Genomic DNA, 115,343 nt, shown 5'->3' on the forward strand with positions numbered 1-115,343 from the left:
ACCGATGCCAATCGAGTAAACAATCGTTAGAACAGATTCAGTTAAGCCTACTGTCGCAACGGCCTCGGTGCCAATTTTCGCCACGAAAAAAACATCGACTATGGCAAACAGCGATTCCATGACCATTTCCAGGATCATCGGAACGGAAAGCAGAAAGATAGCCCTATTAATACTGCCGGATGTGAAGTTAGTTTCTGTACCGCGCAATGCAGCCAGAAATAACCGAAAGAATCTGGTCATTAGAATAGAAGAATGGCGTATAGTCCGACGACTACCGACGCAAATGAATGATGTGAAAAAGGGATAGCGGCCCAGTTGGGCGGCAGGCAATAAGTGAAGAAGGGAAACCCGCGTAGGGTCTTATCCGAGGAACTTCATGGGCTTTGTTGGACCGCCAGCGCGGACGCATTTAGGACTACAAACCTACAATTTTATTTTCAAAAAAATCAAACAGGTTTGAGTAAGCGGTTCAATAAAATAATAAACATGAATCCTAAATCTCAGTTTATATAGCTGATAGTCTGTTATTTATTTTTAGCCGGCACGCCGTAAACTCTGGTTTACAGCGCACAGAACCGGTTCAATGGGTATGACCAATCAACTGCTTAGCTTACGTGAATTAGCCGATTTTTTGCAAAATGAGCTAGCCACGGATCGCTATTTAAATCGTGAGCAAGGTGGAATTTACCACCACTCTGACCGACCTATTTCCCGCCTGGGACTTGCTCTGGAGCCGTGGCCTGCGTTGCCCAAATGGCTCGAAGAAAACAAGCTTGATGCCTTGTGGCTTCATCGACCCTGGCAGCTTGACCGCACTAAACTACCGCCAGATGTGGGCATTGTTTACCATCATCTGCCATTCGACGAAGCGCTGACGATGGGCTATAACACCTTGCTGGCCAATCTGATGAACAGCCTTGGAACGCCCGAACCACTTGGCTACAAACAGGACACTACCGACACCGGCGAGTTATTACCCAAACGGGCTATTGGTATGCTGTTTGACAGAGTTGAGCAGGAGTTTGACGCAGTACTTCGTGAAGTGAGTACTATGTTCGGTGGTTATGACCGAGCCGAGGCCGGACGCTGCCAGACCGGACAGCATACAATTGGTCGTATTGCTGTGGTCGGCGCGATGAATGATGCCTTAGTTCGTGAAGCCCATGAGCGGGGAGCAAGTCTCTACCTGACTGGTCAATACAGAAAGCCAGCGCAGAAGGCTGTTGACGATACCGGTATGGCGGTTATTGCGGTCGGACATTACCGAAGCGAAGAATGGGGTATGCGCGCACTGGCCGCTTTACTGCACGAACGCTGGCCTACCCTGAACGTTGTGCTTCCAGACAACAGCGAACCAGTTGCGTTACCAACCACGAAGAATTTTGTCTAAGGGTACACGAAGCACATTAAACCATTTTTAGCCTCGTTTGTCTTAAGTAGGAAGCGAGCTAAATTGGCTGTCTTCCTTAACTATCGTAAAGTACTTGTTAACTCATTACACCATGAAAACCCTCAATACCAATATTTTCGTTTGGCTGCTGGCCGTATCGCTCTCAGGCAGCGCACTTGTCGCCTGCGCTCAGGCAACTACCGGTACAACGAGCACGAGTACCGGCGCAGCAAGAACAGCTTCTGATCCGTCTAAAGCTCAACTGCTATTGCCTATGCAGCAAATGATGGAAAAGCTAAAAAAACTTCAAGCTACCGGCGACCCTGATTTCGATTATGCTTTCCAGGCAAAAATTCATACGCAGGGTGAACAGGACTTATTGAAGCAGGAAATTCAGAATGGTGCTGACTCGTCATTGAAACAAATGGCACAGAGCCTACTGACGGTTGCTCAGAGCGATGCAGCACTGTTGGATGAAACACTGAAACAAGTTAAGCCATCGCGCCCCAATCAGGCTTTTACCCAGCAACAGGGCCGGAACATTCAGGCTATGGCGCTGAAATTACAACAGGGTGGCGCGGATGATAAACTAACTGGCAATTTTGATAAAAACTTTGTCACTGTGCTGCTTGATCATCGGCAGGATGCTATCGATATGGCCAATACCTATCTTCAATACGGCAAAAACGCTACCTTGAAAGATTACGCTCAAAAATTGGTTGCGAAAGCACAAACTGAAATGACACAGGCTAAAGCGGCACTACCCAAGCAAAACTAAGTCTGCTTTTTAATAATATTTTAACTGTAACAGTGCTGCTGAATGAGTTAATATCATTCAGCAGCACTGTTTTTTTTATGAAGCTATCCGATACTTTCATTCCAACGGCGGGCGTCGTTGGATTGCTTCCAATGGTCACCTATTTTTTCCTCGTCGTGGCCATGTACGCTTTTCTGGGAAATTTCCTCTTTGCCCTACTCTCGCGTACAAGTGTTAGTCCCAAGCACAAAAGTACCCAAGCCCTGACGACCATCATCGCAGCCGTGGCTGGCATCTCCTACTTTCTCATTCAGTCCTATTATCGTGATATGCTGGCCGAATTGGCGACCCTAGCTGATGCGGACAATCGGCAGACGCTCATGCGGGAATCCTACAACGCCATTGGGCAGTACCGATACATGGATTGGGCTGTGACAACGCCGTTGCTGCTTCTGAAAATGGTATCATTCCTGCGGGTTAAGCTGCATGAAATCAAACGTCCGCTAGCGATCATGCTACTGGCTGATTTCTTTATGATCCTGACTGGCTACATCGGTGAACAGCAGGTCGGATTTGACAACGAAGTCTTGGCTGGCCCCAAACTCATCTGGGGAGCGGTTTCAACGGTGGGTTACATCATCATTCCGTTTACGCTGTACAAGCTTTGGAAACAATACGCAGATCGTGCTTTACCTAAAGAACAGCAGGCTTATCGGTTAATGGCACTAACTACCGTTACGTTCTGGGGCGTTTATCCGATTGGTTATATTCTGACCGTCTTTGCAATTGATACAAACTGGATTCACATCACCTTTTCCATAGCCGACCTTATCAATAAAGTGGGTGTGGGCTTAGTGGCGTACTGGGCTGGCAGAGAAACGGTCAAGTACGCTCCGCATTGATTCTCCTGATAGGTTGCAACCAATCGATTCTGTTCCTGAAAAGTCCATCTTATCTGATAATCCTATTGGGAATGGCTGGTTTTCCAGAATTTTCAACAATCTTGCTTTGTCATTTGACAATTGCATAGCCTGAAGCTGTTTTTGTTGAGAATTATGAAGGAATACATCCGTCCCATCAAACGTCTGTTAGTCGCCAACCGCGGTGAAATTGCAATCCGTATCATGCGGGCCGCTACCGAGTTAGGCATCACGACTGTTGCCGTTTACACTTACGAAGACCGTTATTCACTCCATCGTTACAAAGCCGATGAAGCTTACCAGATCGGCCGCGACGAGGATCCATTGAAGCCTTATCTTGATGTCGAAGGCATTATTCTGCTGGCCAAACATCATAAGATCGATGCCATCCACCCAGGCTATGGTTTTTTGTCTGAAAACGTAAAACTAGCCCGACGTTGCCGCGAAGAGGACATCATCTTTGTTGGACCATCGCCCGAAGCGATGGACGCGCTGGGTGATAAGGTTCGGGCCAAAAATCTGGCAACCAAGGCAGGGGTTCCGCTTATTCCCGACTCACGGGAAGAAAACATGACACCCGAATTTGCCTTGTCCGAGGCCGAGCGAATTGGCTTTCCAATCATGGTAAAAGCCGCTGCCGGGGGCGGTGGACGCGGGATGCGGGTGGTGCGTCAGGCCGAAGAGTTTGAAAAAGCATTTACCGAAGCAAAAAACGAAGCCCGGAATGCTTTTGGGGACGATACTATCTTTCTCGAAAAATTTATTGAAGACCCAAAACACATTGAAGTTCAGCTTCTTGGGGATCAGCACGGCAACATCGTCCACCTGTACGAACGTGACTGTTCGGTACAACGGCGGTTTCAGAAGGTTGTCGAGGTAGCTCCCTCGTTCGGGCTGCGTCAGGAAACAAAGCAAAAGCTTTATGACTACGCGATTCAGTTGGGTCGAGCCGTTAATTACTCCAACGCAGGCACAGTGGAGTTTTTGGTCGATAAAAACGAGAATATCTACTTTATCGAAGTTAACCCCCGGATTCAGGTTGAGCATACCATAACGGAAGAAGTAACGGGTATCGACATCGTCAGAACCCAGCTTCTGATTGCGATGGGCTATAAGCTGTCCGACAACGGGATTTACATCCACCACCAGGACGAAATTCCGCTCAACGGCTTCGCTATTCAGTGCCGTATCACAACCGAAGATCCAACCAACGGCTTCAAGCCTGATTTTGGAACAATAATCGCGTACCGGAATGCCGCTGGTTTTGGTATTCGCCTTGACGAAGGCAGCAGCTACGCGGGGATGAAAATCTCGCCTTATTTCGATTCGATGATCGTGAAAGTATCGGCGCGGGGACGGACGCTCAAGGGAGCTACCCAACGGCTGACGCGGGCACTGCTGGAATTCCGGATTCGGGGCGTTAAAACGAACATCGGCTTCTTGCTGAATGTCATGAGCCATCCCATTTTTCAACGGGGTGAAGCCAGGGTATCATTTATTGAAAGTCACCCCGAACTGTTTAACTTTCGTAAACCGCAGGATCGTTCGACACGGGTTCTCAACTACCTCGCCGATGTGATCGTAAACGGTAATCCGGAAGTCAAAAAAAAGGACGACTCCAAAGTATTCAGAACGCCTGTTGTACCGACATTTGACCAATATGCTCCTTTCCCTAATGGTAGCCGTAACCGGATGAAGGAGTTAGGACGCGACGATTTCTCGAAGTGGGTACTCGATCAGAAGTGCGTTCTGTATACGGATACGACCTTCCGCGATGGACACCAGTCATTGCTGGCTACGCGCGTTCGGACGCAGGATTTGCAAAAAGTAGCCGAAGGATTTGCGAAAAGTCATCCCGAACTGTTCTCAATGGAAGTTTGGGGGGGCGCTACATTTGATGTGGCCATGCGCTTCCTCTACGAAAGCCCCTGGAAGCGGTTGGCCGCTCTGCGCGAAGCCATGCCAAACATGCTGCTGCAAATGCTGTTCCGTGGCTCCAACGCCGTCGGCTATTCTGCTTACCCGGACAACCTGATCGAAAAATTCGTTGAAAAATCATGGGAAACAGGCATTGATGTTTTTCGTATTTTCGACTCGCTCAACTGGGTCGAAGCGATGAAAGTCAGTATGCGGGCTGTTCGCGAACGGACTGATGCGATCTGTGAAGCGGCTATCTGCTATACAGGCGATATGCTTGATCCCAACAAGCACAAGAAGTATAACCTTCAATACTACCTGGATTTAGCCCGCCAGCTCGAAGATGAAGGTGCGCACATGCTCGCCATCAAAGACATGGCCGGTCTGCTGAAACCGTTAGCGGCTGACGTGCTGGTTCGTGAGTTGAAGCAAGCCGTAAGTATCCCAGTTCATCTGCATACGCACGATACGGCAGGGATTCAGGCCGCTACGTATCTCAAAGCCATCGACGCGGGTGTTGACATCGTTGACTGTGCCCTCGGTGCGTTGTCGGGTCTGACTTCGCAACCGAACTTCAACTCGGTTGTCGCCATGATGCAGGGACACGAGCGGGAATGCCCCTCAAATCTGGCTTCATTGAACGCTTATTCGAACTACTGGGAAGACGTTCGTGAATATTACTATCCGTTTGAATCGGGCATGAAAGCGGGCAGCGCGGAGGTCTACGACAACGAGATTCCGGGTGGCCAGTACTCAAACTTGAGACCTCAGGCGATTGCTACGGGTTTGGGTGACAAATTCGAAACGCTCAAGAAAAACTACTCCGTCGCCAATCAGCTGTTCGGTGACATCGTCAAAGTAACGCCTTCATCGAAAGTCGTAGGCGATATGGCCATCTTCATGACTGCCAACAACTTAACAGCGGACGATGTTCTCAAAAAAGGAGATTCGCTGTCGTTCCCGGAATCGGTTAAAGAGCTGATGAAAGGTATTTTGGGGCAGCCCGTCGGTGGATTTCCCGAAGACGTTCAGCAGGTAATTCTTAAAGGCGAAGAGCCGATCACTGGCCGCCCAAACGAACACCTCAAACCCATCGACTTCGACGCTGACTTCGCAGAGTTTCAGAAAAAATACCCGCACAACAGCGGTTTTGAGGACTACCTGTCCTACCAGATGTATGCGAAGGTGTACGATGAATATTACAAAGCCAACGAACAATACGGCGATGTAAGCATCATTCCGACTCCGGCCTTCTTTTACGGACTAAAGGAAAACGAAGAGATTCTGATCAACATTGAAGAAGGGAAAAACATCCTCGTCCGACTGCTGTTCAAGTCCGAACCCGATGAGTTTGGGATGCGCACGATTACCTTCGAGTTGAACGGTCAGAGCCGCCAGGTTCAGGTTCGGGATAAATCATCGAAGGTTGAAAAGGCGATGAACGCCAAGGTTGGCAAAGAAGGCGATGTTGGCGCTCCGTTGCAAGGTCGGTTAACCCGAATTTTGGTGAAGGAAGGTGATGAGGTAAAGAAAAACCAACCACTTTTCGTGATCGAAGCGATGAAGATGGAAAGTATCGTAGCCGCGCCTAAAGCTGGTAAAATCAGTAAGATTGTGCTAAAAGAAGGTATTGTAGTCGAGCAGGACGACTGGGTCGTTGAATTGACCTAAACCTGCCTTTTACTTTTTATCAGCGGAGGGTGGTGTCGGTTGTGGTGTCAGATATTCGTACCTGACACCACAACCGACACCACCCTCCGCTGATTCATGTATAGGAATAACCTGCCAAGGTTGAGGTACGCGTGTTGGCATGCGTGAGACAAGCGGAACTAGGTCCGTTTCTCCCGCTTCATGTACGTGGAGGCACCCGTACCGCGTCTGGCTCCCATCTTATGCAACTGCTGGGCATCGGCCTGCGACATGATCTGAATGGCCGAATACTCTGTCTTACCCGTAATAAGCGGAAATCCAGCGACTCGCTGAGCCTGCGAACAGTGCACACACGTCTTAGCCGTTGGAAGGGCTTTGAGCCGCGCTTCGGGGATGAGATTACCACATTTGATACAGTACATAACGTTGGTTGGTTAGCTATCTATATAACCCCAAACGAGGCTAGATAGTGCCGCAGATTCTCATTTACTTTCATAATCAACTATCTGTTAACCAGTACCTTAATCTAAAACAATCAGTACTGGTTAGATACCTTTTTATCGCTTAAAATAGGGTACAACTTGATCACGCAGGATGATTTCACCCAGATCAATACGGCTTGTATCAGCGGTTGCGCTCGTGGTGTCAGTTTCTCAAAACAGTATTGTCCGGAATGTTGAACTTGCTCCAATCTGATGTCCTTCTAAGTGGTGTCGGTTTCTTAAAACCGACACAAATTGCTGACGCCAAGGGTCGGTTTTGAGAAACCGACACCACGAACTTCTATTTCTCACTCCCGATGAACGTCTTTGAACTGAAGCATATCACCTAGCCGCAGTTCTTTTTCTTCATCGAAACCACAAGTCGATTTAAATTCTTTAGGATTCTGATAGGTTCCGAAGAGCATGTCCCACCAGACAATGTCGCCGTAGTTGCTGGTGTGTTTCTCGTATTCGTGATGAATTCGGTGCATTTCGGGCCGCTGAAAAATATAGCCAATCCATTGGGGCGTCTTTACGTTAGTGTGGTAAAAAAACTCGCCCAGCGCCGTACAGAGCGTATAAATGGCCCCGGCTTCGGCACTCAATCCGAGCAGTGTATAAACCAGTAAACTGCCAATAATGGAATTGACGGTCATTTCGAGCGGATGTTTGTAAAACGAGGTGATGACTTCCAGCCGCTGCGGACTGTGGTGAATCTGATGAAAGTGCGTCCACAGAAAATCGACTGTGTGCCGCCAACGGTGCCACCAATAGAAGACAAACGTGGCAATAACGTACGCTATTATCCCACCACCAACGTTGTTAACGTAGTCGGAAAGATGCAGAACTGAGTAAGCCGACAGCCATTTCTCCCACGTAAATCCAGCAACCACGACGACAACCAATTGCACAAAATTGATGGCCAACACGCGAATCGTCCAGGTCGGAACGGCAGGCAGTTTCCAGCCCGGAATCAAACGTTCGAGGATGAAACAAAAAGCGAAAACGGCAAAGATAATCGGTAGCATAGCGCATTGAGGTTTAGTAAATTGATCCCCAAAGCAACACGATCCTTTACCGCTAAACATTGATAAATATCAATTTCGGCGGGCTCGTAGACGACTTAGCGTTTCGGGCGAAATACCAAGGTGTGACGCGATGTATTTAAGCGGAACACGCTGAAAAATAGCCGGAAAGTCTGTCAGCAATTGCCCGTAACGTTCAGGGGCGGTTTGCATTCGCAGGTTTTGGGTGCGTAGTTCGCTCTGCACGTAGTATCGTTCGGTGATCAGCCTACCGACGCTGTTGAACTCCGGAAAATCACGATAAAGCTGTTGAAGTTGTGCGTACGAGATAGACCACAAAATACTGTCTTCCAACAGCTCGACGTATTCGCGGGCCGGCTGACGCGTATAAAAGCTCACAATTGATACGATGAAGTCGCCCTCCCGCATGAACCACGATGTTACCTCCCGCCCATCCCTTTGCAAGGAAGCGGCTTTTAAATAGTATTCTCTAACAACACCCCGTTCGATAAAGTAAAGACGATCTGATACCTGACCCGGTTGAAGCAGCCAATGTTTGCGGGGAAGTTCTTCCCGTCGAAGCATCGAGGCCAACGCCATTCGTAAGGAATCGGAGAGTGGCTGGATGGTCTGAATAAAAGAAAACAGTTGCTCCATTCGGTTAGTTGATTGCGATAACACGCTTTCAGTCAAAAATTTAGCTCAGATCATCAATCCGAAATAAATCATGTTGCGTCATGGAGAACCGCCCCCCAACTCCGCCTTTATCGCCCGTACCGTTCAGTGAGTCCGACGCCCGGTTGTGGGCCATGCTTACTCATCTAAGCGCTCTGCCTGGCTCCCTTGTTGTGATCGGTAGCATTGTGCTTCCGCTGGTGATCTGGCGGATTCAGAAAGAAAAATCTGCCTTTGTCGACTTCCACGGTAAAGAAGCTGTCAACTTTAACATAACGATGGCCTTGGCTGCGGCTATATCGGTTATTTTGGTGTTCCTTCTGATCGGTATATTCTTGATCTGGCTGGTAGGAGCCGTATGGCTTATTTTTACGCTGATTGCCGCTATTAAAGCGAATAATGGTGAATACTACCGATATCCCCTAACGATCCGCTTTATCAAATAAGTGTTTCCTATGGCTGCTTTGCAGGGCGTAGAGTAAACCTATTCTGTATAAATGCTCCAGCACGATATCCAATTCTAAGAGGCTGTTCCCGAACCTAATCACCCTTTATTTGCGTTTTCACTATGACTCCCTATTCGAGTTGTGATCTACTCACCTGAATTATTGCGCCTATCCCATGCAATCGGCTATAGAAACTACTCTTGATATTCAACAAATTCGCCGGGACTTTCCGGTGCTCGATCAGCAGGTTAACGGTCGGCCATTGGTTTATCTCGACAATGCGGCTACCAATCAGAAGCCGCTGGCGGTGATTCATGCCCTAACGCGCTATTACGAAGGATACAACGCCAATATTCACCGGGGTATTCACCACCTGGCCGAGCAGGCTACAGCTGCTTTTGAAGCCTCCCGCCGGGCCGTTCAGGAGTTTCTGAACGCGAAACACTGGCAGGAAATTATTTTTACCTACGGTACTACCGATGGTATCAATCTGGTAGCACAGACCTACGGACGGCGTTTTTTGAAGGAGGGCGACGAGATCGTTATCTCGACCATGGAACACCATTCCAACATTGTTCCTTGGCAAATGCTCTGCGAAGAGAAAGGTTGCGTACTCAAAGTCATTCCGGTCGACGACAACGGCGAACTCCTGATTGATGAGTACGAAAAACTGCTGTCAGAACGGACGAAATTCGTTTCCTGCGTACACGTATCGAATTCATTAGGTACGATCAACCCGGTAAAAACGATTATTGATAAAGCCCACGAAGTTGGTGCCGTTGTGTTAATCGACGGTGCTCAGGCTAGTTCTCACCTCGACATCGATGTGCAGGCGCTCGACGCTGATTTTTACGTTCTTTCGGCGCACAAGCTGTACGGTCCGACGGGCATGGGCGTTTTGTACGGTAAAAAAGAGATTCTCGATGCCATGCCGCCTTACCGGGGCGGGGGCGAGATGATCAAGGAAGTCACGTTCGCCAAGACGACTTACAATGAGATTCCTTATAAATTCGAAGCGGGTACGCCCAATATAGCCGATGTTGTTGCGGTGAAAGCCGCGTTCGAATACATGGCTGGCTTGGGGAAAGAAAATATTGCCGCGCACGAAAACGATTTGCTTCAGTACGCAACCGAGCAGTTGACAGAACTTGACGGTCTGCGCATCATCGGTCAGGCGAAGCACAAAATTGGCGTTATATCCTTCGTGATGGATGGGATTCACCACCAGGATACGGGCGTCATTCTGGACCAGCAGGGCATTGCCGTCCGGACGGGTCACCACTGCACGCAGCCTCTGATGCAACGTTTCGGTATAGCCGGAACTACGCGGGCGTCGTTTGCGGTTTATAACACCAGAGATGAGGTTGACCGGCTCGTGCAAGGCTTGCGTCGGGTACAGAAAATGATGTTATAATAGCATGACAATCAACGAAAAGCAGGACGAAATTATTGACGAGTTTGATCTATTTGACGATCAGCTCGACAAGACTCAATACATCATTGATCTGGGCAAAAAGCTGCCTCCCATGCCCGAAAGCAAAAAAATTGACGAGAACCGAATCATGGGTTGTCAGTCGAAGGTATGGGTTGACGCCGAATTGAAAGGTGATCGGCTGTACTTCTACGGCGACAGTGAACAAACCGCTCAGATTTCGAAAGGATTGGTTGGCTTGTTGATTCGTGTATTGTCGGGCGAAAAGCCGGAAGACATTGCCAATGCCGATCTTTACTTTATTCCAAGGGTCGGCATGGGTAACCTGATCACCTCACTCCGGGCGGGTGGTCTGGCGTCTATGATCGAACGCATGAAAGCGTATGGCCGCTCTTACGCGGGTCAGGTAGCTTAAACTAATTCGAAGATTATAACTTTACGCGCTAACGTCTTTTGACAATGACGGACGAAGAACTCAAAGAACAGGTCATACTAGCGCTGAAAGGCGTGTATGACCCCGAAATCCCGGTTGACGTGTACGAACTGGGGCTTATTTACGACATCAAAATATTTCCGGTCAACAACGTTTATATTTTGATGACACTGACCTCGCCCTCCTGCCCATCAGCGGGTTCGATTCCAGCCGAAATCGAAGAGAAAGTGCGGGCCATCGAAGGCGTCAACGATGTAAGCGTCGAATTAACCTTCGACCCTCCCTATTCGACTGAACTGATGTCAGAAGTGGCTAAGCTAGAGTTAGGCTTCATGTAAGCTCGGTCCGAACTAAAAACTGTATACAATAAACTTTTTCAACTTTAAATCATGTATCCTCCACATTTGCTTATCCCAATGCGGGAAGACCTGACGAGCGTTGGGTTCGAAGAGTTGACCACTGCTGAAGACGTGGTAAACACCATGGAAAATGCCCAGGGCACAACACTGGTTGTTGTCAATTCGGTTTGTGGCTGCGCAGCGGGTGCGGCTCGTCCGGGTGTTAAGGCAGCATTAGCGGCTAGCCCTGTCAAGCCAGACAAAATGGTGACGGTTTTTGCCGGTGGCGATTTAGAAGCTACGGCTCAGATGCGGGAGTTCCTGCTACCCTATCCTCCATCGTCGCCAGCAATCGGCATTTTCAAAGATGGTGAGTTAGTCCATTTCATCGAGCGGCACCACATCGAAGGTCGTTCGGCGCAGATGATTGCTCAACACCTCGAAATGGCACTGGAAGAGTTCTGCACCCCAGCTAACGCCTAAGTCGATCAGTTTAATTAGTTTGGCCCGTATGCATCAGCGCAACCGTTGATCCGTACGGGCCAAACTCGTTTATGGCTAATGCCCTGCAATCAGCGCTAGTATACAAAACGCATCCACAATCAGTAACCCGATCGGCACCTCCCGACTTTTCCCAACGGCTAATTTGATAACTGTCCACGACAGAAAGCCCCAGACCAGCCCCTGCGTGATCGAATAACTAAACGGAATCAGCACTAGCGCCAGAAAAGCAGGCAGAGCGTCGTCCAACTGTCCCCAGTCGATGCGAACAACCGGCTTCATCATAAAAGCCCCAACCAAGACCAGCGCCGGAGCCGTTGCAATGGATGGAATAACGGACAACAACGGTGATAGGAACAGAAAGGGCAGAAAACAACTGCCCGCTACAATGGCCGTTAGCCCGGTGCGACCTCCCTGCGCGATACCCACCGCTGATTCGATATAAGCCGTACCGGGGCTGGTGCCAACTATCCCCGCCAGCGTTGTTGACACGGCATCGGTCAGCAAGGAGCGGTTCAAATTTCGGGGTTGGCCGTTCTCATCCTGTAAACCACCCGCTTCGGCAACCCCCACGAACGTAGATAGGCTGTCGAACAGATCCGTAAAGGCAAAGGCAAAAATAATCGGCCATAACGACCATGTCAGTGAGTTTTTCAGGTCCAGTTTTCCCAGCAACGAGAAGTCCGGCGCAGCCCACACACCCTGAAAATTGACCAGCGTTTTTTGCCCAAAGTTAATGGCCGATGCATCGCCCCAGTACCGACCAATGGGCCATGCCGCCAGGGTCGTAACGATGATGCCAATAATAATGCCACCCGGTACGTCACGCACGACCAACACACTTGTCAGTAACAAGCCAACGATAAACGTCAAGACAATCGGATCGGTCAAGTGAGCAATGCCGACCAACGTAGCCGGGTTGGCGATAATGAACCGGGCATTCTCGAAGCCAATCAGCGTGATGAATAGACCGATTCCTGCCGAAACGGCGTATCGGATGGGTAACGGAATAATATGGACAATCGCTGACCGGACATTGAGCAGCGACATAATCAGGAACAGGATACCCGCCCAAAAAACAGCCCCCAGCGCAACTTCAGGCTGGATGCCCATTCCTTTGACCGCTGTGAACGTAAAGAATGCGTTGAGGCCCATACCCGGCGCTACCACAATCGGATTCCGGGCGTAAAGCCCCATCATCAGGCTACAAAAAAAAGAAAGCAATATAGTAGCCGTCAGCACACCACTAAACGGCAAACCGGCCTGACTCAGGATGGATGGGTTAACAACGATGATATACATCGTTGCCAAAAAGGTTGATATACCGGCCAGCACTTCGGTACGGCGGGAGGATGAAGCAGACGTATCAATTGTCATAGGACGCACAGGTTGTCATTCGTTGCTGAACATACAACGAATAACGAACAATGCCAACCCATCCCACAACGCGGACCGCACGACTGGCCCCGCTCCTATCCACCCCGCCGTTTACCTACACCAGCAAACGCCCGGCGTCTTCATCGACCCAAACGCACGCATCCGTCCGCGTCTGAACAATACTGGCCGGGACTTCTTCCGTGATGGGTCCAGTCAATGCCTGACGCAGCATGGGTGCTTTTTTTTCACCGCTAACGATTAGAATAACCGCGCGCGCTTCGGCCAGATGACGGAGACCAGTCGTAATACCTTTGGTCAGTTGGGTTTCTTGATCGAAATATTTTTGTCCAACGGTCTTTGTGCTTTCGGCCAGTTCGGCAACGTGACAACCGAGATTGAAGGGCGTACCGGGTTCATTTAGTGCGATATGACCGTTCATACCCATCCCAACGAGCAGCAGATCCAGCCCACCCCACTTCCGAATGACGGCATCGATGCGAGTGCATTCAGCTTGTAAGTCAGTCGATTTGGCGTTGAAAACGTAAATTTGATCGGGTCGAAGGTTTAAGGGAGTGAACAAGTCACGGTATAGCGAATGGGAGCAGCTTCCGACATCTTCCGGCCCAAAGCCAACCCATTCATCAAGACCAACAAAGGAGCATCGGCTACTATCGACTTTTCCGGCCTGAACCAGCGCTACAAACCGGCGATAGGTTTCAGTGGGTGTGTCGCCCGATGCCACACAAATTAATGCGTCGGGCTTACGATTAATGACAGCAGCCATCTGTTCGGCGGTCCGCTGTGAGAGCGTATTGTAATCAGGAAATTTTTGAAGATTCATAAACGGGTTCAGGACATTCTCTTTAGACGCCAAAGCATTTTTTCGCGTCAGCCTACCCTGCCTGATAGCCTAAATCCTGAATCAACTGGTTTATTTCAACGCATTGGCTACAAGCCGTATCCGTTGGAAATAGCGGGTCGTTAAGAAGCGGGTCAATGCCGGTCGCGCTGGCGGATAAGGAGTTTCTTTCGCCGGAACCCAAAGCCCATTGGCCCATCAGTTATGGCTACTGGCTTTGGATTTGATACGGGTTCGGGGAGGGCAGGCTCACCGTTCTGCCCTTTGTTGCCGGAGCTTACGCGTGTTCGTTGCCGAGGTCCACCCGTGCGGTGAGCAGGTGGTCGATAAAAGACGCTTGTCTGCCGGAATAATTACTGATTAAACTGGCTAAACGTTTATTACCGGGCGTAGATGCCTGCGCCGACGACCCGACCATTACCAACGGGTTGACAAACAGTATCCACAAGAGTAGGTGCCGCATGTTGTACATAGTAGAAAGATGGCGTAATTTTGCGGTTCGTTTACGAAAACCATGCAATTAAAAGACCGCAACTATCAGATTCAGGGCGTTGATGTACTGGCCATTGCCGACCAATTCGGCTTGCCTTTGTACGTATACGATGCTAACAAAATTATCGAAAAAATAAGCTTACTTCGGTCGTCATTTTCCGGGGTTAACTTAAAAATAAAGTATGCGGCCAAAGCCCTGACGAATCTGTCGATCCTGAAGCTAATGCGCCAACAAGGCGTTGAGATGGATTCCGTGTCGGTCAACGAAGCACGCATGGGTTTGCTGGCAGGTTTTGAGCCGGGCCAGATTATGTTTACGCCCAGTGGTGTGTCGTTTGAGGAAATTCGCGAAGCGGTTGAGCTGGGTTTGCAGCTCAACGTCGATAGCTTGCCGTTGCTGGAATGGGTCGGTAAAACGTATGGCAGTACCGTGCACGTCAGTATCCGCATCAATCCGCATATTGCCGAGGGAGGCAACATCAAGATTTCAACCGGCCATGCTGATTCCAAGTTTGGTATCTCGATTCTGCAACGGCCTGAAATCCGGGCACTCGTTGAGCAGTATCACCTGTCCGTCAACGGCTTGCACGTTCATACCGGATCGGACTTTAAGAATGCCAACGCGTTTTTGCGGGGGGCCGAGATCTTATTCGACTTAGCGAGCGATTATCCAGACCTGACGTTCATCGACTTTGGTAGCGGCTTCAAAGTGGCCTATAAGGAAGGCGATCACGTTACCGACATTGCGGATCTGGGCCAGAAGGTTTCGGAAACGTTTCAGCGCTTTTGTCAGCAATACGGTCGGGAATTGGAGCTGTGGTTTGAACCGGGCAAGTTTCTGGTCAGCGAATGCGGGCATTTGCTGGTACGGACTAATCTTGTCAAAGAAAACCCATCACGGACGTTCGCAGCCGTCGATTCCGGTCTGAACCACCTGATTCGGCCCATGATGTACGACGCTTATCACGACATCAAAAATGTTTCGAACCCACTAGGAGCCGAAAAGACGTATAACGTCGTTGGGTATATCTGCGAGACAGATACGTTCGCTACCGACCGACCACTCCCTGAAGTTCGCCCCGGCGACGTGCTGTCATTCGAAAATGCCGGTGCTTACGGCTTTAGCATGGCTTCGAATTACAACGCCCGCTTTCGGCCAGCCGAAGTACTGGTTTATGACGGAACTCCTTATTTGATTCGCCAGCGCGAGACGTTCGACGATTTGCTGCGCGGACAGGTTGATGTTCCTGTGTTAAATTCGGAAGTAATAGAGCAATAAATACCGTTTATAGCGTTTCACGGAGCATCTGTATGGTTCATTGACTAATTGGAAAACCAACAGACCGCAGTGTTGAAACCATAAACTCATAAACTATCAATCAACAATGGGAAGAGCGTTTGAATACCGAAAGGCGCGTAAAATGAAGCGGTGGGGTCAGATGGCAAAGACCTTCACCCGCATCGGAAAAGATATTGTAATCGCCGTTAAAAGTGCTGGTCCTGATCCAGATACCAACGGTCGTCTGCGGGCCATTATCCAGAATGCGAAAGCGGCAAACATGCCGAAAGAAAACGTAGACCGTGCCATCAAAAAGGCTTCGTCGAAGGAGCAGGAGGATTATAAAGAAATCGTGTATGAAGCGTATGCACCTCATGGCATCGCGCTCGTCATCGAAACCGCGACCGACAACCACAACCGCACCGTAGCTAACGTGCGCAGCTACCTAAATAAACTGGGTGGTAGCCTGGGTACTCAAGGAATGCTTGACTTTCTCTTTGATCGTAAGTCTGTTTTCCGGATTCCGGCAGAAGGCGTTGATCAGGAAGAACTCGAACTGGAACTCATTGACGTGGGGGGCGACGAAATTGAATTTGACGAAGAAACAAACCAGTTTGTTATCTACGGTGAGTTCACCGCTTTTGGTGCGATCCAGAAATTTTTGGAAGAAAAAGGGTTTGAGATCAAACAGGCTGAATTCGAACGGATTCCAAACGATTACAAGGAACTGACCGACGAAGAAGTTGCCGATGTTGAAAAACTCATCGAACGCATTGAAGAAGATGACGATGTACAGGTAGTTTATCACAACATGAAATAATACAGCGACGATTTACTCAGATAAAATCAAACGACCTGCGTGAGTTATCACGCAGGTCGTTTGATTTGTAGGGACTAAAATGGAATCTATCGCATACTGACGCCCTCGCGGAGGATTTGCACCCAACCTTTCAAAACTTGCGCCGGCGCAGCACGGTCCAGCACCGCATACCGCACACTCACCTGATAGTAGTACAACCCGCTCGGCAGGTCCGTGCCGTCACTCGACTTGCCATTCCAGGCTAGGCTGGCACTGCTGCCTTCGTAGACCTTGCTGCCATTCCGGTTGTAAACCACCAGGGCTACGCTCTCCACAAACCGGGGGCAACTCAAGGCCGCGAATACATCGTTCTTGCCGTCGCCGTTAGGCGTGAACACATTGGGCAACACAAACAACGGACACGCATCATTGCACACCCGGTTCGAGGGTAAACTCTCTACCCCCGAGCGGCTCACCGCCGTCACGTAGTAACAACCCGCCACCGTACTCAGGCTGCTGTGCTCGAAGCTAGTCGTTGGGGCAGGGATGCTCACCAACTCGGCGGGGGTGTCCTGCTCATAGCGACCGTAGTAGAGCTTGTAGCCTACTACATTTGGATCACAGGTGGGGCCGCTAGTGGGTGTCCAGCGCAGCTTGTTGGTAAAGCTGGTCTGGTTGCACAAGCTTTCGGGGCTTAGACTGGCGCAGTTCAGGCTATCCAGCCCTAGCTGGGGAGGGCAAGGCCGGGTCGTGTCGGTGGGCGTGGCGCAGAGAATCTGGCTGTAATTCTCGATGAATCGGATGCCAGCTAGCTTGGGGTCGGCATACGCCCCTCGTGTCATCACGCGATAGCAGTAGCTGCTGTCAGCGGACAACACCCGGCTCGTATTGCCGTCCACCAGATACGTATCCGGACCCGTGTCGGTGAAGTTATAGCTCTGCGCTCCAGTAACGCGCACCTCGGCAATCTTGTTGAAAGGGCCGTTAGGGCCTGACCGACTCCGGTACACATCATGCACCTGATTGTCATTGCTCCAAGGTACACTCGCCTGCCAGCTCAAGGTTACCTGACGCTGAGCCGGAGCCGCCGACAGCCGCACACTCGAAGCGCCCTCGGTCACATCCAACCGCGTCAACCCACCGCCCGGAGCCGTGTAGTAAAACTCCACCCGGTAGCGGTAGGCGTTGGCCGTTGTGTTCAACGCACTCGTCGAGCTGCCTTTGTCCACGTAGACCGTGTCAGCCAGCCCCGCTTGCAGATTGGTGTTGATGGTGGCTACGGTCACAAAGTCAGTACCCGTTAGGCCAGTGGCCCGCTGCAAGCGGTACTGGTAAGGAGCGCCCAGATCGCCCGGTTGCAGGCCCAGCGGGCGGGTCCAGCGGACGGTAATCTGGCCTCGTTGGGTGTCGGTGCTGTCGACGGTGACTCGAGTCATGACCGGTGCCAGCAGGGGCAGTTCCAGACAGGCTTCGGTGGAGACCACGCTAAAGCCGCCGTTGTTGCCGATACCGGGATTGCGGGCCACGATGCGGTAGGAGTAGCTTACTCCCCGACGTAAGGCACTGGTGTCAATATAGCTGGTAGCGGTGTACGGTATGCGGGCGATTTCCTGGTAGCCAAAGCTGGGGGCCAAGCCCGTCACACACTGCTGTGGAGTGATGGGTGTACAGCCTTCTTTGCGGTAGATGATGAGCTGGGTCGTGTCGTTGCCTGCACCGAGGGTTGTTACGCGCCCGCAGCTGTAGGCACTCCAGTTGAGCTGGATGGCCCGTCCGGCAGTGGTAGCGGTGGGCCGGGCAGTGAGGTTTTTGACCGAAGGGGCGTAGAGCCGGATGCGCAGGGTGGCGAAGGAGACCAGCGAAACAGCCCCCCGTCCGGGCACATCGTTGACTTTGAGGGTAATGTCGTAGGGCTCGGCTCGGGCCTGATTGCAGTTAGTTTGCCAGGTAAAGGTCGCCGTAGCGGGTTGAGCCTGGGCCACCCCTCCATTGACCAATCGGGCGAATTCGGGCGGAATGCGTAGATCGACTGGTAATGGCAAGCCATCGTTGTTGACATTGAGCGGTCCTCCATAACCAGTAATAATAACCCGCTGTCCGTCGGGGTCGGTGGCCGTGATGGCCTGCTGAATCAAGGTACCGGCTTCCACGCAGATCTCCGTTCCTACAATTAGGGGTCGTTTGTTGGGCTGATCAATGACAATAATCTGCATGTCGCGCGTGATCTCCCCGATCTTTACGCCGTTACGCCATTCTTCGATAATAAAGGCAAAGTTGAATTGCCCCGCTTGGCCGGGAGAATCCCAGCACAGATCACCCGTTCGGGGGTCGATGCTAAAGGTAGGTGGTGAACTACCGTCTTCTTTAGCCGTACTGAAATTACTGGCAGGATCTAGATAAGCAGGAATAAAGCGGCTACGGCAGCTGTTTGCAATTCCTTCCTGAGGTCTGCTGAGCCGATATGCCAAGCTGTCACCATCGGCGTCGAAAGCGGCTGGATTGTGGCAGAATTTCTGACCAACGCGCGCCGAATCCAGTGGTGGGTTTAGCATCACCGGTGTCGAGTTGACCTGTAAGGCTGCGTTAATCAGAATGGTTGTCGACACGTAAAAGGTAAGCTGGTCAGAGCTGCCCGGCGGAGGTAGGTTTACAGTTCCTTTGTTTCGGTTCGCGATTTGTACCCCAATGGTATAGGTGGCTGGCCCCGCATAGGTATGCGTGGTAATGTAGGTATTAACGGATGAGGTACGTCCGTTGATGTAGCGACGAGCCGCTCGCCTTACGTCCGCCTGGGTTCCGTCGCCGAAGCAGAAGACGTACGAGCCGGCATCATCGGCGGCTGCTTTACCCGTTACTTCATCAAAATAAGTCGTTAGCGTTATTTCATACGTCAGGGAAGCTCCGGGTAATCGTCGGGTAGTGATTTCGCCAGCCCGCACGTGCGTAGCCTGACTGACAGTTGGCCACAAAATGGCCCCAATAGAGAAGGCAATCAGCCCAATTGTATAAATTAAACGCATAGAGTTATCGCATTTCATTTACAACGAATTCTCGTCATAAAAGTATATTTCTTTTATACGCAGAAAATGCCCGTTCTACTGCACAAGCGTATTTTTTTTCTACGCCAGCATCGGGTCACACTTTATAAAAGCCGCGTTGATTGAAAAGGGTTTTCCAGAAAAATCGCAGGAATATACCAACTTGCTGAGCAAACGCCCGCTGGTTCGTTAAATCCGACCAGGGCGAACGCCGGTCGCGTAGATTGACGGCAACTTTCCAGGCGAAAACAACGGGAATCATGAACACATAGTGAAGAATCAGTACGAGGTAGGCTCCTACACCATATTGCTTGCGGACCCACAATAATTGCGACACCTGAATTTGCGGTTTAAACCGGTTGATGTGCGTTACCACATGTTGTTGATTATCATCGCTGCTGCCGTATTCGAGGTGAACAAAACTGGCGTCCTGAAGCAGCAGCAGCCGCCCTTGTTTTCCTAACCGATAGCCCCACTCAACGTCCTCACCGTACATGAAAAAGTTTTCGTCCAGCCCACCAGCGCGGGCAATCGTGGAAAGGCGTGTCATGAGGAAAGCCCCGGAAAGCCATTCTACCTGATTGGGGTCCGTAAAGTGAGGGTCGGGAATAAGTCGCTGAAGCCAATCCTGAAACGACGCTCCGGCAGGCAGGATGTAAAACGCCCGTCGCATCTGGCCGAAAGTCGTGTACAGGTTAGGGCGAAGCTGCCGGTCGGCTCCGCGTTGCAGGACACTTACGGCGGCTACATCAGGTTGTTCGTCCAACACCCCTACACAACGGGCCAGTACGTTGTCCATCAATAACGTATCCGAGTTCAAGAGCAAAACGTTTCGCGCCTTTGCCTGACCAATTCCGTAATTATTCGCCCGCGCAAAACCCGAATTATAACCCATATTGAACCAGCGAACCATTGGATAATGCGCCTGTATGCGGCTTTGACTGTCATCTCCCGACTGATTATCAACAATGATAACCTCAAATTCGACATTTTTGGTGTGGGTGTAAATCGAAGCCAGACAGTTCAGAATCAGTTCCGGCGTTTTGTAATTGACGATGATAATACTTAAATCGAGCAAGACCTGTTGAATTAGCGAGCCATAAAGATAGGCGAAAAGCGAGTAGGGTGAAAAGCAAGGACGTGGTCCTCTCTCTTCACCCTACTCGCTTTTCAGCTTGATCAGCTTAGTACAATACCCAGGTGTCTTTGCCTCCCCCACCCTGCGAGGAATTAACGACGAGTGAACCTTTGCGTAAAGCTACCCGTGTGAGACCACCCGGAATTACGTTGACACCATCGCCATACAGGATGTATGGGCGCAGGTCAACGTGGCGTCCCTCGGCACGGTCGCCAACGATACACGGCACCCGCGAGAGCGAAATGGTTGGTTGCGCAATGTAGTTTCGAGGGTTGTCCTGAATCTTCTTTCTGAACAGTTCGTGCTCTTCAGGAGTCGCTTTAGGGCCAATAAGCATCCCGTAACCACCGGCTTCGTTTGCTTCCTTTATAACCAGCTGTTCAATGTTTTCCAGTACGTATTTGCAGTCTTCCTCCTCCCGACAGATATAGGTTTTGACGTTTGGAATGATCGGCTCCTCGCCCAGATAATATTGAATAATCCGGGGGACGTAAGCATAAATAACTTTATCGTCAGCAACGCCCGTGCCGGGTGCATTCGCCAGTGCTACGCGACCCTTTTTGTACACCTCAAAGATACCCGGTACGCCGATCATCGAATCAGGATTAAACGCTTGCGGGTCCAGAAAGGTGTCGTCGATACGCCGGTAGATTACATCAACAATCTGGAACCCTTTAGTAGTCCGCATCTTGACGTAGCCACCCGATACCACCAGATCACGCGCTTCCACCAGCTCGACGCCCATTTGCTGCGCCAGATAAGAATGCTCGAAGTAAGCCGAATTGTAAATACCCGGCGTCAGGACAACAACCGTGGGGTTGGGTCGGTCGGCAATGTACTGAAGCATCTGGAGCAACCGCATCGGATAATCCGAAACAGGCCGAACACCGGTCTGCGTCAACACTTCGGGGAACGTTTGCTTCGAAAGCTCCCGATTTTCGAGCATGTACGATACGCCCGATGGACAACGCAGGTTATCTTCCAGCACCATAAACTCGCCGTCGTCGCCCCGAATAAGGTCTGTTCCGGTAATGTGGCACCAGATTCCTTTCGGCGGACGAACACCCAGGCAAGGTTGCAGAAAAGACTGACTGGATTCGATCAGATCGCGCGGTACAACGCCGTCGTTCAGGATGCGTTGTTCGTTATAAACATCATCAAGAAACATATTCAGCGCCTTGATCCGCTGAATTAATCCGGCTTCCAGCTTATTCCATTCAGCCGATTCGATTACGCGCGGAATGATATCGATGGGCATAATACGTTCTGTACCTTCTCCTTCTGAATACACATTGAAGGTGATGCCCATGCTCATCAAAGCACGCTCAGCCGCGTGTTGACGGCCAACAATATCCTCGCGGCTTAGCTGTTCGACGCGCTGCTGAAAAGGAGCGCAGCCCGCTCGGACCTGGGACTGGCCATCAAACATTTCATCGAAAAAGCTCTCGGTCTGGTAATCCTCAAAGGTGAAATTAGCTGTTGGCTGACCCTGCGACTGAGTCATACCGTTCATTGTCTGCGATTGAAATTTTGCGGTGGATTTTTGTTTCATGGAACAATATATTGCCGTTTACCGAAAGGACAAAATAGATGAGTAGTTTAAATGCTATTGTACAAATACGACACCGGAAAAGACAGAAAATACAGACAGGCTTACCCTGCTGGACATTTCTATTTGTTAACCTGATAAAAGAATCACAGCCTCACCCCTATGTATTTTTCTATGTACTGAGCAACGAGTGACGCTCGAGCGTACAAGAGAATGAACAAGAGCCGTAGAGTCAATAGTGATTTTTACGGTTAATTGTTTCAGCCTGTTTTAATCTAGCCACCCTTCAGATACGTTCTTTGGGGCTTTTTTAACATTTTTTAAGGATGATGCAACAGTATAAATACATAGCGCGTATCGGCAATAGAATTAGCAGAAAGGTCCGTTGCTGGCTCTCAGGTCTGTTAATCAACTAACAAAACCAACCCTATTTTTATGAAAACCCTGCTTGCTTTTAGTTGCGTTGCCGCTATCGTATTAAGTCTGAACGCCTGCAACCGTAACTCGGTAGACCCGTCTACGACCACTGCCTCTGCCCGTTCGGGATCGGGTCCTAGTTCTACGACGGCCGGACCTCGCAGTCTGACGACCGTAGACGTATCGAGTCTTCCCGCTACGATTACAACGTACATTAGTGCAAATTATGCCGGAGCTACCGTCAAAGAAGCCAAGAAAAACGCCGAAGGTAGCTACCTGGTTATGATTACGGTGAACAGCACTGTAAAGCTACTGGCCTTTAAAGCGGATGGCTCTTTCGACAAGGAATTTGACGGCAAAGGGGGACACGCTCGTGGCGACTCAGCGCATCGTCCTAAACACGCTCCCGGCGATTCGACGCATCACCCCAAACCAGCGCCTGGCGATTCGGTTCGTCACAACAGACCCGGTCAAGGCCCAGCCGTAACGGTGATTAATGCATCGAGTTTACCCGCTGCTATTACGACTTATATCACGACCAATTATGCCGGAGCAACGATCGAAAAAGCCGCTCAGGACAAAAAGAGTAATGATTATGTCGTATTGGTTAAAACCGCCGACAGTAAGCGTGTGATGCTATTGTTCGGCTCAGACGGCGCCTTCAAGAAGGCCGTTACCGGTAAATAACCACCTAGGCTTTCGTTGGAATTATCCACAACGATACGCCATGTCTTCAAGATATGGCGTATCGCTTATTGAATCAAAATCTCATACTCAGCTACAGACGAACACCGAACCGTTCGCCTAACTCTTCCAGACTTTTGATAACGGGTTCCAGCACCGGAATTCCGTTAGCAAGTCGCTCGGCTTCCATCATTCGCTCCGGATCGCCAGGAATCAATACGCGCTGACCTTCAACGGCTTTTGCCTGCCGGAAACGTTGTATCCAGGTATCCATGTGCGCTTTAAACTCGTCGGCAGGCCGGAAAGCGTCGATGCGCATAGCGCCGAAGAAATGACCAGTTCCCTGCCCAACCCCTTCGTTCGCCTGCATAAAACCAGCCGTTGCAAAGGGAGGAACCCAGGGACCATAATTAGCTCCGGACAGCACCCCCGAAAAAATATCGACAACGGCTCCTAGTCCGTAACCTTTGTGGCTGCCGTGTTCGCGGTCTGTGCCAAGTGGCAATAAGGCCCCGCCGTTGCGAATGGCGTTGGCATCGGTTGTCGGTTGCCCTTCGCTGTTCTGCGCCCAGCCCAGCGGAATATCCTGCCCTTTTCGCTGTAGGATTTCCAGCTTACCGTAAGCAACCGCCGTTGACGCAAAATCGGCTAAAAAAGTTGGTTCTGTTGCCGCCGGGATGGCCACCGCAATCGGATTTGTACCCAACAGTTTATCCAGCGAAAATGTCGGCGCAACCAGCGGAGCCGCGTGGGTCATAGCTTGCCCAATCATGTCATGGTCAGCGGCTAACAGGGCATGGTAGCCCGCTATGCCAAAGTGATTCGAGTTACGCACGGCGACCCAACCCGTTCCGGCAACGCGCGCTTTTTCGATAGCCACCTGCATAGCCCACGGACCAACGATCAGACCAAGCCCCCGATCACCGTCTACAACAGCAGTCGATGGTGTTTCGTGAACAATCCGAATGTGAGGCTGGGGATTGATTCGTCCGTTATCATAAAGCCGAACGTAGCCCGGCAGTCGGGCCACACCGTGCGAGTCGACACCACGCAGGTCAGCACTTACCAGTACATCAGCGGCCAGGCGAGCATCCGCTTCCGAGCAGCCGATGGCGACAAAGATTTGTTCCGTGAAGGAACGAAGTTGATTGGCTGTAATCATGCCGCAAATTAGTGAACACCGGGCGAACCGGTTAAACTTCGCTAAAATTTGGGCCAAATTGGTATGTTTTGCGTTATATCAGACAACGCCATTTTCATGCACATGAAGTCACGCAACGCCCACCGCTCCATTTTTGTCTTTCTTATCGCGCTATTCTCAGGTTATTTTTCTGTCGCACAGCCTACCGACACACTGACAACAGAGCAGCTTCTCCAGCGGAGGGGAACGGCTTATTCAGCCCTTATCCGTCCTTCCCGCTATCTGGCGCTGGATGCCAATCATAGCCTCGGCGGTTTCCGTAGGTATCGTTTTTTTGAAGGCGACGAGTTTCATTTCAAAGCAAGGGGCGAAAAATTTCGGGAGGAGTTGTATGCTGTTACGGATAGTACGTTCACGATCCTGATGGCTAATGAAGTAATGAATCGGGACGAACCCGTAACCTTTCGGCTCGATGAGGTGGAAAAAGTTATGCTGCATCGGCGGATACCATTCATTACGGCTGCCGGGACGATTTTCCCATTGGCTGGTGGTGTCTACCTGATCGCGGATGTCGTCAACAACCGTCAGTTGAATGCTAACGTACTTCCTGTTACGGGTGCCTTTATTTTAAGCGGACTTTTGTTCCACTGGATGAGTAACCCGCACGTCCGGATCAACAAAAACCACCGACTGAAGGTGTTGCGAACCTATTAAGTTGGCGTAACGATCTCGTATGGTGTATCTTTGGTGTATCTTTGCGGCAATGAACGCCGTCAAACTTACAACCCCTACCGGCCCCGTCCGGGCTACTATTCCGCTGGCTTCGTCGAAGAGCGAAAGCAATCGCGCCCTGATCATCGATGCACTAACCGATTTTCAGTGCGAGTTGCGTAATCTTTCGACCGCGCGGGATACGCAAACCATGATTCGTCTGCTCAAATCAGATGACACTACCGCCGACGTGCTCGACGCCGGAACGACCATGCGTTTTCTGACAGCCTATTTTGCGGTGACAGGTCAGCAGAAGATTATGACGGGTACACCGCGCATGTGCGAGCGCCCGATTGGTATTCTCGTGGATGCGCTACGGACGCTCGGGGCCGACATCACATATGTAAAAAACGACGGCTATCCGCCATTACAGATCAATGGCTTTACCCCTTCTGCGGAAGCAAAAGTAAGCATCCGGGGCGATGTCAGCAGTCAGTATATTTCGGCGCTGCTCATGGTAGCTCCCACGCTGCCTAACGGCCTGACGCTGGAATTGACCGGTGCCATCGGTTCACGACCCTACATTGAAATGACGTTGGAGCAAATGGTATATTTTGGCGCTGACCTCCAAGCCGACTGGGAAGCCAAAACCATCACGGTGAAGCCTAAACCGTACACCCCCAAACCATACGCCATCGAGTCAGACTGGTCGGGAGCGAGTTATTGGTACAGCATTGCGGCTCTGGCGCAGGACGAAACCAGTGAACTGGAGCTACTGGGTTTGAAAGCGAAATCCTTGCAGGGCGACAGCGCAATTGTGGATATCATGCGTTCTTTAGGCGTTGAAAGCACGTTCACCGATACAGGCGTTCGGCTGACCAAACAACCGGCAGCAACCGCTTTATCGTGGGATTTTACGCATTGCCCTGACTTAGCCCAGACAGTAGCCGTTTGTGCAGCTATGAAAGGCGTGATTTTGACGTTGACTGGTATCGAAAGCCTTAAAATCAAAGAAACCGACCGCGTAGCCGCTTTGCAGGCTGAACTGCAAAAAATTGGGGCTGAACTAGTCGAAATTGAGTCGAATCATCGTTATGAGGTTAGACCGCTCGGCAATCAGTCGGCGACTTTACCCAGCATCGAAACGTACGACGATCATCGAATGGCGATGGCCTTCGCCCCCGTAGCGATGCGTCGGGAAGTTGTGATTGAAGAACCAGGGGTTGTGGCTAAATCCTACCCCAGCTTTTGGGAAGATATGGCCCGCATTACACAGGTTCAGGCAATCGAAGAAGGTTCTAACGTAGCCGGATAATTCGAAAGCTTGTCCGACTCTGTAGTTTTGCCGGTCTGATCGACTAACCACCTTAAACTAATTTACACCAGCCATGACGCGTCGGGAGCAGTTCGAACAGCAAGGTTATCTTATTGTTCGCCAGTTATTTACAACCGAAGAAGTAGCAGAACTTCGCCAGGCAGCCTATCACCATCGCGACCAGCATCAAAAACGAGGCTTAGTCGCCCAAGTAAAACAGGCGGCTTCGGTAAAAGGGGATCTATTAAGTAAAGATGGGCTTGGCTGGGTTATCTACGACCCACGCGTTGTCGCTATTGCTACCGAGTTGCTGGGCGATACCCCCGTTTATTTTTCGGATAGTACGTATCAGATTGGCACCGGAACGCGCGGCTTCCACCGCGATAATATCGACCGGTTGCAATTCGGTCAGGGGTCCGACTGGGAAGGCTCGTATCCACTCATCCGCTTTGGCATTTACCTGCAAGACCACGATAAATACAGCGGAGGCATTCGATTTAAGGCGGGTAGCCACCAGGCCGCCGATGGGGCCGATGTGTTTGCCGACACCCGCGCGGGAGACATCGTTGTCTGGAACATGCGAACGCTGCACAGCGGCAATGCCCGACGCATGAAGTTGTTCAATAACGTAGCTTTGCACGTCGGCCTAGAGAATCGGCTACCCGATTTCTTGTTTCGCGAACAACAGGGAGAGCGTGTATCGCTTTTTTTCAGCTACGGCCTGAAAGGAAAACACCTCGATCATTACCTGCAACAGCATATACTCAAGCGGGCTGATATCCAGGAAAACGTTCGTCTTTCCGACTATTCACCCGAAGTGCTGGCGAAAGCCCAACAGAATAACGTTGACGTGCTGGACGTGAAAAAACTATTGAAATAAGTCAATACTGGCTCAACGCAAGCGTTATAAACCTAGTCTAGACGATACAGCGCAGCCAAGTTGCGTTTATAGCTCGGCGGACGGCGGGTGTAATACCGCTTTTTGCTTATAATTTTCAACGTTAAGTAATTTTTAAGCTATAATTAACGTTTATTATAAAATTACTCACCAATTTTGTGAGGTGAATTAGTTATCGCATTCAGCAGCAAGCTGTTTTGCAAACTACAAAGACATTGCTTTTTTAGCATAAAGATCCTTTACAAAGGGAAGGTTGAACATCAAGATTTGATGACCGCTCGGTCGTCAATCTTGAAATGGTGTGGATAGAAGCGGAAAGCCGCCCCGAAGTTTCGGAGCGGCTTTTTTGTTTTTAATCGAATAGAAAAAAAACCTCGTTAACTTGCTGAATAATTCTATTTTGAGAGTAAATTGTACAGTTTAACCTTTCATTGAGGAGCTATTTGTTACAATGACAGAAATACCCTTAGCGACCCGTTTTGTGGACGATCAGACTGTTCCCTGGGAGTCTGTGGCAGAAGGCGTCAAGCGTAAAATTATGACCTACGATGCCAACCTGATGATGGTCAAGGTTGCGTTCGAGACCGGCGGCATCGGTACTCCCCATCAGCATCGGCATACGCAGATGAGTTACGTTGAACGTGGTGCTTTTGCCATCACTATCGGCGAAGAAACCAAAACCCTTCGTACCGGCGATGTTTACTACATTCCACCCGATATCCGGCACGGAGCCGTTTGTTTAGAGGCTGGTGTACTGATCGACGTCTTCACGCCCATGCGCGAGGATTTTGTGTAATCCATGACCTTCTATCGCGAATACCCAATCCTGTTTTTTTAACTAGTATTACTCATTTTTCATCGTTAATCATGCAACGCCATTTTTGTTGTTTGCTTTTGTGCTTACTGCTTTACGCTGGTAGCACATGGGCACAGAATCCTGAATTACCTTACACTACGATTAACCTTCAGAACCTAAACGATTTTAAGCCGACCGGCAGTAACTGGAAACTGGTTGGCGACGTTTTTTACGACCTCAACAAGATCGGGGGCGGCAACACAAAATCAGGTAGCGGTATTCTCGTCAATGATTTTTCGGGAAAGAGTAAAGATCATTTAGCCACCAAAATGGAACATGGCGACTTGGAGCTGGAGCTGGATTTCATGATGGATAAAGGCGCTAGGTCGGGCATTTTCTTACAAGGTCGTTACGAGATACAGTTATTCGACAGCTGGGGCGTAAAAGACCCCAAATCGACGGACTGCGGTGCGATTGCCCAACGGTGGGACGAAAACCGTCCGGAAGGTCGGAAAGGATACGAGGGACACCCACCCGCTCAGAACGTAAGCAAAGCACCTGGTCTATGGCAGCATTACGCCATAGTGTTCCGGGCTCCCCGATTTAACGAAAAAGGCGAAAAAGTTGCCAATGCCCGCTTTATCAAAGTAGTTCAGAACGGCGTTACCATCCATGAGAATGTCGAGGTAACCGGTCCAACGCAGGGGGCTCCTTTACAGGACGAAAAGCCGACTGGCCCTCTGATGATCGAGGGAGATCGCGGCCCCGTTGCCCTTCGCAACATCAATTACAAGTCATACGGTATTGAGCCGGTTACGCTGACCAAGCTGCGGTTGAGCGCCTACGATGGTAAATTCAAATCCGTTGATGAGCTGAAAGCGCTTACCCCGAAGCGGGAAATGGACATCGATGTCCTGGCGCATCAGGCTCCCGGTAGCCGCGATAATTTTGCGGGTAAGATAACCGGCACGATTCATATTCCCCGTTCGGGCGAATACCTGTTCAACCTGAATCTGCGCTGGATACCCGCCGAAGTTAACCCAAAGGTTCGCAACGGGGCCGGTGAGTTGAAAATTGCGGGTAAAAAGATTTTCGGTATCGACACCGAAGACGGTGGCAAAGCATCGACAAAAGTCAATCTGGAAGCTGGCGATTACCCGATTGAACTGTCGTATTACAAAAATTTTGGCCTCTGGTACGCCCGTAGCAACGACATTCTCCTCGCCGTAGAGGGACCTGGCGTTCAGTATACAACCCTGAATCAAATTATCCGTGTCGAAGATCCGGTTAGCGAGATTTCGGTGTTGGCGAAAAGCGACCCTGTTATGCAACGGGGTTTCGTGAATCACCACGGCAAAAAACACACGCATACAATCTCGGTTGGTGAGCCGGGCTACGCGAACTACAGCGTTGACCTTCAGAAAGGTGAATTTCTGCAAATCTGGCGGGGTGACTTTCTGGAAACAACACCCATGTGGCACGGTCGGGGCGAAACGCAGCTATCGGTTCCGATGGGTAGCGTGATTGAACTGTCGGGAAAACCGTCGCTTGCCTTTTTATCGGATAAAAATACGGTCTGGCCTGATTCCAACGCCACCTATAACAACTTAGGCTACGATGTCGATCAGGCAGGTCGTCCTATTTTCAAGTATACGCTAGGTACCGCAAACGTGCGCGAGTCGTTGGCTGCTACCGACGAAGGCCGGAAGTTATCCCACACGTTTACAGTGACGCCCGCAACGGAAGGAATCTGGTGCCGCGTTGCCGAAGGCAGTGACATTGTCCAGCTCGGTAATGGCCTCTACGCAATCAACGACAAACAATATTTTATAGAGCTACCGGGCAAAGAGAAACCCGTTATTCGTACGACCTCAACAAACACGAAAGAGCTGTTACTACCAATCGGTGCGAAGAATAACGCAGGAAATGTTACGTACTCAATCATCTGGTAAGGCTCTATTTTTCAATAGCATCATGAAATCGTATTCTCATACTATAAATCAACTGGCGCTGAAGGCGTTGCTCACGTCGAGCCTTGCCGTTCTAACGCCTTTCATCACGTCAGCGCAGATCCAGTCCAAAACGGGTCTACCCGTTAGTTCCAGCAGTAAGCAACCCGCTCCGGCTCCAAAAGGGCTGGCCAAAATAGAAGCCGATCCGGAAAAGGAAGATGATTTTTACAAGCTCATTTCGCTACCCGTTCCCGAGGATATCATTCTGGAAGTAGGCGGTATGGCTACGCTACCCGACGGCGGTCTGGCGGTTTGTACCCGCCGGGGTGAAGTCTGGATCGTTTCAAATCCATCGATAAGCGGCACCGAACGCCCTACCTACAAACGGTTTGCATCGGGTCTGCACGAGCCACTGGGACTCGCTTACAAAGACGGTGACATTTACGTAACCCAACGCAGTGAAATAACGCGTCTGCACGATGCCGATGGCGATGGTCGGGCCGATTCGTACGACAAGATTTACTCCTGGCCGTTATCGGGTAATTACCACGAGTATTCATACGGACCAACGTTTCTGCCTAACGGCAACATGCTCGTGACGCTAAACGTGGGCTGGAGCAACAGCCTGGGGCATGGCGTTAGTCTGGTCCCCTGGCGCGGCTGGACCCTGGAACTTACGCCCGATGGCAAGATGACGCCCTTTGCCGCTGGTATGCGTTCTCCGGCTGGTTACGGCATGAACGCAGCGGGTGATTATTTCTACACCGAAAACCAGGGCGACTGGGTTGGTTCAGGCCGTATTTCGCAAGTTGAGAAAGGTGATTTCCTGGGTAATGCCGAAAGCCTTCGCTGGACCGACCTACCGGGCTCTCCCCTGAAACTAAAACCCGACGAAGTACCCAATACGGGCGAACCGCTGTACGACGTAGCGAAACGAGTCCCCGCCTTGAAAGCACCGGCTGTTTGGTTACCACACGGTATTTTAGGTATATCGACATCGGGCTTACTGACCGACAACACGAAAGGAAAATTCGGGCCGTTTGAAAACCAGATGTTTATCGGCGATCAGGGCCAAAGTATTTTATCCCGCGTTGATCTTGAAAAGGTGAAAGGCAAATACCAGGGTGTAGTGTTTCCGTTCCGCGAAGGCTTTTCCTCCGGCGTTCTTCGGCTGGTGTGGGGCCACGATGCGTCCATGTTCGTAGGGATGACCAGCCGGGGTTGGTCATCAACGGGGAAAGAGCTGTTTAGTTTGCAGCGCGTCGTCTGGACGGGTAAGACTCCGTTTGAGATGAAAACGATTCACGCGATGCCCGACGGTTTCGAGATCGAGTTCACAGCTCCGGTCGATCAGGAACTAGCCGCCGATCCCGAGTCTTACAAGGTTACGGGCTTCAATTACAAGTATCACGCGACTTACGGTAGTCCGGTTATCAACCGGGCGGGTTGCCCAATTCGGGGCATCGTTGTCTCGAAAGATGGTATGAAAGCGCGGTTGGTTGTTGACAGCTTGCGGTTGGGTTACATTCACGAAATCACGACGAACGGTGTGCGGTCAGAAAACGGTCGGGCGTTATTGCACAATGTCGGCTATTACACGCTAAATAATCTGCCTGACGGTGATAAGCTAACGATTACGGCGGCTCCCAAGCACAATCATGCGGACATGGCGATGGCATCTACAGCATCGACTCCACCAGTCAACAGCAAGTCAGCAGCAGGTAAAGCAAAGGCTACGGCGAAACCCGCTGCAACAAAACCAGCCGCCAGTGCCGTTGCTAAACGAGTAACTGAAATGCCTGCTTCGTGGGGTGAGCCGGATTATACAATTACGATGGGAACCAAACCCGGACTCAAATTCGCACCGGAGCAGTTCCAGGTAAAAGCGGGCAGTAAGGTTCGGGTTGTCTTCAACAACGAAGATGACATGCTTCACAATTTTGTGGTTGTGATGCCGGGCACCGCCGTTCAGGTTGGCGAGTTGGCGATGAAACTGGGCCTGGAAGGGCAGGAACGTAATTACATTCCACAGACGGACAAGGTATTACACCACACCAATCTGCTACAGCCGAACACCAATGAAACGATCTATTTTACGGCTCCTGAAAAACCGGGCGATTATACGTACGAATGTTCGGTTCCGGGTCACTTCTACGTCATGCAAGGCACAATGAAAGTCGTAAAATAAACTTTCTTTCAATTATTACCTGCAAGTTAGTACCTTGATCTGTCTAGTGCCACGCCCATTTTTGTGCGTGGCACTGCTGTTAACGCCAATACCAAACTTGAATTCGTTATGAATAAACGTTTAAAACCAGCGGTCCTTTGCTTCCTCGCATTAAACCTGTTGGGCCTATCCGCCCAAAGTCAGTCCTTATCCGAATCGATTCGGCTTAATCAAATCGGGTATTACCCGAACGCAGCAAAAATCGCGGTTGTCGTTGGTGAAGCACAAGGGTCTTTTCAGGTAGCTACGCCTGATTTGAAAAAGACCTTGTTTACAGGTACATTGGGCGAACCCCGTAAGAATGTCATTTCGGGTAAAACAACCCGGACGGCCAATTTCTCGTCATTCACGAAGGCCGGAATGTACGTACTTGTTATTCCGGGAACCGGCCACTCCTACCCGTTTGAGATTCGGGCTGATGTACATAAACCTGTCGCCATTGGCGCTCTGAAAGGGTTTTACTACCAACGCGTCTCAACCGACCTACCCGCCAAATTTGCCGGCAAATGGGCACGCCCCGCCGGACATCCCGACACACGTGTACTGATTCATCCATCAGCGGCATCGGCAAACCGTCCAGCGGGCGCCGTGATTTCGTCGCCCAGAGGATGGTACGATGCCGGAGATTACAACAAATACATCGTCAATTCGGGTATAACGATGGGTACGCTCCTATCGCTTTACGAAGATTTTCCGGCCTATACAAAGTCGTTAAATACGAACATTCCAGAGAGCACCAACAAAATTCCTGACCTGCTCGACGAAGCGCTCTGGAACCTACGCTGGATGCTTACCATGCAGGACCCCGCCGACGGTGGTGTTTACCACAAGCTGACCAATCCTAGCTTCGACGGAATGGTTATGCCCGACAAAGCGGTTAAAGACCGTTATGTCGTTCAGAAAAGCATTACGGCGGCTCTGGACTTTGCGGCAGTGATGGCGCAGGCCGGACGTGTGTACAAAGCCTACAATCGTGAGCTACCTGGCCTGGCCGATTCCTGCGTAGCCGCTGCGAAAAAAGCCTGGACTTGGGCTAAAGCAAATCCGAATGCGGTTTACAAGCAATCAGAGATGAATACTAAGTTTGACCCCGACGTTGTAACGGGTTCTTACGAAGATCATTTTTCCAGCGATGAGTGGATTTGGGCAGCTGCTGAGCTTTACGTTACCACGAAAGACGACTCTTACTACAAAGCGGTAAATCTGTTCCCTGATGCCAAAACCCCGCTGCCGTCCTGGCCACAGGTGCGTACGCTGGCTTATTACACATTAGCCCGTTTTGGAAATGAATTGACCGATGCAGGCAAACAAGCGTTGCCAGTTGTAAAACAGCACCTGACAACGTTTGCAGATTCGTTGATCCTGGACGCGGATAAACAAGCGTTTCAGACCGTAATGGGAAAATCGGCGAAGGACTTTATCTGGGGGAGCAGTGCCGAAGCGGCCAACCAGGGTATTGCCCTCCTACAAGCGTACCGGTTCACAGATTCGCCAAAGCGAAACCAATACTTGCGATATGCGCTGAGCAATCTGGATTATTTGTTAGGTCGCAACGCGGTTGGTTATTCGTTCGTGACCGGCTTCGGCGATAAGACACCAATGCATCCTCACCACCGTCCGTCCGTCGCTGATGGCATCGATGAACCCGTTCCTGGGCTTTTGTCGGGCGGTACGAATGCGAATGCGGCCCGACAGGATAAATGCGCCGGATATACGTCAACGGTGGCCGATGAAGTGTTTATTGACGCTGACTGTTCATACGCATCCAACGAAATTGCAATTAACTGGAACGCGCCATTGGTTTATCTGGCAACTGCACTGGAAGCTTTACAGAAAGAGCAGAAGACGAACGACTAAATTCTAAAGCTAATCAAACTGTGCGGTCAGGTTTGAGAACCTGACCGCACAGAAACAACCCGACCGAACACAAGATCACTTGTTTTAAGCGGGTTTGTTCAACGAATTCACCAAAGCAATCAACTCTGAAATATCCAGAATAGAATCGATGGGCGCATTGGCGATAGCCTGCTGAGGCATAAAGGGAGTCTGGGCGGTTTCGGGTTTTTGCACAACCGTTGTTCCACCCGCTTTCTTAACCGCTACTAACCCCTGCGTACCGTCCGCGTTAGCGCCTGACAACAAGATACCAACCAGGTCTGGCCCAAACACATCGGCAGCAGACTCAAACGTTACGTCAAGCGACGGACGGCTATAATTCACTTTTTCGGAATCATCGAGCGAAAACGTCAAATCTGGCTCGATCAGGAGGTGATAGTCGGCGGGGGCAATGTAAATGGTTCCTGGACTTATCTGGTCCTTATCCTCAACTTCTTTCACTGGAATTTTTGTTCTGCTGGCCAACAAGCTTTCCAGCGTCGAATCAACAGAATTCTTCCGGTGCAATACAATAATTACGGTAAATGAGAAGGAGGTCGATAAGGAAGGCAGCACTTTTAACAGTACATCGAGACCACCTGCCGAACCGCCTATTACGACAGCTTTGCAAGAAATAGTCAGCTTACTTTCCGCCATATTTTTTCCTTGTTCAGTTGCGTAAACGTAGACTTCAGCGCCGAAAATTTCAAGGTCTCTTTTGATCCTAGAGCCAGATAACCAAGCTGCCCCAGGCTATCGTCGAACAAATTCAAAACACGGTCTTGCAAAGCCTTATCAAAATAAATCAATACGTTGCGGCAAAGAATAAGATCAAACTCATTGAAAGAACGATCTGACACTAAATTGTGAATGGAAAAAATCATTTTTTCGGCTAGCGACTCGTCAAATTTTACCTGGCCGTACATAGCGGTATAGTAGGAAGAAAAATCCTGCACACCTCCCGATTCAATGTAATTTTCCGAATACTGTTTCATCTGAGCCAGTGGAAAAATACCTTTTTTTGCTTTTTCGAGCGCAGCCGGGTTTAGATCGGTAGCGTACAGCAAGGATTTGTGAAGGAGTTTAGCCTCTTTCAGCAAGATAGCCAAAGAAAAAACTTCTTCGCCGGTTGCACATCCGGCATGCCATACGCGAACAAAGGGTTTAGTGGCTAATGTCGGAATGACTTCGGTTCGCAGCACTTTGTAAAAAGAAGGATCACGAAACATCTCCGTGACTGTGACGGTAATTTCCTCTACAAATCGTTTCAAATAATCCGCGTCTGTTCGGATTCGGTAACGAAACTCGGCGAAACTGGGAAATTTGTCCAGCACTAAAAGCCTGACAATTCGCCGTTTTAAGGACGCTTTGGCGTAGTTGGTAAAGTCATATCCGTACAATTCATACAGATCATTTACTAATAAATCAATTTCAGACTCTTCAATCATTGCGTAACTCAATTAAACACGCAGCAACAGTTGCAACAACCTGTCCACATCGACTGGTTTAGAAATATAATCGGCTGCTCCGGCCTCTAAACACTTTTCCCGGTCGCCCACCATCGCCTGTGCAGTAACCGCAATAATGGGTGTATGACGACGCTTCTCAATGTTTTTTATCCGAGGGATTGCCTCATACCCATCCATTTCGGGCATCATCATATCGATTAGAATGATGTCAACTACCGCATCCGTTTTCAATAAATCGAGCGCTTCCTGCGCGCTATTGCAGGAAACACAGTCGAATGATTTCGCTTTTAGGGTGGCCGTCAACGCAAAAATATTTCTTGCATCATCGTCAATTATTAAAACCCGTTTCTTACTCATGTTTCAGATTGTATAAGAATAGCCCGCTTACAAAAGACACGATTACTATCAAGCCCGGTCGTACAACCAAACCCGTAACAACGAAATTAGCTGATCGATATCGACTGGTTTGGTAATATAGTCAGAAGCGCCCGCCTGAATGCATCGTTCCCGATCACCGGTCATTGCTTTGGCCGTAACCGCGATAATAGGCAACGATTTCCACTGATAATTCTCGCGAATTTTTTTAGCCGTTTCATAACCGTCCATCTGCGGCATCATCATATCCAGCAACACCAGATCAATGGCTGGATTTTCTTCTAATTTTTGCAGCGCTTCTTTTCCATCCAACGCCGTGACAACGTTCATTTTATAATTCTCCAATGCCTTCGACAAGGAGAAGATATTTCTGACATCGTCGTCCGCTACAAGTACCGTCTTATTCGTCAACACTTGGCTTAGTGCGCCTAGTTTCTTTCGATCCGACAGGGCACTGGGTGCTTTCCTATTTTCATCGACCAGATGAAGAAAAAGCGAAACTTCATCCAGCATTCGCTGATACGAATGAGCCGTTTTAACAATAATTGAATCCGCGTATTTTTTGATCTTCAACTCCTCGGCCATCGACAGGCTTTTTCCCGTGAAGATGATAATCGGCAGGTTTTCTAGGCCCGGATTTTTCTTGGCTTCCTCTAGTGTATCGTACGCTTTTTTATCCGGAATACCCATGTCCAGAATGACACAGTTGATTTCTTCCTGTTTGAGCGCTTGTATGCCTTCTGTTATATCACTTTTTAGTTCAGAATTGATGTTGAACGACTCCAGAAAATACGCTAACGCCTTGGCATGTTTCGGGTTGTCTTCCACGATCAGTACTTTTTTAGAGGTACTATTCAGCACGTATTCTATTTTACTGAACACCTCCTGCATTTGCTCAAAAGCCATCGGCTTGTCCATGAAGTCGACAGCGCCTTTCAGAATACTTTCTTTTTTGAGCTTATGCGACGACATAATATGCACCGGAATATGTCGGGTTTTCGGGTCCGCTTTTAACGCATCCATTACCTGCCAGCCACTCATGACCGGCAATTGAATATCCAGCAGAATACCAAGCGGTTTGTAGACACCGGCGAGTTTAAGCCCTTCATCACCCCGTACGGCCACAATGCCTTTATACCCGTTCTTGCGCGAATAATCCAGCAGCGACTTGGCAAAGCCGGTATCATCCTCAACGATCAAGATTATTTTATCGTTTTCCGTAATCGTATCCCGATCATCAGGAATCGACGGCGGAATAACGGTACTGAGGTATTTACCCAATTCAGCTTTAACCGGTTCGGGTTCTTTTACTTCCGGGGCAGGTGCGGGTGTCGGCTCAGGCCGTCGGCTTACGTAAGTAGTATCGGTTTGAGTAGCTGCCTGCGTATTGGCTATCGGCAAGTGAATGGTGAACGTACTTCCTTCATTTACCTTACTGGTCAGTGTAATTTCGCCACCGAGCAACTTAGCCAGCTCCCGGCTGATAGAGAGTCCTAAGCCAGTTCCGCCGTACTTGCGCTTCGTCGATCCATCAGCCTGCTGAAATGCTTCGAAGATGAGCTGTTGCTTTTCGGGTGGAATGCCAATGCCGGTATCCGCAACAGCAAACTGTAAGCCGGAGTCGGTTGATTCGGACCGTTTTACCGTCAACGTTACGTTACCGGAAGACGTAAATTTGAGTGCATTGGAAATCAGATTTTTTAGAATCTGTCCTACCCGCATTTTGTCCGTTTCGATAACCGCTGGCAATCCTGGCGCTATGTCTACGTTAAATTCAAGTTTTTTCTCATTAGCCAGTGGACCAAACAGGGCCTGCAATTCGTCCGTTATTTCCTGAATTGGTACACTCATGTACTCTAGCTTCATCTGACCGGCCTCAATCTTGGACAGATCAAGAATTTCGTCGATCAGGCCAAGCAATCCGTTTCCAGACGACTGAATGACTTTGGCGTATTCGACCTGATCGTCGGTCAGGTTCTCTTCGTTATTTTCCGACAGTAATCGGCTAAGCAGCAAGATCGAGTTCAGGGGAGTCCGGAGTTCGTGCGACATGTTGGCCAGGAACTCTGATTTGTACCGGGTACTTATTTCCAGCTCTTCGGCCTTTTTCTGAATCTCCTCGTTTTTCTCTTCGAGCAGGAAGCTGCGTTCCTCAAGTTCGGCATTGGTCTGTTGCAGTTCTTCCTGCTGTACGCGCAATTCCTCTTCGGAAGCCTGGAGCTTCAATGCCTGGGCTTCCAGTTCAGCATTCACATTTTCAAGCTCGTTATGCTGCGCCTGTAATTCTTCCGACTGCGCCTGTGTTTCTTCGAGGAAATTTTGTAGCTTCACATAGTCCAGTGCCGAATTAATCCCGATTGCCAGCGCATCCAGGTTAGACTCTAATAAAGTAATTTCCATCGGGCTGGGCTTGCGTAGAAGCCCGATTTCTAACGCGCCCAGGCATACGTCCGCGTAAACTAAGGGAGCGATTATGACCGAAGCAGGTAGTGCGTTACCTAAGGAAGAGTTGACGGCTAAGTACGACTCAGGCAGGTCCTCAATGATGATGGTTTTTTTAGCTTTAATCGCCTGACCAACTAACCCCTCTCCCGATACGATTGTTGTCGGTGCATGGCTGGCGGCATAACTACCTATCAGCTTAAAATTCGAATCGTTATCAATAATATACACTGTACCTAAAGGTGCCTGTAGGTACCCATTGATCGTCTCAATCAGGTTATCGGCCAGCTTTTTCAGATCACGCTCCCCCCGAATGGCCTCCGTTAGTGTCAGCGTTCCCGTTTGCAACCAGTTTTTGTTTTCCAGTTCCGTAAAAGTACTTTCTAGCGCCGATGACATGGTGTTGAGCGCCTTTCCGATCCGTCCTAAATCATCGTCACGCGTATCCTCACTCCTCACGGAATAATTACCCTCCGCGATATCGCCGGTAATGTCCTCCATCACACCGATTCGCCGGTTTGTTTCTTTAAACTCTGCTTCTGCTCTCTGCTGATTGGCGATCCGGTCGTCAAGGTCTTTTTTGATGCGCAGGTATGTACTGATGGTAATCATCACCGAAATGGCAGCGGCCAACAACAACAGAAAAGGCGTGTACGTGATGTATATCTGCTGCTGCTCAATACGGGTGTTCAAGATCTCACTCTCTTCTTTCTTTATGCGATTGACGGTTGTTCTGAGCCCATCCATTATCTTCTTACCCCGGACCATTTCGGCGTAGCGCGCAGTAGTATCGCGACTAAAGCCTTTATAGCGCCGAGTGAGATTGATGATGCGCTGCATCTGTTCGAATTTGGCTTCGTACAGCGTTTTCAACTCGGCCAGATTTTTCTGCTGGGTCGTATTTTCTGCGGTAAGCGACTTTACAGTATTATAACTGTTGGTGACTTTATCATACGCTCCATTGTAAGGTTGTAAAAAAAGAGGATCAAGCGTTAGCAAGTACCCACGCTGTCCTGTTTCAGCGTCTTTCACGTGAGAGATGACGTTCTCCGACTCGATTAATACCTGATTGGTGTGGTTGACTAATTGGGAATTGGTAATAAGCTTCTGAATGCTGTAATACGAAGCAACAAGACTGACAATCAACAGAATCGTTGATATGGAAAAGACAATCTGCAACTGTCGTATCACCGAGTTTGACGTCGAGTAGTGCGGCATGTTTACTTGGAAAGAAATGCGTTAATAGGTAGCGACTGGCTCATTGACTTGCTGAACGGGCAGAACAAGGATAAATCGAGTTCCTTCATCCAGTCGGCTCTGGGCGGAAATAACACCGTTATGTTTGTCAATATTCTTTTTGGCAATGGCTAGTCCGATACCGGTACCTTCGTAGCTGGTTCGGTTGTTCAATCGTTGGAAGATTACAAAGATCCGATCCAGGAATTTTTCGTCGAATCCGATCCCATTGTCACTGACGATAATGCGGCAGAACTGCCCATCGGCACTGGGTTCACTGTTCACGTCTTTACCACCAATGAGTTCGGCACTAATGGTAATGACGGGCGCAACATCTTTTTTAGAGAACTTGAGCGCATTGCTGATCAGATTCTGGAAGACTTGCCTGATTCGTCCCGGTACCGTATCAATTATGGGCAATGAATCGATTGAAACAACCGCGCCCTTTTTGCTAATCGTGTCCTCAAAGTCAACCAAAATCTCGGTAAGCAATGTATTGAGGTTCGTTGGCTTGAACACCGCCGGTTTGGCTAATTGCGAGTATGCCAATAGATCATCAATAAGCTTCGACAAGCGAGCGGATGACTTAATGGACCGATCAAGATAAGAAATGGCTTCCGGGTTTTCTTTTAAGTACCGATCCTTGATGAGGTCGTTCAGGAGTTGTATTTTCCGTAACGGCTCTTTCAGGTCGTGGGATACCACCCAGGTAAATTGCTGAAGCTCGTGGTTGGTTGTTTCCAGCTCTGTATTTTTAAACAGCAATTCTTTCGTTCGGGTCGACACCTGCTCTTCAAGCAGCTCCGTAGTCATCTTTTGCGGATGAATATCCGTAAAGGTACCCACCCATCGAACCGTTACGTCTTGCTGTTTTATGGGGATAATCCGCAGCAGATGGTATCGATACTCACCCGTAGCAAGCTTTTTCAAACGCACTTCACGCGTAAACTCAATTCCTCTCCCGAAATAGGTTGGCCACTCTCGACACACATCTTCGTCATCATGGTGAACAGCGGGAAAAGCCATTGGGTCTATTGAGTAATCGAACCAGTACTCATTCGCGTATTCGATTCGTCCGTCCGTGTCGACCGTAAACGCCATTTGCGGCAACGAAGCCAGCACCAACCGCAACTCTTCTACGCGTCCGGCCAATTCTTCCTGCGCCCGCTTTCTTACCTCAATCTCATTACGGAGAGAGTCCTGCGTTGCTCGTAGTTCCTGCTGCTGTTCGTAAAGCCTTTGAAGCGTTTTGACCTTCAACACCAAAATGTCGGGATCAACAGGTTTTGTCAGGTAATCTATTCCGCCGGATGTATAGCCTTTTGTAATAAACTTTTTCTCAGTGTTGACAGCCGACAGAAAAATAATGGATGTGTCCTTCGACTTACTAAACCCACTTATTGCGTTAGCGACTTCAAAGCCGTCCATCCCAGGCATTTGTACGTCCAGAATGATGACAGAGTAGTTCGTTTTGAGTATCTTTTTTAAGGCTTCTTCACCTGAATCTGCAATGTCAACAGAAAACTTATGAAGCTCTAAGATCTTTTTAAGCGGAAGGATGTTTTCTGGTCTATCATCAACAATAAGAACCATCTTTGTGATAACTGTTTGTAACGTTGTATAAGCCGCAATTTGCGGTTTTTTTGTTAGAGTAAGCGGATTTCTTCAGGACAAGTCGTTGTGAACGCTCAGAAACGCCCCCCTACCAAATAGTATGTGAAGATAACGCCGTTAGACAAGCGCCACCAAATCAATCGTGTTCATAACAATTAAAAAACGGTGTTACTTCTTGTATGGCCCGGCTGAATAGTCGATATGGCTTGGCCAGTTACTTACTCACTTTCTCTTTTGTCATGCGTGCATGGATCATGCCAGCAACTTCCCCTGTTCACCTTCGCAATTAGTTCTATTTTTTCTATTGATAGTTCAAACTATTGTTCATTTTTACGTTTCTTAGAAAAGACTATTCATGAATCATGATCCAGACGAAACTGATTCCGCGTACTTCTGAGGCATTTGAGCCGCCAATGCTTATAAAAAACATATTAGCGGAGTCGCTTAAGTACGAGCCACATCGTGAAATTGTTTATCGGGATTTATTCCGGATGAATTACATCGAATTCAACAAACGGGTGCGTCGGTTGGCTAATGTTTTGACCGGACTCGGTGTTAAACCGGGCGATACGGTTGCGGTGTTAGACTGGGACAGCCATCGGTATCTCGAATGTTTTTTCGGTGTAACGAGCATTGGTGCTATTCTCCATACGGTCAATGTCCGCTTATCCCCCGCGCAAATCCTGTACACCATGAATCATGCGCAGGATAACATTGTGCTGATTCACGAAGATTTTCTGCCGATCCTCAATGCCATAAAAGACCAATTAACAACCGTCGAAACCTTTGTCCTTATAAGCGATAAAGTATATACCGACCTGAATGCTGTTGGTCAGGTGCCTGCGGGCTTTGTGGGGGAGTACGAAGCCCTGCTCCGTGATGCTCCCGATCAGTTTGATTTTCCCTATTTTGACGAAAACACGTGGGCCACTACGTTCTACACAACGGGCACCACGGGCAATCCTAAAGGCGTTTATTTTTCGCACCGGCAGTTGTTCATGCACACAATGAGTCTGCTGACTTATTTGATCGGCTACGAAGCACTCCCGTTCAAATCGCGAACGGATGTGTACATGCCTATTACGCCCATGTTTCACGTTCATGCCTGGGGCTTTCCGTTTCTGGCTACGATCATGGCGGCAAAACAAGTTTATCCAGGCCGTTACGAACCTGAAATGCTCCTGAAGTTGCTCGTTACCGAAGGCGTCACACTGTCGCATTGCGTTCCTACCATTCTGAATATGCTCGTCAGCAGCCCCACTGCGCAGAAATTCCGTGACCAGCTGAGCCGCTGGAGCGTGTTGATTGGTGGTTCTGCATTGACAAAAGGACTTGCCAAAGCCGCTATGGATCTGGGCATCAACATAACGTCAGGCTATGGCATGTCTGAAACGGCACCCATCTTATCAGTTGTGTATTTAAACGATAGCGAGCGGACGCTACCGCTTGACGAACAGATTGATTTGCGTACGCGCGCGGGTCGCATTGCGCCTTTTGTGGAAGCTAGACTTATGGACGATACCGGACAGTTTGTCGCTCATGATGGCCAATCGCTTGGCGAGATTGTCGTTCGAACGCCCTGGACAACACAAGGGTATTACAACGATGATGAACGGGGAGCCGAACTCTGGCGTAACGGCTGGCTGCATACCGGCGATGTTGCCAGCATAACGCCTGACCACTGGGTCGTCATCGCTGACCGAACCAAAGACGTGATCAAAACGGGTGGTGAGTGGGTTTCTTCCCTGGATATGGAAGACGTTTTATCTCAGGTCGAGGGTGTAGCAGAATCCGCTGTTGTCGGCTTGCCCGACGAACGCTGGGGAGAACGGCCTTATGCGCTTATTGTCCAAAAACCGGGCTATGACTTAACAGCAGAAGGCATCAAAGCACGTTTGCAGTCTCAAATTGAACGGGGCGAATTACACAAATGGTATATGCCCGACCGGATCTTGTTTGTTTCGGAAATTCCGAAGACCAGTGTTGGCAAGATTGACAAAAAACGCATCCGTGCTGAACTGAAAGAGCAAATCTTTCCCTAAACAATTTTCCACTGACAACATATAGAACCCGTAGCGGTTTATTTTTCACGGCCAACGATCCACAACGCATCAGGCTCCTCACTAATGACCCGCATAGGCTTACTTTCAGATACCCATAGCTTTTTAGACCCGCAAATCTTCACTCATTTTGATCAGTGCGATGAAGTATGGCATGCAGGAGATGTCGGGTCATTGTCCATTGTAGAGCAATTACGTGCTTTTCGGCCACTTCGTATTGTCTGCGGAAACATTGATCGTGAAAGCAACGATCTACCCGCTCATCAACGATTTCACCTGGAAGGGTTTGATATTTGGATGACCCACATTGGAGGAACACCACCAAAGTACAACCCGATAACCCGGCCCAATCTGCAATTAAACCCTCCGGATCTATTTGTGTGTGGACACTCCCATATTTTGAAAGTCGTACGTGACGCGAAAATGCACGATCTACTTTTTATGAATCCAGGCGCAGCTGGTAAAACGGGTTTTCATCAAATGCGGACAGCTTTACGATTTACGCTTGATGATGGGCGCATTGCCGATATGCAAGCGATTGAGCTTGGAAAAAAATAAGGTGTTTTGCATAAAACAAGAAGGCCCGCATTCTCAAATACGGGCCTTCTTGTTTACTTATTCTATCTTACAAAGGAAGCGATTCTGGTTCGGTCTCAGCAGGTTTTGCTTCTTTACCGATTTCTTCTTTCACTTCTTCTGCAACACCTTTGTTCTTATAAGCTTGGTAGACCGTTTCACGCTCGAATGGACGTTTGCCGATTAACCGAACTAGATCGTTTTGATAAAGAATCTCTTTCTCGAGTAATTCTTTAGCAATGACTTCTAACTCTTGACGCTTATCGGTTAGCATGTCCTTGGTGCGTGTGTAAGCGATATCAACAATCTTACGAACTTCCTCGTCAATATGCTTCGCCGTTTCTTCCGAATAAGGCTTGTTGAAGGCATAGTCTGATTGCTTGGAGTCGTAGAACGATACGTTACCGATTTTGTCGTTCATACCGTACATCGTCACCATGCTGTAAGCAAGCTTGGTAATACGCTCCAGATCACTCAGCGCACCCGTCGAAACCTTACCGAAGATGATATCTTCTGCGGCCCGTCCGCCTAACGCCATGCACATCTCATCCATGAGTTGCTCAGTACGGTACAAGTACTGCTCACGCGGCAGGTATTGCGCATAACCAAGCGCGGCTACGCCACGCGGTACGATCGTTACTTTTACGAGTGGGTCGGCATGCTCGAGGAACCAGCCTGATACAGCATGCCCAGCTTCGTGATAAGCAACAATTTCCTTTTCCTCAGGCGAAATCAGCTTGTTTTTCTTTTCCAGACCACCAATAACACGATCCATCGCATCTTGGAAATCTTTCATGTCCACTGCCTCTTTGTCACTCCGGGCAGCAATCAGAGCCGCTTCGTTACACACGTTGGCAATCTCGGCTCCGGCAAAACCAGGTGTCTGCGCAGCCAATTCTTTCGGATCTACGTCTGCTGCCAGTTTAATTGGCTTCAGGTGTACACGGAAGATCGCTTCACGACCAACGATATCTGGCTTATCAATGCTAATCTGACGGTCAAAACGGCCAGGACGTTGCAAAGCGGAGTCAAGTACGTCAGGACGGTTCGTTGCGGCCAGGATAATGATACCTGAGTCCGTAGCAAAGCCATCCATCTCAACGAGCAGTGAGTTCAGCGTGTTCTCGCGCTCGTCATTGGCACCGGGCATGGAACCACGGCCCCGCGAGCGACCAACTGCGTCGATCTCATCGATAAAGATGATACAAGGCGCTTTCTCTTTAGCCTGCTTGAACAAGTCACGAACGCGGGCAGCACCCACACCGACGAACATTTCGACGAAGTCAGAACCCGACAACGAGAAGAATGGAACACCAGCTTCACCGGCAACGGCTTTCGCCAGCAAGGTTTTACCCGTACCCGGAGGGCCAATCAACAGCGCGCCTTTAGGAATTTTAGCACCAAGCTTCGTAAACTTGGTAGGATTCTTAAGGTAGTCGACTATTTCTTTGATCTCTTCTTTCGCTTCGTCCAGACCAGCTACATCGTTGAACGTGATCTTTACTTTGTTATCAGCGTCAAACAGGGCGGCTTTCGATTTACCAATGTTGAAGATCTGACCACCAGGCCCTCCTGCTCCAGACATACGGCCCAGTAAGAAATACATAGCCAAGATCATGACAATCAGGAAGCCCCAGGTACTGATGATACTGCCAAAGTCACTCCGCGTCTCGAACTTATAGTCGATCTTTTCATTGTCAGGTACACCCTGCTGCAATTGGTCCAGATCTTTTTTGAACGATTCGCCAGAAGCAACCTGAAACTGAAAATGAGGCCCGTGACTCGTACCAAAATAGGGTTTGTCAGCAAACATGTTCCGGTATTTCGGACTCTGAGCTGCCTGCTGCGTAAGCGTTACTTCGGCAATCTTATCGTTAACGACGATAACATCGGCTACCTCACGTTCCTTCACCATACGCTCGAAACGCTTTTGCGAAATATCGTGTGTCGAGGAGCTTTTGTTGAAGAACGTGATGCCCAGAATAGCTGCGATTAACAGCGCAACAATCCACCCCTGAAAGTTAGGCTTTCTTGGACCACCACGGGGTACTAATGGATTTCTATTATTGTTTTCTGACATTTCCTCAGGTTGTACATAACGGATTTTAACAGTAACACCGTTTAGAAGACGAATGTTTCTATAACGGAACGGTTCGGACAGACGGTTTGTCCGTCCGATAAGCGGTTAATTAAGACCTTCTTCTAGCTTGCTACCGACAGCATACTTTCGTCAATATGCTGAATTTCGGCGTCGCCCCAGAGTTGTTCGAGATCGTAAAACGACCGGCGGTCTTTTTTAAATACGTGGGCAACCACATCCACGTAATCCAGCAAAATCCATTCCCGGTTTAATTTACCTTCCTTGTGCCAGGGGTCCTGGTGGCTAGCTTTATAAACTTCTTCTTCTATCGAAGTCGAGATGGCGTCAATCTGCGTGTCGGAGTTACCCGAACAAAGTACAAAGTAGTCGCAAATGGCATTTTTAACATTCCGCAGGTCCATTACGACAATATCCTGCGCTTTCTTTTCGAGCATGCCGCGTACGACAAAATCACGGATCTGCTCGGGCGAAAATTCATTGCTTTTGTTAATTCTCATGCTTTCGGTTTAACATTGCACGATAAGTCAACCAGCGGGTACTTCATCAAATGGACTGTATACTATCCAGAGCACCATTCATCGACTTCCTACTACTAAACTATACAATATTTTGTACAAAATCTATCCCAAAACTCTTTTTGTCGGGCAAATAATTAAATACCTGCCAAGCTGTCAGTCTACTAACGATGAAGCGTCTATTTTGATTGCCCAGCAAGACCCAGCAGAGGGTATTCTTGTCGTAACTGACCAGCAAACGGCGGGTCGCGGTCAACGTGGTAACGTATGGGAGGCAAAGTCGGCACAAAACCTGACATTTTCGCTGATTCTTAAACCATCCTTTCTGATGCCCACCGAGCAGTTCTGGCTTAACATGGCTATTTCGCTCGGTATTTACGATACATTAAAACCACTTATTGGTAATTCACTCCGTATCAAGTGGCCCAATGATATATACGTAGAGGATCAAAAGCTCGGTGGTATACTAATTGAGAACATTTTGCACGGTCAGGGCATTGCCTGGTCAATTATCGGTATCGGGCTAAACGTCAACCAGACAGAATTTAGTTACCCAACGGCCACCTCGTTGCAGCAACAGGCTCCTTTGCCTGACAACTACGATTTGCCTGGACTGCTCCGTTCACTTTGCGAAAAGATTGAACAGCGCTACCTCCAATTACGGTCGGGCCAACGGGATACGATAAAGGTAGACTACCTGCAAACACTGTTTCGCTATCAGGAAGAGCATCCATTCGAAAGTAACGGAATCCGGTTTCGGGGAACAATCATCGGCATCGACGCCGTTGGCCGCTTAGCAATTTCAGAAGGTGGCTTGATTCGTTACTTTGCCTTCAAAGAAGTAGCCTTTGTCAATTCGTGATAAAGCGAAAGCGCGAATCAATGACTGTCTGAGCGTTTACTCACACGGCCATCGATTCGCGCGCTCACCCTTTTTTACTTTTATTTCGCAATAGCTTCTTCTACGGGGTTGCCGATGCAGCCGTTAGGTTCAAGAAGACTCAGCAGGGCCGTAATGGTAGGCGCAATGTCGTGAATGTGCGTTCGGCGTAGCGTCTGTCCGGGGCGTACACCCCAGCCGTACATCAGGAACGGTACGTGTGTATCGTAGGCGTAGGTTGTACCGTGCGTTGTACCCCTATTTCGCCCCTCCAGCCAGCCCGATGGCTGCATTACGTAGAAATCACCACTGCGGTTAGGATGGTACACATTCCGAAATAAATTCTCCTGAAGTAGTGGCAACGCTTCCGCGCCAAGATTATGCAGGTTAACGACGTTAACAATAGCCCGTTGTTTCAAAAGAGCGCTTCTTAGCAACTCGTAAACATCCTGAATAGCAATTTTCTTCTCGATCAGCAACGCATGGTTTAGGTACACCTGCTGGTTGATGTACGAAAGCATCCACTGACCCGGACCGTAGGCTTTTTCAAGCGTCGCTTTTACGATATCGCCAATTTCGCCGTAGCCTTTGAAACCTGATGGAATCCGGTACTGCTGCAAAAAACCCGGTGCGTCAACGACCCCATGATCGGCGGAGAGAAATGCCAGCCACTGCCCTTTTCCAACGGTGGCGTCAAGTTGCGCAAAAATGTCCGCCAACTGACGGTCAAGCCGGATGTAATTGTCCTCCGTTTCGATAGCATGGGTACCAAATGCGTGACCGATATAATCGGGCGACGAAAAGCTCAGGCAAAGCATGTCAGTTACTTTGTGCTGACCAAGTTGCTCCCCTTTGATCGCAGCAAGCGCAAACTCTTTGGTGATCTGGTCACCGAACGGGCTCGTTCTCAACGGTTCGTACTTACTACCGCCGGCCTGAATCGCGTTAAACGAGTGCGGGAAAATAGATTTGGTTTCACCCGCCAGAATCGACTCGTACGGCTCGTCGTCAACGGTACTTTCGGTATACTGATCCATCGGTAGAACAGGCTCCCATTTCTGACCGAGGAATTGTTCGGGTAGTTTACGCGCGTTGAAATCCTGAACCCACTTGGGCAGGTCTTTCTGATAAAACGTACTGCTGATAAAATTACCGTCTTTCGAATCGAACCAGTAAGCGGCATCGGAGGCATGACCAGCGGGCAAGATAGCACCCCGGTCTTTCAACGCAATGCCAACTACTTTCGCCTGACCGTCGGTAGCGAGTTTAAGCTGGTCGCCAATGGTTGTCACGAGCAAATTGCGGGGCGACATTTTACCAGCGTTTCCGGTGTTACCAACCGTGCTGACGGTTGTGTCTTCGGCGCAGTACATCAACCGACCAACGTTCCGCTCGTAAAAATCATTACCGACAATGCCGTTCAACGCCGGAGCCGAACCGGTATAGATAGCCGCGTGTCCGGGTCCCGTGTAAGTAGCCGCGTAATGGTAGTGATTATTCCGAGCGTTGAACCCGCCATCCATCATGCGCCGAAAGCCACCCGTACCGAATTTAGTGTAGTACCGATACAGGTAATCGTAGCGCATCTGGTCAACTACGATACCGACAACGAGTTTTGGCCGGGCCAACGCCCGAGGATCTACTCGCTGCTGAGCGCCAGCTGGTACTGATGCAGTTGTTTTTCTGGTTTGTGCAAAGCTGGTTGCTGCCAGTAGACCTAGTAATAAAAGAGGAGAATATAGGCGCATGGAGCCGTTCGAATTTAATTAGGGTCACTTTGCGCAAAGGTACAAACATTCCATTGAGCAGACCAACTAAGCCAAACGTTGCCACAAAGGCGATTTTGACTGGTCGGGATCGCTTGCTTACCAAAACAATAGAATTTCCAACATTCAGTAAGGGATTCGGTTGAGCCTACAGCGGCTAATTTGACCGTATCAACGTTTATGATTCAGATCACCAACCCAGCAACGTTCTGGCTGACGGGACTGTTGTTTTTCATCGCCATTTTCGGGCGGTACGTACTTTTTTCGCTGCTTTTCTGGTGGTTATTCAACGTGTCCATGAAAGACCAGTTTGCGCACCGGGCTGTACAGACACGACCGCGCAAACCGGGTCAGGACTGGCGCGAAATTGGCTGGTCGGTATTGACATCGCTTATTTTTACCGCTATTGCCCTGGCTGTTATTGTCGCTTATCAGAAAGGCTACACGCAGATCTACACCGCTGCCCAAACGTATCCGCTGTGGTGGTATCCGATCAGTATTCTATCCGTGCTGTTTATTCACGAAACATACTACTACTGGCTTCACCGATGGATGCACAAACCGGGTGTTTATCGGTGGGTACACAAGACGCATCACGACAGTATCACAACTTCGCCCTGGACGGCCTTTTCGTTTCACCCACTCGAAAGCACGCTACAGGCTATTGTCATTCCGGCACTGACCTTTGTATTGCCGCTGCATATTTCAGCCGTTGGGATTATACTGATGATCATGACGTTTTCAAGCGCCGTCAATCACCTGAATACCGAGATTTATCCCCGCGATTTTGATCATCACTGGCTGGGGCGATGGCTCATCGGTGCTACTCACCATGGGCTGCATCACGCGCAGTTTCGATTCAACTACGGGCTTTATTTCACGTTCTGGGATAAATGGATGAAAACAGAAAGCCCTGATTTTCACCGCTTGTTCAAAGAAAAAACGAAGTCGGCACTGGGGGTTGAGGACAAGAAAGGTTAAACGCTATTTACTGCGCTCGATGGTGTACTGTACCAACTGGTGCAACGACCGGCGGTAAACCGACTCAGGAAAAGAATCAAGCAATACCTGCGCTTCGGCAACGTAACGGTTCATGGCTTCCGTAGCATACTCAATGCCGCCTGAGTTCTTGACAAACTCAATGACCTCATTTACCTTTTTAGGATTCTCGCTGTCGTTCTTGACAATGTTGATAATCCGGCGCTTTTCCAGAAAACGAGCTTGGTTGAGGGCGTAAATGAGCGGCAACGTCATCTTTTTCTCTTTGATGTCAATGCCAAGCGGTTTACCTACTTCCGCAGTACCGTAATCGAAAAGGTCGTCTTTTATCTGGAACGCAATACCCACTTTTTCGCCGAAAGTGCGGGCTTTTTCGATCGTCTCTGAATCGGTACCGGTAGAGCGTGCCCCTACAGCGCAACAGGCTGCGATCAGCGATGCCGTTTTCTGACGGATAATTTCGTAGTAAATGTCTTCAGTAATGTCCAACCGCCGGGCTTTGTACAACTGAAGCAGTTCGCCCTCGCTGATTTCACGTACTGCTGTCGATACGATCTGAAGCAATTCAAAGTCACCATTGTCGACAGACAGGAGTAGCCCACGCGATAACAGATAATCCCCGACCAGCACCGCCACTTTGTTTTTCCAGAGCGCATTCACCGAGAAAAAGCCCCGTCGGTAGTTTGAGTCATCGACCACATCGTCGTGAACTAGCGTAGCCGTGTGCAGTAGCTCGATAAGCGATGCCCCCCGATACGTTGACTCGGTGATTTGCCCACATACACCGGCCATCAGGAAGACGAACATGGGACGGAGTTGTTTGCCCTTTCGCTTCACGATGTAACTCATGATCTGATCGAGCAGCATAACGTCGCTTTTCATTTGACCCCGGAATTTCTGCTCAAACAACTCCATTTCGGCAGCAATCGGGGCTTGTATATCAGCGACAGTAAGAGGCATATTGGAAGTAGTGATCAACAGTCGTTTTACGAACGGTTCGTGTTAAGTCAACAATGAAGAAGCGCAGAATGTGCCATCGACGACTACTGAACAACCATCAAATCGAGACTATCGATTAAATTTTCGGCAAGTATAGCAAGGAAAGTGCAGACGCCGAAAAAGCCGGTCATAAAAGCCGCACCCCTTCCGACCATTTTATAATCTGTTTTCTTTTGTTTATAGCGTAAAAACTGTCAACTTTCCGCCCATCTACCTGAACCAAATGCGGCTTACATGATTAACAATCCGGTCCCACCAACTCCTCATCCTACAGCAGTTACGTCCGAACCTAACGTTACCAGAGCCCTTGTTTTAGGCGGAGGCTCACTGAAAGGGGCTTTCCAGGCCGGGGCTGTGATGGCTCTTTTCGAATCAGGCTTTGTCCCCGATCAGCTGTACGGGATTTCAGTGGGTAGTCTTAATGCCACCTTTATTGCCAATGAGGCCGCCCGCCAGCACGCAGAAACGGGAACGATAAACTGGGAGAAAGTAGGCAAATACCTGATTGAATTCTGGATTCGAAACATAACCAAGCCCGACGATGTGGCCGTCATTCGGTCGCGGTTTCGGTTGGGTTACAACACGCTTATCCGCCGGTTCGATGGCTTGCTCGATAACTCGCCCATCAAAAACCTGATCCGTAACCATGTGGACATGGAGGCTATCAAAAATGGCCCCGTGAAGATTAAGGTCGGAGCCGTGGACATCATCGAAGGCGATATGCGCTATGCCGATGCGCAGGACCCTAACTTTCTGGATTATGTCTATGCAAGTAGCTCACTACCTTTTCTCATGCCTGCGGTGCAAATTGGGGGTGACCACCGACGAGCCTTTCTGGACGGTGGCCTGCGCGAAGTAGCTCCGCTTCGTGTAGCTATCGAAGATGGCGCGACAGACATTGCCTGCGCAGCCTGCCACGCCCGAAAGATTTACAACGAGAAATTCAATTACCGGAATATATTGAATCTGATGGACCGGGTAAAGGACATTACGGTCAATCAGTTGGTTAATAACGATATCGCTTGGGCTGAACGTTACGCGGAACGAGAGCACCTTCACGGTCGTAATCTCAATCTAACGATTATTCGCCCTACGGAACCACTTTTCTTCAACCTAATGAAATTCACTTCCGACGATATTGGTCGAATGATTGTTTCAGGTTATCAGGCTGGGACCGATGTACTAAAACCAAAGAACAGCCAATAGCGTGGTAACGAGAACGTTTCGCTAGAACAAGGGAGCTACCTCTTTGGGACGATCAGTTGTAATAATGTCCCCTCCTTGCCGGAATAGTTCGCGGTATCCAGCAGCAGCCTCTTCTAACGGTTTCTCGTCCAGTTGATTCGCTCCGTACGTACCGACAGAGCAGAGCATACCGAGTTTATGCAATCGCTCATAGAACGTAGCGGGTTGTAGTTTCTGCGGAGTCAACGCAATTAATCGGCCTGTTGCGGGTAGCTTTTCTTTCTCAAACCGGTCTAGATCGGCCATGCTGTTAACGCCTACCGCCAGCCAAAGTAATGGAAAACGGTCCCGCATCCGTTGCGCTTCAGCAACCGAGTAGCAAATCACAAAAACCGAATACTCCGCCCGATGCTTCAGTACTTTGTCCATGACCTTAATAGGGTCAGTCCCCGGCTTCACATCGAGCGCCAGCACATACCGATTCTTATTCCAGTCCAAAACCTCATCGAAGGTTGGCATCCGTTGCTGGGTTCGTTTCCCGGATAAATCGTTCAGAAAGATCTTTTTCAGATCAGGAAGCGACCACTCAGCTACCGGTCCCGTTGCGTTCGACTCCCGATCTAAAGTAGGATCGTGCAGCAGCACGTAATTGCTGTCGCGGGTGATTCGCACATCCATTTCCAGGATAGCATTGGGTAACACACTGGCGGTTTGGTTGAACGTTGGAATCGAATTTTCCGTATCCGACGCGCCCGGCCCACCCCGGTGTGCCAGTATAAATGGCCGTTTTCGATCAGAGCGGTATTGCAGAAAATCATCAATCGTTTTACTGTCCTTAAATCGGTCAACGGCTTGTGCGACGGATTCGCCCGAAACAAGGCCAAGCAGTGCGAAGCAGTAACACACAATACCTAAAACACGCGCTTTACGTCTCTTTTTCATGTTTAAGAGGGTGCTTGAAAATTTGTTGCTGTACGGTCTATATCATTCCGAAGGAACAATAAAAAAACATCTATTTTTTCAGTGGAATCGGTTTCTCAAAACCGACACTTTACAGTAATCTGTGTCGGTTTTGAGAAACCGACTCCACTGAAAAAATAGAAACAATCCACTAGTGTCTATTTTGCTGCATAAGGCCCATGCACAGCTTTAATGCGAAGCGACTCGTCCCGATCATCCAGAATAAACACGCGGTATGCTTTGCCTCCAGGATCAACGCGGACACACACATGACCTGACGTACTAGTTAGTCGATCCGCCAGATTGCCAAGGGCGACTTTGGTCTTGTCAAGCAGATTCGTTACGAAGACATCGCGCGGACCAGCGTAGGTTTGTTTCGAGTAGAGACGTTCGAGAACATCTCTTCCAGGATGCGATGCGGCCCAGGCTGGGATGACAAGCACCCTTGGTTTCAGACGAGCCAGCAAAGTCCCGTTTTCCGAATCGGCATACCCATGATGATCCAGCACCTGAACGTCTATGGAATCAACGACTTGTGCAACTGGCGTTTCGACATCATGCCATTGGGGTTCACCAAATTGCAACACGCCCGTTAGATCACCACCGGCAAAGTACTTAAAATCGCCATAGCGGACGGTTAATGCGAGACTACACATGTTTTCGTTGGGATACTGAGCAGGCGCTATTGTCTTCAAATCAGGAAATAGCTCGCGCGTTATTGTATCCTTACCACTCCAGATTTTACCATTAGCCGCCACATTTCTGATTTCGAACAGCTTCCAGTACCGCTTCGGCTTTTTCAGCAAGGTAATTTGATCGTTTCGTCCCGGTTTGAATCGCTCTACCGTCAGGCCTTTTTTCTTAACCTGGGCGCGAAGGAACTGTCGATAGTTGATAACCATCGAATCGCTGGCTAGTGAACGGGGATAGTCATAGTCTGGCCAACCCCGGTCTAACATTGTTCGGATCGGAACAAATTCGGCAACTTCGGTAATGCCCGTCAGTATATAGCCTTCCGCCGATTTACTAGCCCTGTGAGCCGGCGAACCCATATGATCATCGTGAAAATGCGTGATGACGGCGTAGTCAATCGCTGGATTATGTCGCGGACGGAGGACGTTTCTGATGTACCGCGCGATCCATTCCCCTGCATGCCGGTCGCCGTTCGGTTTGATGGGCAAATTACGGGGCTTGTTTGTCCGCCAGTCGATTGGATTAACCGAACCGGCATCAATCAAGAGCGTCGTGCCATCAGGTAAGATAGCGAATGTCGCATTTCCCCGCCCAGTGTTGATATGGTGTATGTCCAGATAACCCTGTCTCCAGACAGGTAGCGATTGGCCTATTTGCTGAGCCGTAGCGGTGCAAAACGGCCAGCTGGCTAACAGTATGATGAGCAGACGATAACCAAGCATAAACCGATTTGGTCAGGTTCTACAGCTAAAAACAAAAATCCCCCGCATCAGTACGATAACGGGGGATTTTCTAATCACTTGAAATCGACTAGAAGAGGTAACGAACGCCAAGCTGAGCCTGCCAAACGTTATCAATCGTAATATTTTTAACAAATGAATCTCTCAGCAGAATCGTTCTGGTCGTGCCGTTCTCAACGATCGACTGCGTTCCCATGCGGTAGGTTGGCACACCAGCTGCGCTAACACTTGCCAGCGACAGTGGGCTTGATGACGTATTCTGCCAGCCTACACCCCACTTGTTGTTCAGCAGGTTACCAACGTTCAGGATGTCGGCCCGGAATTGGATGGTATGACGCGTGCCTTTAGAACCAGTACGTACGTAGAACTCCTGGATTGCCGTGAAGTCGAAGCGAGTCAACCAGGGCGCATAACCACCGTTCCGCTCAGCGTATTGACCACGACGGCTTTTCAGGTAATCGTTGCCGTTGATGTACGCTTCAAAAGCAGCCTGTTGCTGTTCGGGAGAGTACGTTACTGCCGACGAACCAGATCCTACGGTCAGTGCCGAGAAATTCAATTCAGACGCGTTTCTTGGTACGTAGATCAGGTCATTGCTTGTCTGACCATCGCTGTTCAAATCACCACCCACTACGTAAGACGCTTTGTAACCACTGGTCGATTGCATACCCAGCGTAAAGGTTGTCGAGCCACCGAACTTACCACCGTAGTTCAACCGGTAGTTTGCGTAGCCGATGATCCGATGACGCAGGTCATTGTCGCCATACGACATGGTCAGGTAGTTCTGGCCCTGTACAGTCGGCGTGTTACCAACAACCGTGCTACCTACCAATTGCAAGTCTCTCGCTTGGCCGTAGGTGTACGCCAGCATTCCGCCCAAACCATTCACGGCAGGTTTTTCAAGCTTACCCGTAAATGTGTACGAATTACCTACGTTTGTGTTCTTCAGAACGAACGCGTTCGTGTTATACGGATAGTTGATGTAACGAGCCGTATTGATTGCGTTGGTACCCGTTAGGCCCGAGGCTGGGAAAAGATTACGGGTATCAGGACCACTTAACTGACGGGTTGGCGTAGCTAAGTTAGCGTCAATGTAACGAAGCGCCTGGATTGTCTTGTTGTAAATCACTTCAACCGTTCCGATCAGTCCCCAAGGCAACCGCTGGTCAACCGCCAGGTTTGTTTTCCATACCATTGGGTACTTCAACTCTGGATCGGTTGCGTTAACAGCATAACCCGTCAAGCTCTCAACGTTTGTGTTGACGGCTGGCAATATACCAGCGGGCAATTTGCTAGGATCAGTAACGAATGGAATGTTCGTGTTCTGTAAGTTATAAACACCCGTATTTACACCATTGTTACCGAGCTGGTTCGACACCAGTACTTCAGGAATACGGGATACGAAAATACCGCTACCACCCCGGATCTGTGTCTTTTTGTCGCCTTTCACATCCCAGTTGAAACCAACGCGGGGCGAAATTAGCAAGCGAGCTTTGGGAAAAGCACCTGTGTTTAATCTGTACTCTTCATTATTCTCGTCTTTGTACTTACTTCGCTCTACCCGTGGATTGTTGAAGGCGGAAGCCGTTGAGTTATCGTAGGCAAAGATATCAGCCCGCAAACCGGCAATCACTTTGAACGCAGGGTTGACCTGGAACTCGTCCTGTACATAGGCACTGTAGGTGCTCCGGTGCAGCGTTTGCAGCGGCTCACCACTCACCAGCGAGTAACGCAGGTTATACTGTCTTACCGTTACAGGAGAAGTCGTTGCTGTAGGATTGGTGATTGAAGCCAATGCTGCGGTCTTGAAATCAGCGATCGAGTTATACACATACACACCGTTCGACGCAGGGAAGAATACGTTGTTCGAGGTGTATTTCTCGTAAGACAGACCAAACGTCAGCGTGTGCTTGCCAGCGAAATAGCTAAAGTTATCCGTAATGTTCAAGGTCGAATAATTCAGCTTGTTGTTTGGCGTAAACGGATCGAAGCCAATCGACGTGTAGGTCGTATTATCTTTCAGAATGTCGATCGTCGGAAATATATCGGTCCGATACGTTCTGTCTTCGATTTGCTTGTTGTACGTAGCAACCAGTTTGTTAGCAAACTTACCACCGAAGGTCGAGTTCAGTTCTACAGCAATCGAGCGGGTGTTATCCGCAATTTTGTAGCCCGTATTCTGCGGAGAAAGAGCCAGATTACCTGAGTAAGCACCGGTAGAATAGCCAGTACGATTACCAAATCCGGCAGTACCACTACTATTACTGTTGCTGATCGACTGATCAGACTCCGAGTTATGGTGCGAATAACGAACAGCCAGTTTATGGTTATCGTTAATGTTCCAGTCAAGACGAAGGAGTCCTTTTATGCTCTTGACATCGTTGTTATAGTTATCAATAGCGCCCAGATCCCGGTTGAAATTCGTCTTCATGAACTGGCTAAGATCGTCTAAATCCGCTGCTGTTACCCGTGAGACGTTTCCTGTGGTGCCTGCTCCACGATCAGCTACCCAATCCAATGCTGGCTGGCTGCTGTTGTACTGCTCTACGTTCGCGAAGAAAAAAAGTTTATTCTTGATGATCGGACCACCAATCCGGAAGCCTTTCGTCTTTTGGTCAATCGTAACTGGCGGAAGATCTCTACCGTCTGCTTTTTTACCTGCTAGGCTGTTGTTACGGAACAGGTAATAAACCGACCCCGAAAAATCATTCGTTCCAGAGCGCGTTACTGCGTTGATACCAGCTCCCGAGAAACCGGTCTGACGAACGTCGTAAGGCGCTACGTTCAGCTGAATTTCGTCTAAAGCGTCAAGCGAAACGGCTGTTGTACCCGTCCGTCCACCGGCAATAGCGGATGATCCCAGACCAAAACCGTTGTTGAAAACAGCACCATCAATAGTGATGTTGTTGAAACGGGGGTCCTGACCACCGAATGACTGACCATTTCCGTAGGCGTTGTACTTCGTAATGTCGTTGATCGTACGACCTAGCGTTGGAATCGTGTTAATGGTTTGGCGACCATACGACGCGGCAGCTCCCGTCCGCTCCGAGCTAAAAATATCGCTCCGAGTACCTGACACAACAATCTCCTGCAACTGTGAACTAGCATCGGACAGGTTGAAATTAACGTCAGCAGCCGTACCGAGGCTAGTGAATACGCCGTCTTTTACCTGATCCTTGAAACCAACGAACGTAGTCGTAATTCTGAAAGGACCACCTACCCGAACACCAGGAAGTGTGTACCGGCCTGAAGCATTCGTTGTTGTACCATACCGGCTACCCGACGGTTCGTGGATAGCGACAACTGTAGCACCCGGCAGTGGAGCGCCTTTATCGTCATTGACCTGCCCATTAATAACTGCGGTCGTAACCTGCGCTAATGCCGCGCTCCCACCGAGTACGGACAGTAGCATACTGCTGACAAGCACAAAGGCTGCCTTAAAATGCAGTAATCGTTTTGACATAGAAGTGATAGATTTGGTTTGTAGCTTTGAGCAACTCATCAAGTTAGATAGGTCTTCCTATTTAAAGACAAAGATGCTACCAATTTTTCGGTTATTAAAGTATGACTTCTTAAAAAAGTACCACTATTTCCTAAGCCTATGGTTAATTTCTATAAATAGCCATATTTGAGATCATTTATATTCTATTATACTATATTAACTAATTGTTAAGCGCACCTTTTCGTTGGATTTGTAAGTAAACAAAATTAGTTGAAAGCTTACAAGCCAATAATCGATAATTTGTCACTTAGTTTTGTCCTATTATGATACCATCCGAAACTCCATCCGTCAAACTCACCCAATACAGTCATGGCGCAGGCTGCGGCTGTAAAATAGCACCCAAGATACTGGACCGTATCCTGCACAATCGTACGACGAGTCCATCCGATAAGAGCGGAGACTCAGCAACTGGCCAGCCGCACTACGCCAACCTGCTTGTCGGCAACGACTCCCGCGACGACGCTGCGGTACTGGATATGGGCAACGGAGAAGCCGTCATCAGCACGACCGATTTTTTTATGCCAATCGTCGACGATGCGTTCGACTTTGGCCGCATTGCGTCGGCCAACGCGATCAGTGATGTCTACGCAATGGGTGGCGAACCCATCATGGCTATTGCGATTCTGGGATGGCCACTGGACAAGCTGTCGCCCGAAGTGGCGGGGCAGGTTCTCGAAGGTTCCCGCGCTATCTGTCTCGAAGCCGGTATTCCTCTTGCGGGTGGTCACAGCATCGATTCACCCGAGCCTATTTTTGGACTGGCCGTAACGGGTCGGGTCCGAATCGATCATTTAAAACAAAACAACACGGCGACCAAAGGGTGCAGGCTATACCTTACCAAACCGCTCGGGGTCGGCATCCTGACAACAGCGCAGAAAAAAGGCATTCTAAAACCCGAACACGCTCACCTGGCCCCCACGCAAATGGCAAAACTAAACAGCTTCGGGGCTGTTCTGGGTAAATTACCTTATGTCAAAGCCTTGACGGACGTAACCGGTTTTGGTTTGCTTGGACACCTCACCGAGATGGCCGAAGGCTCCGGGCTTAGCGCAGTCATTACGTTCGATGCTGTACCTACGCTGCCGTTTGTTGACGAATACCTAAGTCAGAAAAGCTTTCCCGGCGGCACTACCCGAAATTGGGACAGTTACGGCCACAAAATTTCGGAACTGACGGAGATGCAACGCTACATCTTGGCCGACCCCCAAACATCGGGTGGTTTGCTTATCGCCGTTGACCCGAACAGCACGATTGAGTTCGAGCGCGTGGCTAGCGAGAACGGTTTTTTCCTTCAATCATTCGGCGAATTAGTCGAGCAGCGGGAGAAAGTTGTTTATGTTCAATAATTTTGACGCTTCGAGTTGGAGGCAGGCCGACGAAACTTTTTTCGGATTTCGGCCTTTCTGACTATAGGTCCAATTGATTAACTAATGAAATTATTCTTCCGTCAGGCGGGCGATACGGGTCCGGCTATTGTCATCTTACACGGCGTTTTCGGCTCATCGGATAACTGGTTAACCATCAGCAAAGCCATTGCAGCTAGAGGTTACCGCGTTTTTGCGCTCGACCAACGCAATCACGGTCAGTCGCCCCGTGCTGAAGAGCATGACTACCAGACAATGGCTTCTGACTTGCGTGATTTTCTGATTGACCAACAGCTTGATAACCCTATTCTGGTCGGTCATTCGATGGGTGGAAAAGCCGTCATGCAATACGCGATGACCTATCCCGGCACCTTTCAGAAACTCGTTGTCGTTGACATAGCACCTAAGTTTTACCCGGTTCACCACGCTGAATTAATACGCGGTTTAAACGCAATTGATCTAGCTAGTCTGACCAGTCGCAATCAGGCCGACGCGATTCTGAGCCAGTACGAACCAATTCCGACGGTACGCCAGTTTCTGCTGAAAAATCTGTATCGTAACGAGCAGGGGCAGTTTGCCTGGCGATTGAACCTCCCCGTTATCGAGCGCGAGCTGCATGGTATCGGCGAAGAATTGACAAACCCTCAAGTTGTTATCACGCCAACGTTGTTCATGCGGGGCAGCGAATCACCGTACATTTTAGACGAAGATATTCCGACGATCAAACGCATTTTTCCGAACGTGCAAATCGTCGATATTCAGGGCGCTGGCCATTGGGTACAAGCCGAGAAGCCAGTAGAATTTGTGGATGTGTTGCTGCGGTTTGTTGAACATGGGTCGTAGTTTGTTTCTAGTATATACCCTCGAACCCTATTCCGTACCACCATGCCAACGCTTTATTTGATTCCAACGTTATTAGCCGACGACACCGCCGAGCAGGTTCTACCACCGAATATTCGAACGATCATTGAATCGACCGATGCTTACTTTGTGGAGAATGTGCGCTCTGCCCGGCGGTTTATCAGCGGCTTGAAAACATCCCGCGTTATTGATCAGACAACATTTTTCGATCTCGACAAGGACACCCCTCCTGCCGACACGCGCCGACAGATTCAGGAACTGACCGAACGCAAACGTAACGCCGGTGTATTGTCGGAAGCCGGTTGCCCTGGCGTAGCCGATCCGGGTTCGGTGGTGGTTGGTATGGCCCATTCGCTGGGTTGGCGAGTCGAACCGCTCGTAGGGCCCTCATCTATTTTGCTGGCTCTTATGGCGTCTGGTATGAGCGGCCAGTCTTTTATATTTCACGGCTACTTACCCATCGAGCGGCAGGACCGCATCCGGGCGATTCGTCACCTCGAAAAAGAAGCACAGCAACGGCAGCAGACGCAGATTTTCATGGAAACGCCTTATCGGAACGACGCGCTTTTTGCCGATATTATCGCGGCTTGTGAACAGAATACGCGCTTGTGCGTAGCCTGCAATCTGACCGCTGCTGACGCTTTTGTTCGTACCCGAACCATTCGCGAATGGAAAACACAAATCCCGGATTTGCGCAAAAAACCGACGGTATTTTTACTTTTGTGACGATTTGGTAGTTATGATAACTGGTTACTAGTCAGAAAAGACCGATCATTTATCAAAACCACTGACCACCACGCATGATTCAAGCCTTCGAGTTTTCTCCATTTCACGAAAATACGTACGTCATCGCCGACGATGCTACCGGTGAGGCCGTCGTTATTGACCCAGGCTGTTACGAACAGGTTGAAAAAGAAGCCCTAAGCAAGTTTATTAACGACCACAAGCTAACAGTCAAGTACTTACTGCTCACGCACGCTCACCTTGATCATGTGTTTGGGGTTGCCTACGTGAAGCGAAAGTTTGGTGTAAAAGCGTACCTGCACGAGCTGGACATGGTTATTTACAACGATGTTCCGACGCGTTGCGCGCTGTATGGTCTGCGGGGCTATGAACCCGCCGAAGTTGATGCTTACTTAAAAGAAGGAGACAAATTTACGATCGGCAGTACAACCCTGGATGTCGTTTTTGTACCGGGCCATGCACCGGGTCACGTCGCTTTCGTCAATCATGCCGACCGATATATTATTGGGGGCGATGTATTGTTCAGCGGGAGTGTTGGTCGTACGGATCTTCCGTACTGCAATCATGCCGACCTCCTTAATAGCATCAAAACGCAATTTTACACCCTGCCTGACGATTATGTGGTTTATGCGGGACACATGGAACCCACAACAATTGGTAAGGAAAAGCAAACAAATCCTTTTGTAAGAATGTAAAACGGACTGATTCACCACCGTTCGTTCGTCTATCTATGAATGTACTCAAACATCTTCCCAACGCCATGACCTGCGGCAATCTGCTGTGCGGTTGTATTGGTTTGGTGATGGCTTTACGCGGGCATTTAGAAACGGCATCCTGGCTGATTGGCTTGGCCGCCATTCTGGATTTTGGCGATGGCTTCGTCGCGCGTATGGTCAACGTTTCTGGACCCTTCGGCAAAGAACTGGATTCGCTGGCCGATGTGGTAACCTTTGGGGTATTGCCAGCCACGATCGTTTTTCAGCTCTGTTGGTTTCAGGAATTGGGTGCAATCTCATACGGCGCTTTTCTGATCGCGGTTTTGTCGGCATTGCGGTTAGCTAATTTTAACATTGATACGCGCCAGTCGGAATCGTTTATTGGCCTGCCCGTACCCGCCAATGCCATGCTCATTGCTTCGTTTCCCTTAATGAGCCGCTACCAACCCCAGTACGATTCTATTTGGCAGAACGATGTGGCATTGGGCATGATGATTGCGTTTTCGTTTATGCTGGTGTCCGAAGTGCCGTTGTTTGCGCTTAAATTCAAAACGTTCAGTTGGGCTGAAAATCGGATTAAATTCAGTTTTCTGATCGCATCCGCGCTACTCTTATTACTTTTGCAGTTCGCAGCTATTCCGCTCATCATTCTGCTTTACATCGTTATCTCACTTTTTACAAAATGACGGGACAGTTGACTTGTAAATAAACTCGTCAATCAGTTAGTCACTCAAGTAGTACCAATGAAATACATCGCCCAAATCAACATCATGACCCGTTCGGAAATTCTGGACCCACAGGGAAAAGCCGTTAAACTGGGACTTCACAACCTCCACCTGGACAGCATCGACAACGTCCGCATTGGCAAGCACATCCGGTTGGAAGTTGACGCCGAGAGCCAGGAAAAAGCGCACGAGACAGTCGACTCAGCGTGCCGCCAACTGCTGGCTAATTTGATCATGGAAGAGTATTCGTTTGAGCTACAACCTGCTTCATAGCATCATTTCGCCGAACCATCAATCCGTAGATGAAGGCGCGAGTAGCAACCCATGTGTGCTATAGTCGCCCAAAAAAGTGCTATTTTTGCCGACTATTTTGCCATTAATGAATGAACACAGTCTATTCGAGTATCAAAGGGTTGGGGTTTTACGTGCCTGAGCAAGTTGTCACCAACGACGACCTGACCCAATATATGGATACCTCCGACGCCTGGATTCAGGAACGGACGGGTATTAAACAACGGCGATTTTTCACGTACGGAAAAGAAACCAACGCCAGTATGGCTACAGCCGCGTCGCGGATGGCACTTGAGCGCGCGGGTGTTGAGGCTAAGGACGTTGATTTAATCGTTTACGCTACCCTTTCTCCAGACTACTTTTTTCCCGGTTCTGCTTTCCTCATGCAGCGTGAACTAGGTCTGGAAGGAATTGCCGTTATCGATGTCCGACAGCAGTGCTCTGGTTTTGTTTACGCGCTGTCTATTGCCGACCAATTTATCAAAACCGGCATGTACCGAACGGCGCTGGTCGTTGGATCGGAGATTCAATCGTCGATGATGAATAAAACCACCGAAGGCCGCAACGTTGCTGTTATCTTCGGGGATGGTGCGGGAGCAGCCGTTGTACAGGCAACAACTGACCCGGAGCACCGCATTCTATCAACGCACCTCCACGCTGATGGCCGCTACGCCGAAGAATTATACCTGAAAGATCCCGGCAGCAGTCGTCCTAATCGCTTTATTACGTCTGAAACCGCAACATCGGAAGGAATCAACGTCGTTATGAACGGCAATGCCGTGTTCAAACACGCGGTTGTGCGCTTTATGGAAGTAATTAATGAAAGCCTAACCGCGAACGGGTATAACGCTGACGATCTGGATCTGCTGGTACCGCATCAGGCCAATATTCGCATCTCCGGTTATGTGCAGCAGCAAATGGGTCTGCCCGACGAAAAAGTATTTAACAACATTCAGCATTACGGCAACACCACCGCAGCCTCCATACCTATTGCGCTCACCGAAGCCTTTGAACAGGGATGCATCAAGTCAGGCGATCTAGTCTGTCTGGCCGCGTTTGGAAGTGGTTTTACCTGGGCTTCTGCGCTTATGAGATGGTGATATAACTGTCTGTATCTGCAAATTAAAAAACTGCCGGAACCAGGTTTTACGAACTGTTCCGGCAGTTTTTTAATAGGTTCCAACCGACAACATCACGAGCGTACAGCCTTCTACGGGCTGAATTCCTTCCGCCTTCAGTTGCCGCTCAAACTCGGGATTCTCGGTTCCTGGGTTGAAAATCACCCGTTTTGGCTTCAGGCTTTTGACGTAATCATACAAGTCCGATTGATTCCGCGATCCCACGTATAACGTAATGGTATCTATTGCCTCCAGCTCCGGTTTTCCTGTTTGAATGGGATGACCTTCGATCTGTCCTTTTCGCAGGCCAACCAGTTCAATCGAATGACCGTACCGCAACAAACTACGGGCGGCCCGGTTGGCATACCGATCTGGATTCTCGGAAGCCCCTATTATCAATGTTTTTTTTGATTCTGTATTCATAACGGTCAGTTAAACTGCACTTGTGGCTACTATTTTCACTTCTAGAAACTGATCTGCATACAGTCAAGTTCAGCAAACTGCTTTTTCAGTAACAGACAATAATCTGATTTACCGGCTAACCTTTTCCCTCACAATCAGAAACCGCTGACTATCAGTTTTTTTAACCTAGATTTAGTAACCATTTCATCATACCTTTGTTAAAGGAGAACTAAACAAAACGGCTAATCCGGGGATATCCGACCTGTGATTCAACAGGCTTATAACAATCACTGATGATGAGTGAAAAGAAAAATCAAAGTTTCTGGAACGAGAAGTGGGTACCGATAACGTTCGAAGGTATTGAAAACCCACCTCGTTACGAGGTTTCTAATTATGGTCGTCTGCGCAGCTTTCAGACTGGTACCCGGCTCAGCAGTTCTCCTACTACGATCGGGACCATTATCAAGGGGTCTGTCATTCAGGGCTATCGCTCGCTGAACATACGCTCAGACGGGAAAACGCTCAATCGATACGTGCATAAGCTAGTCGCTGAGCATTTTTCGGATCGAAAGAACATTGAGCAGACCTATGTTATTCACCTCGACCACGATAAACAAAACAACTATTATCAAAATCTACAGTGGGTTACAAAAAATGAGATGATTGAGCATAATCGGAATAATCCGAATCTCAAAAATCGTCCGGCTCCCCGCCCGACCCGAAATTATAAATTGACCGAAAGCAAGGTAAAGATCATCAAAAAGCTTCTCCGAAACGATAAAAACCGGCTGAAGATGATCGCTAAACAATTCGGTATTACCCATACCCAATTAAACAGAATTCGTTCCGGCGAGAACTGGAAACACGTTACTATCGACGGAGACTAGTACGAAATCAGGTAATAGCTTTAAGTGATGTTTGAGATTGAGAGCAGCAGCCGGTAGAGGATCTCAGCCGGCTGCCTTGTTTGATGGCTTCCGTGGCCAAACTCAGCCCATCAACGGTAAAAGCTAGCGATTCGTTGGCTGATTAGCGGGTTCGTCAACAGCCTGTTTGGCTAGTGGCAATGACAAAAAGAAGGACGTACCAACTCCTTCGTCTGTTTCGAACCATATGGCTCCTCCCGCATGCTCAACTCCACGCTTAGCGATGGCCAGTCCTAAACCAGACCCGCCCCGCTTGGTACTAAAGTTGGGCAGAAAAACTTTCTTACGAATGGCCTCCGGAATACCTGCCCCGTTGTCGTGTACCTCGATCTGAACTTCATCTTCGTTCGTATAAAGCCGTAGATCGAGCACCGGTTTACGTTCGGCAGGAACAGATTGAATTCCATTGATGATCAGATTCGTTAAAATACGACCAATGAGCTGACGATCGCCCACCACCATGACCGGACCTGGTGCAATTTGGCGTTGCAAGCGAATTCGGTCGTCGTCGGCATACAGGTCAGCCGCTTTGTTGATCACACCCGTTACTTCAAACACTTCGTTCTTGGGCAAAGGCATTTTTGCGAAATCGGAGAACGAAGTAGCAATATCACTCAGGTTGTCGATCTGGTCAAGGAGTGAATCAAACGTTCGCTGAATTACCCGCCGTAGCGCCGGGTCAGTCGCTCCCACCGAGCCATTGCCTTTTCCTAATCCGTTAGCATCCGGAAGCGTCCGTTGCAGATGCTGCAACGTCAGTTTCATCGGTGTAAGCGGATTTTTGATTTCGTGAGCAACCTGCTTGGCCATCTCACGCCAGGCTGATTGCTTTTCGTTCTGCGCCAGCGCCAGCTTGCTCTCTTCCAGCTTGACCAGCATTCGGTTGTACTCGTGTATCAGCGCCCCAATTTCATCGTCCGAACGCCAGGGAAGCGGCTCATTCGGCTGATTGAGGTTTGTTTTTCGAATCTTCTGCGTCAGTAGTTTAAGCGGTTTCGTTAGTATGTTCGAAGCGAAGTAGGAAAGAATCAGAAAGAATAAAAACAAGCCCGTGAAGATGCTTAGTGCCGATGAAATCACCTCAATGATCTGTCGATCCAGCTCAGGACGAGCGTAGAAATAAGGGATACTCAATACGCCCAACAGCCGTCCATCGTACGATTTTATACCGGCATAGGCGGTACGATACTGCTTGCTGCCCAGCGATTCATTCAGCAGTTTCTGATTTTCCTTTTCCTCAATAACGTGGATATACGCCTGGGCATTAATGCGCTTGGAAAGATGGCCGCTTTCGTACATCAGCGGGCGCGTGGAAGTGGTCAACCGCCCGGCCGTATCGAACAGATTAATGTCAATATCAGCATCGCGGGCAATCTTGCGCAGTTCCTCTTCCATAGACGCTTTGCTCCGCCTGCCCTGCCAATATTCATCCAGATAGGTCACGAAATTGGCGCCAATATTTCGCGTGTTGCTGATGTACGTATTCTCCTGATTGGTGATGTAGTTTGAGCTGATCACACTCAGGATAATAACGATAACGAGCAGCAAAGGCAGAAAAAAAGCAACGTTTAACAGTATCTGAATTCGCGTTGAATAATTGACGCTGAACCGCGAAAACCCGTAGTGGATTGCATACATAACGATGACAAGCAATACGGTAAGTACCAGCAGCAAGTACAGAAACGAGAAGTTAGAGAAAATATTCTTGAAGGGATATTCCGCCGACGATACGATCACAATACGCCCATCCTGACCACGTTGCCCGACGTGCTGATAGCCATTGGCTATCAACCCGCTACTGTACAACGACGAATCAGTCAGCATCGTAGCCGGCATTTTACGGTCATAGTTGTAACTACCTGCGCTGTACAGAATTCGCGGAGAAGAAGTGGCAACCGGTTGCTTTTTCAGAATCGCGTAGCTGTACTCCTGTGTATCCGGGTTCTGCATGAACTTTGTGTCCACCAGCAGTTCTGGATAAACGCTCTTAGGCCGTTCGTTGCGTAGACTTAAGTTGAGTACGACGTAACCAACCGTATCGGAAGTAGCTGGCGACCAATCCGACATCTGCTTGACGGGCACAAAACAGATATACTGCTTAATAAATTGATTACCAACCTCGTTGATGAAATAAATCCCCGGATAAGCAGTCTGATAAGCGGGTCGTTGGTACCGGGTCGTTAACTTGGCGAACGTACCGGCGTTCGGGCTGATGTCAAGAGGCTGTCCATTGGGCCGAAACGATAGCACGTCGATGTCATATTTATCAAAATACTTGTCCAGATGAGCGCTTTTGACTCGCTGTTGGATTCGCTCTCGGACCAAAAGCGTATCGTTCCGTAACGAGCGGGCAATCTCCCCATCAGCCATAATTGATTCCTGCGCTTTACTCATCAGGAACTCACCAAACTCATCGTTTTCAGCCAGCAACTGCTGAGCAAATTCGCGCTCGTGCACTAGCTGCTTTCTGATTTCCTGATGGTAAACTACATAGGCAGTCGTCAGCGCACACACAAAAGCGGCCAAAAACAGATATACAGACGTTTTATAACGAAACGTGTAGAGCGAGCGCGGAAAACGGCCTAGATAAAGAACGGAGAAATACAGCCCGTTTAACAGAATAACGGGCTTGAGCGGTAAACTTAGTCCGTAAAAAAGAACTACTGTGATAAGTGTACCTGCCACCAAAAACAGCAACCCATTCCCTATCACCCGGTTGAACCGAAGAAAGATGCTGGCTAACAGATGGACCAGCAAAAAGTAGATGGCGGATATAACAACAAAGACAAGTAGGCAAACAATCTTTAGCACCGAAAATCGAATGCTCAGCGTGATATCGAGCGTAAACTGTGACTTCTCGTAGATGTTATTCAGTTCACTGTAACAACCCAGGAAGACAAAGTAGCTTGCTACTATGCATCCAACCGATATGATTTTCTTTAAACCCGCCGACAAATGAATCAGTCGGTTGTAAGTTTTGGATCGGTAGTAATAATAGACCCAATAGTACCCCAGCACAACGACCACCAAGGCGTTCAGCAATAAATCGCCCAGCGACGGAACGAGTACCGAGGAAGCGTAAAATTTAGGATTGAACAGGTCCGACTCGACAAATAAAAACGGAACACCAAAGTAAAGCATCCCGGCGCGTAGAAGCACCAGGTAAGATGCTAACCACAAAAATCCGACTTCGTACCGGCGGCTTCGCTTGAAGCGAATAAGCATCTGTAAGACATACAACCCCAGAAAAATAACGCCGAGCGTAGCCAAGATAACGGTATTAACTGGCGTCGAATGGTTGCGATACGCATCAATCTTGGGCGGGACAACCGAAAATAGATACACCGGCGTATTGTCGTAAATAGCCTGATATACGTTTGTCCGTTTATGGCTGATGGCCTCAGGATCAATCGCAAATAATGCTGAATTATACCCTGACTGTAAATAGATGTTGTTGTTACGATACTGCCGGTAAACGTTGATCAGCGAAAAAACGGCAAGCGTATCGCTACTGGTACGTATCCGACGACAACTGACAATGTATTTACCCTGCTCGAAGTCAACCAACGTTGGGAAGGTGATCGACGCGATTCGTTTGTAATCAGGAATAAACCGGTAGTCAGACCAGAAAACAAGCTGCGTCGCATTGGGCTGCCCGGACTTTGTCCGAAAAATAAAATACGGATACTGGGTGGGCTGACTCATGCTGGCAAATGTCCCGTTCGGGTTCTGCCGGAGTTGCTGCGTCACTCGGTCCAGTTCCTCATTGCTCACCTGCATCTCCTCCTTGACACGCTGCTGTACCGCCGTTATGTATTGTTCATCGGTAGCGCCTGGTGCATTCTGTTCAAGCAACCAGTAACACAATACAGAAAGCCCTACAGCCAGTATCGCCAGTACAAGAAAAATATGTTGTTCTATTCGCTTCACAAGCAGAAGGAAGGCTACAATCGGGATGGCCCTAAAATCATGCCAATTTTAGGAAACAACCATCCGCTGGTTGCCGGCCCCAAACAATCAACAGAAGTAACAGGCGATTTACCAAGAAAAATCTATGGGCTTTCCAGCCTTTCGGCAATTATACGGAGAAATTATACTTTTTCAACGGTAAACCCGCCCGGCTCGTAACCGATTTCGGCACCGAGTACGTACAACAAATGTTTCCGGTCAATAATGATGCGAACCCCTTCGACGTTATACACTTCGTCGGAAGAGCCGGGTGTATCGAAGCCCAGCAACCAGGATGCTCCGCAGCCACCACCCCGAATACCAACTCGTAAACCGTATTCGTCAGGAATTTTATTGGCCCGTAATGTGTCCATCAATTGCTCCCGCGCTTCGGGCCGAACACGAACAGGATTATCAAGTGCCAGCATAGTTTGTTTTGGTTTATCGTTCATTGTTCTGACTAACGAATCAGTCAGCCGCTAACACCGGATAAACGATAACCCCTTTTGTCAAAATTACCCATTTTTGCCTAAACAACGTTTGTCTCTCTATGGAGTTACTGAGTGATTTTCTAAAATTGATTGTTCCAGCCGGATTAGTGCTTTACGGAATGTATGTGACGGTAAAATTACTGTTGGAACGCGAAGCTGACCGTCACCGCTTTGACATCAAAACCCGCTATACCGAAACCGTTGTCCCCGTACGCTTGCAGGCTTACGAACGCATGGTGTTGTTTCTGGAACGGATCAGTCCCAACAACCTTCTCTTACGACTAGGAGGAACATCGACCAACGCTTTAGAGTTTCAGCAGCGGCTTTTGCAGGAAATTCGGGATGAGTACAACCACAACCTGTCGCAACAAGTCTATATGAGTCAGGAGGTTTGGGATCGGATTCAGAGCGCGATGAATGATGTCACAACGCTTATTAACCAGGCCGCTGGCGATACGCAACCCGACGCGCCTGCGCTTGACCTTTCCAAGCGTATTTTCGAGCGTATCATTCAGAAAGACCGTCTGCCAACTACCGACGCCCTCAAAGCCGTCAAGGAAGAAATCCAGACGATGTTTATGTAATCGTCAAAAAGCTCGATTACTATCCAAATAGGCTAGTCGATAACGTCAACGCTTGCTCAATGGCATTTTGGTTGATTGGCAGGTCGCAGCCAAGCTGGGTAAGCGTGCCAATGATTTCTTCGGTTGGCAGGTTGCCCGTCAGGTCGTCAGCGGCCATCGGGCAACCACCAAACCCACGCAGGGCACCGTCGATCCGACGGACGCCCGCCCGATACGCGGCCTTGACTTTGGCGGGAGCCTCCCCCGGACGTGCATGCAAATGCGCGCCAAACTCAACGTCGGGAAAAGTAGCCAGCAAGTGTCGAAAGAGGGTTTCAATCCCCTCGGGCGTTGACGACCCGACCGTATCGGAAGGAGCAATAATCCGAACACCCATATCCACTAATTTGCCCGTAAAATCGCTGATAAGTTCGGGGCTATACGGATCGCCGTAAGGGTTTCCAAAGCCCATTGACAGATAAACAACGAGTTGTTTGTCAAGCTGAACGCAGATTTTTTGCATCTGCTCAACATCCGCCAATGCCTGACCAATTGACTTATTGGTATTGCGCTGCTGAAACGTTTCGGACACGGAAAGCGGAAAACCCAGGTAGTCGATCGTAGCAAAGCTGGCAGCCTGTTCAGCACCCCGAATGTTCGCCACAATCGCCAACAACTTTGTGCGTGTATCGGTCAGATTCAATCCGGCCAATACGTCGGCGGTATCGCGCATTTGCGGAATTGCTTTGAGAGAGACAAAGCTGCCAAAATCGAGCGTATCGAAACCAACCCGCAACAACGCGTTGAGGTAGCGAATTTTCTCGTCCGTTGGCACGAAATGCGTAAGGCCCTGCATGGCATCACGCGGGCATTCGATTAGTTTCATGGGCGTGCGCTCGGTTGACGTGATACCACTGCCAATACCATCATCACAGCCGCACAAATAGCCAGCCCTCCCGCTTCACGAGCCATTTCAATATTCATGCTCCGCATTCCGGCTTCACTAAACATAAACCCCTCAAACGCAGGAGGCCACTGATAAATAGCGGCTACAACGTAAATCAGCGACATAGCTGCCAGAAACCACCAGCGGGCCATCCCTGCGTAGGCCATAAAACAAGCCACTGCGGCAAATCCGTAAATCGGTACCCAAATCTCCGGGTCAGGGTCGTTGTACTGGAAGGCCGCAAAAAGGACAAATAGCAGTCCGAAAACAATCGAAAGAATTTTACGCATGACTTAGTCAAAAGTTTACAGCAATGGGCTGGTCTAATTTCTGGTTCGTGAACGCATGCTGGCCGAAATCGGTAGCTTCTCGTAGTAGTGCTGTGCTGTCGGCGGGGACGCCCGCCCGGTTCTCAAAACCGACACCACAGCATTACCATAGCCTGTTTGATTACCGGCAATACTGAGCGACCGCATTCGCAGCATCCGCATATCCCAGGTTTTGTGCCTGTTTTAGACTCAGACAGCCACCCTCGCGCTCATCCTGAAGAATCTGGGCGATGCCTAATCCGTAAAAGGCTTTGCCGTATTTTGGGTCAGCCTGTACAGCCTGCTGAAAATCAGCCGTTGCGCCAGGAAGATCTTTTTGCTGAAATCTCAGATTTCCCCGGTTGTATAAAGCCAGTGCGTTCTTCGAATCTAATGAAATAGCCTGCGAAAAATCATTTAAAGCGGGTTGAATCTGCCCTTGCGCGGCAAACAGTTGTCCCCGGTTCAGAAAAATTTCGGCGCTGACACTACGACTCGTGTCAGGAGCTAGCCGAATTGCGTCCGAGTAATCTTTCAACGCACCGGTAAGGTCATTTTGGGCAACCCTAAGCAATCCCCGGTTGTAATAAGGCCGGTAGAAGTCGGGAGACAGTTTAATAGCCTGATCATAATCCAGCGTTGCATTGGCGTATTCTTTTAGCTCAAAATAAGCAACACCGCGCGAATTAAACGCTTCGGCATTATCGGCATCGGCTTCTACAGCCTGGTTCAGCGCCTGGACCGCTTCCCGGAATTTGCCTTGTTTTAAATAATTTCTCCCTTGTTCAAGATAATTATCAGACGAAGTACAAGCACTGATAATGAACAACGTACACCAAAAGACACAAAAAGAACGCTTCATCACTCATGATATTTTGCGCAAAGGTACGGGCGAAATTTGGTCGTTTGGCTACTATTTAATTAACTTTGCATCGGCAAATCGGTGCTACCAGCTCCTGCTGAATCCCCCAGGTCTTGACCGAAGCAAGGGTAGGTGGTCGTAGCGGTGAGACATTGGTTTGCCATTTTTTGTTTCCGCTGCCCGCTTATCCAGGTTTTACGGAAACATTTTGTTTGTTTAGCGGATTATGCGGGGTAGCTGTATCAGACCGCTAAAGTGCCTAAACCTAACATGGATCTGCTCAATCAACTTACCGCGTCGTTTCGGGACGCGTTTCATTCCGATCCGCTCCTGATCTGTTCCCCTGGCCGTGTTAATCTAATCGGCGAACACACTGACTATAACGAAGGATTTGTTCTACCAGCGGCTATCGACAAGGCCATTTATCTGGCCGTTGGTCCGCGAAACGACGATGAGCTTCACTTTATCGCTCACGACCTGAACAAAACATATCGTGGCTCGCTCGCCAACCTGACCCCTACAAAAACGTGGGCTGATTACTTATTGGGCGTAGTCGCGCAGTTCGTCCTGAATGGGCAACCCATACGCGGATTCAATTGCTTGTTCAGCGGAACGATTCCGATGGGCGCGGGCCTGTCGTCGTCGGCAGCACTGGAAAATGGCGTTGGCTTTGCCTTGAATGAGCTGTTTGATCTAGGATTAGATCGGCTGACGATGGTAAAGCTGTCTCAACGCGCCGAAAACGAATTTGTTGGTGCGAAGGTAGGCATCATGGATATGTTTGCCAGTATGATGGGCAAGGCGGATCATGTGATTAAACTGGATTGCCGTTCGCTGGAATACACCTACGCTCCTTTACGAATGGATGGCATCAGCATTGTTTTGTGCGATTCGCGGGTAAAACATTCGTTGGTTTCTTCGGAATACAATACGCGCCGGGCTGAGTGCGAAGCGGGCGTACGGTTTCTAAAAACGTTCTATCCGGAAATCAACAGCCTGCGCGATGTGACGATGGATATGCTCGATACGCACCTCAAAAACGCGGAGCCGCTCATTTACCGCCGGTGTGCTTATGTCGTACAGGAAAATCAGCGCTTGCTGGATGGCGTCGCGGCTTTGGAGGAAAATAACGTTGCCACATTCGGCCAATTGATGTACGGTTCTCACGAAGGGCTCAGCCAGTGGTACGAAGTGAGTTGTCCCGAACTGGATACGCTGGTCGAAATTGCCCGCGAGCATCCGGGTGTTCTGGGAGCCCGCATGATGGGGGGCGGTTTTGGTGGCTGTACAATCAATCTGGTACGTGAAGACGCCCTTGAGGATTTTACGGAACTGATTACCAAACAATATAAAGCCAGAACGGGTAAAGATACGTACCTTCACGCCTGCAAAATCCAAAATGGTACGAACCTAGTCAGTAAGGCAGTGAGTTATTAAGGGATCGTGTCTTTTACGTGCATTACCAAGGAATAGCTTTCGGGCTTACTAGCTTAACGGCCTACTTAATTCTATTTAACTATGAAATTTTTCATTGACACGGCTAATCTAGCCGACATTCGCGAAGCTCAGGAAATGGGCGTTCTTGATGGCGTTACGACAAACCCATCGTTGATGGCCAAAGAAGGCATCACCGGTAAAGACAACGTAATGCGTCACTATAAACAAATCTGCGAAATCGTAGAAGGTGATGTAAGCGCAGAGGTTATCTCGATCAAATACGAAGAGATGATCAAAGAAGGCGACGAACTGGCTGAAATCGATGAGAACATCGTCGTGAAGATTCCAATGACCGGCGACGGCGTCAAAGCAATCAAATATTTCTCGGAAAAAGGCATTCGTACCAACTGTACGCTTATTTTTTCGGCGGGTCAGGCGTTACTAGCGGCTAAAGCAGGTGCTTCGTTCGTATCTCCATTCGTAGGTCGGTTGGATGATATTTCGACCGATGGTATGGAGCTGATCGAACAGATCGTTACGATTTTCACAAACTACGGCTTCACCACCGAAGTACTGGCAGCTTCTGTCCGTCACCCAATGCACGTTATCAAATGCGCTGAGATCGGTGCTGATGTGATGACGGCTCCGTTGAGCGTTATCAAAGCGTTGCTCAACCACCCACTGACCGACAGCGGTCTGGCTAAGTTCCTGGCCGACCACGAAAAGGCAAACTTACCCGTTAAGAAGTAAAAACTAGTTGTCAAACCTCACGGGTTCGCTGCTTCGCTGGTGAACCCGTGAGGTTTGACAATTTATACGTATAGCTATGTTTTCTTCCGAATCCGTTCTTAGTCTAGACCACGCGGACATCTACCAGGACAACAAACTGATCTTGGGCGATGTGTCGTTTCAGATAAACAAAGGCGATTTTGCTTATCTGATTGGACGAACGGGCAGCGGTAAGACATCGTTGTTAAAGACGCTCTACGCCGATTTATGGCTACGAAATGGTAGCGGTTCGGTGGCTGGCTATTCACTTGACAAACTTAAACCGCGTGACGTGCCTTTCCTGCGTCGCAAAATTGGTATCGTTTTTCAGGATTTTCAGTTGTTTTTTGACCGCTCGGTCGAAGACAACCTGCGGTTTGTCCTGAAGGCAACAGGCTGGAAAAGCAAAGCAGACATGAACAACCGTATCGCCGAAGTGCTGATGCAGGTTGGTCTGGGCACGGCTCAGAAAAAGATGCCTCACCAACTGTCGGGTGGCGAACAACAGCGGGTTGTTATTGCCCGTGCTATGCTCAATGAGCCACTGGTTCTGATTGCCGATGAGCCTACGGGTAATTTGGATCCGGCGGTTTCGGATCAGATCATGAAGGTTTTTCAGGCTATCAACAACGCGGGGACGGCCATGCTCATGGCGACTCACAACTACGAATTGCTGAACAAGTACCCTGCCCGCGTTCTGCGTTGTCAGGATGGACAGGTAGTAGAACTAAGCGGTTAGTCATCTTCAGATAATTTCTTGCCACAGCCTCTCGTTAGAGGCTTTTTTGTTGCCTATAAAACTGCCTAGGGATTCTACTAGATTATTGGTTGTTCATTGAAACAGCCATTGAAAATGAGGCAAAATAACGTTGCTTTGGTGTTTCGATCAATCGATTGCCATGAAACCAGTACGTTTTGTCTTGATTTGTCTTAGTCTGTTAAGCTGCCTGTCGTTGCTCTCCCCTGCTTCGCTCCTGGCGCAAACCCGGCGTAACAAACCGATTGACTCCAAGGCGACGAAAGAAACAGCCGCCTTATACCATAACCTGCGTAAGCTGTCAAGAAAGCACATTCTATTTGGGCATCAGCACGCTACTGAGTACGGTCACGGATGGTCCGGCGACTCCAATCGGTCAGACGTTAAATCGGTAAGTGGTTCACATCCCGCCGTTATCGGAGTTGACTTCAGCGGGTTATCGGGACGACCAACCGAAGCGGTTGAGAAAGCAAAAGAATCGCTGCGCAAACAGATCGTTGATACCTACGACCGGGGTGGTGTGACGACCGTTGCCTGGCATTTTTCGAATCCGGCTTCCAAAGGCGGTTTTTACTGGGTTGACTCGCTTTCGGCTCCGGCGGTAGCGCTCCTCGTTCCCGGCGGCTCCCACCACGAGCAATACAAACAGATTCTGCGCACCATCGGTGAGCTGGCTCATTCTGTAAAAGGAAACGATGGCAAGCTGGCTCCGATGATTTTTCGACCTTACCACGAACTCGATGGCGGCTGGTTCTGGTGGGGAAAACCGCACTGCAAAAAAGAAGATTTTGTGTCGCTCTGGCGCTTTACCGTTTCGTACTTACGCGATAGCCTCCAGGTACATAATTTCCTATACGCTTTTTCGCCCGACTGTCTTTACAAAACAGAAGCCGACTATTTGGACCGGTATCCTGGCGACGAGTGGGTCGATATGGTCGGGGTTGACAACTACGCTGATTTTGGTCGAAACGGTCGCTACAACGTCAACGCCGGTATTCAAAAACTAAAGATCGTATCAGATTATGCCCGCAAAGCCGGTAAGCTGGCGGCCTTTACCGAAACGGGCCTGGAGTCGATTCCCGATACAACCTGGTGGACCAATACGCTACTGAAAGCGCTCAAAGCCGAGAAAATGCGCTTAGCCTACGTGCTCGTCTGGCGCAACGACGTTCGTAGCCCAACGCATTACTACGCACCCTATCCCGGTCAGGCCAGTGTTCCCGACTTCCTCCGCTTCTATCAGGACCCTTACACGTGGTTCGAAACGGACTTACCCAATATGTATCGACGCAAGTGGTTGTTCTTCTAGCTAATGTCGTGGGGTCAGGTTCTCAAACCTGACCCCACGACAACAGACGCGTTGAGAATAATCCATAAGTCCGACTTGTTTTCCGCTTATCCAAGTTTTGCCCGACACGGTTGAATGATTGCGTATCTTTGTTTTTACGCAATTTTCTACGCATTCAATTTCTAGTATATGAACAAGTTTGTTTGGGGTGCCCTGCTAATTTGCTGCGCTGTAGCAAACCCGTTATGGGCAGCCGGACCAGCACCGCTTGTCTACGACGTTGACCTGAACGACCGGGCCGATGACCTGTTTAAAGTAACGCTTCATGTGGACGGACTAAAACCCGAAAACGCTGTCTATCAATTTGCGTCTACGGCTCCTGGTACCTATCAGGTCATGGACATTGGCCGTTTTGTCCGCTCGTTTAAAGCCTTCGACAAGAAAGGAAAAGAACTGGCAACGCAGCAAGTCTCGGTCAATCAATGGAAGATTCAGCAGCCTGAGCAGGTCCGTCAGATCAAGTATCAAATTGCTGAAACCTGGGATACCCCGGTCAAGCAGGATGTTATTTACCGCATGTGCGGCACTTCAATCGAGAAAGATCATGCGCTCATCAACGGGCAGGGTGTATTCGGCTTTCCGCAGGGTATGCAGGCGAGTCCGCTGGCAGTGAAGATTAGCTACCCAATGGAATGGACCGTTGGAACGGCGCTGGAAAAAAACAAAGACGGTTACTACCTGGCTGATAGCTACGACCGCGTTGTTGACTCCCCTATTTTGCTCGGTCGCCTGACCCGCGCCGAAACCAATGTAGCCGGAGCCGCCATCGAGATGTACACGTATTCGAAAACAAACCAGGTTACCTCTGAGCAGTTGCTGAACAGCATGCAGTCGATGCTACAGGCTGCGGGGCAGTTTCTGAAAAAGCTACCGGTTAAACGATACACCTTTTTGTATCATTTTGAAGACGAAAGCTGGGGTGCCTGGGAGCATTCGTACAGTTCGGAGTACATTTTTAAAGAAGTTCCTTTCTCTCCGGCGCTGGCGCAAACCGCTACATCCATTGCAGCTCACGAGTTTTTTCACGTGGTCACTCCGTTGAACATACACAGTGAACTTATCCAGCAATTCAATTTCATCACCCCTACTCCATCGGCGCATTTATGGCTGTACGAAGGTGTCACCGAATGGGCCAATGGCGCGATGCGGCTACGGGGTGGCTTGACCACTTTGGAGGATTACTGCACTGAACTGAGCCAGAAAGTAAAAATCGATCAGCAACTCGACACGACCTATAGCCTGCTCAAACTTGCCCTGACGTGCTACACCCCCGAAGGTCAGCGGCAGTACGGCAACATTTACAACCGGGGCGCTTTGGTTGCTGGCCTGCTCGACATCCGGCTGCTCGAACTATCGGGCGGGAAGCGTGGTCTACGGGAAGTGATCAATGAACTGACTACCACGTACGGCCCTAACCGCCCCTTCTCCGAAAAAGATTTCTTTGCCATTTTCACGCAGAAGACCTATCCGGAAATCGGCGACTTCTTTGATCGCTACGTCAAGAATGCAGAGCACCTGCCACTCCAGGAGTATTTTGACAAGATCGGTATCCTCTACAAACCAGCCATTGCGACCGGGAAGAAACTGCCTTCGTTGGGGATGCGGATCGGTCCGGTTAGTGACACTCTCCGCCTGCGGCAAGTAAGCGAGCCGCTGCGCCAAGCTGGGATTCAGGAGAATGACGAATTGATTAGCTTCGATCAACAGACGGTCAATCCATCGTCGTTGCCTACGCTTCGGGAGAAGATTCGTAGCCTCAAAGCGGGCGATAGCTACACCGTAACCGTTCGTCGTAACGGCCAGCCATTAACGGTCAATGCAGCCATGCAGGAGATTGACGAAGTAAATCGCTACGTGTTCGAGCCAAACCAACAGGCGACACCGCAGCAATTTCAGCTACGTGAACGCTGGCAGAAGAATTTGTAGATGCCATCTTTTTTGTGTTGTTGGCGGGGCCGCCCGTGCGGTTTGAGAACCCGACAGCACCTGGGATACTAAGAAATTGGGGTCGTTAGTGGTGTCAGGTTCTCAAACCTGACACCACTAACGACCCCAATTTCTTATACTCTACCTTATCGTTTAGCCGTCAGATAGGCGAATGGAATAATCATTTCTTCCAGTGAGACACCACCGTGCTGGAACGTATTTCGGTAGTGATTCACGTAGTAGTTGTAGTTGTTCGGATACGCGAAAAAGTAATCTTCCAGCGTAAACACGTATGCCGTTGATACGTGGGGCTTAGGCAGGAACAGACGCTCTGGTTTACGACCGACAAACAAGTGGTTATCATCGAAGCCCAGGTTCTTGCCTTGCTTATAACGCAGGTTTGTGTTCGTCTCCCGGTAGCCAACGATTTTGGCCGGTTTCTGTACCCGGATCATTCCGTGGTCGGTTGTAACAACGAGCCGTCCACCTTTTGCGGCAATTTTTTGTACAAACTCCAGCAGTGGCGAATGCAAAAACCACGACCGCGTAATGGAACGATAAGCCGACTCGTCCGGAGCCAGTTCCTTAATCATCGCCATGTCGGTACGGGCGTGGGATAGCATATCCACAAAGTTGTACACAATCACGTTCAGATGATTTTGTAGCAAGTTGTTAAAGTTGTCGACCAACGATTTGCCCTGACCAACGTTTAGAATTTTGTGGTAGGACGTTTTTACGTTCAGGCGACTTTGCTCAATCTGACGGCGTAAAAATTCGTCTTCGTGGTTGTTCAAGCCTTCGTCTTCGCTGTCGTCGTTAACCCACAGATCCGGATGCTTGCGCTCCATTTCGCTCGGCATCATTCCCGAAAAAATAGCGTTCCGGGCAAAGCCTGTCGTCGTGGGCAGAATCGAGTAATAGGACGATTCGTCTTCGACCGTAAAGTACTCAGCCAGCAGCGGTTCAATAACTTTCCACTGGTCGTACCGCAGGTTATCGATCAGGATAAAAAACAGCGGCCCCGAGTTATTGGATTGATCCAGCAGGGGAAACACTTTTTTGCGCATCAGCTGGTGCGACATAACTGGACTGTCTGCCTTAGGATCGTTGAGCCAGTCCTCGTAGTTGTCCATGACGAACTTACAGAAGGTCGAGTTAGCCTCACTTTTCTGCATGTTCATTACTTCGCTCATGCTTCTATCCTGCGACCCATCCAGTTCCAGCTCCCAGTAAATAAGCTTTTTATAAACATCAGCCCATTCGTTGAAATCCATGCGGTCGTTGTACTGCATAGAAATATTTCGAAAATCCTGCTGGTAGCCGATGTTGGTACGTTCCGTCACCAGACGCTTGTTGTCCAGAATTTTTTTGACCGAAAGCAGAATTTGGTTCGGGTTGAGTGGCTTGATGAGGTAGTCGGCAATCTTGGAGCCAATCGCTTCTTCCATGATATGCTCTTCCTCGCTTTTGGTGATCATCACAACCGGCAGGTTTGGCCGCATCTGTTTGATCTGCGCAAGCGTTTCGAGGCCGGTCATACCAGGCATCATTTCATCTAAGAACACGACATCGTAATTGCTCTGCTCTACCTCTTCCAGTGCATCGGCCCCGCTGTTTACGGGTGTCACATCATAGCCTTTATTTTTCAGAAACAGGATGTGCGGCTTGAGCATGTCAATCTCATCGTCGGCCCATAGTATCGAATAATTTTGCATGCAGTCTGGCTTTTCAATGGTTAATAAATTCGTCGGAAAACACTTATAATACATTCCATCTAAGGCAGTTCATGTTCGATTTAGAACCGGTCGAATGCCCTAAAACAAGGCAAATGTATTGAGTAGAAGGTCACCCTCTTCTAAACATCAAACGCCCGCTTGTGTTTGGACGGTTCATAATTAAGGTTTTTTAACAAACCGCACAGGCGTTTTACTACCGATAAATCACCCGTAACTAGGCGATCCGACGAGGATGATAAAAGTTGGCTAACTTTTTACGCTATTTTTACGGCAATCTCTATATATTGAATTCCCTATCGGATTTTGGTTAGTTCTAACCCATGAAAAAATTAGTAGTTCTCACTGTGCTACCGCTGCTGGTAAGTAGTCTGGCAAGCGCCTATACCGTGGCCGATTCAGTGGGTGTTGAGAAAAAAGACGGTAAACGGTTTATTCTGCACCGCGTCGATCAGGGGCAAACCTTGTACGCTATTGCTCGGCGCTATTCCAGTTCGGTGAGTGCGATTAAATCGGCAAATCCTAGTATAGGTAATGCCGTTCGATTCGCTCAAGTGGTTCGGATTCCAATTGCCGATGGCGCGCTTAGCCGGAAAGAAGCGAAAGCTATCGACAAGGCCATTCGAAAGGAAGAGAAAGAAAAGGATAAGGAAGCCAAAAACGATACGGGTACTTCGACGAAAACGGCGGAGCGGCAGAACAAAGAAGCCCGTAAAAGCAGCGATCCAGCCAAAGCAGGTATTCACGTAGTAGAATCTGGTCAGACGTTATACAGCCTGGCGGTTCGTTATGGCGTATCGCAGGCCGATCTTCGCAAATGGAATAACCTGCCCGGCAACAACGTCCTGATCGGACAGGCACTGATCGTTACGGAGAAAGCTTACCAGGCCCGCACACCTTCTACCCCCGTTGCGGCTGCGCCCGTAAAAGTGCCAACGCCAGCTAATGCCGATACACCCGCTCGTACCGTACCCAAAGTAGAGCGTCCGGCTCCGCGAAAAAGTGAGCCGACAGCAAAAGTAGAAACGCCCAAGCCCGAAAATACGACTGCGCCTAAAACCGAGAATCAGCCCAGTTCGCCTACTTCATCGTCAGCAACGGAGAAATCGGAGGAAGTTGAAATAGAAACGCCCAGACCGGGCAACGACGCGCCAATGCCAACGCGTGGCCGACGGATTGCCACGAGTGGCGTTGCCGAAATGATCGACGGCGATGGTTCGGGTAAGTATCTGGCGCTGCACCGCACCGCCCCCATTGGTACGCTGGTGCAGGTACGCAACGAATTCAACAACCAAAGTTTGTGGGTGAAGGTGATTGGTCAGCTTCCCGACACGGGCGTCAATGACAAGATCCTGGTAAAACTGTCAACGCAGGCATTCGCGAAACTTTCCCCGCAAGACCGGCGTTTTCGGGCAGAGGTCAGTTACATTGCTCCTTAAACAGTTTTCGGCGGTAACCTAGTCAACGCATTGCGCATCGATTTCTGCTGAAAACGGACAACCTAAACGTATGGAAACGAAAGAAGAACGCATTGCCCGGCGAAATCGAGAACGGGATAAGAAAATGAAATCCTCACCGGGTTACGTTACGTTCAGCATCATGTTTACGCTGGCTTATCCATTTATTGCGGTATTCACCTTCGTCATGTCAACGCTGTTGGCTATTTTTTCGAGCGTGTCCCGGGTAATGGCCTGGGCCGTCAGTGGAGGAAAATCACATTGACACATACCCAACTTTCTGATTTACTTAACGAGAAGGCCGATCAGTACAATCGGCCTTCATTTATTGATCGCGATCCCATCAGCATCCCGCACCGCTTTTCGCAAAAGCAGGATATTGAAATCATGGGATTCTGGTCAGCCGTATTAGCCTGGGGCCAGCGACCGGTAATTCTGAAAAAGTCAACCGAGTTGGTCACCCTGATGGATGGTGCTCCGTACGACTTTATCCGGAACCACGAGGAAAGCGACCTCAAGCGGTTTCTTGCTTTTAAGCACCGCACCTTTAACGCCACCGACGCCCTGTACTTTCTGCATTTTTTCCGTCAGTATTACCAGCAGAACGACTCGCTGGAAGATGCCTTTCTGACTGTAGAGAACTCCACCGTTGAACCCAATCTGATCGCTTTCCACGACCGCTTTTGTGGGCTTACTGACTTCTTTCCCGAACGGACCCGTAAGCACATTGCTACGCCCGCCCGCAATTCATCGTGCAAACGACTGCTGATGTTTTTGCGCTGGATGGTTCGCCGGGACGACCGGGGTGTTGATTTTGGGCTTTGGACACGCCTTCGCCCTGATCAACTGGTTATGCCGATTGATGTTCACGTCAACCGCGTAGCGCGTAAGCTGGGCTTGCTGGTCAGACCGCAAACCGATTGGAAAGCAGCATTGGAACTTACCGAAAATCTGCGCCAGTTTGACGGCATGGACCCAGTACGGTACGATTTCGCTTTATTCGGGCTGGGCGTCGAAGGCGAAATGTAAGGCTTCACGTTATGCATTCATAACCCATTCGTAAAAACGGTAAACTGTCGGTAATAAGCACGAGTCGAACAATTCGTTATTTTGCCGCATGACAACTCCGTGGCGCATTTTTGGCTTAGTAACGACCTGCTGGCTATTTTCAGTAACGCTTCTTTTGGCGCAGAGCCGACCGAAGAAAGCCTTATTTATTATCGTAGATGGAATTCCGGCGGATGTCATTGAGCGGGAATCGACGCCAAACCTGGACAGCATAGCCAAACAAGGCGCTTACAAACAGGCTTATGTGGGTGGTATCAAAGGCACGTACTCGCAAACGCCAACCATTTCGGCAGTCGGGTATAACAGCCTGCTGACGGGTACCTGGGTTAACAAGCACAACGTCTGGGACAATAGCATCAAAGCACCCAACTACCACTACCCGACTATTTTTCGGTTGTTTAAAGAGCAGTATCCGACGAAAAAGATCGCTGTTTTTTCCAGTTGGGTCGATAACCGAACAAAGCTTGTGTGTGAAGGACTCGCTCAGACGGTCAACCTCAAACTTGATTACCACACGGATGGCTATGAACTGGACACGGTACGCTTTCCGCACGATCCGGAACGTGATTTCATGGCCAAGATCGATCATCAGGTCGTATCGGATGCCGTTGCATCAATCCAAAACCAGGCTCCTGATCTGACCTGGGTATATCTCGAATACACCGACGACATGGGCCATCGTTATGGCGACAGTCCACCCTTTGTCAAAGCCGTACACCAAGTGGATGCCGAGATTGGCCGCATCTGGAACGCTATTCAACGACGGCAGAAAAACAACGGGGAAGACTGGCAGATTTTTATAACGACCGACCACGGCCGGGATGAGCAAACAGGCAAGAATCACGGTGGGCAGTCGCCCCGGCAGCGCGCTACGTGGCTGGTTACAAACACCAAAAACCTCAATGCATATGCTGAACGGTTTCAGCCAGCCGTTGTCGATATCATGCCCACAATGGCCCGTTTCCTGACCGTTTCGATTCCCAAGGAACTGAGTCGGGAGATTGATGGCATCCCGCTCACGGGTCCTGTTTCGTTGGCGGAGCCAGTGATCCAGCCTAAACCAAACCAGTTAAACATAACCTGGAAAGCGCTGGCGCAAACCGGAACGGTCAACGTATGGCTGACAACAACCAATCAATTCGAAACGGGTGGTAAAGACACTTACACGCTCATGGCAAAGGTGCCGCTCTCGAAAGAACACGTAGTGATCGGGACAAGTAAACTACCTTCGTCATTTTACAAGATCGTGCTGGAAGGTCCGTCCAACACGGTAAACCGCTGGGTCGTGCTTGGTGAACAGAAGTAGTTCTAAAGCGTGTAGTCGATTACTGATCCGTGAACTACGTTATCAAGTTTGGTGCTGTCAATGGAGTTGTGTGGTCAGGTTTGAGAACCTGACCACACAACTCCATTGGCAGAGTTCATAAACTACTGATTGAAAGATGTGAAACTGGTTGACGTTGTTCACACTAAGATGTCAATCCATTTTATGGCCGATTGGCGCGCCAATTGGTCAGTTTCTGCCATTTTTTCTGCTGTATCTGGCTACGGAGAAATTGGGCAGCCATTCTCCTTTTCGTAAAAGAAATAAACAAAAATATGGTCCGGCAACTTACTTTAGGAAACCATCTTTGCCAGGCTTTATGTCTTTTACGATTACGACTCAGCCTTTTGGTCCATTACCTTCCGACCGGAAGCCGCTGACAGAATATATCCTCCAGTACCCTGGAACGGGCGAGTTTATCTCGGTTATTCCCGAATTCGGGGGTGTTCTCCGTCGCTTGGTCCTCCGTCGTGGCGATCATTTATACGCTTTGCTGAAATCGCCGGAATCTCCGCAGGCATTGATAGCCGATGAATCATACGCAGGCTCCTTACTTTTTCCTTTTCCAAGCCGCATCCGACACGGTATCTACGCGTTTGAAGGCGAAAAGTATGCGCTGAGAATGAATGAGGCCAGTCGCGATAACGCCATTCATGGTTTTGTGCACGGGCAGACGTTCACCGTAGTCAATCAGGAAACGACGCCTAATCATGCAAGCTTAACGCTTCAATACGATTATGCAGGTGATACCGTTGGTTATCCGTTTCCATTTGCGCTTACGGTTATGTACGAACTAACCCGAGCTGATTGGTTAACCCTTGGCAGCAATCCCTCTGATGACCGTCTGTGTGCGCTGCGCATCAGCTATTCGGTACTCAACACGGGTACAAGCCGCTGTCCAGTAGCCTTTGGCTGGCATCCTTATTTTACGTTTTCGGGAGAATCCATTGACGAATTGACGATCAGTCTGCCCAATCGGCAGGCAATTACGCTCGATGACGCCATGATGCCAAGTGGTCGTCAACCCGCCCAAACGGCTGAAACGATGTCCTTGAAAGAACGGCAGCTCGATGTTCCATTTCTTATCGAACCTACCGGTCAAACGTCTGATGGAATAAGCTATGCGGAAACGGTACTGGAGTCACCGAAAGCAGGGGTTAAGCTCGTAGTTGGCCAGGAGACAGGTGAAGGAAAGCTTAACTATCTGGTGTGTTTTACTCCGCCCCGGCGCGATAGCATCGCCATAGAACCGTTAACCGCCAACGTCGATTCGCTCAATAACGGAGAAGGATTGACGGTTCTCAATCCAGGCGAAGCAACTAGCGGATCGATGTGGGTGCGGTTGCAATAGCGGCTTCGAAACAGGGTGTTAGCCAGGCATAAAGATCAATCTATAGCCTAGCTAACACCCTGTTCTATAAAGACCTGATTTTTATATTTCGGAACCAGACGGTACTCCCCCAATCCTGTAGACCGATACGGCCCGAGAAGTTTCCCTTACTGATTGGGGCAGCATTAAGCTTACTCGCGGCTACTCGTTGCTTCCACTCAGCGCTGGTCAAATCGTGCTCCTGAATGCTGAAGCCGTTGAGAGAGACCGTCAATTTGTTATTTTTCAGGACGAAGTGGATTTGATTCCACTGGCCAACCGGATTCACTTCTCGCAAGCGGGCGTTGGCTACGCTGAAAAAGTCGCCCGCCCGGTGCGTATTTTCCTTCGCTCCTTCGTAGATAGCGTCATCGAGTACCTGAAGCTCTAAACCCGTATCAAAAATGTTTTTGTACTGGGGCGCTTCCTGCACGAAGAAAAAGATTCCGCTGTTGGTAAATCGCTCTACTTTCCATTCCGCTTTAAACTCAAAATTACTGGTAAACGCTGCGTCGGTCACCAGATCTCCCCCGTCGGGCGCTTTGTTGCCGACACGATTTGGCACATTGAGTTTCAAGGCACCCTGATCAATTTGCCAGGACGTTCCCACGGGTTTGCCGCCGTAGGTATGCCAGCCAGCGGTATTTCGGCCATTGAAAAGAAGTTTCCAGCCTTCTTTTTTCTCTTGAGGAGATAACGCATTAGGCGACTGAGCGCGCGTCTCGGCAATGAGAAGGCCCAAAAGGAAAACAAGAACATAACGTTTGCGAACCATACGAAAGAGGTATTGCCTACATTCCGAAAGCGGAAAACAGACAATACCTCCTTATGAACCGTGATCTAAAAAACGAACCTACCAGCTAATCGCCTTTAAACGAACACCTTGTGGCGCTTCGGCGTCCGATAGTTTGATACCCGCTTTTCCGCTTTCCACTTGGTAATTCATCGTTTCCTGTTTCAGCTCGCTTTGTTTAGCATCGCGTTTGATGTTGCTTTTGGGTGCGCAGGAATAATAGCCCCGGTAATTTCCGCCGGTCGGTGTAATGACAAACGAATGATTAGACTCATTGACGGTTATCCTTCCTTTGAAATACGAATACGCTTCCGTCCGGCAGTTGTAGCTCATTACCGAGTTGATCACGTATTGTTCGTAGGTACCGTCAGCGTGAAAGTCGAAGACCAGAGCCTGTTCGTAAGCATTGCCCGCGTATACCCCATTGTAGTCCCAAAAGTTCGTTGGCGAGAAAGTTCCGTACGACCATTTACCAACCAACTCAGACGGAATTCGGCTTCCTCCAGTCGATGGGGCGCTCGGACCGTCGGTTGATGGATCGATGACGGGCTCATTACCTTGTTTGCAGGCTACCGATAACGTTACCAGCGCAAAAAGCGCTATTAAATGCATTTTCATTAGTAGTCGTTTAGTTGTTTCGTTCTGATTCATTTTCTGAATTGTTCACAAAACAAGCAATACGGCTGCCTGTACACTACGCCAGCGTTCACCAAGGTACTAATCCGACGACTGAACTGCCTAAAACAAGGGTTGAACTGTCAGGCTAACCATCCGGCCTGACGACTTACGGATTACTACGGCTGCGCGCCTTTACAATTCAAACGTAATACCCTGCGCAAGTGGTAGGGCGGTGCCATAGTTGACGGTATTCGTTTGCCGACGCATGTACGCTTTCCAGGCATCTGAACCAGACTCACGACCCCCACCCGTTTCTTTTTCACCACCAAAGGCTCCACCGATCTCCGCGCCCGATGTACCAATGTTAACATTAGCAATGCCACAGTCGGAGCCGACAGCCGACAGGAAGCGTTCTGCCTCACGCATGTTCAACGTAAAAATAGCCGACGACAAACCTTGGGGAACCGCATTTTGCTGTCTGATCGCATCATCCAGCGTACTGTATCGAAGCAGGTACAGGATGGGGGCAAATGTCTCCCGTTGTACGACAGACCACTGATTTTCAGCTTCGGCGATACAGGGCCGAACGTAGCAACCCGACTCAAAACCAAGCCCTTCCAAAAGCCCCGGCTCTACGATAAATCGCCCACCCGACTCACGAATCTCATTTACGGCTAGCTGATAACTTTTAACCGCCTGCTGGTCAATGAGCGGCCCGACATGGAACGACTCATCCAACGGACTACCGATCCGCAGCTGCGCGTAAGCACTTTTAAGTCGATTTTTTACGTCGTCGTATATACTATCCTGCACAATCAGTCGGCGGGTAGTTGTGCAACGCTGCCCTGCTGTACCAACGGCCCCAAAAACGACCGCGGGGATAGCCAGGTCAAGATCGGCGTGTTCCGAAATAATAATGGCGTTGTTACCACCCAATTCAAGCAGGCTACGGCCCAACCGACCTGCTACGGCTTCGGCGACTGCTTTGCCCATGCGTGTACTACCCGTAGCCGATACCAGCGCGATACGCGGATCACGCGCCAGCCACTCACCCGCGTCGCGTCCACCCGTAATAAGACAGGATACGCCTTCGGGTACATCGTTGTTGCGCAGTACTTCACCAATGATCTGCTGACAGGCTAAAGCCGTCAAGGGTGTTTTCTCGGACGGTTTCCAGATGCACACATCGCCACAAACCCAGGCCAGCATGGCATTCCACGACCAGACGGCTACGGGAAAGTTAAAGGCGGAAATGATGCCGACGACACCCAACGGATGCCACTGTTCAACCATCCGGTGCGCTGGTCGTTCCGAATGCATCGATAGTCCATACAACTGGCGGGACTGTCCCACGGCAAAATCGCAGATGTCAATAATTTCCTGCACTTCGCCTAGCCCTTCCTGAAGCGACTTTCCCATTTCATAGCTGACAAGCGTACCTAGCTCACGCTTGTAGCGACGAAACTGCTCGCCCATCTGCCGAACAATTTCGCCCCGACGCGGGGCCGGTACCAACCGCCATTCCTGGAAAGCGGCCTGCGCCGTTTCGACAACGCGGTCGTAATCGGCACGGGTGGATGGGTGAACGCGGGCAATAAGCTGCCCATCGGCAGGAGAATAAGATTCAATTGTTTTCTCGGTAGACTGCCAGAACTGCTGCCCAGTGCTTGTTCCGGGCTTTACGGGTTGCGTTGATAAGGGAAGAATCGACTGCATAACGATCAGTATTCAATAAGTTACACGGCGGCAAATCTATCCGCCTTTGGCTAAACAACGGATACAGGGTAGTAAACTTTTTACGCTCAAATAGGTTGAGGACATAACATTTACTGTCTCAACGACTACGCAACGTTATGAAAATGAACAAAACTCTTAGCTTGCTGACGCTCGGTGCAGTGTTGGCAACAGAAGCCGTCTGGGCTCAATCGACGCCCACCGGAACCGCAACCTCAACCACCTATCCGCAAGGAGCCATAGCTACCGATTCGACGCAGGGCAAAATGTCCAAAAGTCAAAAGCGAGCAATGAAACGCAACCGGAAAGAGATGGAACAAAACTCACGGGGCAACTCTGCTTCAACGACCAATCCACAGGACGGGCAGTATCGGCAAAGTTCAAGCAGCGAAGGAACTGCGGTCAACAATAGCAATACAACCAACTACAACAGCAACAACGTTACCAACGCTCCTACCGGTGCAGGTAGTAATCCGTCAACGATGAATACGCCAACGCCCGCCGATCAGGTAAGCAACGGACAGAACAACTCAGCCGCTCGTAGTTCCGCAAGCAGCGACGGAGCAGGTTATTCGCCCGCTAACGTAAGCACAACGACGGGTGCCACCACCGGAGCTGCTGTATCGGGTGCTTCAACTGGCAAAGAACCAGCCGTAAAAGCTGGTAGTACAGACCGGAGTGCCAGCGTCGGTGATTTTATTTCGTCGTCGCCAAACTTTACGACACTGCAAAACGCGCTTCAATCCTCCGATCTGTTTGAGACGCTGAAAGGCAGTGGTCCATACACGGTTTTTGCTCCTTCGAATAAAGCATTCAAGAAATTACCAGCCAGTGCACAAAGTGGCCTGCTGGAAGGCAAAAACCGCGATGGCCTGAAAAAACTGCTTTCATACCACGTTGTGCGCGGTGAAGTCGATGCAGCCGAACTGGGCCGTCGAATCAAAGCAGGTAATGGCAAAGCTGAACTGCAAACGCTAGCGGGCAGTACCCTTCTGGCGAAACAAGGCTCGAACGGCAGCATTGAGCTAACCGATGATCAGGGTCATTCGGCTGTAATCGATGCCGCCGATACCTATAAATCAGCCAACGGTGTGGTTCATAGCATTGACGTTGTGCTTACGCCCAAGGGAGGTGACAGCCTGTTACGATAGGCTTTCAGTAAGAAAATAGAAACGCCCGGTGCTCGTTGGATTGACGAGCACCGGGCGTTTTGGCGTTTAGGCGATTATCAGATTCAATACCATCACACCCGCCAACCCCGTCACCGATACCAGCGTTTCCATGACCGACCACGTTTTCAGCGTATCAGCCATCGACAGTTGAAAATATTCGCGGAACAGCCAGAAGCCCGTGTCATTGACATGAGAGAACATCATGCTTCCCGCACCGATGCTCAGTACCATCAGGTTAGGCTCGACTCCCGACGCCTTCAACAACGGTGCGACAAACCCCGCCGTCGTAATACCAGATACGGTAGAAGAGCCAACGCATACCCGAATAATAGCCGCCATTGTCCAGGCCAGTACGTACGGGTGCAAGGATGAATGTTGCATCAGATCGGCGATAGCCTGGCTCACACCGCCATCGGTCAGCACCTGTTTGAGGGCACCAGCACCGCCAAAAATCAATAACAACATAGCCACTTCCTTTACCGAATCGGTCAGCAGAACCGTGGTTTCGGCCATCGATTTTCCCCGTTTCAAGCCAAGCAATCCCACCGCTACCAGCACAGAAACCAACATACTGACCGTCGGTTCGCCCAGCGTGAGCAGTACCTGACTGGCCGGTGAGCGCTCAGCTAAAAGTGGTCGAACGAATGTGCTTACGCCAATTAGTAGGATCGGCAGCAAAACCGTTAGAAAGCTTACGGCAACCGAAGGCATTTGCTCGTCGGTCAGTTCAGCGGCCATAAACACCTTGTTAGGCAAGGTAGTGTACCGCTTTAAGGTTGAGCCAAACAATGCGCCTGAAATCAGAATGGCCGGGATAGAAACCAAGATTCCGTAGCCGAGTGTCAGCCCCATATCGGCGTTGAACTGCTTCAGGATTGCTAATGGAGCCGGGTGCGGGGGCAAGTACCCTTGCGTAACCGACAAGGAGGCCAACATGGGCAGACCGATATAAAGCGCAGGCAATTTATACCGGTAAGCAACGGTAATAACCAAAGGAGCCAATAGCAGGAAGCCAACCGAATAAAACAAGGGCAGCCCGACGATGAAGCCGGTGATCATAAAAGCCCAGCGCGCGTGGCGGGTACCAACCAGCGACATCATCGTTACGGCAATCTGCTGAGCGGCTCCACTAGTGGCTACCAACTTTCCTAACATGGCTCCCAGCGCGATAATGCCAACAATAGAGCCCAGCGTACCGCCTATTCCTTTTTGAATCGATTCGAAGATGGTGGATGGCGACAATCCCAGTGCAAAGCCGACCCCTAGTGAAACCAGCAGAAAAGCCAGGAAGGTATGCAGACGCGCGGAGGAAATCAGAATAATCAGTACAAAAATACCAAGGGTAGTAATCAGCAACGGCATACCGGCAAAAGATCGTTGCCCAACAGATTTACTTTTACTAGTTTATTGAGTTACAGTACCCTAGGCTTCTGCCTACCCGAAGAGTTTTGTTTTCCGTGTTTTTTCTGGCAACTATGATTGAGTCAACTTGTTCTTTTTTGCTTTATAAGTTGCCTGAATGCGTCCACTAAATGCACAAAAAATACTTATTTTATTCTAGGGTTCGTTAAATTTACACACTTATTCGTTAGCCGACTCAACGAACGTATTTACCATGGCTACCAGCAAGATATTTGATGATGAACCCGGCCTTTGGAACGCTTTCCAACAAGGGGACATCAGAGCTTTTGAATTAATTTACCGGACGCATTCGTCAATGCTGCTTTCCTACGGCAGACGTTTGTGCAGCGATCATGATCTGGTCAACGACGTAGTTCAGGACGTGTTTGTGGAGATATGGACCCGCCGGAGTACCTTACGTGACCTTCATACAATTAAATACTACCTCTTCCGAATTGTTCGTAACAAGCTGTCGAAGCTACGCGCCAGCAACTTACTGGTAGCCGTTGACGAAGATGATCGTATGGACGATGAGCAATTGCTTTCGCCATCCATCGAGTTTTTGATTACGCAGCAGGAAACAAGTAACGACCAGGCCGTCCGCCTTCAGCAGGCGATTACCAAACTACCCAGTCGGCAGCGTGAAGCGATCACGCTTGCCTTTTATCACGATTTCAGCAACGAAGAAATTGCCGGAATCATGGGAATCAATCACCAATCGGTTATCAACCACCTGAACCGAGCGTTGACCTTCCTGCGCGACTTGCTGACTAGTCAGCCAATCGTAGCTATCCTGATAGGGCTTTTTTTATGACCCTCATTTTCAGTTTTTTTGTTAACAGTCAAAAAGTTTTTAAAAAAATTCAAAAAAAGTGAGTTGAAAGTAGGTCTTCTTGCCTATTGCATGTAGAAGATCTGTAGATGATGAACCAGTACGATAGTTGTGAGGACTTTGTGGCCGACTCTTATTTTCGGCAATGGGTAAAGCAACCCGACGAAGCCTCTATTCTTTACTGGGAAGCTTACCTCGCGGAATATCCGGAAAAAGCCCAGATGGTACGCCAGGCGGTTGAGCTTGTCAAGCAACTGTCGGACGCCAGCGCAAGCCAAACTGATCCAGTTACCCGTGACACCGAAGATGCGGTCTGGCAGGGAGTTCTCCATCAGATAGGTCATTCCCATCGGTCGTCATTCGGACCCTTCTTTAACCTCAGCCGAAACTGGCAGAACCTGCTGGCAATAGCCGCGTCTGTTACTGTTGCGCTCGGCCTTGGCTGGTGGCTCCTCATCCACCGTTCGGGTAGTGCAGTTTTGAAAGTTGACCAGCTAACACGGGTTAACCATTCACTGATTGAACAAACCAACACGACCCAGGCAACGAAGCTGATTGCTTTACCGGACGGTAGCTCAATCTTTCTCAAGAAGGGAAGTAAGGTAGCGTACTCCAGGAAATTCGACGAGCCAAACCGCACAGTTCATCTGACTGGCGAAGCGTATTTCGAGATAGCCAAGGATGCTTCCCGGCCTTTTCTGGTTCACGCTCACGAGCTATCGACAAAAGTATTGGGCACAAGCTTTACCATTCGCGCTTATCCCAACGACAAGGATGTAGTAGTTACTGTTCGATCGGGGCGGGTAGCAGTTTTTCCGCAATCGAACCGCAAACAGTCGCCTAAAACCCGTTTGGCAACGCCCGAAGAAATCGTGCTGACCCGGAATCAACAGATCGTTTTTGCGCGGCAGCAAGCCCGGTTCGTGCGGACCAGCCGCGTGCTGGCTACTACTCCCCTTTTTCCTAAAGGGTTGTCGACCAGTTTGCCGACATTCGATTTCAACGCTACACCGATCAGCGAGGTATTTAGCCAGTTGGAAAAGGTGTACGGCGTGAAAATTATATACGATAAAAATGGGCTGGGCACCTGCCGACTGACAGCCGATTTGACGAACGAATCCTTAGCCGAAAAGCTGATGATTATTTGCAAAAGCATTGAAGCCGAGTACCGAATGCAGCAACTCACGGTTGTTGTGTCCGGGCCGGGTTGTTAGCCCTAAGCCTATGCATCAGCGCATTAATCAGTAACCCCGAACTACTTAAAACCAACTACTATGTAATAAAACAATTTGCCAAGAGGGAGTCAGCAATGCGCCAACATCACTGACTCCGGTACTACCCCAACAGTCGCTAAACCTTCGCCCGCGCAAACGGACGACTGGGAAGATTTTGTCAATAGGTTAACAAAACCCTTTCAAATTTATGAATAACCCCATACTCTCCAAGTCTATTGGATGGAACGTTATGCGATTATTAGTGCTACAGCTCCTCCTGGCTGCGGTTTTTACCAACGTATCGTTGGCAACCGACGGCAACGCACAGGATGTGCTGAATCAGAAAATTACCTTACAGCTTACGAACCGCAACGTAAGCGATGTACTGAATCAGATTGAAAAAATAACCGAGGTAAAGTTTTCGTACAGCCCCGATTTGATTCAGGCCAACCGGAAAGTATCGGTTGCGGCAACCAATGAAGTGCTTTCGCAGGTGTTATCGACATTGCTGGGACCGCTACAACTTAAGTACGAAATGGTCGGCAATCGGTTGATTTTGACCAGAAACACCCAGAAAAAACTAACATCGTTGAGTGACCAACCAGCCATTGAAACGGGTGCCCCGCCAATTACAGTTCGGGGTCGGGTTCTGGACGAGAAAAATTCACCGCTACCGGGCGCAACGATTCTGCTGAAAGGTACGACCTCAACGGGTACGGTGACGGATGCGGAAGGTGTTTTCAGCCTTAGCGTTCCCGATGGAAACGGCACGCTGGTCATTTCGTCAATTGGTTACACAGCGAAGGAAGTACCCATTAACAACCAGGCGAATATTGAAATCGCGCTGGTTCCTGACGTGAAGTCGTTAAATGAAGTCGTTGTTGTTGGGTACGGTACGCAGAAACGGTCGGATCTGACTGGTTCGATTGGTAGCGTAAAAAGCGCTGAACTGCTGGATCGTCCGGCGATCAACGTTGAACAAAGCTTACAAGGCCGCATCGCCGGTGTTAACGTATCGGTCAACTCGGGTCGTCCGGGCGGTAACACCAACATTCGGATTCGTGGTTTCAGCTCGATCAACGCTACCAACAACCCGCTGTATGTGGTTGACGGTATCATCTGGGCGGCTGGTATCGACGCCTTGAACCCATCCGATATCGAATCGATTGACGTATTGAAAGATGCGTCGGCAACGGCGATCTACGGAACACGCGGTGCTAACGGCGTAATTCTGGTGACAACCAAACGCGGTCGCAAAGGCGGCTCGGTGAGCTACGATACGTACGTAAGCTCTAGCCACATTGCCCGCAAACGGGATGTACTGAACGCAAAAGAATTTCTGGCGCTCGAAGATCTGGCGTATCAGAACGTAGCCAAGTACGATCCAACGGGTTGGGCCAGCGGTAAATACGCCAACAAAGATCCAAAGATCAAGCGGACGGCCTTGATCGGTAAACTGTTTGACGCGAACCTGAACCCGCTTTATGACGTAGACTGGCAGGATGAAACGACCCGCACAGCGATTAGCCAGAACCATAACCTGGGCTTTACGGGCGGTAGCGACCAAACCACCTACGGTTTGTTCCTGAACTACAACGACAACCAGGGTACAATCAAAAACACGTATCTGAAGCGGTACACGGGTCGGTTAGTTGTCGATAACCAGGTGAAGAAGTTTTTGAAGGTGGGTGCTACGCTGAACTACAGCTACTCGGAAGAGCGCCGGGCCGACGAAGGTGTGGGTGGTAATAACATTCCCCGGATGCTGATCGAGATGATCCCCATCGTGCCGATTCGTTACCCTGATGGTACCTACGGCAAACGCCAAGATTACCCGGACATGGAAAGTGGCGACAACCCGGTAGCGTTGACCAACGAAGATAACCGGATGTACAAAAAGCAAGTGTTCGGAGCGAATGCTTACGCAAACATCACGCTGATGCCGGGTCTGGACTTCCGCACGACGCTTGGGGCAAACCTCGCCAGCCAGTATAACCCATTCTCGGAAACGAATCTGGTTCAGTTGAGCCGTCCGTTCCGGGGTTACGCTGAAATCTGGAGCTACGATACGAAGTTCTTGCAGTGGCAGAATTACCTGACCTACAACAAGCAGCTCAACGCTACCAATTCGATTAACGTGGTTGCTGGTGCTGAGTTTCAGAAGTACACGTATCTGCAATGGTTTGCGGGCGTAGAAAGTCTACCCGACAACTACTACCAGTACTACAACCTGGGTGTTAGTGCGAACCCACTGCCGCCAACCTCGTCGTACAATGCTTACCAGATGGCGTCTTATTTCGCGCGGGGTAATTACAACTACAAAGACAAAATTCTGTTGACCGCAACGGGTCGTTTTGACGGTTCGTCGCGCTTCGGGGCTAACAACAAATTTGCGTTCTTCCCCTCGGCGGCTATCGCCTGGCGTTTGTCGCAGGAAGATTTCCTGAAAAACAACCCGGTTATTTCCGATCTGAAAGTACGGGCGAGCTACGGCCTGACGGGTAACTCGGAGATCAACTCGTACCAATCACTGGCAACACTGAGCACAAACACCGCCGTTTTTGGTGGTCAGCGGGCATCGGGTACCATCATCGGTACACTGGCTAACCCGAACCTGCGCTGGGAAAAAACTGCGCAGTATGATTTAGGCGCATCGGTTGGCTTGCTGAAAGGCCGCATTAACCTGGAAGCCGACGTGTATCTGAAAAAGACCCGCGATCTGTTGTTGTCGGCTCCCGTACCGCTGTCTAGTGGTTACGCCAGCATCTACAAAAACATTGGTAGCATGGAAAACAAAGGGTTGGAGTTATCGCTGAATACCATCAACATCGATAACAAAAACTTTACGTGGTCGACCAACTTCAACATCTCGTTCCTGCGGAACCGGGTAACGGCGCTGGGTGAAGCCAACGACGATATCTTCCCCGATCCACAGTTCCTGAACAACACCAACATCCTGCGCGTCGGTCAGTCGGTTGGCTCGTTCTACGGACTGGTCCGGACCGGCACCTGGGGATCGAACGAAGCCGATCAGGCAGCTCGCTACGGTCGGAAGCCGGGTGATCTGAAGTTCCAGGATCTGAACAACGATGGTCAGATCAATGACCAGGACCGTGTTGTTACAGGCAAAGGGATTCCAACCGGCTACGGAACGTTCAGCAATACCGTTCGTTACAAAGGGATCGACCTGACGCTGGACCTTCAGTTCTCATACGGTAACGACATCCTCAACCTGACGCACCACTCGGCCCTCGACCGTACCGGTCAGGCGAACAGCTACGCTGAAGTATTGAACGGCTGGACACCAAACAATCAGAATACGTTTATTGCCGAAGCGCGCCCTTCTTACGTGTACTACGATTCTAAAATCGATTCGTACAAAGTGGAAGATGGTTCGTTCCTGCGGGGTCGTAACCTAGTGCTGGGCTACACGTTCCCAACGGATTTCGTACAGCGCATCAAGCTAAGCCGCCTGCGGGTTTACGCATCGGCTCAGAACTTCTTCGTGCTGACCAAGTACACGGGCTACGATCCAGAAGTAAGTACCTACGGCAACGCGTTTGCACAGGGCATTCAGTTCTTCGACTATCCGAAAGCACGGGTGTTCACGGCCGGTCTGAACGTTTCTTTCTAATCTTACTCAATGACAGCAACTCGTATGAAAAAATACATGCAATCCATAAGTCGAGTAGCCGTGTGCGGAGCTGTTATGCTCAGCGCGTTTGGTTGTTCGGATTACCTGGAGGAGGTCAACAAATCCAACTTCACCCAGGGCAGTTACTTTACATCAGCGAGCCAGGCTCAGTCGGCTATCGACGGGCTGTACGCTGGCCTACGGATGTTCAACACCGACAACGGCTACGGTGAGCGTCCGTGGGTATCGCTGGAGCTGATCAACGGTCACGCGTCAACGCTGGGCCAAAGCTTCTTTAACAGCCAGTTCATTAACCAAACGGCGGATGCGGCCAACCCGCCCTTCCGGACGATCTGGCAAAGCAGCTACAACACCATTGGCAGCGCGAACCTGGCAATTCAACGGATTCCGTCGATTTCGATGGATGAGTCGCAGAAAAAATCGTTGCTCGGTCAGGCGTATTTTATGCGCGCTTTCTTCTACTATCATCTGGTGCGGTTGTACGGCGATGTCCCGCTCATCACCACACCGATTGATGCGTCGAGCGCTGACCTGTACCCTGCGCGGTCTCCCCAGGAAGATGTGTACAAACTGATCGTGAGTGATTTGACCACCGCCGAACAGGCTGGTCTGCCGGTGTCTGACCAAACGGGCCGTATCACCGTGGGTGCCGTGAAATCGCTGCTGTCGAGCGTATATCTGACCATGGCTGGTTATCCGCTGCAAAAGACAGAGAACTACGCGCTAGCAGCCGCTAAAGCCAAAGAGGTAATCGACTCGAAGGTTTATCCGCTGTTCACGTCGTACGAATACCTGCACGATAACGCGCACAAAAACCAGGGTGAGTTGATCCTACAGGCGCAGTACGCAACGGGTATCGCTACCAACTCGATCAGTGCGCTGGTCATTCCTTACTTCGCCCGGATCTCGGTATACGGTGACGAATACGGTGCGATCATTCCGACGGAAGGGTTTTACAACACCTACGAGCCAGGCGATTTGCGCGCGCAGGAACGGCAGTTCTATTTCACGCAATACCCGTCGATCAGCGACACGACCCAGATCGTGAAGTTCGGTGTTCACGCGCTTTACAAGTATTTCCACAAGGAAAGCGCCCTGAACCGCAACGTGAATACCGACGAAAACTGGACGCTGCTCCGCTTGCCCGAAGTGATGCTGATCTACGCCGAAGCGTCGAACGAAGTAAGCGGACCTACGCAACTGGCATACGATCAGGTAAACGCTATTCGCGCGCGGGCTCAGCTGAAACCACTGACGGGTCTTAGCAAAGATCAGTTCCGCGAAGCAATCTGGAAAGAGCGCTACCACGAACTGGCGTACGAGAACAAAGCGTACTTCGATACGCAACGGACCCGGAAGGTATACGATGTTGTCAACAACAGAATGGTCGATGCGATCGGTTTCAAAAACGAAAGCGGTGCGACATTCACCGAAAAATACCTGCTGTGGGGCCTTCCGCAGTATGATATCAATAACAACAAAAAGCTCACGCAAAACCCAGGCTGGTAAGGCGTAGCGACTTTTGCTGAATAATGTAGGGTAAATCAAGTCACATTGGTTTACCCTACTTTTTATCGACTAATCTTCATTTCGCTTACTTTCGCCTGACGCTACGACGTTCAGATCGATATGATAAAAAAATATATTTGTTTGCTTTTGGGGGTATCGCTGGCAACTACCGCCTACCCACAATCCAAAACGCAGTCAACCGACTGGGTTGAGCTGGTCAATCCAATCATTGGCACCGATTCGAAGCCGAGCCTGTCGAACGGCAATACCTATCCGGCGATTGCACTCCCCTGGGGTATGAATTTCTGGATGCCTCAGACGGGCAAAATGGGCGATGGATGGGCGTATACCTATGCCGCTGACAAGATCCGGGGCTTTAAGCAAACGCACCAGCCCTCCCCCTGGATGAACGATTACGGCCAGTTTTCCATCATGCCCGTTACGGGTAAGTTACGGGTCGATCAGGACGAACGCGCCAGCTGGTATTCGCACAAAGCCGAAGTTGCCAAACCTTACTACTACAGCGTATACCTGGCTGATCACGACGTAACGACCGAGATAGCACCTACCGAACGAGCCGCCAGCTTTCGCTTTACGTTCCCCAAAACCGATAGCTCATTCGTCGTCATCGACGCGTTCGACAAGGGCTCGTACATCAAAGTATTGCCGAAAGAGCGAAAGATCATCGGCTACACGACCCGGAACAGCGGTGGCGTACCCAAAAATTTCAAGAACTACTTCGTCATCTATTTCGACAAACCGTTCAGTTCAGCCCAAACCTGGCGCGACAAGCGGCTGGTCAGCGACTCACTGGAATTAACGGCCAACCACGCGGGTGCTGCTATCGGTTTCAAAACCGCCAAAGGCGAACAGGTTCAGGCGCGTATTGCGTCGTCGTTTATCAGTTTCGAACAGGCCGAGCTGAATCTGAAAGAAATCGGTACCGATTCGTTTGATGCCGTCAAGCAAAAAGCCAAAGCGGCCTGGAATAAAGAGCTAAGCCGGATTCAGGTCGAAGGCGGATCACTCGCCCAGCAGCAAACCTTTTACTCTTGTCTGTATCGTTCCCTGTTGTTTCCCCGCAAGTTTTTTGAGTTCGACGCCAACAAAAAAGTCGTTCACTACAGCCCCTACAATGGTCAGGTATTACCGGGGTATATGTTTACCGACACGGGTTTCTGGGATACGTTCCGGTCGCTGTTCCCGTTCCTGAACCTGATGTACCCGTCGCTGAACGCACAGATGCAGGAAGGACTAGCGAATGCGTACAAAGAAGGCGGCTGGCTGCCTGAGTGGGCCAGTCCGGGTCTGCGGAGCGTTATGGTAGGGTCCAATTCGGCGTCGGTCATCGCCGATGCGTATTTGAAAGGTGGTCGCGGTTACGACATCAACACGCTTTACGAAGCAGTCTTGAAAAACTCGGAAAATGAAGGGCCGATGGATGCCGTTGGCCGTCGCGGTGTGCAGTACTACAACAAGTTAGGCTACGTACCCTACGACGTAAAGATCAACGAGAATGCCGCCCGTACCCTGGAATACGCTTACGACGATTTCGCGATTTACCAGTTGGCAAAGGCCCTGAAACGCCCTCAGGCCGAAATCGACCGCTTCGCCAAACGCTGCCAGAACTACCGCAACCTCTTCGACAAACAAAGCGGATGGATGCGCGGTAAAAACGAGGACGGTTCGTTCCAGTCGCCTTTTAACCCGTTCAAATGGGGCGATGCGTTTACGGAAGGCAACAGCTGGCACTACACCTGGTCGGTTTTTCACGACGTACAAGGCTTGATCAACCTGATGGGTGGTCAGCAGAAATTTGTTGCCAAACTCGATTCGGTCTTCACAACACCACCCGTGTACGATGAAAGCTACTACCGGAGTGTTATTCACGAAATTCGGGAAATGCAGATTGCCAACATGGGTCAGTATGCGCACGGTAACCAACCGATTCAGCACATGATTTACCTGTACAACTACGCAGGCGAACCCTGGAAAGCACAGTACTGGCTACGCGAAGTTATGAACCGTCTGTATCTACCAACCCCCGATGGCTACTGTGGCGATGAAGACAACGGACAAACATCAGCCTGGTACGTCTTTACAGCAATGGGTTTCTACCCCGTTTGTCCCGCAACCGATCAGTACGTTATTGGCGCTCCTTTGTTCAAGAAGGTTACCGCAACGCTGGAGAACGGCAAAAAGGTCGTCATCAACGCCCCGGCAAACAGCGACTCGAACCGCTATATCAACGCCCTGCGGTTGAATGGCAAGTCATACGACAAAAACTGGCTGAGCCATCAGGGGTTGCTTCAGGGAGCCACTATCGATGTTGATATGTCAGCGACGCCTAACAAACAGCGTGGAACGCAAGCAGCTGCTTTTCCTTTTTCCATCTCGGCCAAACAAGACTAATTAACTAGCCGTAATCCTGGGGAGCTTGCCGTCAGGATTACGGCTCTTTTCAACTAGATTTTAGCGGAAATACGGGTTAATCCTACACAGCCATCTAATAAATATTCTGAACCTAGCTACAAAACTTCCTATCATTAGTTTACTCTAAAGACTTCGTTTTCGATTAAGCGTTTGTTCGTATATAGTTTCTATTATATTTGGCCTATCTAACCTTATTTGTGTGAAACGTCAGTCATCTTTAGTATCGGAAAGTGTCCTGATCGACAAGCTTACAAAGCGCGATGAGCAGGCTTTCCATTGGCTGTACGATCAATACTCGCCCGCTCTCTACGGCGTCGTTCTGCGCATTGTTCGTGATGAGGAACACGCCCAGGACCTTGTGCAGGATATTTTCGTAAAAATCTGGAAAAATCTGGATGCTTACGATTCCAGTAAAGGTCGCCTGTTCACTTGGATGCTCAATGTAGCGCGTAATACAGCCATCGACGCGCTTCGTGCGAGAAAAACGCAACCTTCTCCTTCCAACGCAATCCGAACCGACGAAGAGAACGTACATATTGTTGATCGTCAGCACAACACCGAACAGCCCAATCCTGAACACATCGGAATCAAGGATGTTGTGAGTCAATTGCGGCCCGAACGCAGGCAGTTAATCGATCTGGTATACTTTGGGGGATATACCCACGAAGAAGCCGCCGACGAACTAAATCTACCGCTTGGTACAGTGAAAACCCGTATCAGAGCTGCCCTGCAAGAACTAAAACAATTATTCAAATCATGAACATACCGGAGTATTTAGCGTCAGGCATTCTAGAATCTTACGTTGTGGGCGCAGTAAGCGACCAGGAGCGACGTGAGGTCAATTGCTTGGCGGCTATTTACCCTGAGATTCAGCAGGAGTTGGATCTGTTGAGTCTATCCATCGAAAATTACGCTTTATTGCACAGCGTCGAGCCACCAATCGAACTCAAGTCGCGGATTATGGCTCAGCTTTCTTTCGAGAAGATCGACGATCCGATTATTCGGCCAATGCCCGTCGATTACAGTACCGACCGTCCAACGTTCAAAGCAACCTGGATTGTGGCTGCGTCGGTAGGCTTACTCCTGCTTGCTTTCTCGTTTTTCCTGCTGTCGCAGTTACGAACGACTCAGGATACACTTGCTCAACTACAATCCGCAAAAGATTCCCTTCAACAGGAAGTTGGCCAACTAAAAAATACGCAGGACTACAGCAACCAGGCACTGGCTTTGTTCCGGCAGCCCGGCACGCGTACGCTCGAACTACGGGGTAATGAAAAGGCTCCTAACGGCGATATGCTGGTATTCTGGAACGCTAAAACCCATCAGGTAGCCGTCGAAGTCCGTTCGCTACCGCCCTTGCGTCCCGATCAGCAATACCAGCTTTGGTCGCTGGTAGGTGGGAAACCCGTTGATGCAGGGGTGTTTAATGCGGATGGAACCAATGCGCTTCTTCAACAGCTTAATCGTCCCATTGATCGTGCTGACGCCTTTGCGGTAACGATTGAAAAACGCGGTGGTAGCCCTACCCCCACCCTGTCAACCCTGCTGGCAATGAGTCCGGTAGACGCCTGAACGATAGCTCTGTCATTTTTGTTTTTATACTGAAAGCATCGAGACGTTTTCTTTATGCCGATCATTGGCGTGTCGGCTGGTCAGGTTTCGGTATCTACTTTCCTTTTTCTGGCAACTTCCAACCTATGAAAAACAAGCTAATTCTATTAGTACCATTCTGTCTTTTGACGGGCTTCCTGTTTCTGAACGCTTCTAGTACACCATCGTTTGATCAACCAGTTAATCAGTCGAAGCGTCTGGTTGACGACAAACCCCAGGCGGGAAAACGCGTTGTTAAAACAGACGCGGAATGGAAGAAGACCCTGACTCCCGATCAGTATGCGGTCCTGCGGGAGCACGGTACAGAACGGGCTTTTACCAGTCCGCTGAACGATATCCATGATCGTGGCGTATTCTACTGCGCGGCCTGCCATAACCCGCTTTTCTCATCGACCACAAAGTTTAACTCCGGTACGGGTTGGCCGAGTTTTTATACCCCCATCGCGAAGAATGCCGTTAAAGAAAACGTGGATAAAAGCTACGGGATGGTTCGAACGGAAGTCCTCTGTAATGTCTGCGGTGGCCACCTCGGTCACGTCTTCGATGATGGTCCTAAACCAACCGGGCTCCGCTATTGCATGAACGGTGTAGCAATGACGTTCGAGAAAAAGTAAAAGCAGCTTTATTTTGAAAAGGAGACAAGAAAGCAAAGACCTTTTTATAGCGTTGCTTTCTTGTCTCCTTTTTTCTTAAAGAGAAACCCTCATTATTAACCGAGTTGTAGCAACAGCCGGATTCCTGTATATCACATCGGCTGAAAATCCGTTATATTTGAAGCTCGGCGATGATTCGACGTACGCAACGCTAGTAGGGCAAATTGACTAAGTAGCACCAATGCGGAGCGTTCATCGTAACAATTTCATCCCATAACCGAGAACTTACCGAATTAAAACGCATGAGTGAAAATAGGGAGCGATTCCGCGCTGTCCGGCACGCGTTTGGAGCGTTTCGGCGACGAATTCGACACCGCCGGTCGCAACTTGGCGATGTTAGACGCGGGGTCGGTCAACGTATCTACCGGCAAACGGCACGCATCGCCGGTGAAGAGCGAGTCAGTTCGTGGGTCACAACGTATCGCAGCTATCGTGGCCGTCTACGCTCATTTGTTCACCAATACATCGACCCTGACGCCTGGTACTACCCCTACCTTAAATTTGGGGTAAAGGGTAGCTTGATTACTGCACTGGCACTGGGTTTTTACGTGTTCATTCTCAATTACAATTTCCTGTACCTGACCGGCGAAATACCCAGCGTAGAGGAATTGAAAAACCCCAAGCTGAACCAATCGTCGGAGATCTACTCGCAGGATGGGGTGATGATCGGCAAGTTCTACGCCGAAAACCGGACACCGATCAAGTTTGAAAACATTCCAAAACCACTGATTAACGCGCTCATCGCCACCGAAGATGCGCGGTTTTACGATCACGGTGGCGTCGATCCGCGCGCCATTGGTCGGGCAATGATCAGCTTCGGACGTGAAGGGGGCGGTTCGACCATTACGCAGCAATTAGCCAAAAACCTGTTCAAGACGCGCCGTAAATCGAACTCGGGCCTGCTGACCCGCATTCCGTTTATTCGAAAAGTCATTTATAAGTCGAAGGAATGGCTGATGGCGCTGAAGCTGGAGCGTAACTTTTCGAAAGAAGAGATTATCACGTATTATTTCAACACTGTCGATTTTGGAAGCAACGCGTTTGGTTTAAAAACAGCGGCCCGCACCTTCTTCAACAAAGCCCCCGATAGCCTGAATGTACAGGAAGGAGCGGTACTTGTTGGCTTGCAGAAAGCGACAACGAGTTATAACCCGCTCAAAAATCCCAAGCGTTCCAAAGAGCGCCGGAACGTGGTGTTGGGGCAGATGGCGAAGTACAAGTACCTGACCAACGTTCAGGCTGATTCGATCAGCGCGCTTCCTCTCGTAACGGATTTCACTCCGGAGAACCCTTACTCAGGCCCCGCCAGCTATCTTAAAAATGCGGTGCAGGATTATGTAAAACGGTGGGGGGAAGAAAACGGCTACGATTTGTACACCGATGGTTTACGGATCGTCACTACGGTTGATTCCCGGATGCAGAAATACGCCGAAGAAGCGACCGACGAGAAAATGAAGCAGTTGCAGCGGACGTTTGACAACCACTGGCGCGGACGCAATCCCTGGACCGACGAGGATGGCAATGAACTGCCGGGATTCATTGATTCGGTAGCCAGACGCACCGAACGCTACAAAACCTTGAGCCGTCGCTTTTTGCCCCTGTACCCCGACTCGATCATGTACTATATGAAAAATAAGAAGTACAAGATGCGGGTATTCAGTTGGACCAGCAAGCGCGGCTACGATTCTACCGAAATGACGCCCTACGACTCCATTGCTTATTACAAGCATTTTTTGCAGTCGGGCATGGTGGCGATGGACCCGCATACGGGTTACATCCGGGCCTGGGTCGGCGGTCTGGACTACGATTATTTCAAATACGATCACGTCAAACAGGGCAAGCGACAGCCCGGTTCTACGTTTAAACCGTTCGTATACACCGCTGCTATCGACGATACGTTGGTCAACCTCAGCCCCTGCGACCGGGTTCAGGATCGACCGTTCCGGAAAGAGTTTATTAATGCGGAGGGTAAAGAAGACGTATGGGAGCCACGCAACTCAACGGGTTACTATACGTATTCGAACATGACCCTGCGCCGGGCGCTGGCTCGTTCGGTGAACTCAATCACGGCTCAATTAACAGACCGCGTCACACCGGAACGCGTGGCGGAGTACGCACACCGAATGGGTATTAAAAGCCGGCTGGATGCGGTACCTTCCATTGGCCTGGGCTCGTCGGATGTATCGCTCTATGAGCTTGTCGGCGCTTACTGTACCTTTGTCAATGATGGCCAATCGATTGAACCCATGATTGTGCAGCGCATCGAAGACCGCGATGGTAATGTTATCGAAACGTTCACATCAAAACAAAAACAGGCCATCAGTCCGGAATCAGCCTTTCTGATGCGGTACATGCTCCAGGGTGGTTTGCAGGAATCGGGCGGTACATCGCAGAACCTGTGGTCATTCGATCTGTTTAAAAACCGCAATGAAATCGGAGCCAAAACCGGCACAACCTCCAATAACTCCGACGGCTGGTTTGTTGCGGTATCCGATAAACTGGTCGTTGGCGCCTGGGTTGGTGGCGACGACCGGAGTATACACTTCCGCTCTACCGACCTCGGCGAAGGGGCAAAGACCGCCTTACCACTGGTAGGCGAGTTTTTAGAGAAAGTATACGCCGATCCGAAGTTCAAAAACCTACAGGGCCCACTAGCAAAGCCATCCTTCTCGGTTGCGAAGAACTATCTGAACTGCGGTCCTTCGGGTGATGAAGAAAGTACCGAAGAGTCTGATTCAACGGATACGGGCGAAGTCGGTGATTCAACCTTTGTGCCAACGGTTCCGGCCCCTGATGCAACGGCTCCTCCCGATACAACGGGCAGGTCATTGTAATCACACGGTACTAAAAAAGGCAAGAATCGATTCTTGCCTTTTTTAGTACCGTACTACCAGAACCAGGTTAAACTCAGCCGGGCAAAAAACGGCGTTCCGGGTGTGAAGTGAATTTCATCGACGGGTGCGGCTTCCCCCTGTAATCGGCTTTCCGTAGCAAACTGCGTTTCTTTCCAGCGCGTGTTGAGAAGATTCTGAATGGACAAGCCGACGTTGTAATTTCGCTTTGTGTAGTTAGCCTGTAAATCTGTAACAAAATAGGCTTGAGCCACGATAGAATTATCCTCATTAGCGGGCCGACTGCCTATGTACCGGTACCGGATAGACCCATTTAACCCCGAACTTGTTTGCAACGACAACCCACCCGTTGACGTAAACGTGGGCGCAAGGGGCAGGTAATTCTGGCCTGCTTCGACACCGATGGCGCGGGGCCGGGCTGTGTTCAGGTCTACATCAGCGTATACGTTTTTGGTGAGTTGGTAGCGGGCCGACACATCAATTCCCTGCCTCCGGGAGCGACCACTAGGCTCAACGACACCTTCGTCACCGACGTACACAAACTCCTGCTCTAACCACAGGTACCAGGCAGCGGCATTGATCAATAGTCTGGGAAACGGCTTTACAATCACGCCCAGATCAGAGCCGTAAGCACCCGGTAAAATTTCGCGTCCGTCCTGAGCAACTACAACGCGCGCATCGTTTGAGTGGAAGCCTTTGCCCGTGTTAAGATAGAGTTGAAAGCGAGGATTTAGTGTGTAATACAGATTCAGTTTCGGCGATACGATAGCCTGTGTAGCCCGTTTGGTCAATGCAGGTGTGGTCAGTAAGTCTTCGTACTGGCTGCGGAAGTAATCGAGACGAACGCCCGCGTTGAGTGAGAAGTGGTCCGAAAACTGAATCAGCTCATCGGCATAGGCAGCCGCATTGATTTCATTAACATTGCCAAACTGAACCGGGTTGAGCGTTTCGACACGGTTTTTCGTATGCGACAACTCCGTGTGATGGGTGATATCCTGCCGGTATTGAGCGCCCAAAGTCGTAGTCCATCGGCTTTTTCCGAGGTAAGTCTGCGCCGAATAACTCCCATTATAACCGAACAGATTACGGTGTTCTTTCTGCCGAATCTGGTCACCGTTAATGCTGTCGTTCCGGAAAAACGTAAAGTTGGAATACAGCTCGAAATTGTAGTTGCTGTAAAAAAACTGATTTTTGATAACGTGGTTTTTCGGTGTCACCGTTACCAATTGCGCATTGACGTTGGTACGGCTGGTTTCTCCACCCTCAGTCGGATCGATAGAACCAAACCAGCCAATCAGTCCCGATTCAACCGCCCGGTCGGGAATCTGGCCGGAGTGATTCCATTTACTCCAGAACGTCGATCCGGTCAGCGTCAGGTTTGTATTTGGCGTAAGGTGTCCGTGGTACTTGCCAACCACGTTTAGCCGCTTGAAGTGCTGCGGATTGTCAAAATACGAATCCGAATACGAGTACTCCGAAGCGAGGTAAGCCGACTGATTCTTTGCGCGTCCCCGCTGCCCCAGTAAGTCCAGTCCAGCAACGGCGCGATAGGTATTGTATTGTCCGGCTTCCAGTTTCACAAAAGAGCGGTCCAGCGCGGTTTTCGTTCGAAAATCGACCCAACCGGCTGTAGCCAGGTTACCCTTATCAGTCGTATACGGTCCTTTCTTAAAGTCTGCTCCTTCAACCAGTTCGGGAATAACAAAGTGTAAGTCAGCATACCCCTGCCCGTGCGCGTGCGACACCATATTGACGGGCATTCCGTCAACCGTCAGCCGAATGTCGGTTCCGTGGTCGAGATCGAAGCCACGCAGGAAGATTTGCTCGGCCTTCCCCCCGCCCGCATGCTGACCAATAAACAAACCGGGGACCAGACGCAAAATTTCCTGGGAGTTGACTATCGGGCGCAGTTTAATGTCCAGACTACTAATCAATTGCTGGTCGTGCGCCCGCTGTGAGGACACGACCACTTCGCTTAGCTCCACAGAGGCACCCGTGAGATACGCTTTCAGCGAGGTCGTCTGATCATCAAGCACCACTACGGCTATTGTCTGCGTCTTAAAGCCCAGATGCGATAGCTCTATCTTGTAAGGAGCGGCTACCAGTCCAGTAAACCGAAACTGGCCTAACTCATTGGTCAACGTAGCTTTGCCTAAACCGGTTAATTGCACTGTCACACCACGCAACGGCACGTTCGTCGTTTGATCATAAACAACGCCCGAAATACCGCCCAGGTGAGCGTACGCCTGCAAACTGATCAAGACAAGAAATAAAGGCAGAAATCTCCGCATAAAACAACAGTATGTACTTTTTTACAAAGGTAGAGCTTGTTTGCCGCAAAAAACTAGGCCAGACGAAACGCCTGGCCTAGTTAGTCTATATTTGAATAGTTTTGCGGCTTATTTACCCGTTGCCTGTTTAATAGCAGCGACTTCAGCCGGATCGACGGGCGTACCATCCTGCTTGAACACTTCGTGGAACCAGATTGCCGGCTCTCGCCCATTGACGTAGGGCTTCTGCCAGCTATCCCAGGGAAGGAACGTCTGCGTTTTACCAGCAACAAACCCCCAGTTGATCATGCCTATCTTTGCTTTTTTAGCGATGGGCAGGTGTGTCTGGAATTTGCTGTTCACCCCCCGCGCCATGTATTCGGTGCAGATGACCGGACGGCCCATCGATTGCAGCGCTGGAATAACTTTCTCCAATTCTGTCGGATTCGAGTATTGATGGAACGTGATAATGTCCGAGTTTTCAAATTGCACCTTTTCCATTGGCGTCCATTTTTCCGGATTCTGCCAGTCGGCTGGACCCCGATACACCCACACGCCCGACGTCAACGGCTGTGAGGCACCAGCAGCCCGCACCCATTGAAAGACGTGGGGTAACAGGTTGGTCACAATGGCTACTTTGTTTGCCGGTTCGATGTTTTTCTCGTTCTTCCCGTAGCTGTTGTCGTTCGTGTTGTCCGGCTCATTCCAGAGATCCCAGGCTAGTATCCGCTTGTCGTTCTTAAACGCGCTGACAACACCTTTAACGTAGGTTTCCAGACGGGGATATTGTGATACATCGGTCAAAGCCGCAGCTCCCGGACTTTGTACCCAGCCGGAATTGTGAATACCGGGTACCGGCTCATGCTGCTTGCCCAGTTTTGGGTACGGGTCCCAGCACGAGTCGAACAAGACCAGCATCGGGCGGATTTTATGCTTGGCGCAAATGCCTAAAAACTGATCCAGCCGTTTGGTAAAACCCGCCGGGTCCTGCCAGAGCAGATCATGCAAAAAAACCCGCATGGTATTCATCCCAATGCTCTCGGCCATTGCCAGCTCTTTGTCAATCGTTGCCGGGTCAAAGCTTTCGGCCTGAAACATTTCCAGCTCGTTGATCGCATTAGCCGGTCCGTAGTTTGACCCGACCAGAAATGGTTCTTTCGCGTACCACGCCTTTGCCTTCTCGGCTGACCAGCGGGCATCCTTTTGTCCAAAAGCACTAAACGCGACGACCAGACAGACTATAATTAATAAACGCTTCATGATTGAGTAAGAAAGAAGTTCTTGAACTGTCGGCATTCATTGTCAATTACTTGACCGTCGAAAACCGATACTCCGTCGTCTGACTGTAGGTCTGACCGGGTTTCAGGATTGTAGTTGGATACGATGGATGGTTCGGCGAATCGGGATAGTGCTGCGTTTCCATGGCAAAAGCACCCCTGTAGACGGTTGGTTTACCGTACTTACCGATGTCCGTGCCTTTGAAGAAGTTGCCACCGTAGAACTGCATGGCAGGCTCGGTCGTCAGCACCTGCATCTTGATGCCCGATTTATCACCAATCACTTCGGCAGCGGTCGTCATTTCGCCCGGCTTGGTTTTGTTTAGTACCCAGTTGTGGTCGTACCCACCGGCGAATGTAAGCTGTTCGTTTTTCTCGTTCACGCGCGCACCAATGGCGGTCGGTTTCCGAAAATCAAAGGGCGTTCCTTCCACAGAAACGGGTTCACCTTGTGGGATAAGCCCTTTGTCAACCACGGAATATTTATCGGCATTGATCATTACTACGTGATCGTTGACGGTGCCGCTTCCTTCCCCGTTCAGGTTGAAGAACCCGTGACTGGTTGGGTTGTACGGTGTTGCTTTGTCCGTTTTGCCCGAGTAAACAATTTTCAGGGCATCATCATCGGTCAGCGAGAACGTCACCTTGGTTGTTACCGTACCCGGAAAACCACCTTCGCCATCTTTCGAGACGTAAGTCATTTCAACGGTTTTATCATCCACCTGCTTGGCATCCCAAACGTGGTTATGGAAACCGCTCGGTCCACTGTGCAGCGTATTGCCGTTGTTATTTAATTCGAGTGAATACGGTTTACCGTCCAGCGTAAATTTCCCTTTTGCGATCCGGTTGCCAAACCGCCCCACGACGGGACCAAAAAAAGCGCCATCCGGTTTTTGATACTCCGCCACGGTCGAGAAACCAGGAGCGACATCGGTCATTTTTCCGTTTTTGTCCGGCACCAGTAAACCGACAATACGAGCGCCGTAATTGGAGATAGCAACCTGAATATCTTTATTTTTGAGAATGAACAGCTGGGCTTTTTTGCCTTCTACTTCGCCACCGAACGAAGCGGGATCAGGAAGTTTAGCGTCAATCATAGCGGTCGTATCACCGGTTGCTACGGCGACTGAATCGGTTGCTTTTTGTTCTGATTTGTTGGCGGGTTGACAGGCGTTCAGGCCGATCAGCGTGGCCGCAAGGACCGGAAGAATTAGTTTTTGCATTGGTTAGGAAATTGGATCTAAATAGGACAATGAAACTTGAACACGATGAAATCAGCTGGTTTAGGCAGCCAGTTCCACCGTTTGCTACTGTTCTGCGGGCACCGGAATGGGTACATTACCAACCGGTTTGCCAAAGTTAGGTGTTCCGTCGGCATTCCACGTAAAAGGCTGAATACGCGGGGCGCGTTTGTTGCCACAACCATCCGTAGCAGATGGGTTCGCGTGGTAGATCATCCAATCTTCCTTCCCGTTGGCCGACTGGAAAAATCCGCCGTGTCCCGGTGCCCATACGCCATTCTCCGGGGCTTGCGTAAACACAGGCTCCGGGCTCTTGGTCCAGCTAGCAGGGTTCAATAAATCGCCTTTGCCGTTGTACGTCAATAAGCCCAGGCAGTAATCGAGCCAGCAGGCGTTGGCCGAGTAAACAATGAACAGCTTATCGTTACGACGCAAGAACTCGGGTCCTTCGTTCACGTATATTTTGGGTACTTCCCCGTTTTTATGCCATTCCTGGGGTACATCCCCGTGCATTTCCCACGGCAGATCCGGCTGCGAAATCTTGACACGGTCACCGTCGATGGTCCAGGGATTTTTGAGCCGGGCAATGTAAATATCCTGCCGCCCATTTGTCGGTCCTTCCCAGCCCGACCAGCTCGCGTACAATTGTCCGTTGAAGTCAATCACCGACATATCGATTTCCCAGTGGTCATCTTTGTCGCCAATTTTTCCTTTCATTACCCACTCCCCCTGCATCGGATCGGCGGATTCGTTTTCGATTACCCATATGCGGTGCGACAGATTGTTGAGCGAGTCAGCGGAGAAATAAATGTACCAGCGTCCGTTAAAGGCATGAATTTCGGGTGCCCACAAATCCCTTGAATACCCTTGTCCGGTGGGCGGTGTGTAGACAACTTTCGATTCAGCCGTAGCCAGATCGGCCATGTTGCGGGTACGCCAAAGCGTCAGATTGCGTCCCGTTGTGTTCATGTAATAGTACCAACCGTCTTTTTGAAACACCCAGGGATCGGGGCCGGACGATTTGACGGGATTGGTAAATGTGCGTTGGGCCGTGGCGTAATGACTTAGGCCAACCAGCAAAAGAAGACAAAGCAGTTTGTATACATACGTTCCGGATCGAACGAGGACGACCGGAAAAGGCAGACGACTGGCTATGGGCCAGCCGAGGCAGTGTTGACGTACTTGCATAGAACAGGCAATCGGGTTTGTTAGGTAAAGACCGAAAGTGCCGATTTTACCCCGTTGCCTACCCCAGATAATTTGCGTATTGTTCTCCAACGATCAGACGGACGCTATCTAGATCGCATCGTTGCGTCTTTTTGCTACCTCCTGAGTAGCCTCATTCGGCTTCGTCTCGCATGAATCGTCGGTACATTGTCCGTAAAAAACCAGTGAGTGAGACTCTACTTCAAACTGCAACGCGTTACCAACATTCGTTTGAATCAAGTGCAGACGTGGGTCGCAGAATTCTTTTACCCGATGACAAACCGTACAGACCAAATGCGCGTGCTGTTGCCGTCCCAGCGATTTTTCATAGCGGCTTTTGCTGTTATCATCTTCGCCGAAGCGGTGTTTGCGAACCAATCCGCAATCCAGTAGCACATCAAGCGTGTTGTAGACCGTTGCACGGCTGACTCGATACGATTTCTGCTGCATCGCCTGAAACAATTCCTCCGCGTCGAAATGATCGTTTCGGGAATATACTTCTTCCAGTATGGCGAACCGCTCCCCCGACCGGCGCAAGCCTTTCGCGAGTAGCGACTTTTCCAGTTTTGCGCGTGCTGTGGCGAGTAATGATTGTGGTTCCTGCATGAACGTACGATTTATTCAGAAAGGAACTAGTCAAACGCCAGCTCCTTTGCTCATAACCTATGACTTGTCTCTAACTTGTAAATCACTAACTAACACGATCGTATCCGCTGATTCTCCCTGTTGAGAGGAAATCAGTTTTCCTGGCGATTATTTTCGGCTGATGTCTGTAAAATCGTATCCACTTCCTTCAACAGTTCCGCATCACTCATCATCTGGCATAGCTCCTCAATCTCCTCATCATTCAGCATCAGGTGATATTTGGGCATGGGCGTTTTCAGCAACCACTCTTTTCCATGCATCGTGTAGAAGGGACGCATACCAACCCGGTCGGCTATCGCCTGACGAAAGAGCGGAAACTCCTGATCCGACAGAATGAATAGCATATTCTTATAAGCCACATTGTAGGACTGACAACCGGCGCAATACCCGATATAACCGTTTTCCTGTTGAGTCAGGCACTTCAACTGATGCTGATGCTCCATATACGTTGTAACTGGTTGCTGATGGAAAACCCAGGTTAGTCTATCTTCTTATTTAGACTAATTTTAAACAAACATAAAGCGGCAAGACCGTAATCGCAAGCGCTTGACTAAAAAAGAGAGTCAATCGCCGATAAAACTAGAGAAAGGAATGTGTTAGTACCCAAAAAAGGAACCGGCGTTTTTAAAACGCGGTTCTGCCGCTGCCCGCTGAAGTCGTGATCGGGCTTGGTGCGATTGGCTCACTGGCTGGTTTTTCTACCGGTGTTAAGCCGGGGGCATTGCGCTTGCTGCCAAACAGGCGATTGAACGAACGGGTGTACAGAAAGCTTAGCCCACCACCCGTTGTAATAGTACTGTTGAGACTGTATTGCCCCAATATGCTTTGCTGGTTGCGGTTGTACACTTTAGCCCGGAACCGACCATCGGGTGTGATAAAATACTCCAACGTCCACTCCCCAAGCAAGCTAGCCGCGTTGTATTGACTCTGACCGTACGTGAATCCGCCATCCCGGCTGATGCGTAAGCGGTCATTCAGAAGCCGGTACGAAAAGCGAAGCTGCAAATTGTTGAGCAGGTTTTCGTTTTGGGTATTACCGCTGGTGAATCCGCCGATAGACACGCCGATGTCCAGGTTCTCGTCCAGGTTTGACGCCAGCCGACTGATCTGGTTTGAGATCAATTCACTTACGCTGTTGGCGACTCCAGAGTTGACCTGCCCCTGATCGAAGAGGTTGGTTCCTTCGGGTAGTAGCTGATTGAACAGTAGAACGCTACTGACCTGACGCGTCAGCTCCTGATCGTTGCTTTGAATTCTGGATTTGAATGCCGTTACGGCCTGTCTGAAGTCCGAAGAAGCCGGATATTCTTTCACGTCCAGATCGTAGCTGATCGCCGGAGACCCCAAGTCGCCGTTTAGTTTAATGATCAGATCGACCGGATACCGGCGCGTCTGATCGCCACCCGTGCTCGATACTGGCAATAGGGGCGACAAGGATGTATATTGGGTGTAAGCGGCTGCTACATCCAGCAGGGCACCATACGGATCGCCCGTCCAGGTAATCCGGCTGTTTGGCCGAATCTGGAAGCGTTTGTTGATGATATTCTGAAACGTAAACGTGTATTCACCCCGCTGGATTTCGTAATTACCCGTCATGGAGAAATCACCCTTCGTATCCACTTTCATCGCTAAGCGTCCTTGTCCATACGCCTTGATGATATCGCCCGTTTGCCGGTCCAGCTGAATTTCACAATACGCATCGGGTGTGATGTTGAAGTTGAAATCCATCTGGATACGCGACATATCCAGTTCGGACGTAGTCGTTCCCGAGCCGTTTGTGGCATTGGTCACGGTTTTGCTACTCGGCGAACTGCTCCGGTTCACAAAGCGAATCTGATCGTCGGACGTTAATGAGGTTGCTCCATCCAGCGGAATGTAAATGCGCGTTCCCTTGTTGCTGGCAACGTTGGCACGAATAGTCAGGTTGTTGATTGGCCCGTACAATTCAGCCTTACCCGTTACCAACGCCTGACCGTAGAACAGGTCATTGTCCTTCGCCGATGTATTCAGGATTCTGAAGTTTTTCAGGTCGGCGTCGAAACCCAACGTAAAGTACCGGAAACCATCGTGGTAAACACCCCCGCGCACCTGAGCCGTGTTACCGTCTGGATCACGCAGGGTCAGCTTCCGGGTAATGATTTCATTTTCGC

The 115,343-nt window shown here is 49.7% G+C and carries 95 protein-coding genes (2 of these 95 only partly in view); 54 read left to right on the top strand and 41 right to left on the bottom strand.

Annotation, left to right across the window (positions count from 1 at the left end):
* Positions 1 to 240, bottom strand: partial view of an MATE family efflux transporter gene (locus tag M0L20_RS03885; RefSeq protein WP_248475812.1) — the 5' portion only. Its footprint begins 1,146 nt before the window's first position; only the first 240 of its 1,386 coding nucleotides appear in the window; the start codon lies at positions 238 to 240; its stop codon lies beyond the left edge, outside the window.
* A gap of 349 nt (positions 241 to 589) precedes the next feature.
* On the opposite strand from M0L20_RS03885, the gene M0L20_RS03890 reads away from it, so the two are divergent.
* The 4 genes from M0L20_RS03890 (at position 590) to M0L20_RS03905 (ending at position 6,655) form a co-directional block, all read left to right on the top strand.
* Positions 590 to 1,390: a Nif3-like dinuclear metal center hexameric protein gene (locus M0L20_RS03890; RefSeq protein ID WP_248475813.1), complete on the top strand. Its 801-nt coding sequence runs from the start codon at positions 590 to 592 to the stop codon at positions 1,388 to 1,390.
* A 112-nt stretch (positions 1,391 to 1,502) separates the two neighbouring features.
* Positions 1,503 to 2,168 carry a DUF305 domain-containing protein gene (locus M0L20_RS03895; RefSeq protein ID WP_232559548.1) on the top strand — a complete coding sequence of 222 codons (666 nt, stop codon included), beginning with the start codon at positions 1,503 to 1,505 and terminating at the stop codon, positions 2,166 to 2,168.
* A gap of 77 nt (positions 2,169 to 2,245) precedes the next feature.
* Entirely contained in the window at positions 2,246 to 3,049 is an 804-nt protein-coding gene (locus tag M0L20_RS03900) for a bacteriorhodopsin (RefSeq protein WP_248475814.1), read from the top strand.
* A gap of 153 nt (positions 3,050 to 3,202) precedes the next feature.
* On the top strand, positions 3,203 to 6,655 hold the full coding sequence (locus M0L20_RS03905) for a pyruvate carboxylase (RefSeq protein WP_248475815.1): 3,453 nt from the start codon (positions 3,203 to 3,205) through the stop codon (positions 6,653 to 6,655).
* A gap of 158 nt (positions 6,656 to 6,813) precedes the next feature.
* Here the strand turns inward: M0L20_RS03905 and M0L20_RS03910 are convergent, their stop codons facing one another.
* The 3 genes from M0L20_RS03910 to M0L20_RS03920 form a co-directional block, all read right to left on the bottom strand.
* Positions 6,814 to 7,056, bottom strand: coding sequence for a TraR/DksA family transcriptional regulator (locus tag M0L20_RS03910; protein WP_232559551.1), 243 nt, complete (start codon positions 7,054 to 7,056; stop codon positions 6,814 to 6,816).
* A gap of 368 nt (positions 7,057 to 7,424) precedes the next feature.
* Entirely contained in the window at positions 7,425 to 8,144 is a 720-nt protein-coding gene (locus M0L20_RS03915) for a sterol desaturase family protein (protein WP_248475816.1), read from the bottom strand.
* A gap of 69 nt (positions 8,145 to 8,213) precedes the next feature.
* A complete protein-coding gene (locus M0L20_RS03920) occupies positions 8,214 to 8,798 on the bottom strand; it encodes a Crp/Fnr family transcriptional regulator (protein WP_232559553.1) in 585 nt (194 codons plus the stop codon).
* Positions 8,799 to 8,878: 80 nt separating this feature from the next.
* On the opposite strand from M0L20_RS03920, the gene M0L20_RS03925 reads away from it, so the two are divergent.
* The 5 genes from M0L20_RS03925 (at position 8,879) to M0L20_RS03945 (ending at position 11,948) form a co-directional block, all read left to right on the top strand.
* The gene (locus tag M0L20_RS03925) at positions 8,879 to 9,262 is read left to right on the top strand and encodes a DUF4870 domain-containing protein (protein ID WP_232559554.1); all 384 of its coding nucleotides are present in this window, start codon (positions 8,879 to 8,881) and stop codon (positions 9,260 to 9,262) included.
* Between the two features lie 175 nt (positions 9,263 to 9,437).
* Positions 9,438 to 10,676, top strand: a complete 1,239-nt coding sequence (locus tag M0L20_RS03930; RefSeq protein ID WP_248475817.1) for a cysteine desulfurase — start codon at positions 9,438 to 9,440, stop codon at positions 10,674 to 10,676.
* A gap of 4 nt (positions 10,677 to 10,680) precedes the next feature.
* The gene (locus M0L20_RS03935; RefSeq protein ID WP_232559556.1) at positions 10,681 to 11,109 is read left to right on the top strand and encodes a SufE family protein; all 429 of its coding nucleotides are present in this window, start codon (positions 10,681 to 10,683) and stop codon (positions 11,107 to 11,109) included.
* A gap of 44 nt (positions 11,110 to 11,153) precedes the next feature.
* The gene (locus M0L20_RS03940; protein ID WP_232559557.1) at positions 11,154 to 11,465 is read left to right on the top strand and encodes a DUF59 domain-containing protein; all 312 of its coding nucleotides are present in this window, start codon (positions 11,154 to 11,156) and stop codon (positions 11,463 to 11,465) included.
* 51 nt (positions 11,466 to 11,516) lie between these two features.
* On the top strand, positions 11,517 to 11,948 hold the full coding sequence (locus M0L20_RS03945) for a BrxA/BrxB family bacilliredoxin (RefSeq protein ID WP_232559558.1): 432 nt from the start codon (positions 11,517 to 11,519) through the stop codon (positions 11,946 to 11,948).
* 75 nt (positions 11,949 to 12,023) lie between these two features.
* On the opposite strand, the gene M0L20_RS03950 is transcribed toward M0L20_RS03945, so the two are convergent.
* Together M0L20_RS03950 and M0L20_RS03955 are read right to left on the bottom strand one after the other, a co-directional pair.
* Positions 12,024 to 13,343 carry an NCS2 family permease gene (locus M0L20_RS03950; RefSeq protein ID WP_232559559.1) on the bottom strand — a complete coding sequence of 440 codons (1,320 nt, stop codon included), beginning with the start codon at positions 13,341 to 13,343 and terminating at the stop codon, positions 12,024 to 12,026.
* 115 nt (positions 13,344 to 13,458) lie between these two features.
* On the bottom strand, positions 13,459 to 14,184 hold the full coding sequence (locus M0L20_RS03955) for a 6-phosphogluconolactonase (protein WP_248475818.1): 726 nt from the start codon (positions 14,182 to 14,184) through the stop codon (positions 13,459 to 13,461).
* Here M0L20_RS03955 and M0L20_RS03960 point away from each other — a divergent pair.
* A complete protein-coding gene (locus M0L20_RS03960; protein ID WP_248475819.1) occupies positions 14,173 to 14,328 on the top strand; it encodes a hypothetical protein in 156 nt (51 codons plus the stop codon). The two genes, M0L20_RS03955 and M0L20_RS03960, sit on opposite strands and share 12 nt — an antisense overlap.
* A gap of 151 nt (positions 14,329 to 14,479) precedes the next feature.
* On the opposite strand, the gene M0L20_RS03965 is transcribed toward M0L20_RS03960, so the two are convergent.
* Positions 14,480 to 14,665 carry a hypothetical protein gene (locus M0L20_RS03965; RefSeq protein WP_232559561.1) on the bottom strand — a complete coding sequence of 62 codons (186 nt, stop codon included), beginning with the start codon at positions 14,663 to 14,665 and terminating at the stop codon, positions 14,480 to 14,482.
* A 51-nt stretch (positions 14,666 to 14,716) separates the two neighbouring features.
* Here M0L20_RS03965 and lysA point away from each other — a divergent pair, with 51 nt between their 5' ends.
* Together lysA and M0L20_RS03975 are read left to right on the top strand one after the other, a co-directional pair.
* The gene (lysA, locus tag M0L20_RS03970; protein WP_248475820.1) at positions 14,717 to 15,973 is read left to right on the top strand and encodes a diaminopimelate decarboxylase; all 1,257 of its coding nucleotides are present in this window, start codon (positions 14,717 to 14,719) and stop codon (positions 15,971 to 15,973) included.
* Positions 15,974 to 16,079: 106 nt separating this feature from the next.
* Complete coding sequence (locus M0L20_RS03975; RefSeq protein WP_232559563.1) at positions 16,080 to 16,793, top strand: YebC/PmpR family DNA-binding transcriptional regulator; 714 nt, start codon at positions 16,080 to 16,082, stop codon at positions 16,791 to 16,793.
* An 86-nt stretch (positions 16,794 to 16,879) separates the two neighbouring features.
* Here the strand turns inward: M0L20_RS03975 and M0L20_RS03980 are convergent, their stop codons facing one another.
* The 3 genes from M0L20_RS03980 to M0L20_RS03990 all read right to left on the bottom strand — a co-directional run bounded on the left by M0L20_RS03980 (position 16,880) and on the right by M0L20_RS03990 (position 22,500).
* Entirely contained in the window at positions 16,880 to 19,792 is a 2,913-nt protein-coding gene (locus tag M0L20_RS03980) for a T9SS type B sorting domain-containing protein (RefSeq protein WP_248475821.1), read from the bottom strand.
* Positions 19,793 to 19,907: 115 nt separating this feature from the next.
* Positions 19,908 to 20,888, bottom strand: coding sequence for a glycosyltransferase family 2 protein (locus M0L20_RS03985; protein ID WP_248475822.1), 981 nt, complete (start codon positions 20,886 to 20,888; stop codon positions 19,908 to 19,910).
* A 106-nt stretch (positions 20,889 to 20,994) separates the two neighbouring features.
* Positions 20,995 to 22,500, bottom strand: coding sequence for a circularly permuted type 2 ATP-grasp protein (locus M0L20_RS03990; RefSeq protein WP_248475823.1), 1,506 nt, complete (start codon positions 22,498 to 22,500; stop codon positions 20,995 to 20,997).
* Positions 22,501 to 22,932: 432 nt separating this feature from the next.
* Here M0L20_RS03990 and M0L20_RS03995 point away from each other — a divergent pair, with 432 nt between their 5' ends.
* Positions 22,933 to 23,601: a PepSY-like domain-containing protein gene (locus M0L20_RS03995; protein ID WP_248475824.1), complete on the top strand. Its 669-nt coding sequence runs from the start codon at positions 22,933 to 22,935 to the stop codon at positions 23,599 to 23,601.
* Between the two features lie 91 nt (positions 23,602 to 23,692).
* Here M0L20_RS03995 and M0L20_RS04000 read toward each other — a convergent pair whose 3' ends face one another.
* Positions 23,693 to 24,760 (bottom strand): Ldh family oxidoreductase, encoded by a 1,068-nt coding sequence (locus M0L20_RS04000; RefSeq protein ID WP_248475825.1) that lies wholly within the window; start codon positions 24,758 to 24,760, stop codon positions 23,693 to 23,695.
* Positions 24,761 to 24,862: 102 nt separating this feature from the next.
* Here M0L20_RS04000 and M0L20_RS04005 point away from each other — a divergent pair, with 102 nt between their 5' ends.
* The 7 genes from M0L20_RS04005 (at position 24,863) to M0L20_RS04035 (ending at position 34,495) form a co-directional block, all read left to right on the top strand.
* Entirely contained in the window at positions 24,863 to 25,453 is a 591-nt protein-coding gene (locus tag M0L20_RS04005; RefSeq protein WP_232559569.1) for a hypothetical protein, read from the top strand.
* Positions 25,454 to 25,502: 49 nt separating this feature from the next.
* A complete protein-coding gene (locus M0L20_RS04010; RefSeq protein ID WP_248475826.1) occupies positions 25,503 to 26,765 on the top strand; it encodes a 3-phosphoshikimate 1-carboxyvinyltransferase in 1,263 nt (420 codons plus the stop codon).
* A gap of 73 nt (positions 26,766 to 26,838) precedes the next feature.
* A complete protein-coding gene (locus tag M0L20_RS04015; protein ID WP_232559571.1) occupies positions 26,839 to 27,645 on the top strand; it encodes a phytanoyl-CoA dioxygenase family protein in 807 nt (268 codons plus the stop codon).
* A gap of 469 nt (positions 27,646 to 28,114) precedes the next feature.
* A complete protein-coding gene (locus M0L20_RS04020) occupies positions 28,115 to 28,459 on the top strand; it encodes a cupin domain-containing protein (protein ID WP_248475827.1) in 345 nt (114 codons plus the stop codon).
* Between the two features lie 71 nt (positions 28,460 to 28,530).
* Positions 28,531 to 30,411, top strand: a complete 1,881-nt coding sequence (locus tag M0L20_RS04025) for a 3-keto-alpha-glucoside-1,2-lyase-like domain-containing protein (RefSeq protein ID WP_248475828.1) — start codon at positions 28,531 to 28,533, stop codon at positions 30,409 to 30,411.
* A 22-nt stretch (positions 30,412 to 30,433) separates the two neighbouring features.
* On the top strand, positions 30,434 to 32,599 hold the full coding sequence (locus tag M0L20_RS04030; RefSeq protein WP_248475829.1) for a plastocyanin/azurin family copper-binding protein: 2,166 nt from the start codon (positions 30,434 to 30,436) through the stop codon (positions 32,597 to 32,599).
* Positions 32,600 to 32,707: 108 nt separating this feature from the next.
* Positions 32,708 to 34,495: a glycoside hydrolase family 9 protein gene (locus tag M0L20_RS04035; RefSeq protein ID WP_248475830.1), complete on the top strand. Its 1,788-nt coding sequence runs from the start codon at positions 32,708 to 32,710 to the stop codon at positions 34,493 to 34,495.
* An 84-nt stretch (positions 34,496 to 34,579) separates the two neighbouring features.
* Here M0L20_RS04035 and M0L20_RS04040 read toward each other — a convergent pair whose 3' ends face one another.
* The 5 genes from M0L20_RS04040 to M0L20_RS04060 are packed head-to-tail and all read right to left on the bottom strand — an operon-like array spanning position 34,580 to position 41,628.
* Complete coding sequence (locus M0L20_RS04040; protein ID WP_248475831.1) at positions 34,580 to 35,170, bottom strand: chemotaxis protein CheB; 591 nt, start codon at positions 35,168 to 35,170, stop codon at positions 34,580 to 34,582.
* The gene (locus tag M0L20_RS04045) at positions 35,152 to 35,961 is read right to left on the bottom strand and encodes a CheR family methyltransferase (protein WP_248475832.1); all 810 of its coding nucleotides are present in this window, start codon (positions 35,959 to 35,961) and stop codon (positions 35,152 to 35,154) included. The genes M0L20_RS04040 and M0L20_RS04045 overlap by 19 nt, the downstream gene beginning before the upstream one ends.
* A gap of 12 nt (positions 35,962 to 35,973) precedes the next feature.
* The gene (locus M0L20_RS04050; RefSeq protein ID WP_248475833.1) at positions 35,974 to 36,339 is read right to left on the bottom strand and encodes a response regulator; all 366 of its coding nucleotides are present in this window, start codon (positions 36,337 to 36,339) and stop codon (positions 35,974 to 35,976) included.
* Positions 36,340 to 36,387: 48 nt separating this feature from the next.
* On the bottom strand, positions 36,388 to 40,017 hold the full coding sequence (locus tag M0L20_RS04055) for a response regulator (RefSeq protein ID WP_248475834.1): 3,630 nt from the start codon (positions 40,015 to 40,017) through the stop codon (positions 36,388 to 36,390).
* 21 nt (positions 40,018 to 40,038) lie between these two features.
* Positions 40,039 to 41,628, bottom strand: coding sequence for a hybrid sensor histidine kinase/response regulator (locus M0L20_RS04060; RefSeq protein WP_248475835.1), 1,590 nt, complete (start codon positions 41,626 to 41,628; stop codon positions 40,039 to 40,041).
* 383 nt (positions 41,629 to 42,011) lie between these two features.
* On the opposite strand from M0L20_RS04060, the gene M0L20_RS04065 reads away from it, so the two are divergent.
* Positions 42,012 to 43,691: a fatty acid--CoA ligase gene (locus M0L20_RS04065; RefSeq protein ID WP_248475836.1), complete on the top strand. Its 1,680-nt coding sequence runs from the start codon at positions 42,012 to 42,014 to the stop codon at positions 43,689 to 43,691.
* Between the two features lie 84 nt (positions 43,692 to 43,775).
* Complete coding sequence (locus tag M0L20_RS04070) at positions 43,776 to 44,267, top strand: metallophosphoesterase family protein (RefSeq protein WP_248475837.1); 492 nt, start codon at positions 43,776 to 43,778, stop codon at positions 44,265 to 44,267.
* 67 nt (positions 44,268 to 44,334) lie between these two features.
* On the opposite strand, the gene ftsH is transcribed toward M0L20_RS04070, so the two are convergent.
* Complete coding sequence (gene ftsH, locus M0L20_RS04075) at positions 44,335 to 46,365, bottom strand: ATP-dependent zinc metalloprotease FtsH (protein WP_248475838.1); 2,031 nt, start codon at positions 46,363 to 46,365, stop codon at positions 44,335 to 44,337.
* Between the two features lie 122 nt (positions 46,366 to 46,487).
* Complete coding sequence (gene rsfS, locus M0L20_RS04080) at positions 46,488 to 46,883, bottom strand: ribosome silencing factor (RefSeq protein WP_232559584.1); 396 nt, start codon at positions 46,881 to 46,883, stop codon at positions 46,488 to 46,490.
* Between the two features lie 112 nt (positions 46,884 to 46,995).
* On the opposite strand from rsfS, the gene M0L20_RS04085 reads away from it, so the two are divergent.
* On the top strand, positions 46,996 to 47,763 hold the full coding sequence (locus M0L20_RS04085; RefSeq protein ID WP_248475839.1) for a biotin--[acetyl-CoA-carboxylase] ligase: 768 nt from the start codon (positions 46,996 to 46,998) through the stop codon (positions 47,761 to 47,763).
* Between the two features lie 80 nt (positions 47,764 to 47,843).
* Here M0L20_RS04085 and pafA read toward each other — a convergent pair whose 3' ends face one another.
* The gene (pafA, locus tag M0L20_RS04090) at positions 47,844 to 49,529 is read right to left on the bottom strand and encodes an alkaline phosphatase PafA (protein WP_248475840.1); all 1,686 of its coding nucleotides are present in this window, start codon (positions 49,527 to 49,529) and stop codon (positions 47,844 to 47,846) included.
* Positions 49,530 to 49,727: 198 nt separating this feature from the next.
* Between pafA and M0L20_RS04095 the strand changes: the two genes are divergently transcribed.
* Complete coding sequence (locus M0L20_RS04095; protein WP_232559587.1) at positions 49,728 to 50,528, top strand: sterol desaturase family protein; 801 nt, start codon at positions 49,728 to 49,730, stop codon at positions 50,526 to 50,528.
* 3 nt (positions 50,529 to 50,531) lie between these two features.
* On the opposite strand, the gene M0L20_RS04100 is transcribed toward M0L20_RS04095, so the two are convergent.
* Positions 50,532 to 51,506, bottom strand: coding sequence for a polyprenyl synthetase family protein (locus M0L20_RS04100; RefSeq protein ID WP_232559588.1), 975 nt, complete (start codon positions 51,504 to 51,506; stop codon positions 50,532 to 50,534).
* Positions 51,507 to 51,779: 273 nt separating this feature from the next.
* On the opposite strand from M0L20_RS04100, the gene M0L20_RS04105 reads away from it, so the two are divergent.
* Complete coding sequence (locus M0L20_RS04105; protein WP_232559589.1) at positions 51,780 to 52,751, top strand: patatin-like phospholipase family protein; 972 nt, start codon at positions 51,780 to 51,782, stop codon at positions 52,749 to 52,751.
* Positions 52,752 to 52,772: 21 nt separating this feature from the next.
* On the opposite strand, the gene M0L20_RS04110 is transcribed toward M0L20_RS04105, so the two are convergent.
* From M0L20_RS04110 to M0L20_RS04120, 3 genes are all read right to left on the bottom strand, one after another.
* Entirely contained in the window at positions 52,773 to 53,672 is a 900-nt protein-coding gene (locus M0L20_RS04110) for a glycerophosphodiester phosphodiesterase family protein (RefSeq protein WP_248475841.1), read from the bottom strand.
* A gap of 176 nt (positions 53,673 to 53,848) precedes the next feature.
* Positions 53,849 to 55,105 (bottom strand): ComEC/Rec2 family competence protein, encoded by a 1,257-nt coding sequence (locus tag M0L20_RS04115; RefSeq protein WP_248475842.1) that lies wholly within the window; start codon positions 55,103 to 55,105, stop codon positions 53,849 to 53,851.
* Between the two features lie 88 nt (positions 55,106 to 55,193).
* The gene (locus M0L20_RS04120) at positions 55,194 to 58,586 is read right to left on the bottom strand and encodes a TonB-dependent receptor (RefSeq protein WP_248475843.1); all 3,393 of its coding nucleotides are present in this window, start codon (positions 58,584 to 58,586) and stop codon (positions 55,194 to 55,196) included.
* Between the two features lie 302 nt (positions 58,587 to 58,888).
* On the opposite strand from M0L20_RS04120, the gene selD reads away from it, so the two are divergent.
* The 7 genes from selD (at position 58,889) to M0L20_RS04155 (ending at position 64,426) form a co-directional block, all read left to right on the top strand.
* Entirely contained in the window at positions 58,889 to 59,971 is a 1,083-nt protein-coding gene (selD, locus tag M0L20_RS04125) for a selenide, water dikinase SelD (protein WP_248475844.1), read from the top strand.
* Between the two features lie 84 nt (positions 59,972 to 60,055).
* The gene (locus M0L20_RS04130; protein WP_232559594.1) at positions 60,056 to 60,832 is read left to right on the top strand and encodes an alpha/beta fold hydrolase; all 777 of its coding nucleotides are present in this window, start codon (positions 60,056 to 60,058) and stop codon (positions 60,830 to 60,832) included.
* Between the two features lie 42 nt (positions 60,833 to 60,874).
* Positions 60,875 to 61,576, top strand: a complete 702-nt coding sequence (locus tag M0L20_RS04135) for an SAM-dependent methyltransferase (RefSeq protein WP_232559595.1) — start codon at positions 60,875 to 60,877, stop codon at positions 61,574 to 61,576.
* Positions 61,577 to 61,650: 74 nt separating this feature from the next.
* On the top strand, positions 61,651 to 62,289 hold the full coding sequence (locus M0L20_RS04140; protein WP_248475845.1) for an MBL fold metallo-hydrolase: 639 nt from the start codon (positions 61,651 to 61,653) through the stop codon (positions 62,287 to 62,289).
* Between the two features lie 35 nt (positions 62,290 to 62,324).
* The gene (pssA, locus tag M0L20_RS04145; RefSeq protein ID WP_232559597.1) at positions 62,325 to 62,996 is read left to right on the top strand and encodes a CDP-diacylglycerol--serine O-phosphatidyltransferase; all 672 of its coding nucleotides are present in this window, start codon (positions 62,325 to 62,327) and stop codon (positions 62,994 to 62,996) included.
* 57 nt (positions 62,997 to 63,053) lie between these two features.
* Positions 63,054 to 63,308, top strand: a complete 255-nt coding sequence (gene purS, locus M0L20_RS04150; RefSeq protein ID WP_232559598.1) for a phosphoribosylformylglycinamidine synthase subunit PurS — start codon at positions 63,054 to 63,056, stop codon at positions 63,306 to 63,308.
* A gap of 110 nt (positions 63,309 to 63,418) precedes the next feature.
* The gene (locus tag M0L20_RS04155) at positions 63,419 to 64,426 is read left to right on the top strand and encodes a 3-oxoacyl-ACP synthase III family protein (protein WP_248475846.1); all 1,008 of its coding nucleotides are present in this window, start codon (positions 63,419 to 63,421) and stop codon (positions 64,424 to 64,426) included.
* Between the two features lie 69 nt (positions 64,427 to 64,495).
* Here M0L20_RS04155 and M0L20_RS04160 read toward each other — a convergent pair whose 3' ends face one another.
* Complete coding sequence (locus tag M0L20_RS04160) at positions 64,496 to 64,867, bottom strand: CoA-binding protein (RefSeq protein WP_248475847.1); 372 nt, start codon at positions 64,865 to 64,867, stop codon at positions 64,496 to 64,498.
* 275 nt (positions 64,868 to 65,142) lie between these two features.
* Between M0L20_RS04160 and M0L20_RS04165 the strand changes: the two genes are divergently transcribed.
* On the top strand, positions 65,143 to 65,733 hold the full coding sequence (locus M0L20_RS04165) for an NUMOD4 domain-containing protein (protein WP_232559601.1): 591 nt from the start codon (positions 65,143 to 65,145) through the stop codon (positions 65,731 to 65,733).
* 123 nt (positions 65,734 to 65,856) lie between these two features.
* Here the strand turns inward: M0L20_RS04165 and M0L20_RS04170 are convergent, their stop codons facing one another.
* Positions 65,857 to 69,702: a sensor histidine kinase gene (locus M0L20_RS04170; protein WP_248475848.1), complete on the bottom strand. Its 3,846-nt coding sequence runs from the start codon at positions 69,700 to 69,702 to the stop codon at positions 65,857 to 65,859.
* Between the two features lie 161 nt (positions 69,703 to 69,863).
* Positions 69,864 to 70,148, bottom strand: coding sequence for a HesB/IscA family protein (locus M0L20_RS04175; protein WP_232559603.1), 285 nt, complete (start codon positions 70,146 to 70,148; stop codon positions 69,864 to 69,866).
* 122 nt (positions 70,149 to 70,270) lie between these two features.
* Here M0L20_RS04175 and M0L20_RS04180 point away from each other — a divergent pair, with 122 nt between their 5' ends.
* Positions 70,271 to 70,795, top strand: a complete 525-nt coding sequence (locus tag M0L20_RS04180) for a DUF7935 family protein (RefSeq protein WP_232559604.1) — start codon at positions 70,271 to 70,273, stop codon at positions 70,793 to 70,795.
* A 19-nt stretch (positions 70,796 to 70,814) separates the two neighbouring features.
* On the opposite strand, the gene M0L20_RS04185 is transcribed toward M0L20_RS04180, so the two are convergent.
* From M0L20_RS04185 to M0L20_RS04195, 3 genes are all read right to left on the bottom strand, one after another.
* Complete coding sequence (locus M0L20_RS04185; RefSeq protein ID WP_248475849.1) at positions 70,815 to 71,660, bottom strand: hydroxymethylglutaryl-CoA lyase; 846 nt, start codon at positions 71,658 to 71,660, stop codon at positions 70,815 to 70,817.
* On the bottom strand, positions 71,657 to 72,010 hold the full coding sequence (locus tag M0L20_RS04190; RefSeq protein WP_232559606.1) for a transmembrane 220 family protein: 354 nt from the start codon (positions 72,008 to 72,010) through the stop codon (positions 71,657 to 71,659). Before M0L20_RS04190 ends, M0L20_RS04185 begins: the two co-directional genes overlap by 4 nt.
* 160 nt (positions 72,011 to 72,170) lie before the next feature.
* Positions 72,171 to 72,890, bottom strand: a complete 720-nt coding sequence (locus M0L20_RS04195) for a tetratricopeptide repeat protein (RefSeq protein WP_248475850.1) — start codon at positions 72,888 to 72,890, stop codon at positions 72,171 to 72,173.
* A 270-nt stretch (positions 72,891 to 73,160) separates the two neighbouring features.
* Here M0L20_RS04195 and M0L20_RS04200 point away from each other — a divergent pair, with 270 nt between their 5' ends.
* From M0L20_RS04200 to M0L20_RS04220, 5 genes are all read left to right on the top strand, one after another.
* Positions 73,161 to 74,327, top strand: coding sequence for a galactokinase (locus tag M0L20_RS04200; RefSeq protein WP_248475851.1), 1,167 nt, complete (start codon positions 73,161 to 73,163; stop codon positions 74,325 to 74,327).
* 81 nt (positions 74,328 to 74,408) lie between these two features.
* Complete coding sequence (fsa, locus tag M0L20_RS04205; protein WP_232559609.1) at positions 74,409 to 75,077, top strand: fructose-6-phosphate aldolase; 669 nt, start codon at positions 74,409 to 74,411, stop codon at positions 75,075 to 75,077.
* 76 nt (positions 75,078 to 75,153) lie between these two features.
* Positions 75,154 to 75,834, top strand: coding sequence for a cell division ATP-binding protein FtsE (locus M0L20_RS04210; RefSeq protein WP_232559610.1), 681 nt, complete (start codon positions 75,154 to 75,156; stop codon positions 75,832 to 75,834).
* Positions 75,835 to 75,994: 160 nt separating this feature from the next.
* The gene (locus M0L20_RS04215) at positions 75,995 to 77,161 is read left to right on the top strand and encodes a glycoside hydrolase family 26 protein (protein WP_248475852.1); all 1,167 of its coding nucleotides are present in this window, start codon (positions 75,995 to 75,997) and stop codon (positions 77,159 to 77,161) included.
* Between the two features lie 168 nt (positions 77,162 to 77,329).
* Positions 77,330 to 79,126 carry a M61 family metallopeptidase gene (locus M0L20_RS04220; protein WP_248475853.1) on the top strand — a complete coding sequence of 599 codons (1,797 nt, stop codon included), beginning with the start codon at positions 77,330 to 77,332 and terminating at the stop codon, positions 79,124 to 79,126.
* A gap of 146 nt (positions 79,127 to 79,272) precedes the next feature.
* On the opposite strand, the gene porX is transcribed toward M0L20_RS04220, so the two are convergent.
* On the bottom strand, positions 79,273 to 80,841 hold the full coding sequence (gene porX / locus M0L20_RS04225) for a T9SS response regulator signal transducer PorX (protein WP_248475854.1): 1,569 nt from the start codon (positions 80,839 to 80,841) through the stop codon (positions 79,273 to 79,275).
* A gap of 341 nt (positions 80,842 to 81,182) precedes the next feature.
* Here porX and M0L20_RS04230 point away from each other — a divergent pair, with 341 nt between their 5' ends.
* The 5 genes from M0L20_RS04230 (at position 81,183) to M0L20_RS04250 (ending at position 86,059) form a co-directional block, all read left to right on the top strand.
* A complete protein-coding gene (locus tag M0L20_RS04230) occupies positions 81,183 to 82,298 on the top strand; it encodes a LysM peptidoglycan-binding domain-containing protein (protein WP_248475855.1) in 1,116 nt (371 codons plus the stop codon).
* Between the two features lie 70 nt (positions 82,299 to 82,368).
* Complete coding sequence (locus M0L20_RS04235; protein WP_232559615.1) at positions 82,369 to 82,581, top strand: hypothetical protein; 213 nt, start codon at positions 82,369 to 82,371, stop codon at positions 82,579 to 82,581.
* On the top strand, positions 82,578 to 83,345 hold the full coding sequence (locus M0L20_RS04240) for a TIGR02757 family protein (RefSeq protein WP_262923845.1): 768 nt from the start codon (positions 82,578 to 82,580) through the stop codon (positions 83,343 to 83,345). Before M0L20_RS04235 ends, M0L20_RS04240 begins: the two co-directional genes overlap by 4 nt.
* An 88-nt stretch (positions 83,346 to 83,433) precedes the next feature.
* Positions 83,434 to 84,690, top strand: coding sequence for an alkaline phosphatase family protein (locus tag M0L20_RS04245; RefSeq protein ID WP_248475856.1), 1,257 nt, complete (start codon positions 83,434 to 83,436; stop codon positions 84,688 to 84,690).
* Positions 84,691 to 85,027: 337 nt separating this feature from the next.
* Positions 85,028 to 86,059: an aldose 1-epimerase gene (locus tag M0L20_RS04250; RefSeq protein WP_248475857.1), complete on the top strand. Its 1,032-nt coding sequence runs from the start codon at positions 85,028 to 85,030 to the stop codon at positions 86,057 to 86,059.
* A gap of 64 nt (positions 86,060 to 86,123) precedes the next feature.
* Here M0L20_RS04250 and M0L20_RS04255 read toward each other — a convergent pair whose 3' ends face one another.
* The 3 genes from M0L20_RS04255 to amaB all read right to left on the bottom strand — a co-directional run bounded on the left by M0L20_RS04255 (position 86,124) and on the right by amaB (position 89,204).
* Entirely contained in the window at positions 86,124 to 86,852 is a 729-nt protein-coding gene (locus M0L20_RS04255) for a 3-keto-disaccharide hydrolase (RefSeq protein WP_248475858.1), read from the bottom strand.
* 78 nt (positions 86,853 to 86,930) lie between these two features.
* On the bottom strand, positions 86,931 to 87,488 hold the full coding sequence (locus M0L20_RS04260) for a hypothetical protein (protein ID WP_248475859.1): 558 nt from the start codon (positions 87,486 to 87,488) through the stop codon (positions 86,931 to 86,933).
* Positions 87,489 to 87,680: 192 nt separating this feature from the next.
* On the bottom strand, positions 87,681 to 89,204 hold the full coding sequence (amaB, locus tag M0L20_RS04265; protein ID WP_248475860.1) for an L-piperidine-6-carboxylate dehydrogenase: 1,524 nt from the start codon (positions 89,202 to 89,204) through the stop codon (positions 87,681 to 87,683).
* A gap of 137 nt (positions 89,205 to 89,341) precedes the next feature.
* Here amaB and M0L20_RS04270 point away from each other — a divergent pair, with 137 nt between their 5' ends.
* Positions 89,342 to 90,373, top strand: coding sequence for a fasciclin domain-containing protein (locus M0L20_RS04270; protein WP_248475861.1), 1,032 nt, complete (start codon positions 89,342 to 89,344; stop codon positions 90,371 to 90,373).
* Positions 90,374 to 90,439: 66 nt separating this feature from the next.
* Here M0L20_RS04270 and M0L20_RS04275 read toward each other — a convergent pair whose 3' ends face one another.
* Complete coding sequence (locus M0L20_RS04275; RefSeq protein WP_248475862.1) at positions 90,440 to 91,756, bottom strand: gluconate:H+ symporter; 1,317 nt, start codon at positions 91,754 to 91,756, stop codon at positions 90,440 to 90,442.
* A 253-nt stretch (positions 91,757 to 92,009) separates the two neighbouring features.
* Here M0L20_RS04275 and M0L20_RS04280 point away from each other — a divergent pair, with 253 nt between their 5' ends.
* The 9 genes from M0L20_RS04280 to M0L20_RS04320 all read left to right on the top strand — a co-directional run bounded on the left by M0L20_RS04280 (position 92,010) and on the right by M0L20_RS04320 (position 106,536).
* Entirely contained in the window at positions 92,010 to 92,609 is a 600-nt protein-coding gene (locus M0L20_RS04280; RefSeq protein WP_248475863.1) for an RNA polymerase sigma factor, read from the top strand.
* A gap of 107 nt (positions 92,610 to 92,716) precedes the next feature.
* Positions 92,717 to 93,841, top strand: a complete 1,125-nt coding sequence (locus tag M0L20_RS04285) for a FecR family protein (RefSeq protein WP_248475864.1) — start codon at positions 92,717 to 92,719, stop codon at positions 93,839 to 93,841.
* Between the two features lie 208 nt (positions 93,842 to 94,049).
* The gene (locus M0L20_RS04290; protein ID WP_248475865.1) at positions 94,050 to 97,475 is read left to right on the top strand and encodes a TonB-dependent receptor; all 3,426 of its coding nucleotides are present in this window, start codon (positions 94,050 to 94,052) and stop codon (positions 97,473 to 97,475) included.
* Between the two features lie 9 nt (positions 97,476 to 97,484).
* Positions 97,485 to 99,005: a RagB/SusD family nutrient uptake outer membrane protein gene (locus M0L20_RS04295; protein ID WP_232559626.1), complete on the top strand. Its 1,521-nt coding sequence runs from the start codon at positions 97,485 to 97,487 to the stop codon at positions 99,003 to 99,005.
* A 120-nt stretch (positions 99,006 to 99,125) separates the two neighbouring features.
* Positions 99,126 to 101,417 carry a GH92 family glycosyl hydrolase gene (locus M0L20_RS04300; RefSeq protein WP_248475866.1) on the top strand — a complete coding sequence of 764 codons (2,292 nt, stop codon included), beginning with the start codon at positions 99,126 to 99,128 and terminating at the stop codon, positions 101,415 to 101,417.
* 220 nt (positions 101,418 to 101,637) lie between these two features.
* Complete coding sequence (locus M0L20_RS04305) at positions 101,638 to 102,198, top strand: RNA polymerase sigma factor (protein ID WP_232559628.1); 561 nt, start codon at positions 101,638 to 101,640, stop codon at positions 102,196 to 102,198.
* A complete protein-coding gene (locus M0L20_RS04310; protein ID WP_248475867.1) occupies positions 102,195 to 103,010 on the top strand; it encodes an anti-sigma factor in 816 nt (271 codons plus the stop codon). The genes M0L20_RS04305 and M0L20_RS04310 overlap by 4 nt, the downstream gene beginning before the upstream one ends.
* A gap of 125 nt (positions 103,011 to 103,135) precedes the next feature.
* A complete protein-coding gene (gene msrB / locus M0L20_RS04315) occupies positions 103,136 to 103,663 on the top strand; it encodes a peptide-methionine (R)-S-oxide reductase MsrB (RefSeq protein ID WP_232559630.1) in 528 nt (175 codons plus the stop codon).
* 281 nt (positions 103,664 to 103,944) lie between these two features.
* Positions 103,945 to 106,536 (top strand): penicillin-binding protein 1A, encoded by a 2,592-nt coding sequence (locus M0L20_RS04320; protein WP_232559631.1) that lies wholly within the window; start codon positions 103,945 to 103,947, stop codon positions 106,534 to 106,536.
* Between the two features lie 53 nt (positions 106,537 to 106,589).
* Here M0L20_RS04320 and M0L20_RS04325 read toward each other — a convergent pair whose 3' ends face one another.
* From M0L20_RS04325 to M0L20_RS04355, 7 genes are all read right to left on the bottom strand, one after another.
* A complete protein-coding gene (locus M0L20_RS04325; protein WP_248475868.1) occupies positions 106,590 to 108,845 on the bottom strand; it encodes a TonB-dependent receptor in 2,256 nt (751 codons plus the stop codon).
* Between the two features lie 108 nt (positions 108,846 to 108,953).
* On the bottom strand, positions 108,954 to 110,084 hold the full coding sequence (locus M0L20_RS04330) for a cellulase family glycosylhydrolase (protein WP_248475869.1): 1,131 nt from the start codon (positions 110,082 to 110,084) through the stop codon (positions 108,954 to 108,956).
* A 46-nt stretch (positions 110,085 to 110,130) separates the two neighbouring features.
* Positions 110,131 to 111,324 (bottom strand): aldose epimerase family protein, encoded by a 1,194-nt coding sequence (locus tag M0L20_RS04335; protein ID WP_248475870.1) that lies wholly within the window; start codon positions 111,322 to 111,324, stop codon positions 110,131 to 110,133.
* Between the two features lie 84 nt (positions 111,325 to 111,408).
* On the bottom strand, positions 111,409 to 112,437 hold the full coding sequence (locus M0L20_RS04340; protein WP_435531819.1) for a glycoside hydrolase family 43 protein: 1,029 nt from the start codon (positions 112,435 to 112,437) through the stop codon (positions 111,409 to 111,411).
* 201 nt (positions 112,438 to 112,638) lie between these two features.
* Positions 112,639 to 113,154 carry a Fur family transcriptional regulator gene (locus M0L20_RS04345; RefSeq protein ID WP_248475872.1) on the bottom strand — a complete coding sequence of 172 codons (516 nt, stop codon included), beginning with the start codon at positions 113,152 to 113,154 and terminating at the stop codon, positions 112,639 to 112,641.
* A 131-nt stretch (positions 113,155 to 113,285) separates the two neighbouring features.
* Positions 113,286 to 113,636, bottom strand: coding sequence for a DUF6686 family protein (locus M0L20_RS04350; RefSeq protein WP_248475873.1), 351 nt, complete (start codon positions 113,634 to 113,636; stop codon positions 113,286 to 113,288).
* A gap of 181 nt (positions 113,637 to 113,817) precedes the next feature.
* A protein-coding gene (locus tag M0L20_RS04355; RefSeq protein ID WP_248475874.1) for a translocation/assembly module TamB domain-containing protein crosses the window boundary here: on the bottom strand, positions 113,818 to 115,343 show its final stretch. The gene runs 3,124 nt beyond the window's last position; the window shows 1,526 of its 4,650 coding nt (coding positions 3,125–4,650); its start codon lies off the right edge, out of view — the gene reads right to left on this strand; the stop codon is at positions 113,818 to 113,820.

It is taken from the genome of Spirosoma liriopis (assembly GCF_023196085.1).
Taxonomy (GTDB): domain Bacteria; phylum Bacteroidota; class Bacteroidia; order Cytophagales; family Spirosomataceae; genus Spirosoma; species Spirosoma oryzicola.

Bases quoted from the DNA above. Each gene is read 5' to 3' on its own strand.
- M0L20_RS04260 (WP_248475859.1), bottom strand. From the start codon at position 87,488: ATGAAAATGCATTTAATAGCGCTTTTTGCGCTGGTAACGTTATCGGTA.
- M0L20_RS04155 (WP_248475846.1), top strand. From the start codon at position 63,419: ATGAACACAGTCTATTCGAGTATCAAAGGGTTGGGGTTTTACGTGCCT.
- M0L20_RS04300 (WP_248475866.1), top strand. From the start codon at position 99,126: ATGATAAAAAAATATATTTGTTTGCTTTTGGGGGTATCGCTGGCAACT.
- M0L20_RS04185 (WP_248475849.1), bottom strand. From the start codon at position 71,660: ATGAAACTAATCGAATGCCCGCGTGATGCCATGCAGGGCCTTACGCAT.
- M0L20_RS04215 (WP_248475852.1), top strand. From the start codon at position 75,995: ATGAAACCAGTACGTTTTGTCTTGATTTGTCTTAGTCTGTTAAGCTGC.
- purS (WP_232559598.1), top strand. From the start codon at position 63,054: ATGAAATACATCGCCCAAATCAACATCATGACCCGTTCGGAAATTCTG.
- M0L20_RS04345 (WP_248475872.1), bottom strand. From the start codon at position 113,154: ATGCAGGAACCACAATCATTACTCGCCACAGCACGCGCAAAACTGGAA.
- M0L20_RS04020 (WP_248475827.1), top strand. From the start codon at position 28,115: ATGACAGAAATACCCTTAGCGACCCGTTTTGTGGACGATCAGACTGTT.
- M0L20_RS04050 (WP_248475833.1), bottom strand. From the start codon at position 36,339: ATGAGTAAGAAACGGGTTTTAATAATTGACGATGATGCAAGAAATATT.
- M0L20_RS04055 (WP_248475834.1), bottom strand. From the start codon at position 40,017: ATGCCGCACTACTCGACGTCAAACTCGGTGATACGACAGTTGCAGATT.
- M0L20_RS04000 (WP_248475825.1), bottom strand. From the start codon at position 24,760: ATGATTACAGCCAATCAACTTCGTTCCTTCACGGAACAAATCTTTGTC.
- M0L20_RS03890 (WP_248475813.1), top strand. From the start codon at position 590: ATGACCAATCAACTGCTTAGCTTACGTGAATTAGCCGATTTTTTGCAA.
- M0L20_RS04310 (WP_248475867.1), top strand. From the start codon at position 102,195: ATGAACATACCGGAGTATTTAGCGTCAGGCATTCTAGAATCTTACGTT.
- M0L20_RS04255 (WP_248475858.1), bottom strand. From the start codon at position 86,852: ATGGTTCGCAAACGTTATGTTCTTGTTTTCCTTTTGGGCCTTCTCATT.
- M0L20_RS04210 (WP_232559610.1), top strand. From the start codon at position 75,154: ATGTTTTCTTCCGAATCCGTTCTTAGTCTAGACCACGCGGACATCTAC.
- selD (WP_248475844.1), top strand. From the start codon at position 58,889: ATGATACCATCCGAAACTCCATCCGTCAAACTCACCCAATACAGTCAT.
- M0L20_RS03905 (WP_248475815.1), top strand. From the start codon at position 3,203: ATGAAGGAATACATCCGTCCCATCAAACGTCTGTTAGTCGCCAACCGC.
- M0L20_RS04180 (WP_232559604.1), top strand. From the start codon at position 70,271: ATGGAGTTACTGAGTGATTTTCTAAAATTGATTGTTCCAGCCGGATTA.
- M0L20_RS03950 (WP_232559559.1), bottom strand. From the start codon at position 13,343: ATGACAATTGATACGTCTGCTTCATCCTCCCGCCGTACCGAAGTGCTG.
- M0L20_RS04350 (WP_248475873.1), bottom strand. From the start codon at position 113,636: ATGGAGCATCAGCATCAGTTGAAGTGCCTGACTCAACAGGAAAACGGT.
- M0L20_RS04195 (WP_248475850.1), bottom strand. From the start codon at position 72,890: ATGAAGCGTTCTTTTTGTGTCTTTTGGTGTACGTTGTTCATTATCAGT.
- M0L20_RS04200 (WP_248475851.1), top strand. From the start codon at position 73,161: ATGGATCTGCTCAATCAACTTACCGCGTCGTTTCGGGACGCGTTTCAT.
- M0L20_RS03930 (WP_248475817.1), top strand. From the start codon at position 9,438: ATGCAATCGGCTATAGAAACTACTCTTGATATTCAACAAATTCGCCGG.
- M0L20_RS04135 (WP_232559595.1), top strand. From the start codon at position 60,875: ATGCCAACGCTTTATTTGATTCCAACGTTATTAGCCGACGACACCGCC.
- M0L20_RS03975 (WP_232559563.1), top strand. From the start codon at position 16,080: ATGGGAAGAGCGTTTGAATACCGAAAGGCGCGTAAAATGAAGCGGTGG.
- M0L20_RS03995 (WP_248475824.1), top strand. From the start codon at position 22,933: ATGAAAACCCTGCTTGCTTTTAGTTGCGTTGCCGCTATCGTATTAAGT.
- M0L20_RS04220 (WP_248475853.1), top strand. From the start codon at position 77,330: ATGAACAAGTTTGTTTGGGGTGCCCTGCTAATTTGCTGCGCTGTAGCA.
- M0L20_RS04320 (WP_232559631.1), top strand. From the start codon at position 103,945: ATGAGTGAAAATAGGGAGCGATTCCGCGCTGTCCGGCACGCGTTTGGA.
- lysA (WP_248475820.1), top strand. From the start codon at position 14,717: ATGCAATTAAAAGACCGCAACTATCAGATTCAGGGCGTTGATGTACTG.
- M0L20_RS04290 (WP_248475865.1), top strand. From the start codon at position 94,050: ATGAATAACCCCATACTCTCCAAGTCTATTGGATGGAACGTTATGCGA.
- M0L20_RS04065 (WP_248475836.1), top strand. From the start codon at position 42,012: ATGATCCAGACGAAACTGATTCCGCGTACTTCTGAGGCATTTGAGCCG.
- M0L20_RS04095 (WP_232559587.1), top strand. From the start codon at position 49,728: ATGATTCAGATCACCAACCCAGCAACGTTCTGGCTGACGGGACTGTTG.
- ftsH (WP_248475838.1), bottom strand. From the start codon at position 46,365: ATGTCAGAAAACAATAATAGAAATCCATTAGTACCCCGTGGTGGTCCA.
- M0L20_RS04295 (WP_232559626.1), top strand. From the start codon at position 97,485: ATGACAGCAACTCGTATGAAAAAATACATGCAATCCATAAGTCGAGTA.
- M0L20_RS04115 (WP_248475842.1), bottom strand. From the start codon at position 55,105: ATGCTTGGTTATCGTCTGCTCATCATACTGTTAGCCAGCTGGCCGTTT.
- M0L20_RS04035 (WP_248475830.1), top strand. From the start codon at position 32,708: ATGAATAAACGTTTAAAACCAGCGGTCCTTTGCTTCCTCGCATTAAAC.
- M0L20_RS03920 (WP_232559553.1), bottom strand. From the start codon at position 8,798: ATGGAGCAACTGTTTTCTTTTATTCAGACCATCCAGCCACTCTCCGAT.
- pssA (WP_232559597.1), top strand. From the start codon at position 62,325: ATGAATGTACTCAAACATCTTCCCAACGCCATGACCTGCGGCAATCTG.
- M0L20_RS03900 (WP_248475814.1), top strand. From the start codon at position 2,246: ATGAAGCTATCCGATACTTTCATTCCAACGGCGGGCGTCGTTGGATTG.
- M0L20_RS04025 (WP_248475828.1), top strand. From the start codon at position 28,531: ATGCAACGCCATTTTTGTTGTTTGCTTTTGTGCTTACTGCTTTACGCT.
- M0L20_RS04275 (WP_248475862.1), bottom strand. From the start codon at position 91,756: ATGCCGTTGCTGATTACTACCCTTGGTATTTTTGTACTGATTATTCTG.
- M0L20_RS03895 (WP_232559548.1), top strand. From the start codon at position 1,503: ATGAAAACCCTCAATACCAATATTTTCGTTTGGCTGCTGGCCGTATCG.
- M0L20_RS03945 (WP_232559558.1), top strand. From the start codon at position 11,517: ATGTATCCTCCACATTTGCTTATCCCAATGCGGGAAGACCTGACGAGC.
- M0L20_RS04335 (WP_248475870.1), bottom strand. From the start codon at position 111,324: ATGCAAAAACTAATTCTTCCGGTCCTTGCGGCCACGCTGATCGGCCTG.
- M0L20_RS03915 (WP_248475816.1), bottom strand. From the start codon at position 8,144: ATGCTACCGATTATCTTTGCCGTTTTCGCTTTTTGTTTCATCCTCGAA.
- M0L20_RS04030 (WP_248475829.1), top strand. From the start codon at position 30,434: ATGAAATCGTATTCTCATACTATAAATCAACTGGCGCTGAAGGCGTTG.
- M0L20_RS04110 (WP_248475841.1), bottom strand. From the start codon at position 53,672: ATGAAAAAGAGACGTAAAGCGCGTGTTTTAGGTATTGTGTGTTACTGC.
- M0L20_RS04100 (WP_232559588.1), bottom strand. From the start codon at position 51,506: ATGCCTCTTACTGTCGCTGATATACAAGCCCCGATTGCTGCCGAAATG.
- M0L20_RS04130 (WP_232559594.1), top strand. From the start codon at position 60,056: ATGAAATTATTCTTCCGTCAGGCGGGCGATACGGGTCCGGCTATTGTC.
- M0L20_RS03925 (WP_232559554.1), top strand. From the start codon at position 8,879: ATGGAGAACCGCCCCCCAACTCCGCCTTTATCGCCCGTACCGTTCAGT.
- M0L20_RS04015 (WP_232559571.1), top strand. From the start codon at position 26,839: ATGACGCGTCGGGAGCAGTTCGAACAGCAAGGTTATCTTATTGTTCGC.
- msrB (WP_232559630.1), top strand. From the start codon at position 103,136: ATGAAAAACAAGCTAATTCTATTAGTACCATTCTGTCTTTTGACGGGC.
- M0L20_RS03955 (WP_248475818.1), bottom strand. From the start codon at position 14,184: ATGAATCTTCAAAAATTTCCTGATTACAATACGCTCTCACAGCGGACC.
- M0L20_RS04175 (WP_232559603.1), bottom strand. From the start codon at position 70,148: ATGCTGGCACTTGATAATCCTGTTCGTGTTCGGCCCGAAGCGCGGGAG.
- M0L20_RS04005 (WP_232559569.1), top strand. From the start codon at position 24,863: ATGAAGTCACGCAACGCCCACCGCTCCATTTTTGTCTTTCTTATCGCG.
- M0L20_RS04330 (WP_248475869.1), bottom strand. From the start codon at position 110,084: ATGAAGCGTTTATTAATTATAGTCTGTCTGGTCGTCGCGTTTAGTGCT.
- M0L20_RS04120 (WP_248475843.1), bottom strand. From the start codon at position 58,586: ATGTCAAAACGATTACTGCATTTTAAGGCAGCCTTTGTGCTTGTCAGC.
- M0L20_RS03980 (WP_248475821.1), bottom strand. From the start codon at position 19,792: ATGCGTTTAATTTATACAATTGGGCTGATTGCCTTCTCTATTGGGGCC.
- M0L20_RS04165 (WP_232559601.1), top strand. From the start codon at position 65,143: ATGAGTGAAAAGAAAAATCAAAGTTTCTGGAACGAGAAGTGGGTACCG.
- M0L20_RS04045 (WP_248475832.1), bottom strand. From the start codon at position 35,961: ATGATTGAAGAGTCTGAAATTGATTTATTAGTAAATGATCTGTATGAA.
- M0L20_RS04250 (WP_248475857.1), top strand. From the start codon at position 85,028: ATGTCTTTTACGATTACGACTCAGCCTTTTGGTCCATTACCTTCCGAC.
- rsfS (WP_232559584.1), bottom strand. From the start codon at position 46,883: ATGAGAATTAACAAAAGCAATGAATTTTCGCCCGAGCAGATCCGTGAT.
- amaB (WP_248475860.1), bottom strand. From the start codon at position 89,204: ATGCAGTCGATTCTTCCCTTATCAACGCAACCCGTAAAGCCCGGAACA.
- M0L20_RS04325 (WP_248475868.1), bottom strand. From the start codon at position 108,845: ATGCGGAGATTTCTGCCTTTATTTCTTGTCTTGATCAGTTTGCAGGCG.
- M0L20_RS03965 (WP_232559561.1), bottom strand. From the start codon at position 14,665: ATGCGGCACCTACTCTTGTGGATACTGTTTGTCAACCCGTTGGTAATG.
- M0L20_RS03940 (WP_232559557.1), top strand. From the start codon at position 11,154: ATGACGGACGAAGAACTCAAAGAACAGGTCATACTAGCGCTGAAAGGC.
- M0L20_RS04010 (WP_248475826.1), top strand. From the start codon at position 25,503: ATGAACGCCGTCAAACTTACAACCCCTACCGGCCCCGTCCGGGCTACT.
- M0L20_RS04105 (WP_232559589.1), top strand. From the start codon at position 51,780: ATGATTAACAATCCGGTCCCACCAACTCCTCATCCTACAGCAGTTACG.
- M0L20_RS04230 (WP_248475855.1), top strand. From the start codon at position 81,183: ATGAAAAAATTAGTAGTTCTCACTGTGCTACCGCTGCTGGTAAGTAGT.
- M0L20_RS04140 (WP_248475845.1), top strand. From the start codon at position 61,651: ATGATTCAAGCCTTCGAGTTTTCTCCATTTCACGAAAATACGTACGTC.
- M0L20_RS04070 (WP_248475837.1), top strand. From the start codon at position 43,776: ATGACCCGCATAGGCTTACTTTCAGATACCCATAGCTTTTTAGACCCG.
- M0L20_RS04270 (WP_248475861.1), top strand. From the start codon at position 89,342: ATGAAAATGAACAAAACTCTTAGCTTGCTGACGCTCGGTGCAGTGTTG.
- pafA (WP_248475840.1), bottom strand. From the start codon at position 49,529: ATGCGCCTATATTCTCCTCTTTTATTACTAGGTCTACTGGCAGCAACC.
- M0L20_RS04060 (WP_248475835.1), bottom strand. From the start codon at position 41,628: ATGGTTCTTATTGTTGATGATAGACCAGAAAACATCCTTCCGCTTAAA.
- M0L20_RS04190 (WP_232559606.1), bottom strand. From the start codon at position 72,010: ATGCGTAAAATTCTTTCGATTGTTTTCGGACTGCTATTTGTCCTTTTT.
- M0L20_RS04235 (WP_232559615.1), top strand. From the start codon at position 82,369: ATGGAAACGAAAGAAGAACGCATTGCCCGGCGAAATCGAGAACGGGAT.
- M0L20_RS04245 (WP_248475856.1), top strand. From the start codon at position 83,434: ATGACAACTCCGTGGCGCATTTTTGGCTTAGTAACGACCTGCTGGCTA.
- porX (WP_248475854.1), bottom strand. From the start codon at position 80,841: ATGCAAAATTATTCGATACTATGGGCCGACGATGAGATTGACATGCTC.
- M0L20_RS04280 (WP_248475863.1), top strand. From the start codon at position 92,010: ATGGCTACCAGCAAGATATTTGATGATGAACCCGGCCTTTGGAACGCT.
- M0L20_RS04160 (WP_248475847.1), bottom strand. From the start codon at position 64,867: ATGAATACAGAATCAAAAAAAACATTGATAATAGGGGCTTCCGAGAAT.
- M0L20_RS04040 (WP_248475831.1), bottom strand. From the start codon at position 35,170: ATGGCGGAAAGTAAGCTGACTATTTCTTGCAAAGCTGTCGTAATAGGC.
- M0L20_RS04285 (WP_248475864.1), top strand. From the start codon at position 92,717: ATGATGAACCAGTACGATAGTTGTGAGGACTTTGTGGCCGACTCTTAT.
- M0L20_RS03910 (WP_232559551.1), bottom strand. From the start codon at position 7,056: ATGTACTGTATCAAATGTGGTAATCTCATCCCCGAAGCGCGGCTCAAA.
- fsa (WP_232559609.1), top strand. From the start codon at position 74,409: ATGAAATTTTTCATTGACACGGCTAATCTAGCCGACATTCGCGAAGCT.
- M0L20_RS03990 (WP_248475823.1), bottom strand. From the start codon at position 22,500: ATGAAACAAAAATCCACCGCAAAATTTCAATCGCAGACAATGAACGGT.
- M0L20_RS03935 (WP_232559556.1), top strand. From the start codon at position 10,681: ATGACAATCAACGAAAAGCAGGACGAAATTATTGACGAGTTTGATCTA.